The sequence below is a fragment of the Streptomyces sp. FXJ1.172 genome, assembly GCF_001636945.3.
Lineage (GTDB): Bacteria > Actinomycetota > Actinomycetes > Streptomycetales > Streptomycetaceae > Streptomyces.
Window position 1 is genome coordinate 1,377,971 of the sequence record NZ_CP119133.2, and the last position, 115,343, is coordinate 1,493,313.

Annotated in this window: 70 protein-coding genes and 2 pseudogenes (1 of these 72 cut by a window edge); 35 read left to right on the forward strand and 37 right to left on the reverse strand. The window is 71.2% G+C overall.

All coding sequences use genetic code 11. The annotated features are described in order from the left end of the window. The 4 genes from A6P39_RS06325 to A6P39_RS06340 form a co-directional block, all read right to left on the reverse strand. Positions 1-19,297 carry the 5' portion of an SDR family NAD(P)-dependent oxidoreductase gene (locus A6P39_RS06325; protein WP_331454101.1) on the reverse strand. The gene continues 13,250 nt to the left of window position 1, outside the view, so 19,297 of the gene's 32,547 nt are visible here — the first part of the coding sequence; the start codon lies at positions 19,295-19,297; the stop codon falls past the left edge of the window. Positions 19,298-20,219: 922 nt separating this feature from the next. Further along, the gene (locus A6P39_RS06330; protein WP_159396135.1) at positions 20,220-21,440 is read right to left on the reverse strand and encodes an MFS transporter; all 1,221 of its coding nucleotides are present in this window, start codon (positions 21,438-21,440) and stop codon (positions 20,220-20,222) included. Positions 21,441-21,455: 15 nt separating this feature from the next. After that, positions 21,456-22,676: an ATP-grasp domain-containing protein gene (locus A6P39_RS06335; RefSeq protein WP_234379089.1), complete on the reverse strand. Its 1,221-nt coding sequence runs from the start codon at positions 22,674-22,676 to the stop codon at positions 21,456-21,458. Positions 22,677-22,819: 143 nt separating this feature from the next. Beyond that, a complete protein-coding gene (locus A6P39_RS06340) occupies positions 22,820-24,079 on the reverse strand; it encodes a glutamyl-tRNA reductase (RefSeq protein ID WP_331454199.1) in 1,260 nt (419 codons plus the stop codon). A 719-nt stretch (positions 24,080-24,798) separates the two neighbouring features. On the opposite strand from A6P39_RS06340, the gene hemC reads away from it, so the two are divergent. Continuing rightward, the gene (hemC, locus tag A6P39_RS06345; RefSeq protein ID WP_067051618.1) at positions 24,799-25,734 is read left to right on the forward strand and encodes a hydroxymethylbilane synthase; all 936 of its coding nucleotides are present in this window, start codon (positions 24,799-24,801) and stop codon (positions 25,732-25,734) included. A 278-nt stretch (positions 25,735-26,012) separates the two neighbouring features. Here the strand turns inward: hemC and A6P39_RS06350 are convergent, their stop codons facing one another. The 8 genes from A6P39_RS06350 to glyA form a co-directional block, all read right to left on the reverse strand. After that, positions 26,013-26,933 (reverse strand): hypothetical protein, encoded by a 921-nt coding sequence (locus A6P39_RS06350; protein ID WP_159396136.1) that lies wholly within the window; start codon positions 26,931-26,933, stop codon positions 26,013-26,015. Between the two features lie 415 nt (positions 26,934-27,348). Beyond that, positions 27,349-27,768, reverse strand: coding sequence for a cold-shock protein (locus A6P39_RS06355; protein WP_067051594.1), 420 nt, complete (start codon positions 27,766-27,768; stop codon positions 27,349-27,351). A 167-nt stretch (positions 27,769-27,935) separates the two neighbouring features. Continuing rightward, positions 27,936-28,817, reverse strand: a complete 882-nt coding sequence (purU, locus tag A6P39_RS06360) for a formyltetrahydrofolate deformylase (RefSeq protein ID WP_067051596.1) — start codon at positions 28,815-28,817, stop codon at positions 27,936-27,938. A gap of 124 nt (positions 28,818-28,941) precedes the next feature. Next, on the reverse strand, positions 28,942-29,550 hold the full coding sequence (locus A6P39_RS06365; protein ID WP_067051597.1) for a sarcosine oxidase subunit gamma: 609 nt from the start codon (positions 29,548-29,550) through the stop codon (positions 28,942-28,944). Beyond that, entirely contained in the window at positions 29,543-32,413 is a 2,871-nt protein-coding gene (locus A6P39_RS06370; RefSeq protein WP_067051599.1) for a sarcosine oxidase subunit alpha family protein, read from the reverse strand. The genes A6P39_RS06365 and A6P39_RS06370 overlap by 8 nt, the downstream gene beginning before the upstream one ends. Continuing rightward, positions 32,410-32,706, reverse strand: a complete 297-nt coding sequence (locus A6P39_RS06375) for a sarcosine oxidase subunit delta (RefSeq protein WP_067051619.1) — start codon at positions 32,704-32,706, stop codon at positions 32,410-32,412. The genes A6P39_RS06370 and A6P39_RS06375 overlap by 4 nt, the downstream gene beginning before the upstream one ends. Before the next feature lie 10 nt (positions 32,707-32,716). After that, positions 32,717-33,937 (reverse strand): sarcosine oxidase subunit beta family protein, encoded by a 1,221-nt coding sequence (locus A6P39_RS06380; protein WP_067051601.1) that lies wholly within the window; start codon positions 33,935-33,937, stop codon positions 32,717-32,719. Next, on the reverse strand, positions 33,934-35,256 hold the full coding sequence (glyA, locus tag A6P39_RS06385; RefSeq protein ID WP_067051603.1) for a serine hydroxymethyltransferase: 1,323 nt from the start codon (positions 35,254-35,256) through the stop codon (positions 33,934-33,936). Before glyA ends, A6P39_RS06380 begins: the two co-directional genes overlap by 4 nt. 95 nt (positions 35,257-35,351) lie before the next feature. Between glyA and A6P39_RS06390 the strand changes: the two genes are divergently transcribed. Together A6P39_RS06390 and A6P39_RS45420 are read left to right on the forward strand one after the other, a co-directional pair. Then, positions 35,352-36,017 carry a GntR family transcriptional regulator gene (locus tag A6P39_RS06390; protein ID WP_067051605.1) on the forward strand — a complete coding sequence of 222 codons (666 nt, stop codon included), beginning with the start codon at positions 35,352-35,354 and terminating at the stop codon, positions 36,015-36,017. Next, entirely contained in the window at positions 36,014-36,457 is a 444-nt protein-coding gene (locus tag A6P39_RS45420) for a heme-binding protein (protein WP_443053055.1), read from the forward strand. Before A6P39_RS06390 ends, A6P39_RS45420 begins: the two co-directional genes overlap by 4 nt. Positions 36,458-36,550: 93 nt before the next feature. Here the strand turns inward: A6P39_RS45420 and katG are convergent, their stop codons facing one another. The 3 genes from katG to A6P39_RS06410 form a co-directional block, all read right to left on the reverse strand. After that, entirely contained in the window at positions 36,551-38,761 is a 2,211-nt protein-coding gene (gene katG, locus A6P39_RS06400; RefSeq protein WP_067051607.1) for a catalase/peroxidase HPI, read from the reverse strand. Between the two features lie 33 nt (positions 38,762-38,794). Then, the gene (locus tag A6P39_RS06405; protein WP_023544711.1) at positions 38,795-39,232 is read right to left on the reverse strand and encodes a Fur family transcriptional regulator; all 438 of its coding nucleotides are present in this window, start codon (positions 39,230-39,232) and stop codon (positions 38,795-38,797) included. A gap of 294 nt (positions 39,233-39,526) precedes the next feature. Beyond that, a complete protein-coding gene (locus A6P39_RS06410) occupies positions 39,527-40,519 on the reverse strand; it encodes a LacI family DNA-binding transcriptional regulator (RefSeq protein ID WP_067051609.1) in 993 nt (330 codons plus the stop codon). A 234-nt stretch (positions 40,520-40,753) separates the two neighbouring features. Here A6P39_RS06410 and A6P39_RS06415 point away from each other — a divergent pair. From A6P39_RS06415 to A6P39_RS06440, 6 genes and pseudogenes are all read left to right on the forward strand, one after another. Then, positions 40,754-41,104: pseudogene (locus A6P39_RS06415) on the forward strand (PfkB family carbohydrate kinase); the annotation flags it as partial. A 145-nt stretch (positions 41,105-41,249) separates the two neighbouring features. After that, positions 41,250-42,203, forward strand: coding sequence for a TIM barrel protein (locus A6P39_RS06420; RefSeq protein WP_067051611.1), 954 nt, complete (start codon positions 41,250-41,252; stop codon positions 42,201-42,203). A 9-nt stretch (positions 42,204-42,212) separates the two neighbouring features. Beyond that, a pseudogene (locus A6P39_RS06425) lies at positions 42,213-43,639 on the forward strand (sugar porter family MFS transporter). Between the two features lie 34 nt (positions 43,640-43,673). Further along, a complete protein-coding gene (locus tag A6P39_RS06430) occupies positions 43,674-44,690 on the forward strand; it encodes a Gfo/Idh/MocA family oxidoreductase (RefSeq protein WP_067051613.1) in 1,017 nt (338 codons plus the stop codon). Continuing rightward, complete coding sequence (locus A6P39_RS06435) at positions 44,687-45,559, forward strand: sugar phosphate isomerase/epimerase family protein (RefSeq protein ID WP_067051614.1); 873 nt, start codon at positions 44,687-44,689, stop codon at positions 45,557-45,559. The genes A6P39_RS06430 and A6P39_RS06435 overlap by 4 nt, the downstream gene beginning before the upstream one ends. A gap of 299 nt (positions 45,560-45,858) precedes the next feature. Next, positions 45,859-47,025 (forward strand): acyltransferase family protein, encoded by a 1,167-nt coding sequence (locus A6P39_RS06440; protein WP_275883822.1) that lies wholly within the window; start codon positions 45,859-45,861, stop codon positions 47,023-47,025. A 70-nt stretch (positions 47,026-47,095) separates the two neighbouring features. Here A6P39_RS06440 and A6P39_RS06445 read toward each other — a convergent pair whose 3' ends face one another. The 6 genes from A6P39_RS06445 to A6P39_RS06470 form a co-directional block, all read right to left on the reverse strand. After that, positions 47,096-47,335: a chaplin gene (locus A6P39_RS06445; protein WP_067042321.1), complete on the reverse strand. Its 240-nt coding sequence runs from the start codon at positions 47,333-47,335 to the stop codon at positions 47,096-47,098. A 100-nt stretch (positions 47,336-47,435) separates the two neighbouring features. Further along, positions 47,436-49,634: a discoidin domain-containing protein gene (locus tag A6P39_RS06450; RefSeq protein WP_079133232.1), complete on the reverse strand. Its 2,199-nt coding sequence runs from the start codon at positions 49,632-49,634 to the stop codon at positions 47,436-47,438. A gap of 110 nt (positions 49,635-49,744) precedes the next feature. Next, the gene (locus A6P39_RS06455) at positions 49,745-51,103 is read right to left on the reverse strand and encodes an FAD-binding protein (protein WP_079133233.1); all 1,359 of its coding nucleotides are present in this window, start codon (positions 51,101-51,103) and stop codon (positions 49,745-49,747) included. A gap of 46 nt (positions 51,104-51,149) precedes the next feature. Further along, positions 51,150-51,968, reverse strand: a complete 819-nt coding sequence (locus tag A6P39_RS06460; RefSeq protein WP_067042327.1) for an inositol monophosphatase family protein — start codon at positions 51,966-51,968, stop codon at positions 51,150-51,152. A 60-nt stretch (positions 51,969-52,028) separates the two neighbouring features. Beyond that, entirely contained in the window at positions 52,029-53,807 is a 1,779-nt protein-coding gene (locus A6P39_RS06465; RefSeq protein ID WP_079133234.1) for an RICIN domain-containing protein, read from the reverse strand. Between the two features lie 144 nt (positions 53,808-53,951). Continuing rightward, entirely contained in the window at positions 53,952-55,133 is a 1,182-nt protein-coding gene (locus A6P39_RS06470; RefSeq protein WP_234378797.1) for an FAD-dependent oxidoreductase, read from the reverse strand. A 227-nt stretch (positions 55,134-55,360) separates the two neighbouring features. Here A6P39_RS06470 and A6P39_RS06475 point away from each other — a divergent pair, with 227 nt between their 5' ends. The 5 genes from A6P39_RS06475 (at position 55,361) to A6P39_RS06495 (ending at position 61,572) form a co-directional block, all read left to right on the forward strand. Further along, the gene (locus A6P39_RS06475; RefSeq protein ID WP_067042333.1) at positions 55,361-56,368 is read left to right on the forward strand and encodes a Ppx/GppA phosphatase family protein; all 1,008 of its coding nucleotides are present in this window, start codon (positions 55,361-55,363) and stop codon (positions 56,366-56,368) included. Between the two features lie 84 nt (positions 56,369-56,452). Further along, positions 56,453-57,421, forward strand: coding sequence for an ABC transporter substrate-binding protein (locus A6P39_RS06480; RefSeq protein WP_067042336.1), 969 nt, complete (start codon positions 56,453-56,455; stop codon positions 57,419-57,421). After that, positions 57,418-59,193, forward strand: a complete 1,776-nt coding sequence (locus tag A6P39_RS06485) for an ABC transporter permease (RefSeq protein ID WP_267893293.1) — start codon at positions 57,418-57,420, stop codon at positions 59,191-59,193. Before A6P39_RS06480 ends, A6P39_RS06485 begins: the two co-directional genes overlap by 4 nt. Further along, complete coding sequence (gene mdlC / locus A6P39_RS06490; RefSeq protein WP_067042339.1) at positions 59,190-60,815, forward strand: benzoylformate decarboxylase; 1,626 nt, start codon at positions 59,190-59,192, stop codon at positions 60,813-60,815. The genes A6P39_RS06485 and mdlC overlap by 4 nt, the downstream gene beginning before the upstream one ends. Before the next feature lie 4 nt (positions 60,816-60,819). Continuing rightward, positions 60,820-61,572 (forward strand): ABC transporter ATP-binding protein, encoded by a 753-nt coding sequence (locus tag A6P39_RS06495; RefSeq protein ID WP_067042342.1) that lies wholly within the window; start codon positions 60,820-60,822, stop codon positions 61,570-61,572. Positions 61,573-61,632: 60 nt separating this feature from the next. On the opposite strand, the gene A6P39_RS06500 is transcribed toward A6P39_RS06495, so the two are convergent. After that, on the reverse strand, positions 61,633-64,269 hold the full coding sequence (locus A6P39_RS06500; RefSeq protein WP_067042345.1) for a glycosyl hydrolase: 2,637 nt from the start codon (positions 64,267-64,269) through the stop codon (positions 61,633-61,635). A 106-nt stretch (positions 64,270-64,375) separates the two neighbouring features. Beyond that, on the reverse strand, positions 64,376-65,524 hold the full coding sequence (locus A6P39_RS06505; protein WP_067042349.1) for a GNAT family N-acetyltransferase: 1,149 nt from the start codon (positions 65,522-65,524) through the stop codon (positions 64,376-64,378). A 378-nt stretch (positions 65,525-65,902) separates the two neighbouring features. Between A6P39_RS06505 and A6P39_RS06510 the strand changes: the two genes are divergently transcribed. The 5 genes from A6P39_RS06510 (at position 65,903) to A6P39_RS06530 (ending at position 72,479) form a co-directional block, all read left to right on the forward strand. Continuing rightward, positions 65,903-68,530: a glycoside hydrolase family 31 protein gene (locus A6P39_RS06510; protein WP_067042352.1), complete on the forward strand. Its 2,628-nt coding sequence runs from the start codon at positions 65,903-65,905 to the stop codon at positions 68,528-68,530. Positions 68,531-68,654: 124 nt separating this feature from the next. After that, positions 68,655-69,863 carry a carbohydrate-binding protein gene (locus tag A6P39_RS06515; protein ID WP_067042355.1) on the forward strand — a complete coding sequence of 403 codons (1,209 nt, stop codon included), beginning with the start codon at positions 68,655-68,657 and terminating at the stop codon, positions 69,861-69,863. A 119-nt stretch (positions 69,864-69,982) separates the two neighbouring features. Further along, positions 69,983-70,759 (forward strand): polysaccharide lyase family 7 protein, encoded by a 777-nt coding sequence (locus A6P39_RS06520; protein WP_067042358.1) that lies wholly within the window; start codon positions 69,983-69,985, stop codon positions 70,757-70,759. A 93-nt stretch (positions 70,760-70,852) separates the two neighbouring features. Continuing rightward, entirely contained in the window at positions 70,853-71,314 is a 462-nt protein-coding gene (locus A6P39_RS06525) for a hypothetical protein (protein ID WP_067042361.1), read from the forward strand. Between the two features lie 187 nt (positions 71,315-71,501). After that, on the forward strand, positions 71,502-72,479 hold the full coding sequence (locus A6P39_RS06530) for a hypothetical protein (protein WP_067042364.1): 978 nt from the start codon (positions 71,502-71,504) through the stop codon (positions 72,477-72,479). 82 nt (positions 72,480-72,561) lie between these two features. Here A6P39_RS06530 and A6P39_RS06535 read toward each other — a convergent pair whose 3' ends face one another. Next, positions 72,562-75,936 carry a pyruvate carboxylase gene (locus A6P39_RS06535; protein ID WP_067042367.1) on the reverse strand — a complete coding sequence of 1,125 codons (3,375 nt, stop codon included), beginning with the start codon at positions 75,934-75,936 and terminating at the stop codon, positions 72,562-72,564. A gap of 173 nt (positions 75,937-76,109) precedes the next feature. Then, the gene (locus tag A6P39_RS45425; protein ID WP_443052825.1) at positions 76,110-77,501 is read right to left on the reverse strand and encodes a hypothetical protein; all 1,392 of its coding nucleotides are present in this window, start codon (positions 77,499-77,501) and stop codon (positions 76,110-76,112) included. A gap of 646 nt (positions 77,502-78,147) precedes the next feature. Between A6P39_RS45425 and A6P39_RS06545 the strand changes: the two genes are divergently transcribed. The 8 genes from A6P39_RS06545 to A6P39_RS06580 all read left to right on the forward strand — a co-directional run bounded on the left by A6P39_RS06545 (position 78,148) and on the right by A6P39_RS06580 (position 86,615). Then, positions 78,148-80,163, forward strand: a complete 2,016-nt coding sequence (locus A6P39_RS06545; protein ID WP_067042370.1) for a sensor histidine kinase — start codon at positions 78,148-78,150, stop codon at positions 80,161-80,163. Continuing rightward, positions 80,160-80,567 (forward strand): roadblock/LC7 domain-containing protein, encoded by a 408-nt coding sequence (locus tag A6P39_RS06550; protein ID WP_067042372.1) that lies wholly within the window; start codon positions 80,160-80,162, stop codon positions 80,565-80,567. Before A6P39_RS06545 ends, A6P39_RS06550 begins: the two co-directional genes overlap by 4 nt. A gap of 14 nt (positions 80,568-80,581) precedes the next feature. Continuing rightward, positions 80,582-80,929 (forward strand): DUF742 domain-containing protein, encoded by a 348-nt coding sequence (locus tag A6P39_RS06555; RefSeq protein ID WP_067042376.1) that lies wholly within the window; start codon positions 80,582-80,584, stop codon positions 80,927-80,929. Between the two features lie 13 nt (positions 80,930-80,942). Continuing rightward, positions 80,943-81,536: a GTP-binding protein gene (locus tag A6P39_RS06560; RefSeq protein ID WP_067042379.1), complete on the forward strand. Its 594-nt coding sequence runs from the start codon at positions 80,943-80,945 to the stop codon at positions 81,534-81,536. Then, positions 81,533-82,744 (forward strand): cytochrome P450, encoded by a 1,212-nt coding sequence (locus A6P39_RS06565; protein WP_067042382.1) that lies wholly within the window; start codon positions 81,533-81,535, stop codon positions 82,742-82,744. Before A6P39_RS06560 ends, A6P39_RS06565 begins: the two co-directional genes overlap by 4 nt. Before the next feature lie 78 nt (positions 82,745-82,822). Beyond that, positions 82,823-84,049 (forward strand): cytochrome P450 family protein, encoded by a 1,227-nt coding sequence (locus tag A6P39_RS06570; RefSeq protein WP_067042385.1) that lies wholly within the window; start codon positions 82,823-82,825, stop codon positions 84,047-84,049. Between the two features lie 132 nt (positions 84,050-84,181). Further along, entirely contained in the window at positions 84,182-85,171 is a 990-nt protein-coding gene (locus A6P39_RS06575) for an aldo/keto reductase (RefSeq protein WP_067042388.1), read from the forward strand. A 289-nt stretch (positions 85,172-85,460) separates the two neighbouring features. Next, a complete protein-coding gene (locus A6P39_RS06580) occupies positions 85,461-86,615 on the forward strand; it encodes a PP2C family protein-serine/threonine phosphatase (RefSeq protein ID WP_443052826.1) in 1,155 nt (384 codons plus the stop codon). A 153-nt stretch (positions 86,616-86,768) separates the two neighbouring features. On the opposite strand, the gene A6P39_RS06585 is transcribed toward A6P39_RS06580, so the two are convergent. The 4 genes from A6P39_RS06585 to A6P39_RS06600 all read right to left on the reverse strand — a co-directional run bounded on the left by A6P39_RS06585 (position 86,769) and on the right by A6P39_RS06600 (position 90,872). Then, positions 86,769-87,269, reverse strand: coding sequence for a hypothetical protein (locus A6P39_RS06585; RefSeq protein ID WP_067042393.1), 501 nt, complete (start codon positions 87,267-87,269; stop codon positions 86,769-86,771). Positions 87,270-87,599: 330 nt separating this feature from the next. After that, positions 87,600-87,857, reverse strand: coding sequence for a hypothetical protein (locus tag A6P39_RS06590; protein WP_067042397.1), 258 nt, complete (start codon positions 87,855-87,857; stop codon positions 87,600-87,602). Positions 87,858-87,893: 36 nt separating this feature from the next. After that, positions 87,894-90,068 (reverse strand): acetoacetate decarboxylase family protein, encoded by a 2,175-nt coding sequence (locus tag A6P39_RS06595; protein ID WP_067042400.1) that lies wholly within the window; start codon positions 90,066-90,068, stop codon positions 87,894-87,896. A 345-nt stretch (positions 90,069-90,413) separates the two neighbouring features. Beyond that, positions 90,414-90,872 (reverse strand): flavodoxin family protein, encoded by a 459-nt coding sequence (locus A6P39_RS06600; protein WP_067042403.1) that lies wholly within the window; start codon positions 90,870-90,872, stop codon positions 90,414-90,416. 86 nt (positions 90,873-90,958) lie between these two features. Between A6P39_RS06600 and A6P39_RS06605 the strand changes: the two genes are divergently transcribed. Then, on the forward strand, positions 90,959-91,327 hold the full coding sequence (locus A6P39_RS06605) for a hypothetical protein (protein ID WP_159395987.1): 369 nt from the start codon (positions 90,959-90,961) through the stop codon (positions 91,325-91,327). Here A6P39_RS06605 and A6P39_RS06610 read toward each other — a convergent pair. Further along, positions 91,293-92,747, reverse strand: coding sequence for a DUF1996 domain-containing protein (locus A6P39_RS06610; protein WP_067042409.1), 1,455 nt, complete (start codon positions 92,745-92,747; stop codon positions 91,293-91,295). The genes A6P39_RS06605 and A6P39_RS06610 overlap by 35 nt on opposite strands. Before the next feature lie 309 nt (positions 92,748-93,056). On the opposite strand from A6P39_RS06610, the gene A6P39_RS45430 reads away from it, so the two are divergent. Both A6P39_RS45430 and A6P39_RS06620 read left to right on the forward strand, forming a co-directional pair. Continuing rightward, a complete protein-coding gene (locus A6P39_RS45430) occupies positions 93,057-95,303 on the forward strand; it encodes an NlpC/P60 family protein (protein WP_443053057.1) in 2,247 nt (748 codons plus the stop codon). 204 nt (positions 95,304-95,507) lie between these two features. Continuing rightward, positions 95,508-96,872 carry an FAD-dependent oxidoreductase gene (locus tag A6P39_RS06620; protein WP_067042411.1) on the forward strand — a complete coding sequence of 455 codons (1,365 nt, stop codon included), beginning with the start codon at positions 95,508-95,510 and terminating at the stop codon, positions 96,870-96,872. Between the two features lie 161 nt (positions 96,873-97,033). Here A6P39_RS06620 and A6P39_RS06625 read toward each other — a convergent pair whose 3' ends face one another. Both A6P39_RS06625 and A6P39_RS06630 read right to left on the reverse strand, forming a co-directional pair. Next, complete coding sequence (locus A6P39_RS06625; protein ID WP_067042414.1) at positions 97,034-98,035, reverse strand: hypothetical protein; 1,002 nt, start codon at positions 98,033-98,035, stop codon at positions 97,034-97,036. Continuing rightward, a complete protein-coding gene (locus A6P39_RS06630) occupies positions 98,032-98,427 on the reverse strand; it encodes a PadR family transcriptional regulator (protein WP_067042417.1) in 396 nt (131 codons plus the stop codon). Before A6P39_RS06630 ends, A6P39_RS06625 begins: the two co-directional genes overlap by 4 nt. Before the next feature lie 316 nt (positions 98,428-98,743). On the opposite strand from A6P39_RS06630, the gene A6P39_RS06635 reads away from it, so the two are divergent. Continuing rightward, a complete protein-coding gene (locus tag A6P39_RS06635; RefSeq protein WP_234378798.1) occupies positions 98,744-100,021 on the forward strand; it encodes a hypothetical protein in 1,278 nt (425 codons plus the stop codon). A 181-nt stretch (positions 100,022-100,202) separates the two neighbouring features. Next, positions 100,203-100,916 carry a 2-phosphosulfolactate phosphatase gene (locus tag A6P39_RS06640; RefSeq protein WP_067042420.1) on the forward strand — a complete coding sequence of 238 codons (714 nt, stop codon included), beginning with the start codon at positions 100,203-100,205 and terminating at the stop codon, positions 100,914-100,916. A 14-nt stretch (positions 100,917-100,930) separates the two neighbouring features. On the opposite strand, the gene A6P39_RS06645 is transcribed toward A6P39_RS06640, so the two are convergent. Continuing rightward, complete coding sequence (locus A6P39_RS06645) at positions 100,931-102,526, reverse strand: hypothetical protein (protein WP_067042424.1); 1,596 nt, start codon at positions 102,524-102,526, stop codon at positions 100,931-100,933. Positions 102,527-102,755: 229 nt separating this feature from the next. Here A6P39_RS06645 and A6P39_RS06650 point away from each other — a divergent pair, with 229 nt between their 5' ends. After that, entirely contained in the window at positions 102,756-105,260 is a 2,505-nt protein-coding gene (locus A6P39_RS06650; RefSeq protein ID WP_067042427.1) for a SpoIIE family protein phosphatase, read from the forward strand. 83 nt (positions 105,261-105,343) lie between these two features. Next, positions 105,344-108,082: a SpoIIE family protein phosphatase/ATP-binding protein gene (locus tag A6P39_RS06655; RefSeq protein ID WP_079133236.1), complete on the forward strand. Its 2,739-nt coding sequence runs from the start codon at positions 105,344-105,346 to the stop codon at positions 108,080-108,082. A 106-nt stretch (positions 108,083-108,188) separates the two neighbouring features. Here the strand turns inward: A6P39_RS06655 and A6P39_RS06660 are convergent, their stop codons facing one another. Beyond that, positions 108,189-110,030 carry a glycoside hydrolase family 15 protein gene (locus A6P39_RS06660; protein WP_067042430.1) on the reverse strand — a complete coding sequence of 614 codons (1,842 nt, stop codon included), beginning with the start codon at positions 110,028-110,030 and terminating at the stop codon, positions 108,189-108,191. A 153-nt stretch (positions 110,031-110,183) separates the two neighbouring features. Between A6P39_RS06660 and A6P39_RS06665 the strand changes: the two genes are divergently transcribed. After that, on the forward strand, positions 110,184-110,387 hold the full coding sequence (locus A6P39_RS06665; protein ID WP_067042433.1) for a hypothetical protein: 204 nt from the start codon (positions 110,184-110,186) through the stop codon (positions 110,385-110,387). A gap of 191 nt (positions 110,388-110,578) precedes the next feature. On the opposite strand, the gene A6P39_RS06670 is transcribed toward A6P39_RS06665, so the two are convergent. The 3 genes from A6P39_RS06670 to efeU form a co-directional block, all read right to left on the reverse strand. Then, positions 110,579-111,730 carry a HoxN/HupN/NixA family nickel/cobalt transporter gene (locus tag A6P39_RS06670; RefSeq protein ID WP_199840736.1) on the reverse strand — a complete coding sequence of 384 codons (1,152 nt, stop codon included), beginning with the start codon at positions 111,728-111,730 and terminating at the stop codon, positions 110,579-110,581. Between the two features lie 102 nt (positions 111,731-111,832). Next, positions 111,833-113,104 (reverse strand): iron uptake transporter deferrochelatase/peroxidase subunit, encoded by a 1,272-nt coding sequence (efeB, locus tag A6P39_RS06675; protein WP_067042462.1) that lies wholly within the window; start codon positions 113,102-113,104, stop codon positions 111,833-111,835. An 86-nt stretch (positions 113,105-113,190) separates the two neighbouring features. Further along, positions 113,191-115,221 carry an iron uptake transporter permease EfeU gene (efeU, locus tag A6P39_RS06680; RefSeq protein WP_067042439.1) on the reverse strand — a complete coding sequence of 677 codons (2,031 nt, stop codon included), beginning with the start codon at positions 115,219-115,221 and terminating at the stop codon, positions 113,191-113,193. Positions 115,222-115,343 lie beyond the last annotated feature (122 nt).

A 115,343-nucleotide genomic window follows, 5' to 3' on the forward strand; every position in this document is an offset into this window, starting at 1 on the left:
GACTCTCCGGAGCGGCCAGCGGGATCCAGGCCACCGTGAACAGCGACCGGCGCGCCTCCCGCTCACCGGGACGCGCAATGCGGTCCTCCGAGATCTCCCGCAACGCTAGAGACTGGGCCTGGAACACTGGCTGCCCCGCGCCGTCGTACGCGCTTACCGCAACCGACCCGTCTGCCCCCGGCACGAGAACAGCCCGCAGATGACGGGCGCCACCAGCCAGCAACCGAACACCCGACCACGCAAACGGCAACCCCGCCCCACCCGATCCATCCGACCCATCAACCAGCAGGCCATGCAAAACGGCGTCGAGCAACGCCGGGTGCAACCCGAACCCGCTGACCCCAGCCCCAGCCCCAGCCGCCCCAGCAAACTCAGCTCCACCTGTCTCAGGGAGTTCAGCCTCGGTGTAGATCGTCTCCCCGATACGCCACGCCCTGCGGAGCCCCTGGAACGCCGGCCCGTACCCGTACCCACGCTCCGCCAACTGATCGTATGGCTCGTCGAGTTGTACCGGCTCAGCACCGTTCGGCGGCCACTGCACCAACGGAGCAGGAGCCGGACCGCTGGCGGCCGACAGCACCCCGACCGCGTGCCGGACCCAACCGCCCTCCGCCTCCCGCGAGGAAACCGTCACGGACCGACGCCCCTCACCTGCCCCCTCACTGCCCCCGACATGGACCTGAATCTGCACGCCACCGTGGCCGGGCAGTACCAAGGGTTCCTGCAGGGCGAGTTCGTCAACCACCCCGCAGCCGACAAGGTCGCCGGCGTGGATGGCGAGATCAACGAACGCGGTACCTGCCAGCAGCACGGTCCCGTGCACGGCATGGTCGGCCAGCCACGGTGCCGACGACAGCGACAGGCGGCCGGTGAGGATCAGCCCATCCCCCTCGGACGGCCACACCGCAGCCCCTAGCAACGGATGAGTCGCCGGCTGCTGCCCTACGGAGGACGGGTCACCTCGCCTGGCGACAGCACGCGGCCAGTACAGCTGCCGCTGGAACGGATACGTCGGCAACCCCACATTAAGAGCCCGGCCACCGCCACCCTGCACCACGGCCCAATCGACCTCAGCACCAGCGACATACGCCGCGGCCAACGCCCGCAACCACCGCTCCCGGCCACCCTCACCACGCCGCAAACTCGCCGCAACCACCAAGTCCTCACCCGCCTGCGCAACCGCCATCCCCAACACCGGATGCGCACTGATCTCGACGAAGGTGCGGTGTCCCTCCTCCACCAGCCCGGCAATCACCTCACCGAAACGCACCGTCTCACGCAGATTCCGGAACCAGTACCCCCCATCCAGGCAAGCCGTATCCACCACCCCCGCCTCAACCGTCGAATAGAACGGAACGGCACTGCTCACCGGCTCCAACCCCGCCAGATCCTCCACCACCCGCTCCTCAACCGCCTCCACCTGCCCCGTGTGCGAGGCATAATCCACCGCGATCCGCCGCGCACCCCGCCCCGCAAACGCAGCCGCGAACCCCTCACACGCCGCAGCCTCACCAGCCACCACCACCTGCCGCGGACCATTCACCGCAGCCACCGACAACCCCCCACCCCACCCAGAAACCCACTCCCGCACCTCATCCAACCCAACCGGCACCGACACCATCCCACCCAAACCCGCCAACTCCGCCAACGCCCGACTCCGCAACGCCACCACCCGCGCACCATCCCCCAAACTCAACCCACCCACCACACACGCCGCCGCAATCTCACCCTGACTATGCCCCACCACCCCCGACGGCTCCACACCATGAGCCCGCCACAACCCCGCCAAACTCACCATCACCGCCCACGACACAGGCTGCACCACATCCACCCGCCCCAACAACTCCCCATCCCCCAAAGCATCACGCAACCCCCACTCCACAAACGGCGCCAACGCCTCCCCACACCGCTCCATCCACGCACCAAACACCGGCTCCTGCTCCCACAACTCCAAACCCATCCCCACCCACTGCGCCCCCTGCCCCGCAAACACAAACACCGGACGCACCACCGAACCCACCACACCAGACACCACCCCAGACACCTCACCACCCCCAGACACGGCCCCCAGACCATCCACCAACCGCCCACGCTCCGCACCCACCACCACCAAACGGTGCGGGAAACCAACCGACCGCGTCGAAGCCAACGAAAGCGCCACATCAGCCACAGACAACTCCGGCCGCGCCACAACAAACTCCCGCAACCGCCCCGCCTGCTCCACCAACGCACCCGACGACCGCGCAGAAACCACCCACGCCACCGCACCCGAATCTCGAATCTCGTCCGGTTCGGGGACTTGGTGGTCCTCAGGCAGTTCGTCCTGCTCCAGAATCAGATGCACGTTCGTACCACTGATCCCGAACCCCGACACACCCGCCCGCCGCGGCCCGGGACCAGCAGGCCACTCCCGCGCCTCCGTCAGCAGCTCCACCGACCCCGCCGACCAATCCACATGGCTGGAGGGATCGTCGATGTGAAGCGTCCTGGGCAGCACACCATGCTGCATCGCCAGCACCATCTTGATCACACCAGCCACACCCGCCGCAGCCTGAGTATGACCGATGTTCGACTTCACCGAACCCAACCACAACGGCCGATCAGCCACACGATCCTGGCCATACGTCGCGATCAGCGCCTGAGCCTCGATCGGGTCACCCAACGCCGTCCCCGTACCATGCGCCTCCACCACATCCACATCCCGCGCCGACAACCCCGCACTCGCCAACGCCTGCCGGATCACCCGCTGCTGCGACGGACCATTCGGCGCCGTGAGCCCGTTCGACGCACCGTCCTGGTTCACCGCGCTACCGCGTATCACCGCCAACACCCGGTGCCCACGCGCACGCGCATCAGACAACCGCTCCAACACCACCATCCCGACGCCCTCACCAAAACCGGTGCCGTCCGCGGCATCCGCGAAAGGTTTGCACCGGCCGTCCCCAGCCAGACCTCGCTGCCGTGCAAACTCGGTGAACGTGCCCGGCGTCGCCATCACCGTCACACCACCCGCCAACGCCATCCCACACTCACCCGACCGCAACGCCTGCGCCGCCAAATGCATCGCCGTCAGCGACGACGAACACGCCGTATCCACCGACACCGCAGGACCCTGCAACCCCAAGCAATACGCAACCCGACCCGACGCCACACTCACCGTCGTCCCGGTCATCCCATAGCCGCCGGCACCATCCCTCTCACCGGCTTGATAGCCAGAGGTGATGATCCCCGCATAAACCCCCGCGTCAGAACCCCGCAACGACGCCGGATCGATCCCCGCGTCCTCCAGCGCCTCCCAGCACGTCTCCAGCAGCAACCGCTGCTGCGGATCCATCGCCACAGCCTCACGAGGGCTGATCCCGAAGAACTCCGCGTCGAACAGGCCCGCGCCAGGCAGGAACCCACCCACTCGGGCATACGAAGCCTCCCCGACACCGGCCTCCTGCACGAGCCCGCCCTGGGCCGCGAAAGCCTCACCCGCGCCATCAAGGTCGACCAGGTCCTCCATGTCCCAGCCACGGTCAACGGGGAACCCTGAGATCGCGTCCGTCTCGCCTGCCAGCAGCCGCCAGAAGCTCTCCGGGTTCTCGACCCCGCCCGGGAACCGGCAGCCCATGCCCACGATCGCAATCGGCTCGTCCAGAGCGGCACGGACCGCGGGCGCCGCAGCCTGGCTGCTGTGGTCAGCCAACTGAGGTAGCAGCTGGTCAAGCAGGTGACCCGAGAGCGCGACAGCGCTCGGATGGTCGAAGACCAGCGTGGCCGGCAGCCGGAGCCCTGTGGCGGTGGCGAGTCGGTTGCGCAGTTCGAGCGCGGTCAGGGAATCGAAGCCCATGTCACGGAACGCCCGCTGCGACTCGACGTTCTCAGGCCGAGCATGTCCAAGTACGGCCGCGGCATGGGTTCGTACGATCTGCAGGACGGCCTGCTCCCGGTCAGCCGCGCTCAAGACGGCCAACTCGGAGGCCAGCCCCTCGTCAACTCCTGTTGCCCTCGATGCGCTCGGCCGCATTCCGGTGCCCTTGGCCAACTCCCGCAGCAGGGCGGGCAACGGACCGGTGCGCGAGAGTCCGGCCAACTCCATACGAGCCGGAACCACCAACGGTGCAGACAACCGAGCTGCGGCATCGAACAGAGCCAAACCCTGCCCAGTGGACATCGGCCGAACACCACCACGAGCCAGCCGAGACACCCCAACATCGTCGAGATGCGCAGTCATCGTCGAGCGCTCCGCCCACAACCCCCACGCCAGCGACTGCCCAACCAAGCCACGCTCACGACGATAGGCAGCAAGAGCGTCAAGGAACGCATTAGACGCCGCATACCCGCTCTGCCCAGGACTGCCCAGCACCGCAGCAGCCGAGGAGTACAGGACGAACCCGGCCAGGTCCATCCCCTCGGTCAACTCGTGCAGATTCCAGGCCGCGTCCGCCTTCGCCGCCAACACCCGCCCAATACGCTGCGGAGTAAGCGACTCGACCGTGGCGTCATCAAGCACCCCGGCAGCATGCACGACCGCCGTCAACGGACACTCAGCTGCGATCCCATCCAGTACACCAGCCACCACACCACGATCGGCCGCGTCACCGGCCACGATCCGGACTTCAGCACCCATTCCCGCCAACTCCGCAACCAACTCGGCCGCACCTGGCGCCCCCGGTCCCCGCCGCGAAAGCAGGGTCAGGTGTCGCATCCCCCGGGTGGTAACCAAGTGCCGAGCAAGCTCTGCACCAAGCGTTCCAGTGCCACCGGTGATCAGCACTGTCCCCTGCGGGTCCCATTCAGCCGGCACACGCAGGACCACCTTGCCCACATGCCGGGCCGCCTGCAGGTAACGCAACGCCGAGACCGCCTGCGACAGACCGAACCCGGTCACCGGCAGCAACCGCAACGACCCCGCCTCGAACATCCCCATGATCTCCGCAAGCATCACCGCGATACGCGGCACACCCGCATCCATCAGATCAAACGCCTGATACACCACCCCGGGATACGACCGGGCCACCTCATCGGCCCGACGGACGTCCGTCTTACCCATCTCCACGAACCGCCCACCCCGAGGCAGCAACGCCAGCGACGCCTCGACGAACTCCCCCGTCAACGAGTTCAGAACGACATCCACACCCTCACCGCCCGTGACCGCGAGGAACCGCTCACCGAACTCCAGATCACGCGACGAAGCAATGTGGTCGTCCGCGATGCCCATAGCCCGCAGCGTGTCCTGCTTGACCGGACTCGCCGTGGCAAACACTTCCAGCCCCCACGCCCGGGCCAACTGCACCGCAGCCATCCCCACACCACCAGTACCCGCATGAATCAACACCCGCTGACCCGCACGCACCCCAGCCAAATCCCGCAAACCATAAAACGCCGTCAGGAACACCACCGGCACCGCCGCAGCCTCCTCGAACGACCACCCCCGCGGCACACCCGTCACCAACCGGTGATCAACAACCGAAACCGGCCCCCACCCAGGCACCAGACCCATCACCGCCTGCCCCACAACAAGACCCTCCACCCCCGGGCCCACCTCCAGCACAACCCCGGCCCCCTCACCACCCAGAACCCTCCCATCAGCCACCAACCCCAACCCCGACACCACATCATGAAAATTCAACCCGGCAGCACGCACCCCCACCCGCACCTGCCCAGGCAACAACCCCGCACCCGACTCAGGAGCATCAACAACACCGACACTGCCCAGATCACCCGGCTCACCCACCTCCAGACGCCACCCCGCCCCGGCAGGCAGCAACACCTCCCGCTCCCCCACCCGCACCAACCGCCGCCCGAACACCTCCGGCGCCCCGGCGTCCGCGCCCGGACGGATCCAGGTCTCCGGCTCGCCGGCACTCGACACCGCAGCCAGCACTGTCTCCACATCGGCATCGCGGCCGGCATCCAACCCCGTTGCAGGGTCGACGTCGACCAGCAAAAGCCGACCGGGGTGCTCAGACTGCGCAGAGCGGACGAGGCCGCACACCGCCGCAGCAGACAGGTCCTGCCCGCTGGCCGCGCCCCGGGTCCACAGGACCAACTGCGCGTCCTCGGTGCCGGGATCAGCCAACCACTCCTGCACCCACCCCAGCACCAGCGCCGTAGCGTCCCGAGCCACGGCCGGTGCCTCCTGCCCTGGCCCGGCAGAAGGCACCGCTGCCACGACCATCGACGGGTACTCCGACCCGGCTACCTGCCCATACCTCCCCCACCGCGGTACGACCAGCTCGTCCGAGACCGGAAGCGGAGCCCAGTCCACCGTGAACAACGAACGACGCACCTCACGCTCACCCGGACGCGTGAAGTGCTCCGCCGGGATCTCCCGCAACGCTAGAGACTGGGCCTGGAACACCGGCTGCCCCGCACCGTCATACGCACTCACCGCAACCGACCCGTCCGCCCCCGGCACGAGAACAGCCCGCAAATGACGGGCGCCACCAGCCAGCAACCGAACACCCGACCACGCAAACGGCAAACCCGTTCCACCACCAGACCCGCCAAAACCACCGACCAGCAGACCATGCAGGGCAGCATCCAACAACGCAGGATGCAACCCAAACCCGCTGCCCCCAGGTCCAGCCGCCCCAGCAAACTCAGCTCCACCTGTCTCAGGGAGCTCAGCCTCCGTATAGATCGTCTCTCCGATACGCCACGCCCTGCGGAGCCCCTGGAACGCCGGCCCGTACCCGTACCCACGCTCCGCCAACTGACCGTAAACGTCATCCAGCGCAATCGGCTCAGCCCCGACCGGCGGCCACTGCACCAACGGCGCCGGAGCCGGACCGCTGGCGGCCGACAGCACCCCGACCGCATGCCGGACCCAAACACCCTCCGCATCCCTCGAAGAGACCGTCACCGACCGACGACCCTGGCCAGCACCCCCGTCTCCGTCACCGCTGTCACTTTCGCTGACGTGTACCTGGATCTGCACGCCGCTGCCCTCGCCGGGCAGCACCAAGGGTTCCTGCAGGGCAAGCTCCTCCAGCACCCCGCAGCCCACCAAGTCCCCCGCGTGAATGGCGAGATCAACGAACGCGGTCCCTGCCAGCAGCACGGTCCCGTGCACGGCATGGTCAGCCAGCCACGGCGCCGCCTGTACTGACAACCGGCCCGTCAGCACCAGCCCGTCGCCCTCGGACAGCCACACCGCAGCCCCGAGCAAAGGATGGCCCGACGACTGCTGACCGACTGAAGACGCATCGCCACGCCGAACCACCGCGCGCGGCCAGAACCGCCGCCGCTGGAACGGATACGTCGGCAACCCCACATTAAGAGCCCGGCCACCGCCACCCTGCACCACGGCCCAATCGACCTCAGCACCAGCGACATACGCCGCGGCCAACGCCCGCAACCACCGCTCCCGGCCACCCTCACCACGCCGCAAACTCGCCGCAACCACCAAGTCCTCACCCGCCTGCGCAACCGCCATCCCCAACACCGGATGCGCACTCACCTCCACAAAAGTACGGTGCCCCTCCTCCACCAGCCCGGCAATCACCTCACCGAAACGCACCGTCTCACGCAGATTCCGGAACCAGTACCCCCCATCCAGGGACGCCGTATCCACCACCCCGGCCTCAACCGTCGAATAGAACGGAACGACACTGCTCACCGGCTCCAACCCCGCCAGATCCTCCACCACCCGCTCCTCAACCGCCTCCACCTGCCCCGTGTGCGAGGCATAATCCACCGCGATCCGCCGCGCACCCCGCCCCGCAAACGCAGCCGCGAACCCCTCACACGCCGCAGCCTCACCAGCCACCACCACCTGCCGCGGACCATTCACCGCAGCCACCGACAACCCCCCACCCCACCCAGAAACCCACTCCCGCACCTCATCCAACCCAACCGGCACCGACACCATCCCACCCAAACCCGCCAACTCCGCCAACGCCCGACTCCGCAACGCCACCACCCGCGCACCATCCCCCAAACTCAACCCACCCACCACACACGCCGCCGCAATCTCACCCTGACTATGCCCCACCACCCCCGACGGCTCCACACCATGAGCCCGCCACAACCCCGCCAAACTCACCATCACCGCCCACGACACAGGCTGCACCACATCCACCCGCCCCAACAACTCCCCATCCCCCAAAGCATCACGCAACCCCCACTCCACAAACGGCGCCAACGCCTCCCCACACCGCTCCATCCACGCACCAAACACCGGCTCCTGCTCCCACAACTCCAAACCCATCCCCACCCACTGCGCCCCCTGCCCCGCAAACACAAACACCGGACGCACCACCGAACCCACCACACCAGACACCACCCCAGACGCCTCACCACCCCCAGACACGGCCCCCAGACCATCCAACAACTCACCACGCTCCCCACCCACCACCACCAACCGATGCGGAAACCCAACCGACCGCGTCGAAGCCAACGACAACCCCACATCCCCCACAGCCAACTCCGGCCGCGCCACAACAAACTCCCGCAACCGCCCCGCCTGCTCCACCAACGCACCCGACGACCGCGCCGACAACACCCACGCCACCACACCCGAATCTCGAATCTCGTCCGGTTCGGGGACTTGGTGGTCCTCAGGCAGTTCGTCCTGCTCCAGAATCAGATGCACATTGGTCCCGCTGATCCCGAACCCCGATACCCCAGCCCGCCGCGGCCCGGGACCAGCAGGCCACTCCCGCGCCTCCGTCAGCAGCTCCACCGACCCCGCCGACCAATCCACATGCGAAGACGGCGCATCCACATGCAACGTCCTGGGCAGCACACCATGCTGCATCGCCAACACCATCTTGATCACACCAGCCACACCCGCCGCAGCCTGGGTATGACCGATGTTCGACTTCACCGACCCCAACCACAACGGCCGATCAGCCACACGATCCTGGCCATACGTCGCGATCAGCGCCTGGGCTTCGATCGGGTCGCCCAGCGCCGTCCCCGTACCATGCGCCTCCACCACATCCACATCCCGCGCCGACAGCCCCGCACTCGCCAAAGCCTGCCGGATCACCCGCTGCTGCGACGGACCATTCGGCGCCGTCAAACCATTCGACGCACCATCCTGATTCACCGCACTACCACGTATCACCGCCAACACCCGATGCCCACGCGCACGCGCATCAGACAACCGCTCCAACACCAGCACCCCCACACCCTCACCCCACCCCGTACCATCCGCAGCATCCGCAAACGGCTTGCACCGGCCATCCCCAGCCAACCCCCGCTGCCGCGCAAACTCAGTGAACGTGCCCGGCGTCGCCATCACCGTCACACCACCCGCCAACGCCATCCCACACTCACCCGACCGCAACGCCTGCGCCGCCAAATGCATCGCCGTCAACGACGACGAACACGCCGTATCCACCGACACCGCAGGCCCCTGCAAACCCAAGCAATACGCAACCCGACCCGAAACCACACTCCCGGCACTGCCCGTGCTTCCGGAGCCGGCACCCTCAACCTCATCGCCGACAATGGTCCCGTAATCGTGATACATCACCCCGGCATAAACCCCGGCGTCAGAACCCCGCAGAGACGCCGGGTCGATTCCCGCGTCCTCCAACGCCTCCCAGCACGTCTCCAACAACAACCGCTGCTGCGGATCCATCGCCAAAGCCTCACGCGGACTGATCCCGAAGAACTCCGCATCAAAATCACCGGCGTCGTACACGAACCCGCCCACGCGGGCGTAGGCCGCCCCCTCCTCACCACCGAACACATCGCTGTCCCAGCCCCGGTCAGCGGGGAATCCCGAGATCGCGTCCGTCTCGCTCGCCACCAGCCGCCAGAAGCTCTCCGGGTTCTCGGCCCCGCCCGGGAACCGGCAGCCCATCCCCACAATCGCCACCGGCTCATCAGCGCCAGCACGAACGACCGGTGCCGCTGTCCGTGCTCCGGCGTCGGCCAACTGAGGCACCAACTGATCGTGCAAGTATCCCGAGAGAGCTGCCGACGTCGGGTAGTCGAAGATCAACGTTGCAGGCAGTCGGAGATCGGTCGCGGTGGCGAGTCGGTTGCGCAGTTCGAGTGCGGTCAGGGAGTCGAAACCCAGTTCCCTGAACGCCTGCTGCGGCTCGACGTTCTCGGGCCGCGCATGTCCGAGGACTGCCGCGGCATGGGTCTGCACGATCTGCAGAACAGCCTGCTCCCGCTCGGGCGCACTGAGCGCGGCCAACTGGGCGGCCAGGCCTTCGGCCACCGTTGCCGCCGTGGCGGTTGGCCGTGTTCCGGTACTCGTGGCCAGCCCCTGCAACAGTGCCGGCAGTGGGTTACCCGTGCGAGAGAGCCCGGCCAGGTCCAGCAGGGCCGGGACGGCCAGGGGCACGGTCAGCCGGGTCGCGGCGTCGAACAGGGCCAACCCCTGCCCGGTCGCCATCGGCCGAAGTCCACCACGAGCCATCCGGGAGATGCCGGCGTCGTCGAGGTGCGCGGTCATGGTCGAGCGTTCGGCCCACAGCCCCCACGCCAGCGACTGCCCGGCAAACCCGCCGTCACGACGATGAGCCGCCAACGCATCCAGGAACGCGTTGGCAGCCGCGTAGCTGCCCTGCCCAGGGCTGCCGAGGATCGCAGCAGCCGAGGAGTACAGAACGAACCCGGCCAGGTCCATCCCAGCGGTCAACTCATGCAGATTCCACGCCGCATCCGCCTTCGCCGCCAGCACCGCGGCCATCCGCTCCGGAGTAAGCGTCTCAACGGTGGCGTCATCGAGCACCCCGGCCGCATGCACGACCGCAGTCAACGGATGCTCGCCTGCTATTCCTGCCAACACCTCAGCCAGCGCAGCGCGGTTCGCTGCGTCCCCTGCAACTATGCTTACGTCGGCGCCCAGTTCGGCCAGCTCCGCAACCAGTTCGGCAGCACCCGGCGCCCCCGGCCCCTGCCGCGAGACCAGCAACAGATGCCGCATACCCCGGCTCGTCACCAAGTGCCGGGCCAACTGCCGCCCCAGCGTTCCGGTACCACCGGTGATCAGGGCCGTGCCGTCCGGGTCCCACTCCACGGGCACGGGCTGCGAGTCGGCTGCCTCGGCCCGAACGAGCCGCCGCCCCAACGCGACCGGGTGTCCCGTATTGGCCGCCGGGCGGATCCAGATCTCCGGCTCAACCCCGTCCGACACCGCGGCCAAGACGGTTTCCACGTCGGCATCACTGCCGAGGTCCAACCCCATCGCGGGGTCGATGTCCACCAGTAGGAGACGACCGGGGTGCTCGGACTGCGCCGAGCGAATCAGACCGCACACCGCAGCGGCCGGCAGATCCTGCCCACCGCCAGCGCCCGTGGTACACATCACCAACTGCGCGTCAGCCGTCTTGGGATCGGCGAGCCATTCCTGCACCCACCCGAGCACCAGCCCCGTAGCCTGCGCGGCCGAGGCCGGCGCGTTCAGCTCGGCGGAGGCCGAGGGCACAACGGCGACAACCCTCGGCGGGCATTCTGATCCGGCTAGTGCCTCACGCCTCGCCCACCGCGGTACAGCCGGACTTTCCGAAGCGGGCAAGGGGACCCAGTCCACCGTGAACAGTGAACGGCGCACCTCGCGCTCGTCGGGACGCGTGAAGTGGTCTGCCGGGATCTCCCGCAACACCAGCGACCGGGCCTCCAGCACCGGCTGCCCGGCCCCGTCGAACGCGGTCACCGCGACCGCCCCGTCCGTCTCCGGGACGAGAACGGCCCTCAATTGACGGGCACCACCAGCCAGTAGCCGAACACCCGACCACGCAAACGGCAAACCCACCACACCGGGCCTGTCGGCAAGCAGGCCGTGCAAGACGGCGTCCAGCAGAGCGGGGTGCAAACCGAACCGACCACCGACCCCGGTCCCGTCTTCGGCCACGCCACGCAGCTCGCTTGCGCCATCTGCTTCGGCTGTTTCGGGGAGTTCGGCCTCGGCGCAGATTGTCTGTCCGATACGCCAAGCCCTGCGGAGTCCCTGGAACACCGGCCCGTAGCCGTAACCGCGTTCAGCCAACTGGCTGTAGACGTCATCCAGCGGGATCGGCTCAGCACCGGCCGGGGGCCATTGCTCCAACGGAGCTGGCGCAGGCGCACTGGTGGCCGACAGCACTCCGACCGCGTGCCGGATCCACTGGCCCTCCGCGTCCCGCGAGGAAACCGTCACCGACCGACGGCCCTCACCATCCTCACCGCTGATCCCGTCCGTGTCGCCGTCGCTGTCACCGACGTGTACCTGGATCTGCACGCCAGCGCCCTGGCCGGGCAGCACCAAGGGTTCCTGCAGGGCAAGCTCCTCCAGCACCCCGCAGCCCACCAAGTCCCCCGCGTGAATGGCGAGATCAACGAACGCGGTCCCTGCCAGCAGCACGGTCCCGTGCACGGCATGGTCAGCCAGCCACGGCGCCGCCTGCACTGACAACCGGCCCGTCAGCACCAGCCCGTCGCCCTCGGACAGCCACACCGCAGCCCCGAGCAAAGGATGGCCCGACGACTGCTGACCGACTGAAGACGCATCGCCACGCCGAACCACCGTGCGCGGCCAGAACCGCCGCCGCTGGAACGGATACGTCGGCAACCCCACATTAAGAGCACGGCCACCGCCACCCTGCACCACGGCCCAATCGACCTCAACACCAGCGACATACGCCGAGGCCAACGCCCGCAACCACCGCTCCCGGCCACCCTGCCCCCGTTGCAGGCTGGCAGTCACCACCAAATCCTCACCCGCCTGCGCAACCGCCATCCCCAACACCGGATGCGCACTGATCTCCACAAAAGTACGGTGTCCCTCCTCCACCAGCCCGGCAATCACCTCACCGAAACGCACCGTCTCACGCAGATTCCGGAACCAGTACCCCCCATCCAGGCAAGCCGTATCCACCACCCCCGCCTCAACCGTCGAATAGAACGGAACGGCACTGCTCACCGGCTCCAACCCCGCCAGATCCTCCACCACCCGCTCCTCAACCGCCTCCACCTGCCCCGTGTGCGAGGCATAATCCACCGCGATCCGCCGCGCACCCCGCCCCGCAAACGCAGCCGCGAACCCCTCACACGCCGCAGCCTCACCAGCCACCACCACCTGCCGCGGACCATTCACCGCAGCCACCGACAACCCCCCACCCCACCCAGAAACCCACTCCCGCACCTCATCCAACCCAACCGGCACCGACACCATCCCACCCAAACCCGCCAACTCCGCCAACGCCCGACTCCGCAACGCCACCACCCGCGCACCATCCCCCAAACTCAACCCACCCACCACACACGCCGCCGCAATCTCACCCTGACTATGCCCCACCACCCCCGACGGCTCCACACCATGAGCCCGCCACAACCCCGCCAAACTCACCATCACCGCCCACGACACAGGCTGCACCACATCCACCCGCCCCAACAACTCCCCATCCCCCAAAGCATCACGCAACCCCCACTCCACAAACGGCGCCAACGCCTCCCCACACCGCTCCATCCACGCACCAAACACCGGCTCCTGCTCCCACAACTCCAAACCCATCCCCACCCACTGCGCCCCCTGCCCCGCAAACACAAACACCGGACGCACCACCGAACCCACCACACCAGACACCACCCCAGACGCCTCACCACCCCCAGACACGGCCCCCAGACCATCCACCAACCGCCCACGCTCCGCACCCACCACCACCAAACGGTGCGGGAAACCAACCGACCGCGTCGAAGCCAACGAAAGCGCCACATCAGCCACAGCCAACTCCGGCCGCGCCACAACAAACTCCCGCAACCGCCCCGCCTGCTCCACCAACGCACCCGACGACCGCGCAGAAACCACCCACGCAACCAAACCCGGATCAGGAACCTGGTCCCGTTCGGGAGCCAGGTCCTGCTCAGAGGTCCGGTCCTCTTCCAGGATGAGGTGGACGTTGGTCCCGCTGATCCCGAACCCGGACACACCAGCCCGCCGCGGCCCCAGGCCGGCGGGCCACTCCCGCGCCTCGGTCAACAACTCCACCGACCCCGCCGACCAATCCACATGCGAAGACGGCGCATCCACATGCAACGTCCTGGGCAACACACCATGCTGCATCGCCAACACCATCTTGATCACACCAGCCACACCCGCCGCAGCCTGGGTATGACCGATGTTCGACTTCACCGAACCCAGCCACAACGGCCGGCCCTCCGGCCGATCCTGCCCATACGTCGCGATCAGCGCCTGGGCTTCGATCGGGTCGCCCAGCGCCGTCCCCGTACCATGCGCCTCCACCACATCCACATCCCGCGCCGACAGCCCCGCACTCGCCAAAGCCTGCCGGATCACCCGCTGCTGCGACGGACCATTCGGCGCCGTCAAACCATTCGACGCACCATCCTGATTCACCGCACTACCCCGCACCACCGCCAACACCCGATGCCCACGCGCACGCGCATCCGACAACCGCTCCAACACCAGCACCCCCACACCCTCACCCCACCCCGTACCATCCGCGGCATCCGCAAACGGCTTGCACCGGCCATCCCCAGCCAACCCCCGCTGCCGCGCAAACTCGGTGAACGTGCCCGGCGTCGCCATCACCGTCACACCACCCGCCAACGCCATCCCACACTCACCCGACCGCAACGCCTGCGCCGCCAAATGCATCGCCGTCAACGACGACGAACACGCCGTATCCACCGACACCGCAGGACCCTGCAACCCCAAGCAATACGCAACCCGACCCGACGCCACACTCACCGTCGTCCCGGTCATCCCATAGCCACCGGCACCATCCCGCTCACCGGCCTCGTAACCCGACGCGATGATCCCGGCATACACGCCGGCGTCCGAGCCCCGCAGAGAAGCCGGGTCGATTCCCGCGTTCTCCAGCGCCTCCCAGCACGTCTCCAGCAGCAACCGCTGCTGCGGATCCATCGCCAAAGCCTCACGCGGACTGATCCCGAAGAACTCCGCATCAAAATCACCGGCGTCGTACACGAACCCGCCCACGCGGGCAAACGATGTCTCCCCGTCACCGACTCCATCAAGTTCCCAGCCCCGGTCAACGGGGAAGTCCGAGATGACATCCCGTTCTCCGAGCATGAGTTCCCAGAGCAGCTCGGGCTTGTCGACCTCGCCAGGGAACCGGCAGCCCATCCCCACGATCGCCACCGGCTCGTCGACCGGCACAATCGCAGTCGGTGTTTCCTGCGCGACAGTTTGCTCACCGATGAGGCGCTGGTGCAGGAAGGCCACCAGTTCTGTCGGTGTCGGGTAGTCGAACAAGGCTGTGGCAGGCAGTTTCACACCGGTTGCCGCTTCCAGCCGGTTGCGCAGGTCGACCGCGCTGTACGACTCGAAACCTTGTTCGCGGAAGCTCCGGTCGGCATCGACGTCCTGCGGTCCCTCGTGGCCCAGTACCTCAGCGGCGTAAGTCAGTACGAGACGGGCGAGTTGGCGCTCGCCGTCGGTCTTCGACATGTCGAGTGCTCGAACACCAGTAACATGAACCGGCATTGCATCGTGCCGGGACCCGTTCAGAACGCCGGCTCGGGCCTCATCGGCGAGATCCGCGAGAACGACGGACGCGTCGCCATGTCCTACGGCCCACGCGAGTGCCTCGACCAAATCGTCCGGGTCTGTGTAGGACAGGCTGTCGACCGTCGCAGCACCCGCGCCGTGCCAGCCGATGGAAGTGCCCGCGCAGCCTTCTGCCCTGCGCGACCTCACCAGTGCTTCGGCGAAGGCACCATGGGCACGTTTGGCCGCATCCGAATCGAACCCGAGTTGAGCGCTCGCGTAAGACACCACGACGAAAGCAGAGAGGTCGCGGTCGACGGTCTGCTCGTGCAGGCGACGCAGCGCCTCAATGCCTTGGTCCCCGGCCTGCTCGTCCGGCAGGCAGATGACCGCAGTGGCCTCCGGCGGCACCTCCGCTCCCCGAACAACCGTCGCTCCCGCAGCCGTCAGCCATCGGGTCAACGCTGCGGCCAGCAACCCGCCGTTGTCGTTGGCGTCTCCTGCAAGCAGCACCATGCCCGCCGGCTGCCACGGCAGCTCTGACGCGCCGACGTCGACGGATACGGGCCGCACCCTCCTGGCGAACACTCCTGCCGTGCGCAGCGCGAGCCGGTCCCCGTTGTACTGGCCACCGAGCACGGCACGCAGCTGTTCCCGAAGGGTGGTGTCCCACGTTCGGGGCAGGTCGAGGTATCCGCCTCGGCCCCCGGACATGGACGGGCGATCCCAGATGACGGCCTGCTGCGGGTCGCCACCGCTATCAGGCGACTCGACGGATACAGCCTCAACTGTCGCGTTCCACACTGGAACGTCCACGACGCTCGGCATCCCCGGGGCAGCAAAGGACACCACGCCGACAACGTCGGCATAGCGCTCGCTGACGGAGGTGTCGAATTCCCACGGGTCGAACTCGACACGGTGGACCGCGCCGTCACCGGCGGAGAGCGCCTCGATGGCCTCCGCGACGACCCGTTCCTCGGGGAATCCGGGAGGGACAAAGACCAGCCAATCGCCGCCGGAACTCGGCCGTGTCGCCGCAGTCACCGGTTCCCACACCATGTGGTACAGCTGCGAGTTGAACTTCGCGTGGCTGCGTTGCAGGCGCCGCAAGCCGGAGAGGGCGGGCATCAGCGATTCGACCGCCGAACGCTCGGCGTCAGGCAGGCGGAGCACTCCGGCAAGGGCCCCGACGTCGTTGCGCTCGATCGCCGCCCAGAACCCTCCATCAGCTGGATCACCTGCGTCGCCACGCCGGGTCACGGTCCGCGGCCAGTACCGCTGCCGTTGGAACGCATACGTCGGCAGACCCACCCTGCGAGCCCGACCACCCCGACCAGTGACCTGCGCCCAGTCCACTTCACCCCCTGCCACATACACACCCGCAAGAGCCTTCAACGCACTCGCGGGCTCGTCCTGCCCGGCCCGCAGCACCGGCACCCACACCCCAGAGTCCGGATCCGCCATCGCCGACAACGCCCCGTCCGGACCCAGCTCCGCAAAAATGTTCACACCCGCATCACGCATCGCCACAACCGTGTCGTGATACCGCACCGTCTCCCGCACATGCGCCACCCAATACCCCGGATCCGTCACCTGCGCCCCCGGCTTGCCCGTCACCAGAGCAATCCGCGGCTCGTGAAACTCCACCCCCGCCAAAACCCGCCCGAACTCCTCCAACATCGGATCCATCAACGGCGAATGAAACGCATGACTCACCCGCAACCGACGCGCACGCCCACCCCGCTCCCGCCACACCCCAGCCAACCGCTCCACCACCGACTCCACCCCCGACACCACCGTCTGCCCAGGCCCATTCACCGCAGCGACCCCCACCCCCTCCTGCCCGGCAACCAACTCCCCCGCCTGCTCCGGCGACGCATCCAACGCCACCATCGCCCCACCCACAGGCAACTCCTGCATCAACCGGCCACGCGCAGCCACCACCGCACACGCACCCCGCAGATCCCACACCCCCGCCACAAACGCCGCCGACACCTCACCAACCGAATGCCCCGCCACACACACCGGCTCCACACCCCACGACGACACCAACCGGAACAACCCCACCTGCACCGCAAACAACCCCGCCTGCGCAAACACCGTCTCATCCAACTCCGGCCCACCCCGCCCGATCACCTCCCGCAACGAACCAGGCAACAACCCCTCAAACGCATCACACACCTCATCAAACGCCTCAGCAAACACCGGAAACGCCGCATACAAACCCCCACCCATCCCCACCCGCTGACTCCCCTGACCCGAAAACACCAGACCCACCCGGCCCTCACCCCCACGCCCCACCACCACACCCGACCCACCACCACCCGACACACCAACCCCCAACCCATCCAACAACTCACCACGCTCCCCACCCACCACCACCAACCGATACGGAAACCCAACCGACCGCGACGAAGCCAACGAAAACGCCACATCCCCCACAGCCAACTCCGGCCGCGCCACAACAAACTCCCGCAACCGACCCGCCTGCTCCACCAACGCCGCCTCCGACCGCGCAGAAACCACCCACGGCACGGGCCCGTCGGGCGATCCGCCCGAGCCTGCATCCGCCTCATCGGGGCTGTCGCGGCGGCCCTCGCTATCCCGCTGATCCCCGTCGGCGGCCGGCGGTTCACCGACCACCACGTGGCAGTTGGTGCCGCCCATGCCGAAGGAGCTGATCCCGGCGACGAGTGGCTGTTCGGCACGCGGCCAGGGCGTGGTACTGGTCTGCACCCGCAAGTTCAGCTCATCGAGCGGGATCTGCGGGTTCGGTTCCCGGAAGTTCAAACTGGCCGGGATCTCACGGTGCCGGATGGCCAGCGCGACTTTGAGGAGGCCGGCGATTCCCGCGGCGGATTCAAGGTGGCCAATGTTCGTCTTGGCCGAGCCGACAAGCAAGGGGCCGTGTTCGCGGCGGTGCCTGCCGAGCGCCGCCCCGAGCGCCGCGGCCTCGACCGGGTCGCCCATCGGGGTTCCTGTGCCGTGCAACTCGACGTACTGCACGTCTCCCGGCCGCAGCTCCGCGAGCTGGTGGGCACTCCTGATGACGGCTTCCTGAGCCACGCTGCTCGGAGCCGTCAGGCCGTCGCTGACACCGTCGTTGTTGATGGCGCTGCCGCGTATCACGCAGTACACGGAGTCGCCATCGGCAAGTGCTCGCGACAGCGGTTTGAGAACCATCATGGCCCCACCCTCGCCGCGCGCATATCCATTGGCGCGCGAATCGAAGGTGAAGCAACGTCCGTCCGGCGAGAGGCCGCCGAACTTCGCTTCCTCGGCCGCCGTCTCCGGGCTGATGCTCAGCTTGACCCCGCCGACCAGGGCGCTGGTGCATTCTCCCCGGCGCAGGCTGTCGCACGCGAGGTGAACGGCGACCAGCGAGGACGACTGCGCCGTGTCCACGGTCATACTCGGACCGGCCAACCCGAGTGTGAAGGACACACGGTTGGCGATCATTCCGCGCTGCAGCCCCGCATTGCTGTGTGCTGTGATCGCGTCCGGCCCGCCCTGACGCAGTAGCGCGGCGTAGTCATCTCGGTTCGCTCCGATATATACGCCGACCCGGTCACCGCTGACGCTGCCGGGCACGATCCCGGCGTCTTCAAGAGCTTCCCAACTGAGTTCGAGGGCCAACCGCTGCTGCGGGTCGATGGCGACGGCCTCACGGGGCGAGATGCCGAAGAATTCTGCGTCGAATCGGTCGACGCGCTCCAGATAGCCGCCGTATGCCGTGCCCGACAAGGATTCGCTCACGCGTGACTGATCGAGTTCCTGTCGGTCCGCCGGCACTTTCGTGATGGCGTCGCCGCCGCTGCGGAGAAGTTGCCAGAACGCACCAGGGTCCGGCGCCTTGGGCAAACGGCATGACATGCCGACGATTGCGATCATGTCATCCTGCGAAGGAAGTTCCTGAGCGCTTGTCATGTCCGTCCCATGTGAAGAAGGAGTGCCGCGTCTGAGAAGGTCCGGAGCATGTCCCCGCTGCCTGCGCCCGCCAACTGCGCGGCGCCTGTGCCGGGGCCGATACCGACGTGCCCGCTGACCTCGTCGGCACCCCGGCTCGGTACGTCCTCCACGCCAGTCACCGGACCCTTGCGTCCAGGGCGGGCGCGTACCTGCTGCCGGCCCGCTGGCGCACAAGGACGGCACAGCCGCCAGGTGTGCCCGGGGCGATGAGGGCACCCAGCTCTGTGGACGCTGCCCGGGTCGGCGCTGCCCGCGGCGATCTCTGCAACCGGCCGCCCGAACGCGCCCCTCGAGGCGAGCCGGCCGTCATGCACAGAGTCGATCCAGCAGCGCGAAAAAGTTCCGTCTGTCAGCCGCCCGTGGCAGTTGACCGAGCCGCAGCGTTTTGCCGCCGAAGACCTGCAGTAGGCCCACGAACCAACCTTTCGGTCCCTCATGATTGGGATGATTGGGAACGCTAACCGCCGGTGCCGACCGCCCAAAATTACGCCGTTCCACGACGCACCCATTGGGAGGGCAGCGCCGGCCCATCGGCCGGCGGTGCGATGCGGCCGACATCGGCGTACAAGCGATGACGGACCGGGGGCCTTGGCGAAGGATGGCGCCTTGCCCCACAGAGGCTGGCCCGTGGCCGCCCTCGACGGCTCACGCGTGGAGCCCGGACCCGAGGGACCACGGACGGCCAGGGACCAGCGATCAGGGTTACGGCCAGGGGCCAGCGGTCAGGGTCGGGGACGGGACCAGATCCCGGGCCCAGACGGGACCAGGACCGGTCCCGGGACCGGGACCGGCACGACCGGCACGACCCGCACGACCCGCACCACCCGCACGACCGGCCAGCACGTCACTTCAGTCGGACCGCGGCAATGCCCGCTCCGGCCACGAGGAACATGACGGCCAGCACCAGCCAACCGGTCAGACCGAACCGAATCGCGGTCGAGGTGATCAATACAGGACTCAAGAGCCTCCCCGCTGCGATGCCGCTGTTGAATACGCCGAGGTATTCTCCAGAATTTTTCGGATTGACCAACCCGAAGCTGAGTGCCCAACCGCCTGCGGAGGAAAGGATTTCGCCAAAGGTGAATACCACAACCCCCACCAGAAGGATCGTCACCGCCAGCGGCCGGCTGATTCCGTGCGCCAGCCCGAACAACAGGCAGGCAACGGCCAGCAGTGCGCCGGAGTGCAGGCAGGCGCGGGCTCCCTGAGGCGGCGTGCGGACGCCGCGCCCTGTTCTGACCTGGAGGAAGATCACCATCAGCGTGTTCACTGCCATGAGTACGGAGATGACGAAGCGTGGGGCATCCGCTGACTGCACGATCCACAGGGGCACGCCCACCTCCAGTACTCCTACCTGTACGGCGAGCACGCCGTTGAGCGCGGCCATCAAGATGTAGGTGCGGTCGACATGAGGGAGCCGGGGCCGTGGGCGTCTTCGTGGCGCTTCGGTGGGCCCTGTTGTCTGCTCGGCCGGTGGCGGCGTGGTTGCGGTGGCGACAGGCAGCCGCATCAGCAGGAGCGCGGCGCCGAGGAAGGTCGCCGCGTCCACGACCATCATCACCTGGTACACGGCGAGAGTGTCGTACTGCAGAGCGATCGCGGCGACCGCCGAACCGGCACCGATGCCGATGTTGCTGACCACCCGTAACACTGATCGACCGTATACGCGCGTGTCCGGAGGCAGCGCGACGGCGATGAGGGCGCTGCGTGCGGTGAGCGCCGCCTGGTCGACGAAGGTGACGAGACAGGCCAGGGGCACGAACACCACCATCGAGCGAACCATGGTGTAGCCGAGAACACCGATCGTCTCGACACAGAACAGCATGGTCAGTGTGTGTCGTGCCCCCCAGCGGTCCGCGAGCCGCCCGGCGGGCACGCCGGCGAGCACGCCGCAGACCCCGGCGACTGTCAGCCCCAACCCGACCTGGCCGGTGGTGAGTCCGGCGGACCGCGTGAAGTAGACCACGCTGATCGCTATGAACAGCCCGTTTCCCAAGTTGCTGACGAGGGTTGCCCAGACGAATGTGCGGAGGGTCGGTTGCTCCGGCACGAGACGCGTCAGCATGCTCTGCTGAGACAATCAGACCACGTCTATCTGCAGGGCCGCCCCTGCTGCGTCCAGTGCGGTGCGGCACTCCTCGATCGACTCCGCGACCGCGGTGGCGTAGGCGACGCGGCCCACGCGCATGCCTTTGGGCGGTGGGGACACGGTGTCTCCGGGGGCTGCGATGATGTACGTGCGCTCGATCGCCGGGGGAAGCAGGGAAGGCTCGAAGCGGACATCGGCGATCGTCGTGTCGTCTTCGTCGACGTAGTAGAACCGGATGCCGGCCACTCGCCTGCGATGTGCGGTCAGGTCGGCTTCCTCGCCCATGGCCACCGCTGCCGTCACCACACCGGGATCGATCCCGGTGGCCCGCATTCCCAGGTAGGGGATCAAGTCCCCGCCGGCGCGCGCGTTGACCTCGATCAGCTTGGCGCCGGTGGGGGTCAGCTTGAACTCGGTGTGGGTCACGCCGTGGGTGAAGCCGAGCGCGGCGTGGATGTCGGTGAGTTGACGGGTCAGTTCGGGGGCGGTGAGCAGGTCGTCCCCGGCGTCGACGTAGTGCCCGATCTCCTCGAAATGGGGCGGGTATGCGACCACCTTGCGGGCCACGAACAGGGGAGTGACCTTCCCGTCGCGGATGACCGAGTCAACGCTGATCTCGGGGCCCTCGACGTACTCCTCGACCAGCACCGGAGCTTCGTAGGCCGGCCCGTGCGGGTCGGTGGTGTCCCGGGTGGACATGAAGTGCTCGGCCAGGTCCCCCGGGCCGTCCACGCGGACCACGCCGAAGCTGCCGCCGTAGCCGCGTGGTTTGATGACTGCCGGATAGCCGGTCCGGTCGACGACCTGACGGGCTTCCTCGAGTGTGTCCACTGCTCTGGAGATCGGCTGTGGCACTCCGGCTGCTTCGAGCAGGACACGCGTCTGGTGTTTGTCCCGGCAGTGCTGGACGGCGACCGGGTCGCTCGTGGGCAGACCGAGGGCGCTCGCGATCTCCGCGGCGGCGCTTACCGGGCCGTCGCCCCAGCACACCACGCCGCCGACCGGTTTGGACTCGGCGACCTTGCGGGCGGCTGCCACCATTGCGGTCGGATCCGTGGTGCTGGGCACCACCGTCCAGTCGGTTATGTGCTCCTTTTCCCAGGTGGGTTCCGCAGTGGTGAACATGTGGATCGGGTAGGCACGGCCGGCGGACCGCAGCAGGTCTTCGCGGTACATACGCTTGCCGGTGGCGATGACGAGCAGCAACAGCACTGGCTGGTCAGGCCTTTGCTGAGTTTGATCCGACAATTCCGGCACCTCCGGTTGTTGCGCTCCGCCACGACAGGCGAAGATCCGCATCTGTCGTACACGGAAAGTTGGACGGTCAGTAATAGACGGTGTCGAGCACAAGCCGCTCAAGCTGTCCTTGAGTGGTCCTCATCTGCATCTGGCGCAAGGTCGAACAGATCGGCCAGCATGGTCACATACCGCTCACCATCAGGTGCTGCGGCCAGTTCCTGGACGCGCACGGTCGGCGCGTGCAGAATTTTGTTCACTACTCTTCTGACGGTTCGTGCGACGACATCGTGCTCGTGCTCGTCGAGGTTCGGAACTCGGGTGGCGAGCCGGGCCAATTCTTTGTCGACCACGGTTGCCGCCTTGTCCCGCAGTGCCGTGACGGTGGGTGCCACCGCCTCCGCGCGCCGCTTCGCCCGGTAGTCGGTCGTCTCCTCCGCGATGATGCGCATGACGCCTTCGATGTCGGCATCGGCGGCATGATTCCGATCGGCGAGGTCGTCCAGGCTCACCAGGGTGACGTCGGGGTGCAGCGCGGCTGCTGGGTCAATGCTGCGTGGGACGGCCAGGTCGAGGAGGGCCACGGGGCCGCGCACCATGTCCGCGGTGATCACGTACTCACCGGTGCCCAGGCAGGAGACCACCAAGTCGGCGTCGGGGAGTGCTTCCTGCACTGCTGTCAGGGGGATCGCGGTGGCGCGTATCGGTAAGTCGTCCGCCAGTCGTTCGGCGCGTTCCAGGGTCCGGTTCGTCACGGTGACGGCTGCGATCCCGCGATCGGCCAGAGTCTTGGCGGTCAGCGCGCCCAGGGAACCGGCCCCGACGACCAGTGCGTGCTTTCCGGCCGACGGACCGACGATGTCCAGGCCCACGGTCACCAACGAGGCGCCGGCGCGGTTGACGCCCGTCTCGGACCGAGCACGTTTGCCGACCCGCAGCGCCCGCTGCATGATGCCGTGCAGCACTCTGCCCACGGTGCGACGCTCCTGCGCGAGCTGGAACGCGGCGCGCAGCTGGCCCACTATCTGGTCCTCACCGACCACCATCGAGTCCAGCCCGCACGCTACTTTGAATAAGTGCTGTAATGCATTGTCGTCCGTTAACTCATAAAGATACGGAACGAGTCGGTCCGGTGCGATGCCGCAATGCCCGGCGAGCGCATCGGTGATGGTCTTGGCGGTTTGATCGCAGGCATCGACATCGGCGTATATCTCCACCCGGTTGCAGGTTGCGAGGACGGCACTCTCACGGATTCCTGGCGCGCGATGGATGTCGTGTGCCAGTTTGTCGGCCGTCTCACCGGTGACGGCCGCCTGCTCGAACACGTCGGGTGGGGCGCTTCGATAGCTCACCCCTAATAACAGAATACTGATGACAATCCCCCCTTACCTCACGAACCTATCAGCCGCCTCAGTGTAACTGAATCCTTTTCGAGTGCCCAGCAAGTATAGGAAGCGGAACTCCGCCTTTCTCGTGTCGATCCGACATAGCCGGTATGGGCGTGTTACCCCGACTCAGCCGTTTTCGCGATTCGCGATGAATGGACGGCCGTATGCGCAGCCCACGGCTCCCGGTGATCATGGGGCGTCGAATTCGCTGGTCACCACGGCGGAAGACCATGCGGGGCGCGCCGGTGCACCCATCCGCTCCGGGCCGGTGCCGACTCGGCGGTTCGGTCCGACCCGCCCTGATGCGCCCGGGGCGCGCCACCGGCCGGCCCGGTCGCCCGACGGGCGGGCGTTGCCGGCGGCTCCCCCCTCTGTGGGCAACTCCCTTGTGCGCAACGCCCCTGTACGCGGCTGCCGCACCGGCGGCGCAGCGCGCACAGGGGCGTTGCACGCTCCACGCCATTCAGGTCGTGATGGAGGCGGAGCGCCGCCGCGCCCGGTCACTTCTGACCACGCCGCCGCACCCGGCAGCCGTGCTCCGGCTCACGGCGTGAACACGCATCGCCCCTGGCTGCGGGGCCTGGCGGCAAACACTGCCGAAGGGCTCCGGATTGGCCCACACCATTATGCCGACAATTGGTCGGGAAAACCTTTCGGAAGCCGGGAGTACGATGGCCTGGTGATCCACCATCTACCGGGAGTTGATCTTCATGCCAACATACCTGGTCGGCTCGCGGGCAAGTAACTTGGCCAAGACCCAGGTACGAGAATACCTCGCCCCTATTCGTCAGCGCTTTCCCCACGTAACGTTCACACATCGGGTAATTCTCGAGGGCGGCGACAGGGATCGAAACTCCCGGACATCCGAGATCTCGGCTGTGAGTGGCGGAAGTGCGTTCAGCTCCGAGCAGGAGGCGGCACTCGCCAGGGGAGACGTGGACATTGTGATCCACTCCCTCAAGGATCTGCCCACGGCGAACCCGCCGGGCCTGATGCTGTTGCCCCCGCCGGGACGCGAGGACGTACGGGATGCCCTTTGCGGATCCACGCTGGCCGGGCTGCGAAAAGGCGCACGGGTGGGTACCGGTGCCGCTCGGCGAATCGCCCAGCTCAAGGCGGTCCGCCCCGACCTCGAGGTCGTTCCGATCCGGGGGAACGTCCCGCCCCGGCTGAAGAAGATCGAAACCATGGGCCTCGATGCCGTGGTCCTGGCGGCCGCCGGTCTTCGCCGCCTCGGCCTCGACGACGCGATCGGTGAACTCCTGCCCCTGGACCTGTTCCCTCCCTCGCCCGGGCAGGGCGCCCTGGGGATCCAGGTCCGCGAGGACGACAAGCCTGTTCAGGGGATCCTCTCCACCGTGGGTGACTATGCCGTCGATGCCCAGGTGCGAGCGGAACGGGCCCTGCTCGCAGAGCTGCACGGGGGATGCAGTGTGCCTGTGGGCGCCTACGCGGAGACCGCACCGAACGGGTCTCTCACGCTTCACGCACAGGTCACGTCGCTGGACGGGACCCAGCGGGTGTCCGGGTCGATGACGGGCCGGACCGACGAACCGGAGAAACTCGGCATGGCCCTGGCCGGCGAACTCATCGGCCACGGGGCGCGCGAGATCCTCGCGGGCTTCGGCGTCTATGTCGGGGCCTAGCGGTTGAGGCACCTGCCCCGCACCTCGGCTAGGGAGGTGGACCGCTCCGGTTCCCGCTCGGGGCGGGCGGAGTCGATGTCCTCGCGGCGGCGATGGAGTGCGTCGGCGTCGACCAGGCCGGACGAGACGGAAACGCGGCCCCTGTTCGTGACCAAAGGCTTCGGCAGCCTTGGTCACGAACAGGGGCCGTGTCTCTCTTGGCCGAACCAGGCGGACCGCATCCGGCCTCGTACGCGGGCGATCAGCTCATCCGGCCGGCGGGGAACACGTTGCGGGTGTCACGCCAGAGTGCGTGCCAGCTCTCCGGCGGCGTAAGTGATGATCTGATCGGAACCAGCCCGCTTCAGCATGGTGAAAAGCTCCAGCAGCAGGCGCTTGTCGCCGTTGGCGTCCGTCAGCCTGGTGTACTCGCCCGACACCGAGAACGGGGCCAGGGGCACGTCGCACATCAGCTTCAGCTCCATCAGGACGTCGACGCAGAACATGGCCGGTTCCAGCAGCAACATGTCGGCGCCTTCGACTATGAAGTCCAGGGAGGCCTGGATCGCGCGCGTCGGCCGTTGTGGATCCACCTGGAACGCTCGACGCTCGCCGGATGCCGGAACGGCGTCCATGGTGCGGCGATAGCCGTCGTAGAGCTTCGAGTCGAAGATGAGGTGTGGCATGACGCGGACGTCCGAGCGCCCGGCACTGTCCAGCGCCTGCCGTACTCTTCGCACGCTGCCGGGCAGCATGGCGGCCGGGCCGACGATGTCCGCCCCCGACTCGGCCTGCGCCACGGCCTGTTCAGCGATCACCTCAATGGTGGCTGCCGTGTCCGGTACGCCCGCCTCGTCGCTGACGTGGCACTCCCCGGTGTCGGTGTACGAGCACAGACAGGTTTCGGTCAGCACGGTCATCGACGCGTCGGCCGCCTTGACCTCTTCAATCGCTCGTGACATGACGTTGTTCCGCGTGCGCGCCAGCGACCCTTGAGCGTCGCGGCGATCGCCGGTGGCGAAAACCTTCACCGCACCGACCCCGCACTTGGCCAGTTCTTTCACTGTGAGACCGATATCCCGCACGCTCAGCGTCGGCATCGGGAGTGTCCCGGCCTCCAGGTCCTCCCGGACCAATAAGACCATGGTCAGATCCGATGGTCTCAGCGTACTGAACTTCTCGCTGGCGGCCGCTAACTCGGAGACGCCGTGCTCGATCACGAACCCACTCACTCCCATCCCCAGAAGAAGGCTGCTGACTTGTGGTGGGCCGCGCCGACCTGATCTTGAGAATCTGTTGGCACGATGCATCACCCAACCGCGGGCGATTGTATGTCAATTACTGCTGCCGGGTGGCGAAGTTGACGCCGTGTCCGCATCACAGGAGATGGCCTTACCGGGATGTGCATCACGGTTACCCGATATTCCTATCCGGAGGCTCGGATTCAGCAGCATCTGGACGCCGACAGGAGTACGGTGGCCCGCCTCGCGAACCGGTCGTGCCGATCTTGGGGCATCCAGCTCTTCACAAGCCCTGTCAGACGGTTGGTGGTTGGGCAGATCCTGGCGTCGATGTGAGCAGGCCGGCCCCTGTCTCCGCGTCAGCCGTGGAGACAAGGGCCGGTTTTCGAGAGGCTCAGTCCTCGACCCAGCCGTGGCGCCTTCCGAAGTCCACCACGCGGCGCCGGATCGTGAGGATCTGCTCGCCCGTGAGCGACGGTGCCGCTGCCAGCAGAAGCTCCGTCATATCCTTGCTGAACTCGTCCTGGGAGAGCACGTCACACAACTGCTCTCCGTCGCCCGCGGGCCCGACGGTCCCGGTCGGGACCACCTCCGCCGGCTTCCGCTCGGCGGATTCGGCGAGCCTGACGGACGACGCTTTCAGGCCCCGCTCTCCCTCTTCGATCTCGAACTCGACCTGAAGACCGGAGCGCACATACGCCTCCGGCATCAGCAGGTCGTTCACATGGAGGAAGACGTCCTCTCCGCCGTAAGCCGGGGAAATGAATCCGTAACCCCGCGTACTGTCAAAACGCACCACACGACCCGCAACCACAGCCACTCCCACAGAAACGCGACACCACTACCCGAAGTCAATGACCACTGCGCGGTTCGCGATCGGTCCCGGATTGTCCGGTATTGCCGTCCGTCCCGAGTTCCGCGCGCTTTCATAGTAACGATCGATCGACTTGCAGTCACCCACTCGGCGCACGCCGGTGGCCCTCACCGGAGGACCACGGTGCGCCTTCCCTGGACGAACACGCGGCCTTCACTGTGCCAGCGGACGGCTCGGGCCAGGGCTGCCGACTCCGCGTCGCGGCCGATGGCGGCGAGGTCGTCGGGGGTGTGGCTGTGGTCGACGTCGATGACCTCCTGGGCGATGATCGGGCCTTCGTCGAGGTCGGCGGTGACGTAGTGGGCGGTCGCACCCACGAGTTTCACGCCTCGCTCGTGTGCCTGGTGGTAGGGCTTGGCGCCCTTGAAGCTGGGCAGGAACGAGTGGTGGATGTTGATCAGCCGGCCGGCCAGTCGGGTGCACAGGTCGTCCGAGAGCACCTGCATGTAGCGCGCCAGGACGACCAGGTCGACGTCGTAGGAGTCGACGATCTCGAGGAGTCTGGCCTCGGCCTCGGGCTTGGCCGCGGAGGTGACCGGCACATGGAAGAACGGGATGCCGTGCCAGGTGACGAGTGCCTCGTGGTCGCGGTGATTCGAGACCACCGCGACCACGTCGATGGGCAGATCGCCGCTGCGGGCGCGGAAGAGCAGGTCGTTGAGGCAGTGGCCGTAGCGGGACACCATGATCAGTACACGTCGCCGGGTGCGGGCCGGTTCGAGGTGCCACCGCATCGCGAACGGCGCGGCCACGGCGGCGAAGTCGCGGCGCAGCACCTCGGTGGTGTTCTCGCCGCCGGAAGTGGCGAAGTGCACCCGCATGAAGAAGTGGCCGTCGCGGCGTTCGCCGAACTGCTGGTTGTCGATGATGTCGCTGTCGTGATCGAGGAGGAAGCGCGAGACGGCATGGACGATGCCGGGAGCCTCGGGGCAGTCGACGGTGAGTACGTGTTCAAGGGACGCTGTGGCGGATGATGCGGAGTCGGTCATGGTGTCAGCCTCGATTACGTAGTACGGCCGGGGACGATGCCTGACCCCCGTTGGGCGGGAAGACCACCCGAGCCGTGCCCGTGGCCGGTGCCGGCCGCGTGCGGTTCGAAGGCGCTGAGCGCCATCAGGGGACCTCGGGCCCGCGGTACTCGCTCATCGCGTCGATGAGCCAGCGGGCCAGGTAGTCGGCGAACGAGGAGCGGGGGAAGAGCCGGTACGCCGGCTCGTCGTCGACCTGCCAGAGCAGTACCGGGACGGGGCCCACCGTGGTCGACACCGCCCTGCCGGGCCCGAAGGCACGGGGATGCAGGTCCAGCGGGCAGCCCTTTTCCAGCACCTGCCGGGCGGCCGGGCCGCTCAGTTCCAGCGTGGTGCGGTTGGCCGAGACGTCCACGACCGAGCCCGGGTCGCCCGCGAGTGCCTTCCGCAACTCGGCGGTCACAGCGGTCGGTTCGGTCTGGGAGAGCACGAGCCACTCGTCGGGGCCGAGCCAGGCGACCGTATGCGGTCCGGACACGGCGGTGTCGCCACACCGGCGAGGCAGCGGTGCCCCCAGGGTCTTCCCGATGCGGTCGGCCGCCTCGGACGCGGGGTCGACGCGCACGTTCACCATGGTGACGAACGGCCACTCGGTCAGTGCGACACCGCGGGCGCCGGTGACCGTGGCGGCGCGCATCCGCTCCTCCAGGTGTCCCAGCGGGCTCACCCGTGCGTCGGTCGTCGGCTCAGCCATCTCGCTTGGTCCCTTCGGGGTCGTAGAGGACGAAGTCGGTCACTTCGACGGGCACCAGGGCCTCGCCCACCGGGGCGAGCAGGGTCTGGCCGATCTTCGCCCGCCCGTCGGCGACGAGGGCGAGGGCGAAGGGACGGCCCAGGGCGGGGCTGTGGTAACTGGAGGTGACGTGGCCGAGCATCGGGACGGGCACCGTGTCCAAGGAGACGTCGGGCGCGACGAGTTGGGTGCCCTCGGGCAGCCGGGTCGTACGATCGCTCGGCAGCAGGCCGACCAGCTGCTTGCGGTCGGTGCGGGAGGTGTCGGCGCGGGAGTAGGACCGCTTTCCGACGAAGTCCTTCTGCTTCGAGACCACCCAGGACATGCCGGCGTCCTGTGGGGTGACGGTGCCGTCGGTGTCCTGGCCGACGATGATGTACCCCTTCTCGGCCCGCAGGACGTGCATGGTCTCGGTGCCGTAGGGGGTGATGCCGTACGGCTGCCCGGCCGCGTGGACCTGCTCCCAGACGGCCGGGCCGTGCCAGGCGCAGACGTTGATCTCGTAGGCGAGTTCGCCGGAGAAGGAGATCCGGCAGATCCGGGCCGGGATGCCGGAGGCCAGGGTGGTCTCGCGGAAGGCCATGAAGGGGAACGCCTCGGCGGACAGGTCGACGCCGGGGGCGAGTTGGGCGACGACCTCGCGCGACTGCGGGCCGACGACGGCGATCGTCGCCCACTGCTCGGTCACCGAGGTGCAGTGGACGTCGAGTTCGGGCCACTCGGTCTGCAGCCACTCCTCCAGCCAGTCCAGGACCCCGGCCGCTCCGCCGGTCGTGGTCGTCATGAAGTAGCGGTTGTCGTCCAGGCGCAGGGTCACCCCGTCGTCGAAGATCATGCCGTCGGGCTTGCACATCACGCCGTAGCGGGCCATGCCGGGCTTGAGCTTCTTGAAGGCGTTGGTGTAGATGCGGTTGAGGAACTCGCCCGCGTCCCTGCCCCAGATCTCGATCTTGCCGAGGGTGGAGGCGTCCATGAACGCCACCCCTTCACGGGCGGCGCGGCACTCGCGGGCCACGGCCGCGTCCATGTCCTCACCGGGCTGCGGGTAGTACCGGGGACGCTTCCACTGCCCGACGTCCTCGAACACCGCCCCGTGCGCCACGTGCCAGCCGTGGACGGAGGTCGTGCGCTCCGGGTCGAACAGCTCGCCGCGCTCGCGTCCGGCGAGGGCCGCGAAGGCGATCGGCGTGTAGGGCGCGCGGTAAGCGGTGGTGCCGATCTCTCCCAGTGATCCGCCGAGGGCCTCGGCGATCACCCCGATCGCGTTGACGCCGGAGGTCTTGCCCTGGTCGTTCGCCGTGCCGAGCGAGGTGTAGCGCTTGACGTGCTCGACGCCGCGCATGCCTGCACCGGTGGACCGCCAGACGTCGGCGACCGTGACATCGCGCTGCAGGTCGACGAAGTGGGTGTCCCAGGTGCCGGGTTCGCCGTCGGGGGCGGGTACCAGCCACAGGGCACGCACCGGGCCTGCGGACCGGGGATCGGCAGGCGACGGTACCGGCACGGGGAACCCGGCGTCCGTGGCGGCCCGCGCGCCTGCCCGCGCTCCCTCGGCCAGAGCGCCGTCGAGGTCGTACGTCCCCCGCGCCGCGCCCACGACCTGCTGGTCCCGTACGGTGCCGTCGGGTACGAAGGCGACCAGTTCCTCGTCCCAGCGCAGCCGTCCCTGGCGCTGGCTGTGCAGGTGGACGACGGGGCTCCAGCCGCCGGAGACGGCGAGCAGGTCGCAGTCGAAGGACTGCGGGGCGCCGGTGAGCCGGCCGTTCTCGTCGAGGGCCTGGGCGGTGACGCCGGTGAGCCGGCTGTCGCCCGCCGTGCCGGCCACGGCACTGCCCGTCAGCACCCGCACCCCGGTGGCCAGCGTGACCTCGGCGGCCCGGTGGGACAGTTCGGGGCGCGCGTCCACGACGGCGGCGATGTCGATCCCGGCGGCGTGCAGGTCGGCGACCGTGTCGTAGGCGCTGTCGTTGGTGGTGCTCACCACGGCCCGCGAACCCGGGGCCACGGCATACCGGTTGAGGTAGGTGCGCACGGCCGAGGCGAGCATGATCCCAGGGCGGTCGTTGCCGGCGAACACCAGGGGACGCTCGTGCGCGCCGGTCGCGAGGACGACCTGGCGGGCCCGGATGTGCCACAACCGCTGACGCGAGACGCCCTCGGGGGCGGCGGTGCCAAGGTGATCGGTGCGCCGCTGAAGGGCCAGCACGTAGTTGTCGTCGTAGGACCCGAACGCCGTGGTGCGCTGGAGTACGACGACCTCCGGGGCGGCGTCGAGTGCCGCGCGCACTTCGCTGACCCATGCGCGGGCGGTCTGGGCACCGACCGTCTCGGTGCGCCCGGAGAGCAGCGAACCGCCGGGGCCGGGCTGGTCGTCGACGAGGATGACGCGGGCGCCGGAGCCGGCCGCGGCCGCCGCGGCCGCGAGTCCAGCCGGTCCGGCGCCGACGACCAGGACGTCGGTGTGCGCGTACTTCTTGTCGTGGACGGCGGGGTCGGGGGACGGGTCGAGCCGGCCCATGCCGGACAGGGTCGTGGCGGACAGCCCGTCGTACAGCTCCACCGTCGTCGCCGCAAGCATGCCCTCCGAGCACGTGCCGTCGAGCTGCAGCAGGGCGTTCGGCTCCTCGACGCCCGCGCAGACGATGCCGCGCGGACGGCCCCGGTAGAGCGACGGAGCGACCTCGGTGAGCCCGTTGGCCAGCATCGCCGAGGCGACGGTGTCTCCGGGGTGCCCGGTCATCTCCCGCCCGTCGACGGTGAACCGCAGCACGGTGTCGCGGTCGATGCGGCCCCCGTGCGGGAGCCGGAAGTGCTGGTCTCTCATCGCTTCCCTCCGGCCTGGGGCAGTTCGGGGCGGGGCTCGTCGAGCCGGTAGACGGCGAGCACCTCGTGGGTGGCGGTGTCGCGCACCACGTTGAACCAGCGGCGGCAGCCGACGCTGTGCATCCACCGCTCGGCGAAGGGGCCCTTGGGGTTGTCGCGGTAGAAGACGTACTGGGCCCACTGCTCGTCGGTGAGGTCCGCGGGGTTCTCGGGGTAGGGAACGTGGGCTTGTCCCCCGTAGTGGTACTCGGTCTCGTTCCGGGGACCGCACCATGGGCAGGTGATCAGAAGCACCATGTCCTCCTCAGTGGGCCACGGCTGCTGCGCCGTGCTCGTCGATCAGCGCGCCCGTCGCGAAGCGGTCGAGGGCGAACGGGGCGTTCAGCGGATGGGGTTCGCCCGTGGCGATGGTGTGGGCGAAGGTCCAGCCGGCGGCCGGGGTGGCCTTGAAACCGCCGGTGCCCCAGCCGCAGTTGACGTAGAGGTTCTCGACCGGGGTGGTGCCGATGACCGGGGAGGCGTCCGGGGTGACGTCCACGATGCCGCCCCAGGTCCGCAGCACGTGTGCGCGGGCGAAGACCGGGAACAGCTCGACGGCGGCGGCCATCTGCTGCTCGATCACGTGGAAGGAGCCACGCTGCCCGTAGCCGTTGTAGGCGTCGACACCCGCGCCCATCACCAGCTCGCCCTTGTGCGCCTGGGACACATAGACGTGCACGTGGTTCGACATGACCACGGTGGGGTGGACCGGCTCGTGCAGTTCGGAGACCAGCGCTTGCAGGGGGTGGGACTGCACGGGCAGCCGTATGCCGGCCCGCTCGGCCAGCACGCTGCTGTGCCCGGCCGCCGCGAGCCCGACCCGGCCGGCGAGGATGCGGCCGCGGCCGGTCTCGACGCCCACGACCCGCTCGCCGTCCTTGACGAAGCCGGTGACCTCGCAGCCCTGGATCAGATCCACGCCCATCTCGTCGGCCCGGCGGGCCAGTGCCCAGGCGACATGGTCGTGCTTGGCGATGCCGGCCCTCGGCTGGTAGGTGGCGCCGAGCACCGGGTAGCGGGTGCGGGAGGAGACGTTCAGGATGGGGCAGACCTTGGCGACCTCGTCCGGCTCCAGCCACTCCGCGTCGACTCCGTTGAGCCGGTTGGCGCCCACGCGGCGTACTCCCTCGCGGACGTCCTGGAGCGTGTGGGCGAGGTTGAGGACGCCGCGCTGGCTGAACAGGAAGTCGTAGTCCAGCTCCTGCGGGAGCCCTTCCCACAGCTTCAGGGCGTGCTCGTAGATCGCCGCGCTCTCGTCCCACAGGTAGTTGGAGCGGATGATCGTGGTGTTGCGCGCCATGTTGCCGCCGGCCAGCCAGCCCTTTTCGAGGACGGCGACGTTGGTGATGCCGTGGTTCTTGGCGAGGTAGTAGGCGGTGGCCAGGCCGTGGCCGCCCGCGCCGACGATGACGACGTCGTACGAGGAGCGCGGCTCGGGGTTGCGCCAGAGCCAGTCCGGGTGCTCGGGCAGCGGCTCGGTGGTCATGCCGCGTCTCCGTTCAGCTGGGGCAGGTGGGGGTAGAGGGGGAACGCCCCGGCGAGCTTTTCGACCCGGTCGCGCAGCAGACCCGCGCGCTCGTCGCCGAGCCGCTCGTCCTTGAGGGCCTGGGCGACGATGTCGGCGACCTCCCGGAACTCCGTCCCGCCGAAGCCCCGGGTGGCCAGGGCCGGGGTGCCGATCCGCAGGCCCGAGGAGACCATCGGCGGGCGCGGGTCGAACGGCACGGCGTTGCGGTTGACGGTGATGCCGATGCGGTGCAGCCGGTCCTCGGCCTGCCGGCCGTCGAGCGCGGAGTCCCGCAGGTCGACGAGGACCAGGTGGACCTCGGTGCCGCCGGTCAGCACCGTGATCCCGGCCTCGGCCACGTCGTCGGCCAGCAGCCGCCCGGCGAGGGTGCGGGCGCCGTCCAGGGTGCGCCGCTGACGCTCCCTGAACTCCTCGCTCGCCGCCACCTTGAAGGCCACCGCCTTCGCCGCGATGACGTGCTCCAGCGGACCGCCCTGCTGGCCCGGGAAGACCGCGGAGTTGATCTTCTTGGCCAGGTCGGCGCGGCTGAGGATCACGCCTCCGCGTGGCCCGCCGAGGGTCTTGTGCGTGGTGGTCGTGACGACGTCGGCGTACGGCACCGGGCTCGGGTGCAGGCCCGCGGCCACCAGCCCGGCGAAGTGGGCCATGTCCACCATCAGGTACGCACCGACGGCGTCGGCGATCCGCCGGAACGCGGCGAAGTCCAGCTGACGGGGATACGCCGACCAGCCCGCGACGATCAGCTTGGGCCGGTGGGCGAGGGCGAGCTGTTCGACCTCGTCCATGTCGATGCGCATGTCGGACGCGCGCACGTGGTACGGCACGACGTTGTACAGCTTGCCGGAGTAGTTGATGCGCATGCCGTGGGTGAGGTGACCGCCGTGCGCCAGGTCGAGGCCGAGGATGGTGTCGCCGGGCTCGAGCAGTGCGAACATCGCGGCGGCGTTGGCCTGGGCGCCCGAGTGCGGCTGCACGTTGGCGGCCTCGGCGCCGAACAGGTCCTTCACCCGGGTGATGGCCAACTGCTCGACGACGTCGACGTGTTCGCAGCCGCCGTAGTAGCGGCGGCCCGGGTAGCCCTCGGCGTACTTGTTGGTCAGCACCGAGCCCTGGGCCTGCATGACGGCGGCCGGGGCGAAGTTCTCCGAAGCGATCATCTCGAGCGTCGACTGCTGGCGGCGCAGTTCGTCGTTCACCGCGGCGGCGACATCCGGGTCGAGTTCGCCCAGGGGGCGGGAGAGAGGAGAGGAGACCGTGGTCGACGGGGTGGTTGCCATCTGCACACCATCCTGAGGGACGACTGAAAGGCGATTGATATATCAGCCTTCGCGGTAAGGTATGTGAGCTTGCCGGACAGGTCAAGGGGGCATTGATGCAGCAGGTGGCGACCGAAGCCAGGGGCGAGGCGCAGTCGCTCGCCGAGCGTGCCTACCGCGCCGTCCGGGACCGGCTCGTCATGCTCGAGATCCGCCCGGGCGCACCGATCAACGAGGACCAGCTGGCACAGTCCCTCGGCGTGGGGCGCACCCCGGTGCGCGAAGCCCTCAAGCGACTGCAGTACGAGCGCCTGATCACGACCTATCCGCGACGCGGCACCTTCGCCACCGACGTCAACATCACCGACCTCGCCCACATCTCCGAGGTACGCCAGGAGCTGGAGCCACTGGCCGCCGCCCAGGCCGCGCGACGCGCCACGCCCACGGACCGCGCGACCCTGACGGCCCTGCGACGGGAACTGGACGACGCGGATTCCCGCCGCCAGGACGACGCCGAGTTGTTGCACCTGGACCTCCAGGTCCACCGGGCCGTCTACGCCGCCACACACAACCCGTACCTGGAGGACACCCTCGTCCGCTACGACAACCTGGCCACCCGCATCTGGTGCCTGTTCATCGACCGCCTGCCGGACATGGCCGGCCACGTCGGAGAGCACGGGCCATTGATCGAGGCGATCGTCGCCGGTGAACCCGAGCAGGCGGCGGAACTCGCCCGCCGTCATGTCGAGGGCTTCGAACGGGCCGTCCGCGCTGCCATCTGAGGAGCCGGACCCTCCTCGCCTCAGTGCGCGGCGCCCCGCGGCTCCCCCGGCCGCAAGCGGGGCCTGCCCGCCAAGGTGGTCCACTAGCGGCGTTCGCGGCGAGGCCGTCGACATCCCGGTCCGGCGGCGGCTGCGGGCTCAGTACGGTTCCTCGCGCAGTTCCCCGCCCCCTTCCGGGGCGCGTCTCGCCCGCCCCTCCCAGGTCCGCCGAGCGCAAGGCGTACACCGCCGTGTCCTGGAACGCGCCCGCCTCGGAGCCGGCCGGGCGGCTCGAGCGGGCGCCGGCGCTGAAGGACGTCCCGGGCACGCTCTTCCTCGCGGGCGGCCCGCCGGTGACCGCCAAGGGCGCCCCGGTCGCGGGCATCGGCGTCGCGGGTGCCCCGTCCGGCGCCCTGGACGAGCGGTACGCGCAGGCGGGCGCTGCGGTCCTGGGCCGCTGACGCCCCCGCTCCCTGCCCCGGAAAACACAGACGTCCGGGTCCGCCCTGGTGGGCGGGCCCGGACGCCCTGTTCAGAGGTTCACGCGAGCCGGATCAGACGAGGTCGTACCGGTCCGCGTTCATGACCTTGACCCACGCGGCGACGAAGTCCTTGACGAACTTCTCCTTCGCGTCGTCGCTGGCGTACACCTCGGCGACCGCCCGCAGCTCGGAGTTCGAGCCGAAGACCAGGTCGGCCCGGGTGCCGGTCCACTTGACCGCGCCGGAGGCGTCGCGGCCCTCGAACTCGTCCTGCGCGGACGAGGTCGACTTCCACTCGGTGTCCAGGTCGAGCAAATTGACGAAGAAGTCGTTCGTCAGCGCGCCCGGCCGGTCGGTGAAGACACCGTGCTTCGATCCGTTGTGGTTGGCGCCGAGGACGCGCAGACCACCGACGAGGACGGTCATCTCGGGCGCGCTCAGCCTGAGCAGGTTGGCCTTGTCCACCAGCAGGAACTCGGCCGGCAGACGGTTGCCCTTGCCGACGTAGTTCCGGAAGCCGTCGGCAGCCGGCTCCAGCGCCGCGAAGGACTCGACGTCGGTCTGCTCCTGCGAGGCGTCGACACGGCCCGCCGTGAACGGCACCTCGATCTCGACACCGCCGTCCTTGGCCGCCTTCTCGACGGCCGCGGAGCCGGCGAGCACGACCAGGTCGGCCAGCGACACCTGCTTGCCGCCCTTGGCGTTGAAGGACTCCTGGATGCCCTCCAGGGCACGCAGCACCTGGGCCAGCTCGTCCGGGTTGTTGACCTCCCAGTTCCGCTGCGGCTCCAGACGGATGCGGCCACCGTTGGCGCCGCCGCGCTTGTCGCTGCCCCGGAACGAGGAGGCCGCGGCCCACGCGGCGGAGACCAGCTGGGAGACCGTCAGGCCCGTACCGAGGATCTCCTCCTTGAGGGAGGCGATGTCCGCTGCGTCGATCAGCTCACCGGTGCGCTGCGGCAGCGGGTCCTGCCACAGCAGCTCCTCGCTGGGCACCTCGGGGCCGAGGTAACGGACGACGGGGCCCATGTCGCGGTGGGTGAGCTTGTACCAGGCGCGGGCGAAGGCGTCCGCGAACTCCTCCGGATTCTCGTAGAACCGGCGCGAGATCGGCCCGTAGATCGGGTCGAAGCGCAGCGACAGGTCGGTGGTGAGCATCGTCGGACGCTGCTTCTTCGACGAGTCGAACGCGTTCGGGACGATCGCCTCGGCGTCCTTGGCCACCCACTGGTTGGCGCCGGCCGGGCTCTGGGTCAGCTCGTACTCGTACTCGAAGAGGTTCTTGAAGAAGTTGTTGCTCCATTGCGTCGGCGTCTCGGTCCAGGTGACCTCGAGGCCGCTGGTGATGGCGTCCTTGCCGACGCCGGTGCCGAAGCTGGACTTCCAGCCGAGGCCCATCTGCTCCAGCGGGGCGGCCTCGGGGTCGGCGCCGACGTTGTCCGCCGGGCCGGCGCCGTGGGTCTTGCCGAAGGTGTGGCCACCGGCGATGAGGGCGACGGTCTCCTCGTCGTTCATCGCCATACGGCGGAAGGTCTCACGGATGTCGCGGGCCGCGGCGATCGGGTCCGGGTTGCCGTTCGGGCCCTCGGGGTTGACGTAGATGAGGCCCATCTGGACCGCGGCCAGCGGGTTCTCCAGCTCACGGTCACCGGTGTAGCGCTTGTCGTCCAGCCAGACGGTCTCGGGACCCCAGTAGACGTCCTCGTCGGGCTCCCACTCGTCGACGCGGCCGCCGGCGAAGCCGAAGGTCTTGAAGCCCATCGTCTCCAGTGCCACGTTGCCCGTGAGGACCATCAGGTCGGCCCAGGAAATGGACTTGCCGTACTTTTTCTTCACCGGCCACAGCAGACGGCGGGCCTTGTCCAGGCTCGCGTTGTCCGGCCAGCTGTTGATCGGTGCGAAGCGCTGCTGGCCACCGCCGGCACCGCCACGGCCGTCACTGATGCGGTACGTACCGGCGCTGTGCCAGGCCATACGGATCATGAGCGGGCCGTAGTTGCCGAAGTCGGCGGGCCACCAGTCCTGCGAGGTGGTGAGCACCTCGGCGATGTCGCGCTTCACCGCGGCGAGGTCCAGGGAATTGAAGGCCTCGCGGTAGTCGAAGTCCTCACCGAGCGGGTTGGCCACGGCCGGGTTCTTGGCAAGGATCTTCAGGTTGAGCCGCTCCGGCCACCACTGGCGGTTGCCGCCGCCCTGGGTCGGGTGCGCGGCGCGGCCATGGGCGACGGGGCAGCCGCCCTCCGCCTTCGCGTCTGCGACGTTCGCGTCGATGTTCTCAGTCATGGCATTCCTTCCGAACTGTGCGGAACTCGGTGCTCAGGAACTGCGGCCGGTGGAACAGTCGGGGCACATGCCCCAGTAGACGACCTCGGCCTCATCGATGGAGAAGCCGCGGTCGTCGGATGCGGTCAGGCAGGGCGCGTCGCCGACGGCGCAGTCGACGTCGGCGACGGCACCGCACGACCGGCACACGATGTGGTGGTGGTTGTCGCCCACGCGCCCCTCGAACCGGGCCGGGTGTCCGGCCGGCTCGATGCGGCGGACCAGACCCGCCGCGGTAAGGGCGTGAAGGGCCTCGTAGACGGCTTGCAGGGAGATGTGGCCTACGCGGGCACGGACCCCGGAGGCGATCGCCTCGACGCCGAGGTGGTCGCCGTCCCGGACGGTCTCCAGCAGCGCGACGCGGGCTGCCGTCACGCGCAGGCCGGCACCGCGAAGCTCCTCGGCGGTGGTCGGGGTCGGGGAGGCGGTCATGAGGCCGAACCTACCCTCAAAAACACGAGGGGTTCAAGAAAACGAGGCATGCAATTTTGGTCGCGCCTCGCGGCTCGCCGTCCACCTGTCCGTGAACCACCGCACACGCCCCGTCACCGGCCCAGGCGCCCTCTTCGCCTTTGCGATCACTTTCGCCTTCGCGTCGACCGCCCGCCGACCCGCACGTCGATCTTCGCGCCGCCCCTCGCCCGGCCCCGCCCGGCGCGCCGAGGGTGAACGGCCCGCGTACGGGTGACCGCCATTTCCCCTTGTGCTCTCAGCTCCCCCTCAGGGTCACGCGGGTGGCGGTCCGCTGGTACCCCGGACGACGAGCTTCGGATCCAACTCCGCCTCGCTGGGCTCCAGTTCGGGGTTCTCCAGGCGCTGTACGGCGAAGCGGACCGCGTGTTCGGCCATCAGCCCGGCGTCCTGTCGTACGGTCGTCAGGCCTATCGGCATCAGATGGGAGAGGTGGCTGTCGTCGTAGCCGACGACGGACAGGTCCCGGGGCACCTCGACACCGGCCCGGGTCAGCGCCATCAACAGGCCCATCGCGCTGCGGTCGTTGCCCGCGAGGACGGCCGTCGGCAGCGGCGTCCCGGCGTCCCGCTCGGCGAGCAGCAGCCGCCCCGCCTCGATACCGGACCGCTCGGTGTGGTCGCCGGGAATCACCCGCTCCTCGGCCTGGAGCCCGTGCCGGCGCATCGCGGCCCGGTAGGCCCGGCGCCGCTCGGCCGAACCCGGCCCACGCCCGCCGTCGATGTGCACGATCCGGCGGTGGCCGAGTTCCAGCAGGTACTCCATGGCCAGCCGTACGCCCTTGCCCTCGGCCGTGTGCACGAAGTCGACGCGGGCGCCGGGTGCCCGGCGGCTGACCGAGACGGTGACCGCGCGCTGCCCCAGCTCGTCCAGGAAGGCCGGCTCCGACTCCGGGCCCAGCAGGATCAGGGCCTCGCTGCGGTGACTCAGCAGGGCCTCGATCGCCCTGGCCTCGCTGCGGCCCTGCGCGACGGCCGACAACAGCACGTCGTAACCGAGGCGTTCGGCCTCGGGGTAAATGCCCTCGATCAGGTCCGACTGGAAGATCTGGTGCGCGGTGAACAACACGCCGATGGTGCGGCTGCGCCCGCGCGCGAGGAGCCGGGCAGCACTGTCGGGCCGGTAACCGATCTCGTCGGCGACGCGCAGCACCCGCTGCCGGGTCTCCTCGCCGGCCCCGGGCTGGTTGCGGAACACGATCGACACCAGCGCGCGGGAGACCCCCGCCTTCTCGGCGACGTCCGCCATCGTCGGCCGCTGCTTGCCGTTTACATCCACTTGCGCACCCACCCTCCGACGCGCCCACCCTAGCCGGGCTGCGGGAAAACTCCCGGCAACAACCTATTGACATGACATTTGGACAGGGGTCATCGTACTCGCACTAGAGCGCGCTAGTAGAGCGCAACAGGCCCTCTGACCGGGCCGCTCTGGGCCGTTCTGTGACCACCCGGATCACCGCCGGAGCGAGGGGAAACCAGCGTGATGCCGTTCGAGGTGCTGACCATCGGCCGTGTGGGAGTGGACGTGTATCCGCTGCAGACGGGTGCGGGGCTGACGGAGGTCACGTCGTTCGGCAAGTACCTGGGCGGGTCGCCGACGAACGTCGCGGTGGCCGCCGCCCGCTACGGACACACGGCCGCCGTGGTCACCAAGACCGGCCGCGACCCGTTCGGGGACTTCGTGCGCACCGCGCTGGACGGCTACGGCGTGGACACCGGCTTCGTGGGGACGTCGGACATCGCGCCGACCCCGGTGACGCTCTGCGAGATCTTCCCGCCGGACGGCTTCCCGCTCTACTTCTACCGCCGTCCCAAGTCCCCCGACCTGGACATCCCCATCCACGGCCCCGAAGGCATCCGCTTCTGCACCCGCCCCAAGGTCATCACCACCCGCTGGCCCCACACCGAACAGCACACCGGCGCAGGCTTCGACTTCCCCACCTCGAGCTGATCCCCGTCCCCTCCCCGAAGGACACGCCATGGCAACGGCGCCAACGACACCGCTCCGCACCACCGCAGGCAACCTGTGCCTCGGCTCCGCCCCCGACTCCTGGGGCATCTGGTTCCCCGAGGACGAGCACCAGGTGTCGTACACCCGCTTCCTGGACGAGCTGGCCACGGCCGGCTACAAGTGGCTCGAACTCGGGCCGTACGGCTACCTGCCCACCGATCCGCAGCGGCTCAAGGAGGAGCTGGAGTCTCGTGGGCTCCAGGTCTCGGGTGGCACCGCGTTCGGCGCGCTGCACCGCCCCCACGCGTGGGACGAGATGCTCGCCCATGTCCGTGAGGTCGCGACGCTGACCGCCGCCGCGGGCGCCCACCACCTGGTGCTCATCCCGCCGATGTACCGGGACGAGAAGACCGGTGCGTTCACCGAGTCGCCCGAGCTGACCGCCGGGCAGTGGGCCGGGTTCGGCACGGCCGCCGACCGGCTCGGCAAGCTGCTGCTGGACGAGTACGACGTGCGGCTGGTGATCCATCCGCACGCCGACAGCCACATCCAGACCCAGCCGGAGATCGAGCGGCTGCTGAACGAGTCCGAGGGCCGGTACACGAACCTGTGCCTGGACACCGGGCACGTGGCCTACGGCGGCGGTGACAACGTCGATCTGATCCGCCGGTTCGGCGAGCGGGTCGGCTACGTCCACATCAAGCAGATGGATCCGGCCGTGCTGGCGCAGGTCGCCGCCGAGGGCCTGGGATTCGGCGAGGCCGTCAAGCGGGGCGTGTGCGTGTCGCCGCCGGCGGGAGTGCCGAACCCGGCTGATGTCGTGGCCGAACTCTCCAAGCTGGACGCCGAGTTGTTCGTGATCGTCGAGCAGGACCTGTACCCGTGCGCTCCCGAGGTGCCGCTGCCCATCGCCGTCAGCACCCGTGAGCACCTGGCCGGCTGCGGCCTCACCGGGACCCGACGCCCCCACACCGACCAGTAGGAGGCGGCCATGGACGTCAGGGACGACGCGATTCAGGCCCCCACTCCCACGCCGCCGGCCGAGACCCCGCCGGCCGTCTCGCGGCGGCTGCGGCTCATCACCGTCATCGCCACCTTCGGCGGGCTGCTGTTCGGCTACGACACCGGTGTCATCAACGGTGCGCTGCCCTATATGAGCAAGGACCTCGGTCTGACCGCGGTCACCGAGGGCATGGTCACCAGCTCGCTGCTGCTGGGCGCCGCGCTCGGCGCGGTCGTCGGCGGCCGGATGTCGGACGCGCGCGGCAGGCGCCGTACGATCCTCACGCTCGCGGTGCTGTTCTTCGTCGGCGCGCTCGGCGCCACCCTCGCCCCGACGACCGCGGTCATGATCGTGGCCCGTTTCGTGCTCGGCCTCGCCGTCGGCGGCGCGTCGGTGACCGTGCCGGTCTACCTCGCGGAGATCTCGCCCGCCGAGCGGCGCGGTGCGCTGGTCACCCGGAACGAACTCATGATCGTCAGCGGGCAGTTGCTGGCCTTCACCTCCAACGCGGTCATCGCGAACGCCGGAAGCGAGTCCGGCGGCATCTGGCGGTGGATGCTGGTCATCGCCACCCTCCCGGCGGTCGTGCTCTGGTTCGGCATGCTGGTCATGCCGGAGAGCCCCCGCTGGCTGGCGTCCAGGACCCGCTTCACCGAGGCCCTGGAGGTCCTGGGGCAGGTCCGGTCCGAGGCGCGTGCGCGGGCCGAGATGAGCGAGGTCTCGGCGCTCGCCGTGAAGGAGGAGCAGGAGCGGCTCGGCGGCTGGCAGGACATGAAGGCCACGCCGTGGGTGCGCAAGCTGATGTTCATCGGCTTCGGGATCGCGATCGTGCAGCAGATCACCGGTGTCAACACGATCATGTACTACGGCACCCAGATCCTGACGGACGCCGGCTTCGCCGCCGACAGCGCGCTGACCGCGAACATCGCCAACGGTGTGATCTCGGTGCTGGCGACCTTCGTCGGCATCTGGCTGCTGGGCCGGGTCAGCCGGCGTCCGATGCTGATGACAGGTCAGATCGGCACCACGGCAGCCCTGTTGCTGATCGGCGTGTTCTCGCTGGTGCTGCCGTCCGGTGACGGCCGTGCGCATGCGGTCTCGCCATGACCGTCACCTTCCTGGCCTTCCAGCAGGGTGCGATCTCGCCGGTGACCTGGCTGATGCTGTCGGAGATCTTCCCGATGCGGATGCGCGGCTTCGGCATGGGTGTCGCGGCCGTGGTGCTGTGGCTGACCAACTTCGTGATCGGGCTGGTCTTCCCGTCCCTGGTGTCCGGGATCGGGGTCTCCAACACCTTCTTCCTGTTCGTCGTGGCGGGAGTCTTCTCGTTCACCTTCGTGAAGGTCTACGTCCCCGAGACCAAGGGCCGCACTCTCGAAAGCCTCGAAGCCGAACTCCGGGCGCGCTTCTCCTGACCTTTTTCTGCAGAAATCCGAAGGAAGTACGACCATGACCGTACGTATTGGTGTCATCGGCGCCGGCTGGATCGGCAAGGAGCACATCCGGCGCCTCACGGACACCGTCACCGGCGCCCGCGTCACCGCGGTCACCGACATCGACGCCGCCCGCGCCGAGGAGGCAGCGGCGCGGGCCGGCGCCCGTGTGCTGCCCGACGGTGCCGCCGTGGTCGCGGCGGACGACGTGGACGCCGTCCTCGTGACATCGTGGGGCCCGACCCACGCCCAGCACGTGCTGAACGCCATCGCCGCCGGCAAGCCGGTGTTCTGCGAGAAGCCGCTGGCCACCACCGCCGAGGACTGTCTGAAGATCATCGAGGCGGAGCAGGCCCACAGCCGCCGGCTGGTCCAGGTCGGCTTCATGCGCCGCTACGACGCCGGCTACCGGAAGATGAAGCAGGTCATCGACTCCGGCGGGATCGGCACGCCGCTGATCGTGCACTGCGCCCACCGCAACCCGACCGTCCTCGAGGCGTACACCTCCGAGATGGCCGCCCTGGACACGGCGGTGCACGAGGTGGACGTGCTGCGCTGGCTGCTGGGCGACGAGATCGTGTCCACCCAGGTGATCACCCCGCGCGCCACGAGCAAGCGGTTCGAGCATCTGCAGGACCCGCAGATCATGCTGTTCGAGACCGCCAAGGGCGTCCGTATCGACCTGGAGGTCTTCGTCAACTGCCAGTACGGCTACGACATCCAGTGCGAGGCCGTCGGCGAGGAGGGCCTGGTCCGGCTGCCCGACCCGGCCGCGGTCGGCGTGCGCACCGCCGGACGGCACAGCACCGAGGTGCTGACGGACTGGGTGGGCCGCTTCGTGGACGCCTTCGACACCGAGTTCCGCGAGTGGGTCGCGAACCTGGCCGCCGGCCATGAGCCCACCGGCCCCTCGGCCTGGGACGGCTACGCCGCCACCGTCATCACCGCCGCGACCGTCGAGGCCCTGCAGTCGGGCCGCGTCGTCACCACGGACCTCAAGCCCCGTCCCGCGTTCTACGGAGGTGCCGCGTGAAGATCGCCGTCGACCCGTACATGTTCCGCGCCCTGCCGATCGACGACATGGTGCGCACGGCCGCCGAACTCGGCTACGCGTACATCGAGTTGTCGCCACGCGACGACTTCATGCCGTTCTTCCTGCACCCGCGGGCGGACGACGAGCGGATCGCGCAGCTGAAGAACTCCCTGCGCACGCACGGTGTGCAGCTCTCCTCGGTGCTGCCGCTGTACAAGTGGTCCTCGCCCGACGAGAGCGAGCGGCAGGCGGCCGTCCGCTACTGGAAGCGGATGATCGAGATCACCGCGGACCTGGAGTGTCCGCTGATGAACTCGGAGTTCAACGGCCGTCCCGAGCGGGCCGCGGAGAGCGAGGCGGCGTTCTGGCGCTCGCTGGAGGAGCTGCTCCCGCTGTTCGAGCGGGAGGGCATCGCGCTGAACCTGGAGGCGCACCCGGACGACTTCTGCGAGGAGAACGCACCCGCGGTCGACCTGGTCCGCGCGGTCAACAAGCACTGGGTGAACTACCTGTACTGCGCCCCGCACTCCTTCCCCCTGTCGGGGGCGGTCCCGACGGCGGACATCGCGGACATGATGTGCCATGCGGGCGACAAGCTCCAGCATGTGCACATCGCGGACTCCTTCAACCACAAGGGGTCCTCCGGTCTGCGGTACATCCTCAACCCGCCCGGCACCGCGGCCCGTGTCCATCAGCACCTGGACATCGGGCAGGGCGAGGTGGACTGGAACGCTTTCTTCGGTACGCTGCGTGAGCTGAAGTTCGACGGCGTGGCCACGGCTTGTGTGTTCGCCTGGGAGGAGCGGGCGCGCGAATCCTCGGCGTTCATGCTGGAACGGATCACCAAGGAACTGGCCGCACAGGTCTAATCCTCCAGGTCGGCACAGGGCGGCCCGCGCCGTGATGCGGGCCGCCCTGCCGTTTGCGCACGGAGGAGCGGGGAGCTGACCGACGCGGTCGCCGGACTACGGGGGCCTGCCGCCGCGGTGATCAAGGCGGTGGGCGCGGCATCACTCGTAAGGGTGTACCGGGTCCGGCTGTCCGTGGCATACGGAGGGGTGCGTCGTTCGGCAGCAGTGTGATGTTTGCCATGTGAAGCCATGGAATGGGGAGAACGGGCAACGTTCCCCTCCATGCCCCACGCCAATCCTCTGCGGCAGGTGATTCGATGACCACGGCGACGACCCGGACGCTCCGGACGACGCCGCAATCCCGTGACGGTGAGACCACCGCCAGGGACTCCCCACACGCCGCCAACGCCTCACTGCCGTCCCTCACGGGACTGCGGTGGGTGGCGGCGCTGCTGGTGTTCGGACTGCACGTGAGCAATTTCGGCTATTTCGGTGGAACCGGTGGACGCATCGCGTTCTGGGGCTTCGGCGCCGGTGCCACCGGAGTGTCGTTCTTCTTCATTCTGTCCGGATTCGTGCTGACCTGGTCGGCAAGACCCCACGACCGGGCTCCCGCCTTCTGGCGGCGGCGCATCGCACGGATCTATCCGGTGCACCTGGTCACCGTGGCCCTCGCGTTCCTCCTGGCGATCACGCTGGAGCGCAACGCGCAGCCGACGCCGAAGCAGGCGATGGCGAACGTACTGCTGCTGCACTCCTGGTGGCGGCCGTGGTGGCAGACGCTCAACCCGGTCAGCTGGTCCCTGGCGTGCGAGGCGTTCTTCTACGCCTCCTTCCCGCTGCTGCTCCTGCTGCTGCGCCGGCTCGGCGCGCGCGGATCGGCGGCGCTGGGCGGGCTGGCGCTGGTGGCGATGGCGGTGCTGTCCCGGGCCGACGCCCACCACTGGTGGACCTACGCGCTGTACTCGTTCCCAGCGGCCCGGCTGCCCGAGTTCGTGCTCGGCGCGGTCAGCGCGCGGCTGGTGCAGCTCGGCCGCTGGCGCGGGCCCGGCCTCGAGGCCTCGCTCGCCCTGGCGATCATCGGCTACTTCCTGGTCCCGCAGGTGCCGCTCGGCTACTCCGCGACCATGTGCACGATCATCGGGTTCACCCTGCTCATCCCGGCGGCGGCGAACGCGGACCTGCAGGGGCTGCCGTCGATCTGGCGGAGCCGGCGGATGGTGCGGCTCGGGGAGCTGTCCTTCGCCTTCTACATGGTGCATCTGCTGGTGCTGCGCGCCGGGACGCACCTGCTGGGCGTCAAGCCGCACTTCGGTGCCCTGACGGCATCGATCGTCACCGCGACCGTGTTCGCCCTGGCGCTGGGCCTGTCCTGGGTGCTGTACGAGGCGGTGGAGTGCCCGGCGCGCCGTCTGCTGCTCCGGCGCCGCCGCCCGGCCCCGGCGCCGGCCCGTCAGGAACCCCAGCCGGCGGCGAACGACTGAGCCGCCGGGCACCTACGCGCAACAGCCGTGCGCCGGCTCCCGCGGGTCGGGAACCGGCGCACGGGCGCTGTCACTTGTTGGCGCAGATGTTGCCGGTGGCCGGGTTCAGCAGGCCGATGAGGTTGATGGTGTTGCCACATACGTTGGCGTCGATGTCGACCGGGACCTGGACGACGTCGCCCGAGACGACACCCGGGCTGTTGGCGGCCGTGCCGACCGGGTTCGGGTCGGCCGCGAAGGCGGTCGCCGAGCCGCCCGTGGCAAGGACACCCGCGAGCACGGCCGTCGTGGCGAAGCTGCGAAGACGCATGATCTGCCTCACTGGTTGACGAAGGGGGCGCTTCCATCACACCCGCGCCCCGCGTCGTCCGCCTCTCCGATTACGCCGTCCGGGGCCCGCCCTGCCCGGATCACGGGAAGGACGTCACCTTGGAGGGGACGGTGCCGGTCCCCGAGGTGGGTGCGCCCGTGCCGTTCACGACGTGGGCGTACTGTCCGTTGCCGCCGAGGGAGATCACCAGCAGGTCGTGCATGCTGATGCCGCTGGTCGCCGGGACCTCGAAGCCGTCGGCCTGGACGATCGAGGGATCGGCCGTGTAGTTGCAGTAGCTGCCCAGGCCCCAGGCCTCATGGCTGGTGACGGAGTCGGCGACCTTGTAGGCCGCGTAGCCGACTTTTCCGTCATGGGTGATGGCGGCGGCGTTCGGGGCGTCGTAGGCCTTCTCGTTCTGGAAGAAGATCGTCCGGCCGCGCTCTCCGCTCCAGTACACGTCGTACTTGTTGAAGTGCTCGACGAACAGGCCCGTGGCGAGTACGTCGTTGCCGTTGACGCGCAGGCCGTAGTCGGCGCGGTTGGTGTCCCAGCCGACGCCGCTGCCGTGGTCGGCGCGCCAGATCCAGGTGTGGTCGATGATGACGTCGTTGCTGTCGACGACCACGGAGTTGGTCGCGAGGCCGGCTCCGGCACCGCCGATGCGGATGAAGACGTCCTGCATGGTGGTGGGGTCGGCGGAGTGGCCGGCGGTGGAGCCGGGGGTGCCGATCCGCAGCAGGGTGTCGGAGTTGACGGGGCCGGCGTCGATGAGGAAGCCCGCGAGCCGTACGCCGTCGACGTCGGCGACGTGCATCGCGTCGATGCCGCCTTCCGGGACCAGTGTGGCGAGGCCGAGCCCGAGGACGACGGTGTCGGGCCGGGTGACGTCGATCGTCTGGTCGAGGTGGTAGATGCCGGGCGTGAAGAGGAGGTTGAGGCCCTGGGCGAGGGCCGCGTTGATGGTGGCCGCCGTGGCTCCCGGCTTCACGACGTAGAACCGGTCGAGAGGGATGGCCGTACCCGGGGTGTTCGGCCAGGAGACGCCCCGGGCGTTCGTGCGCCTGCCGGGGACGAACACCTTGTAGTCGTTGCCGTCCAGGTAGAGGTACGGCTTCTCGCGCGAGACGGGGGTGGTGTCCAGCGTGGTGTACGGGCCGCTGTCGAAGTCGGTCGCGGGCGCGCCCTGGACTCCGGAGAAGGTCATGTTCCACACGCCGTTGGTCCAGCCGCCGACCGAGCTGTCGCGGGCGTACCACTGCTGCTGGGAGTAGGGGCCCACCGTGCCGTCGATCTTCGAGTCCGCGATGTAGCCGCCGGAGGCCCAGCCGTAGCCGGTCGGGGCGAGGTTCATGCCGCCCCTGACGTGGATGCGGCGGAAGGGTGCCGCCTGGGCCACGGCCCAGCGGTCGGTGCCGTTCGACGGTGTGATGGCGAGGTTCTCCGCCGAGCGCCAGAAGTTCTGGGTGGCGTTGCCGCCGGACCAGCCGGCGTCGACCGTGACATCACCGTTGATCTGGGTGTCGTCGGGGTTCAGGCCGAGCCCGGAGACGGAGGTGTAGAAGCCGAGTTGGGCGTTGATGCCGTTGTAGGTGCCCGGCTTGAGCAGGAACTGGTAGCGGCCGGTGCCGAACTGGGCCGACTCCTGCTGCTTGAAGACGTCGTCGAACTTCTGCTGGAGGTTCGGGGTGGAGGGGTCGACGACGATGACGTTCGGGCCGAGGTCGCCGCCGCCCTGGACCGGCCCCGTCGTGCCGGTGGCGGTGGTGTGCACGGCCATCTCCCACAGGGAGTATCCGTAGCCGGTGCCGCGTGCGGTGCCGTACATGCGCACGTACCGGCCGAAGCCGCTGACGCCGTACGACGTCGTGCCGCCCGTGGCGCCGGTGACGGTCTTGAGGGTGGTCCAGTTCTGACCGTCGGTGGAGGCCTGGAGCTGGAAGTCCTTGCCGTAGGCGGTTTCCCAGTGCAGGTCGATCGAGCAGAGGTCCTCGACCGCGCCGAGGTCGACCTGGATCCACTGCGGGTCGGCGAACTGGCTGGACCAGCGGGTCGAGGTGTCGCCGTCGAAGGCGGCGGAGGCGGGCGTGCCGGGGTTCTCGGTGGAGGAGGCCGCGGCGGGCCTGCCCTGGGCGGCGTCGGCCGTGGCGCAGTCCGCCTGGGTCACGGCGACGGCCGGGGTGTGGGCGAGGGGGAGGGTGATCAGCGCTGCCGTGGCGGCGAGCGCGACGCCCAGGCACCTCGGTCTCCTGCGGCTTCCGATCCGGATTCCGATACGGCTTCTGATCTGGTTCCTCATCTGGCGGCTCCCAAGGGAAACAGGGTCGGCCGGCCGACCCCACGACTTAGTTCATGTTTTGATTTAAGTGGTGAGGCAAGCGGGCCACAAGCCTTCGGAAGCCAAAACCTTCAGAACCGCAGACCGTGTCCCCGCGCCAGAACGAGGTACGGGTCGTGGCGCCGTTTGGCGTCCGCGAGGGCCGCCCGGCAACTGCCGTAGTGGTCGCGCCAGTCGGCGTCCGACATGGGCAGGGCATTGACGGGGTACGCCACGGCGCCTTGGGCACGGGCGAGTTCGTACGCGACGCGGTTGGCGGCCACCATCGCCGCGACCGTCTCGGCGCTGCCCGGTGGAGCCGTGCGCAACAGGGCGAACAGGTACAGCACTTCACCGGGCGGGCGGCGCAGGAGGGGTGCGCGCAGCGGGCCGGAGAGCAGCGGGTACAGCAGCACGAGACCGGTGTCCCGCAGGTCCTGGAAGGCCGGCTCGGAGAGTACCGCGCGGACGACGGACTCGGCGCTGTCGTGCGGGAGGAGCAGATTGAGCCACGGGTGCGGGTACAGCCACTCCCCCGTCGCGGTCAGGATCTCCTCGTCCGTGTCCACACGATGGGTGAACTCCGCGTATCCGAGGTCCTCCGTCTCCAGGGCGGCGGGGTCCTGCCCGAGGCCGGCGAGGAGGGCACCGTCGTCGACCGGGCCCGGGCCGTCGTACGGGGCCACGGCCTCGATCACGTACTGCCACCCCTGGTCGCCGGCCGGCCGGGCCTGGCCCTCCAGGTAACCGAAGCGCCGCTCTTCGGCGAGCATCCGCTGGTCGGCGAGGCAGCGGGTGAGGTCGGTGTAGTACAGGCAGTAGCGGCGGACCCGGTGGGGCGCGGGGACCAGGCGCAAGGTGGCGGCGACGATGACGGCGCACTGGCCGAGTCCGGCGAGCACGGCATGGAACAGCGCGGGGTCGCGGTCGGGCGAGCAGACACGGTGCTCCCCGGCACCGGTCACCACCTCCAACTCCAGGACCTGGTCGGCGACCAGGCCGTGCCGGTGGGTGGCGCCGCCGAGGCCGCCCGCCGACAGGACGCCTCCGACGCTCGCGCCGAGGTAGTCGGTGAGGACCGGGGGCGTGCGCCCGTGCGGCAGGGTGGCGGCCAGCACTTCGCGCCACAACGCCCCTGCCTGCACCGTCACCTGGCTGTCCGACAGGGGCCCGATCTCGCGCAGTCGGCGCAGGTCCAGCACGATCCCGCCGCCCGCCTGCCCCTGGCCGTACATCGAGTGGCCGCCGCCGCGCACGCTCACCGGGATGCCCCGGGGACCGGCGTACTCCAGCACGTCCTTGATCTCGGCGGCGGATCCCGGGCGCAGCACCCCGAGGGGCGTCGCGCGCACGATGTGGCCGAAGTCCTGCGCGCACGCGTTCAGGCTCTGCGGGCTGGTGTCCAGGGCCCGGCCGAAGCGGGCGGCGAGGTCGTGAGCCTGCGTCGTCATGCCGGAATCACATCAGAGGGCGCGCTGCCCCGTCGAGATCGCGTCGTCAACTCCCGTCCGTCATCTGGTTCTTGACGAGGTCCAGCAGGGCGGCATGGGTCGTGGCGTCGGCCGCTGCGACGAGCCCGCCCGCGCCGCTGAGCACGGGCTCGCCGTACAGTCCGGTCACCGTGCAGCCGGCCGCCCGGCACAGCGCGATACCGGCCGCGAAGTGCACGCTGTCGCGCAGGTCGCCGTCGGTGACATAGGCGGCCCGGCGTCCGGCGGCGACCCAGGCCACCGCGAGGGTGCTGGAGATCACCCGGGGCCGGAAACGCTCGGCGAAGCCGGGGTCGGCCAGGAGGCGGACCGCCTGGAAACCGGGGGCGCCCGGGAACGGCGGGTCGAGGTTGACGTCCACCAGCGCGGACCCGGCGCTGGGCGTCAGCCGCTCCTCGGTGCCGTCCTGCGCGCGGACCCGGGCCGTGCTGCCGTCGGTCCAGAACACCTCGCCGCTGAACGGGTCGGCCGTGGCGGCGGCCGTGACCCGGTCCCCCTCCCGCAGGGCGACGTTCACGCCGACGAGCATGGTGCGCACGGCGTAGTTGAGCGTGCCGCAGAGCGGGTCGACGAGCCAGCGGCGGTGCGCGTCCGCGGCGCCGGAGTGTCCGCTCTCCTCGCCGGTCACGGCATCGCCGGGGCGCGCGGCGCGCAGCACGTCCAGGATGGCCCGCTCGGCGGCCAGATCCGCCTCGGTCGCGAAGTCACCGGCTGACTTGTCGTGCCGGGCGAGCCGGCTGCCGTAGAGGTCTCGGACCACGTCCGCGCCCGCCCGGGCCGCCGTCACGGCCAGCTGGGCGTCGGATCCCCCGTTGGTGATCGTCATGCGCGCAGGATATCCGCACCTGCCGCGCCCCCGGAGGGGCGCGGGGCCCTGCAGGATCGCTCAGGTGGCGGTGAGGGACAGGGTCTGTTCGGCGGCGGTGCGGCCGGCCCCGGCGGAGCTTCCCGCGGCGGCCGTCCAGGTGCGCTCCGGGGTGGTCTCGGCGAGGCGCCCGGCGGTTGCGGACAGGCCGAGCACCAGGCCGCTGTAGCGGTTGACCAGACGGCAGCCGCCGCCGGCGGCCGGGATCACGAACCACTGCTGTCCGACGGCCGGATGGCCTGCCGGTGCCTTGGTGACGGTGGGACGGGCGCCCCAGGCCCGGCCCACGGTGGACGAGGAGTCGACGCCGAGCAGCCGGCCGCTCGCCGCGTTGGCGATGGTGAAGGCGCCGTCGCCGGTCGGCGTGAACACCCAGGCGTCCCGGCCGGATCCGGTGGGCCGGGCCAGCGAGGTGGTGGCGGAGCCCGTGGCCGCCTGGGCGAGGACCCGGCCCGTGCCGCCGGCGATGCGGTAGCCGCGGGAGGTGTCCATGGGCGCGGGGGGGCGGGCGGCGGAGTCGACGGTGATGTCGACGTACTCGCCGGAGGCGTCGTGCGAGCAGCCGAAGGCGCAGTAGGAGCGGAAGGACTTGCCGACGACCGTGGAGCTGGTGCGGCTCGCGCTGTCGAGGAACCAGCGGTACCAGGATGCGTTGGTGTAGCTGCCGGTGTCCCCGATGAGGTGCCACTTCTGGGTGGTCAGGTCGTCGGTGGCATACAGGTACTGCGGTGAGGTGCCGCTCTGGTCGACGGCCTGCGGTTCGCCGATGTAGAGGCCGAGGTAGGCGTCGTAGGCGATGTTCATGACGAACAGCGGCGAGGTCGGGGGCATCTTGCCGGCCGCGATCTGCTGGGCGGCGGTACCGGTGTTGGCCGGGTCGTACTCGGCGGAGGCCGGGGTGTAGCCGCTCGGGTGGCCGGCGTCGACCGGGACGATGTTGCTCTCCTTGCCGCCGGTGCCGGGCTGGGACCAGGCGCCGTCGTACCACTTCTGCCAGGAGCCGGGGGCCATCTTGGCGGAGATCGGGGCGCGGGCGACGTGCTCGTAGAACGCCTTCCAGCCGCCGCTCTTGTCGATGATCCGGGAGCCGTAATAGACGTAGAAGTAGCCGGAGGCCGTGTCGGCGAACAGGCGCTGGTCGCCGTCGCCGTAGGAGTACGTCTGGTTCGGGAAGGCCGTCGTGTCCCCGCGCTCGGTGCTGTACGGGGAGGTGATCACATGGTTCTTGATGGTCCAGGTGCGGCCGCGGTCGGTGGAGACGGCGTAGTCGATGGCGTCGTAGTGCAGTCCGTCGCCGAAGGGCTGCGGGGTGAACTCGTTGTGCACCAGGCCGTACCAGTCGCCGGTGTCGGGGTCGACCCACACCCCGGACAGGTCGCAGTAGTTCCTCTGGGCGTAGCCCGAGCCGCTGGGCGCGTAGGTGGCCGCACGGCCGGTGGGGCTGTTGTTGCAGCGCCAGGTGGTGTCGTCGTTGCGGTCGGCGGAGTTGGCGGGGTTCACCGCCTTGCTGAGCGTCTTGTCGAAGGTGGCGGTGTCGAAGTCCTTGCCGGTGTAGAAGTCCCAGGTGCGCGGGTCCTTGGCGCCGTAGAGCGCGGCGGACTGCTGGTAGTGGAAGGTGCCGTCCCGGTCCAGGTACGGGGTGGCGGGGGTGTCCGTGGGGTGGGTGAACGGTACCGGGGTCCCCACGGTCACGGTGTAAGTGGTGCCGGCGGCCGGTGCGGCCGGGGACGCGGGGCCGCCGCCCAGGACCAGGGCGACGGCCGTCGAGGTCACCGCGACGGCGCCGCGTGCTCTGCTCAAGTGTCGCAACTGTGCTCCTTGTTGCCGAAGGGCCGGTTGCACGGAACGATCCGGCCCGGCGGTTTCCCCGGCAATGGACTCCAGTGCGCCCCCTCTTGCACTTTCGCGAACGGCAGCGCGCGCCCGGGTCGGTGAGCCGGCCGGTCAGGGCTCCTCGGGCGGGGCGGCGGGCAGCGGGCTGTCCCAGGCCAGTTGGCGGATGAGCGCCTCGTCCGGCTCGGCGGGGCGGGCCACGGCTCGGCCCGGCCGGGCCGAGCCGTGGCCGGCGCGGGAAATGCCGCCGCTGACGGCGATGTTGCGCTCCACCCGCGGGCGGCGGTGCCGCTCGTAGGCGGCGAACGCGGTGGGCACGTCGGGCAGGTCGCGCAGCGCCTTGGCGAGGACCACGGCGTCCTCCAGTGCCATGGAGGCGCCCTGGCCGGTCGCCGGGGAGGCGGCGTGGGCCGCGTCGCCGATGAGCAGCATGCGGCCCGAGTGCCACGCGGTGCCGAGCGGCAGGTCGGTGGCGTCGGTGGCGAGGACCGAGCCGCGGGAGGCGGCGACGATGTCCGCGGCCGGGGTGGAGTCCTTGCGCAGCAGCGGCAGCAGTTCTTCGCGCCGGTCGACTTCGTACGCGGTCCCGGCGGCGGGCAGGGCCTCGGTGTCCACGCGGGCGAACCAGTACGTCTCCCCCGCCGGCGACACCGCGTACCCGAAGGTGGACTCGCCGCCCCGCACGAAGGTGATGAGGCCGGCCGGAACCCCGTCGGGAGCCGCGTCGCTGTAGCCGTAGTAGATCCGCTGGCCCGCGTAACCGGGCCGGGCCCCGGGGAAGAGGAGCGTGCGCACGGTGGAGTTGAGGCCGTCGGCGCCGAGGAGGAGGTCCGCGTCGGCGGTGGTGCCGTCGGCGAAGTGCGCGGCGACGCCGTCCGGGCCGTCGCTGACCTCGGCCAGCCGGAGACCGTGGCGCACCGGGATGCCGCGCCGGGCCGCCTCGCGCTGGAGCGCCGCGTTCAGCTCGCCGCGGCGCAGGCACCGGTAGTGCAGGGCGGGGTCGGCCACCTCGCCGAGCGGACCGCGCGCCTGCTCGGTGCCCTGGCCGTCGAGCAGCCGGATCGAGGTCAGCGCAAAGCCCGCCGCCGTGACCGCGTCCGTGGCGCCGAGCTGGGCCAGGGCGCGCATGCCGTTGCTACCCAGGGTCAGAAAGGCGCCGATGTCCGCCGCCGTGCCGGGGTGCGCCTCGCACACGGCGACGTCGTACCCGGCCTTGTGCAGCCCGAGCGCGGCGGCGGTCCCCGCGATGCCCCCACCGATCACCAGTACCTTCGTCACGTCCGTCCCGCTCAAGTGCCCGCTCCCCGCTCCGACAGTGGTCGTGACCATCTAAGGGCAGGGCGGGGCTCCGTGGGAGGCCGGAGGCGGGATCCGGACAGGATCCGCTCCGATCGAGTAACCAGCCTCTCGTCCGCCTGCGACCGCCCCGCGAGCCGTCGCCGGCACGCCGAGCGGTGCCGTGCGCACGAGCGCCCCCCTGTGCGACGGGTTTTTGACGGGGAAGTGGGTACGTCCCGGCCATGCGGGTGAGCGTGGTGGATGCGGGGTCGAACACGGTCCGGTTGGTGATCGCGGACGTGGAGGGGGGCGTTCCGCTGCCGGTGCACACCGTGAAGTGGAAGCTGCGCCTGTCCGAACACGTCGGGCCGGACGGCACCATCTCCGACGAGGCGGTGGAGACTTTGGTGACGGCGGTGGCCGCGGCCGGGGCCACCGCCCGGCGCTGGCATGCGGCCGGGCCGCTGGCCTTCGCGACGGCGGTGGTCCGCGGCGCCCCGAACCGGCAGGAGGTGCTGCGGCGGGTGGCGTGCGGGACCGGCATCCGGATGTGCACCCTGCCGGGCGAGACCGAGGCCGAGCTGACCTTTCTGGCGGCGCGCCGGTGGCTCGGCTGGCACGCGGGCCCCCTCGCGCTGCTCGACATCGGCGGCGGCTCGCTCGAGGTGGCCTTCGGCCGGGGCCGGCTGCCCGACTTCGCCGCCTCCCTCCCGCTCGGCGCCGCCCGGCTCACCCGGGAACACCTCCGCGTCCAGGACCCGCCGGGTCCGGCCGAGCTGAAGGAGCTGCGCCGCCGGATCCGGCATGAACTGCGGGACGTGGCCGCGCGGATCCGCTGGGAGGCGCCGCGCACCGCCGCGGTCAGCTCTCGTACGTTCCAGCAGCTGGCCCGGCTGTGCGGGGCGGCGCCGGGGCGCTACGGTCCGTTCGTGCAGCGGGAGATGGGCTGCGCGGATTTGCGTGAGGCGGTGCGCACACTGGCCGCGCTGCCCGCCGCCGAGCGCGCCCAGCTGCCCGGCATCTCCGCGCCGCGCGCCGAGCAGAGCCTGGCCGGGGCGGTCGTGGGGCACACGGCGCTCAAGCTCATGGGGCTGCGCGGGGCCGTCGTGTGCCCGTGGGCGATCCGCGAGGGGGTTCTGCTCCGCTACCTCGAGGAGGGCGCGGACTGGTGGACGGACGTCACCGGCGCCGCCGACGGCACGGGCCCGTCGCCCGGGGCGACGCTGCGCATCGCGGGCCCGCCGGCGTAGCCCGGGGCCTTCGGGCATGTCCCACGACGGGAAACCCCGCCCCAGCCTGTAGCGATCATGACAAATCGGGGGGAGCATGCCCGTATGGCATTACGTCGATCACGATCGGGAACGAAACGGCTCGCCGCCCTCGTCGCCGCGGCGGCACTGGTCCTGGCGGGCTGCGGCAGCGGCGGGTCGTCGCACCCCGGGGACGGGCGGCAGCAGCTGACCGTGGCGGCGCTGCCGCTCACCGACTCGGCCGCGCTCTATCTCGCGCGGGACCGGGGACTGTTCGCCAAGGAGGGCCTGGACGTGCGCATCCAGCCCGTGCAGCAGAGCATCCAGGCGCTGCCCGCACTGCTCAAGGGCCAGGTGGACGTGATCGCGAGCGCGAACTACGTCACCTACCTCCAGGCGTACGAGAAGGGCACCCTCGACCTGCGCATCCTCGCCGAGGGCGTCCGGATCGCCCCGCACATGATGGACGTGCTCGTGCCCAGGGACTCGGCGCTGAAGTCACCCCGCGACCTGGCGGGCCGGAAGGTCGCCGTCGCCGTCCTCAACAACATCCAGTCCCTCACCCTGAACGCGATCCTCGACGCCCAGGGCGCCGGGCGGCCCGTCTACCGGCAGATCCTGTTCCCGCAGATGGGCCCCGCCCTGGAGAAGGGCCAGGTGGACGCCGTCCACGCGGTCGAGCCCTTCGACTCCGCGATCCAGGGGCAGGTGGGCGCGCGGGTGCTGCTGGACGGCGGATCGGGACCGGCACAGGGCCTTCCGGCCAGCGGATACGTCACCACGCGTGACTTCGTCCGGAAGAACCCGAAGGCCGCCGCGGGCTTCCGCCGCGCCATCGAGGCGGCGTCGAGGCTCGCCGCCGGGGATCCGGACGCGGTACGCACGGAGCTGCCGAAGTACGCCAAGGTGAGCGCGGCGCAGGTCAAGTCGCTCCATCTGCCCGCCTATCCGGCCACCGCCGACGCGGCCGCACTGCGCAGGCTGGTCCAGCTCATGCGTCAGCAGGGAATGCTGAACAAGGACATCGATCCGGCGCCGCTGCTGGTGACATGACGCGACGCCAGGACGTCCTGCTCGGTCTCCTCGGCGCGGCGGCGGCCTTCGGGGTGTGCGAGGCGGTCTCCCGGGCCGGGATCGTACGACGCGCGTATCTGCCGCCCGCATCCGAAGTCCTCGCCCGCTGCGTGGAGTTGGCAGGGGACCGGGCCTTCCTCGACGGGATCGCGGTGACCCTGCGGGCGTGGGCGCTGGGCCTTGGCCTGGCCTGCGCGATCGCCGTGCCGCTGGGGCTGTTGCTGGGCGCGGTGCCGGTGGTGGAGGCCGCCGTACGCGCGGTCGTCGAGTTCCTGCGGCCCCTGCCCTCGGTCGCGCTGATCCCGCTGGTGTCGCTGCTGCTCGGGTCGGGCACGGAGACCGAGGTCACGCTGATCGCGTACGCGTCGCTCTGGCCGGTGCTGTTCAACACGGTCTACGGTCTCGGCGAGACCGACCCGATGGCCAAGGACACCCTGCGCGCGTTCGGCTTCGGGCGGCTCGCGGTACTGCTGCGGGTGGAGCTGCCGAGCACCGCCCCGTTCATCGCCGCGGGCATCCGGATCTCCGCCGCGGTCGCCCTGATCCTGGCCGTCGCCACCGAGATCCTCTCCGGCTTCGGCCAGGGCCTCGGCATCTTCATCGCCCAGGCCCAGACCGACCCGGACGGCACGCGGGACGTCCTGGCCGGCGTGGTGTGGGCGGGCTGCCTCGGGCTGGCCGTCAACGGCGTACTGGTCGGTGCGGAACGGCGGTTGTTCGCCTGGGCGCGGGAAACCGGGGGCGGGGAGCGGGAGTCCGGGAAGGAGCGGGCGGGGGGTGCGGCTCGGCGGGAGGAGCGCCGGGCCCCGCAGGAAGGGCAGGCCCCGCCGGCGGGACGGGCTCCGAGTGAGGACCGGGAGCGGCGCAGCGGCGCGGCGGGACCGCACAGGGCGGCCGGGGCCGGGCCGCAGAGCCCGGGGCGGCGGGCGGGGAAAGCCGGGGCTCAGCGGGAGAGCCGGGACACCGTGGTTCCCTTCCTCCTGCCCTGGGCGGTGCTGCTCGTTGCCGTCGGGAGCTGGGAGTTGGCCGCTCGTGCGCAGGACAGCGTGTACTTCCCGCCGCCGTTGCGGATCGTCCGGCACGTCCGGGAGCTGTGGTTCTCGGGGCCGGTGCGGCATCTGTTCCTCACCGGGGCGGCCCGTGACACGATCGTGCCCAGCCTGGGCCGGATGGCGGCCGGGTTCGGGATCGCCGCCGTCGCCGGGGTGAGCCTCGGGATCGCGGTGGGACGCTCACGGTGGGTGTACGCGCTGTGCAACCCGGTGTTCCAGTTCGCACGGGCCGTACCGCCGCCCGCGCTCGTGCCGGTGTTCGTCGTCCTCTTCGACTTCGGTACGCCCATGCAGGTCGCGTCGATCGCGTTCAGTGCCGTCTGGCCGGTGCTGATCAACTCGGCCGAGGGTGCCCGCGCCACCGATCCGCTGCGGATCGAGGTGGCGGCGGTACTGCGGCTCACCGCGCCCGAGCGGCTGTGGTTCCTGATCCTGCCCTCGGCGCTGCCCCGGATCTTCGCGGGGCTGCGGCTCAGCCTGTCGCTGTCCCTGATCCTGATGGTGTTCTCGGAGCTGCTGCCGGGCAGCGACAACGGCATCGGCTTCACCCTGACCGACGCCCAGACGCGCTCCGACCTGCTCACCGTATGGGCGGCGATGGCGCTGCTCGGCGCGCTCGGCTTTCTGCTCAACACCGGTCTGCTGGCGGTCGAGAAACGGCTCGCCGGCCCGAGGACCCCAGCGGGGAGAACGGCATGACGACGACCACGGTCACGGTCCGGGAGGCGGTCGTACGGTTCCTGCGGGATGCCGGGACGACCACCGTCTTCGGCAATCCCGGCTCCACCGAGCTGCGCATGTTCCGCAACTGGCCGGACGACTTCACCTATGTGCTCGCTCTGCAGGAGTCCGTCGCCGTCGCCATGGCGGCCGGATACGCCCTGGGCACCCGGCGCGCCGCGTTCGTCAGCCTGCACTCGGCCGGCGGCGTGGGGCACTCGCTCGGCGCGGTGTTCAACGCCTACCGCGACCGGGTGCCCCTGGTGATCGTGGCGGGCCAGCAGGCGCGTTCGCTGCTCCAGTTGCGGCCGTTCCTCGGCGCCGACGAACCGGCCCTGTTCCCGCGCCCGTACGTGAAGTCCGCCCGCCAGCCGGAGCGCGCCGAGGACGTGCCGGCCGTGCTCGCCGAGGCGTACCGGACCGCGATGACCCACCCGCGCGGACCGGTGTTCGTGTCCGTGCCCGAGGACGACTGGGACCGGCCCGCCGAGCCGGTCGCGCCCCGCACGGTGCACTCGGCGTTCACGGCCGCCCCGGACGCCCTCGGCGCGCTCGCCGCCCGGCTGGACTCCTGTGCCCGCCCGGCGCTCGTGGTCGGCCCGGGTGTGGACGACGAGGGGGCGCTGGAGCAGGTGCGGGCGCTTGCCGAACGGCTGCGGGCCGCGGTGTGGATCAGCCCGCTCTCCGGCCGCTCCGGGTTCCCCGAGTCGCATCCGCTGTTCCAGGGCTTCCTGCCGCCGGTCGCCCGTCAACTGGCCGCGCGCCTGGCGCCGTACGACGTGGTGGTGGCCCTCGGCACACCGGTGTTCACGTATCACGTGCCGGACGACGGCCCGCCGCTGGCGCCCGGCACCGAGCTGTTCCACCTGGACTGCGACCCCGGCCAGGCCGCCTGGCTGCCCGTCGGCACCAGCATCGTCACCACCCTGCGCCCCGCGCTGGCCCGGCTCGCGGAACTGGTGGACAAACCCGACCGGGATCCGCCGCCGGCCCGGCCGGCCCCCGCCCCGGGCCGGGCCCGGGAGCAGGCCGGGGCGCACATCACCCCGGAACTCCTCTTCGACCTCCTGCATGCCCGGCTGCCGCGCGACCGGGTGCTCGTCGAGGAGGCGCCGAGCCACCGTGACGCGCTGCACGCACGCGTGCCCGTCGTACGGGACGGCGGCTTCCTCACCACCGGCAGCGGCGCGCTCGGCTGGGGTCTGCCGCTCGCGGCCGGCCGGGCCCTCGCCGACCGGCGCCGGGTGGTGTGCGTGGTCGGCGACGGCTCGGCGCTGTACTCGGTGCAGGCGCTGTGGAGCGCGGCCCGGCACGCGGCCCCGGTCACCTACGTCCTGCTGGACAACGGCGGTTACGCCGCGGTGCGCGCACTGGGCCGGCGCATCGGCGTCGCGCCCGTCCCCGGCACGGACATCACCGGCATCGACTTCGCGGCCCTCGCGCAGTCCTTCGGCTGCCCGGCGGCCCGCGCCGAGGACCCCGGCGACCTGCCGGCCGCCCTGGACCACGCGCTGGGCCGGGGCGACGAGGCGGGCCCGTTCCTGCTGCACCTGCGGGTCACCGGCAGCGCGGGCACCCTGTACGAGCCCTGGGCCGGGTGAGGGGATGCTGCGCCTCGACTCGGTCAGCCGCCACTTCGGCGACCAGCACGTCCTGGACGGCATCAGCCTCACCGTGCCCGACGGTCAACTCCTGTGCGTCGTCGGGCCGTCCGGCTGCGGCAAGTCCACGCTGCTGCGCACCATCGCCGGGCTGCTGCCGGCACAGCAGGGCACGGTCACGGTGGACGGCAGCCCGGTGACCGGCGTCCCCGAGCGGCTCGCGGTGGTCTTCCAGGAGTACGGCCGCTCGCTGCTGCCCTGGCTCACCGTCCGCGACAACGTGGCGCTGCCGCTGCGCCGCCTCGGTCTTCGACGGGCCGCGCGCCGGGCCGAGGCCGAGGAGATGCTGGAGCGCGTCGGCCTGCCCGGCGCCGGACGGCGTCGTCCCCACGAGCTGTCGGGCGGGATGCAACAGCGCGTCGCCATCGCCCGCGCCCTGGTCTGCCGTCCCTCCCTGCTGCTGATGGACGAGCCGTTCGGGTCCCTGGACGCCCGCACCCGCGAGGACCTGGAGGACCTGCTCCTTCAGGTGCACCGGGCCGACGGCACGACGATCGTGTTCGTCACGCATGACATCGACGAGAGCGTGTACGTCGGCGACCGCGTCGTGGTCCTCTCCCGCGGGCCCGGCTCCCGCGTCGTCCGGGACCTGCCGGTCGGCCTGCCCGCCGCCCGGGACCAGCTCACCACGCGGAGCCTGCCCGGTTTCGTGGCGCTGCGCACGCAGGTGGGCCGGGCCGTTCGGGAAGAAGGGTGAGGGGTGAGGGGTGAGGGGGTGAAGGGGTGACCCCCGGACCTCGGGGGTCACCCCTGTCGTTCACCGCAGGTCGCGCACCTTCACGGTGTAGATCCCGCGGCCGTGGGTGGCGGCGTACAGCGTGCTGCCGTCGGGGCTCGCCTTGAGCTGGAGGACGGCGACCGCCGGCAGGGTGCCGATCCGCTGCCAGTCGGTGCGGCCCGGCGCGCGGTAGACGACGCCCAGGTCGGTGGCGACGGCGAGGCCGCCGCCGGCCGTCAGCAGCGCGGAGTCGGCCGGCACGTCGGGCAGGCCGGCCGAGACGTCCTTCCAGGTCGTGCCGCCGTCGGTGGACTCGAAGACATGGCCGACGCCCGCGCCGGGGCCCTCGGTCCAGTTCCGGGAGAAGCCGCTGACCGTGAGGAAGACGTGGTCGGCGTTTGCCGGGTCGACGGCGAAGCCGCTCAGGTAGCGGTTCGGCACGGTGCCGTCGACGGGCAGGTTGATGTCGTGCCAGCCGGTGCCGTCCGCGTTGCCCACGGCGATGCCACGGGCGAAGCCCTGGTTGTTGCAGGGGCCGCACCAGGCGGCGTAGATCTTCCCGCCGGAGGCGGCGACGGCGGTCGCGACCCTGCCCGCGCCGAAGTCGTGCACGCTGGTCCACTCGGAGCCGCTGCGGATGGCGTAGCCGTGGGTCTGGACCCAGATGTGGCGGCCGCCGGCGATCCAGGTGCTGCCGCTCTTCAGGTCCGTGGTGAGCGGGGCGATGAAGCGTGCCTCGCTGGTGGCGTTGTCGGGCGGGGCGACCGAGTACGAGGTGGCCTTGCTCGGATCGGTGGCCCAACTGCCGTTGTTCACCGCGCAGTTCTGGGTGACCTGGACGGCGAGGTAGACGTACTCCTGGGCGATGTCGCACCCGTTGGCGGGATCGGTGAGCGTGTCACCGCCGTCGCCGCCGAAGTTGGAGCCCATCACGGTGTCGTTGCCGCGCAGGACGGACTGGCCGTTGTCCTGGAGGCCGCCGGTGACGGACACCCCGCCGTGCTCGAGGTCCTTGCCGATGCCGACCGAGTAGTACTGCAGGGTGTCGATGGTGCCGTCGTTGAGGGAGGTCCAGTCGGTGGCGTGGCCGGAGGTGTCCTGGGTGCCGTTCACCGGGCGCTTGTAGACGCCGCCGTCGTTGCCGACGTAGACGTAGGACGCGCCGTGGTAGCTGCCGATGGCGACGCCGTGCTGGTCGGAGTGCGTGGTCTGGTGGCAGTCGCCGGTCTGCTTGGCGGGGTCGATGCTCCAGCAGGAGAAGGGGAAGTTCCAGTACGGGCCGACGGTCGACCAGGTGGTGCCGCCGTCCTTGGTCTCGTAGACCTCTTCGAGACCGGCGTACACATGCTGCGGGTCGGCCGGGTCGACGGCGAGGAACTGGTTGTACCAGGCCTGGACGCCGGGCATGTAACCGGCCGTCGTCAGCGCCGAGTTGTCGGCCGCCAGACCCTTGTAGTCGGCGATCTTCGTCCAGGGGCCGGTCGGGGAGCCGGACTTGGACACGTAGATGCCTTCCAGGCCGCTGTCGGGATTGGTGCTGAGCTGCTGCGGGGACTGGTCGATGGCGTAGTAGCGCGATCCGTCGGCGGAGCGGGCGAAGGTGACGTTGCCGACGTTGTCCGCGTCGGCCGGCAGGTCACCGAGGCCGCTGGTGATCCGCGTCCAGGTGCCGCGCACCTGGGTGTAGAAGCCGTTGTACGTGTCGCCGCTGCGCCAGCCGACGGCCAGGACCACCTTGGACGGGTCCTTGGGGTCGACGGCGATGTCGTTGGCGATGTTCTTGTACGGGGCGCTCGGGTCGTCGGCCTTCGAACCGCCGGGCAGATACTCGGGGTTGGGTGCGAACTCCAGCTTCCAGGGGCCGCTCAGCTGCCGTGTGGAGTGGCTCCACACGCCCTTGCCGGTGGCCGCCCACACCTTGCCGCCGGCGAAGCGCAGCTCATGGATGGTGGTGCTCTCCAGCTCGTCACCGCCGACCCGGCGGCGCGGCGAGAAGGTGCCGTGGTGGGGGTGGTCCAGGACGTAGACGCCGCTGCCGAGGTAGGCGTCGGCGTTGGTGGTGGCCTCGCCGGTGCCCAGCCACAGCCGGCCCGCGCCGTCGAGCGCGAGGGCGCCGGTGGACTGGGCGGGCAGCCGGTCGCTGATGGGCTGCCAGTGGCCGCCTCCGCTGCGCGAGCGCCAGACGCCGCCGCCGGCGCTGCCCGCGTAGACGTAGCCGTCGTCGTCGGCGGCGAGGGCGGCCATCCGGCCGGTGACGTCGCCGGATCCGCCGCTGGAGTTGGAGTCGAGGTCGCGGTAGCGCGGGTCGTCGGAGTTGTACGGCAGGTCGGTGATGTTGTGCCAACTGCCGCCCGTGCCAGGGAGGTTCGTGAGGTCGTTCCATGCCGCGCCGTACGCGCCCGGTGCGACGACGCCGGGCGAGGTGCGGGCCTCGGCGTACTGGTCGGCGCCCTCGGCGATCTCGTCCGCCTCGTTGCCGCCGTCGCCGCCCGCCTCGTGCGGGGACATGACGCCCACCGACTGCTCGCGCTCCTTGGCCAGGTGGCCGAGGACGCGGACACCGAAGGGGCTCGGCGAGCGCCCGGACGCGGTGGACGGCGGGATCGCGACCAGCGCGGCGGACGCGGTGAGTGCGCAGACGGTGAACCACCGTCTTCTTCGGGTTGGCACGGACACCAGTGGCCTCCTTGAAGGCATCGACACTGCCGACGCAGGAGACCCGACCACGCACACACGAAGACGTCCGCCGCTTGGCCAAAATTTGACGAGAACCTGTCAGTAACTACTGTTCCGGCAGGCGATCGTGCCGACCGGCCGGGGATGCGGCCCGGGAGACGGCGCCCCGGGCACGGAACCTGCCCACCGTCTTGAGCAGCTGGTCGGCCGGATCACGCAGCCCGGGGTGGGCCAGCACCGTGTTGCGCAGGCCACGGATCGGTCTGCGCCACAGCCGCTGGGCCAGGGCCACCGGGTGGGCACGGGCGGCGAAGCCCTCGCCCACCCGCAGTTCGCGGGTCTTGAGCCAGTCCTTGTACTCCTTGTCACCCCGGCCCAGGTCCACCAGGGTCACCCCGGCCCGGGCAGCCCCCTCGGCGGTCCGCAGGTGCATCATCAACCCCGGGGAGTAGTAGTGCAGTTCGGGATCATAGGCGGTGAACCAGGCCGCCAGTACGGTGCTCGAGCGGGGCCCGAAGTGGGCGGCCACCGGCCGGTCGCCCGCGTACAGCACGGACAGCACGCCGGTGAAGTGCTCTTCACGGACACGGAAGAGGTGGTCGGTCAGGGCGACGATCCACGGCCGGGAGAACCGGTCCATCCGGCCGGTCCTGCGGTACTGCGCGGACTTCCAGCGCATGAGGGTGTGCAGCATTTCCGGGTCGCGTTCGTCGAACACGAACCGCACCTCGCCGACGTCCCGGCCGAGCCGCCGTTCCTTCTTCAGCGTCGTCTTGGCCAGCCCCGGGTAGGTGGCCCGCAGCCACTCCGGGTAGCCGCCGTCGCCCGGCTTCACATCGATCACCGGGGAGGCGAAGGTCCCGGTGACGTACGGCGCGAACGGCCGCTGCTCCTGGACGAGATGGTCGAACTCGAAGATGCTGAGCCCGCAGGCCCGCAGCAGTTCCCCGGCGTCCCAGGTGAGGCCGGGCCGGTGCACGAGGGCCTGGCAGTCGGACAGTCCGAGCCCGATGGCGCGGCCGGTGCCGAGCGGCCCGCGCTCGTATGCGAAGAAGCCGGCCGGCGCCCCGCCCTCACGCAGGACCGCTACCCGCGCCCCGCCTCTGAAGAGGCCGACACCGGCCGCGAACTCCGGTGCCAGAAAAGGGTTGGCGTACTCCGGCGACTCGTCCATCGCGCGGTGCCAGGCCGCGCGCAGTTCAGAGGTCAGTTCGCCCGGTCTGTGGATGGTGATCTCACGACTGATGGATCGCATGCGCGACCGCTCCCCCCATGACGCGCCGAGCGCGTCCTGCCATTCGTACCGATGTCTGGCGTCCCCACCGTGCGTGACCGCTCAAACGCCGCGAAACAGTACGCACACCCTCAAGGGTGCCTCAGGCGACGGAAGGTCCGCCATGGTTCTGCGGACATCGGTGACGGCCGGCCTTCATCGTGTCCGGCCGTCCCACGGGTTCGCACTCTTGACATGAATCTGCGTCAACCTCGAGTCTGCGTGCGTGAAGTTGCTCAATTGAAGCTCGTTTCGAGCGCGTACGAGCAACACTCCGCAAGAACAGTCAGTCCGCAGTGCTGCGAGGGGAGCTGTTCCGCCGTGCGAAGAGTGCCAAGACCGCGACGACCGCGACACCGTGTGCCCTGGCCGGCCTGGGTGCCGCTGGGGCTGGCGACCGCCCTGGCGGCGACCGCGCTCGCCACCCCGGCACCCGCCCGGGCCGCCGACGCGGCCGGTACCGGCGGTGCCGTACTGGATTCCGCCCACAGCAGCGTCAGCTGGCAGAGCCCGGTCTACGCCAAGGGCACCGGCGGCGGCACCGAGAGCTGCCCGGCCGCCGGCACCGATCCCGGCGACAAGGTCTGCGACCGCTTCGACCTGACCGTCTCGGTGCCGGACGGCTACTGGAACGACAACCCCGAGGGCGGTGTCCCGCTGTCGGTCAAGTGGGCCAACCCGTCGGACGACTTCGACCTGTACGTCTACGACGACCAGGGCAAGCAGGTGGCGTCCAGCGCCGGTACGGCCGACCCCGAGGCGACGGTGATCCCGCGGGCGTCGGGGACGTACCACGTGCTGGTCGTGCCGTACGACGTGCACGACGGCTCCTTCACGGGCACCGCGTATCTGCCCGCGACCACGGACGCCGGTGACCTCACCGCCTTCTCGGGCGGCGACGGCAGCTACACCGTCGCGGCCGGGCGGCTGACGGCACGCGCGGACTTCCTGACGGACGGGCAGCTCAGGCTGCAGGCCGATCCGTCCGGCTCCCTCGGTGACCCGGCGGGGACCGCGATCGTGCGCAAGCAGCCGGCCCTCCAGCGGCACACCTCGTCCTTCGACGCGGGCGGCTACTACGGCATCCGCTCCCCCGGGGCCGTACTGCGCGTGTACAAGAAGCCCCTGCGCTTCGGCCTGTACAAGCCCGACAACCGCACCCGGATCTGGCAGGAGGACAAGCCGCTGCGCTGGTCGACCGGCGGGATGCGGCAGAGCCTGGCGCGCGGCGCGGACGAGCAGTTCTTCGGCGGCGGCGAGCAGAACGGCAGCTTCTCGCACCGCGACCGGACGATGTACGTGTCCAACAGCTTCGACTGGGACGAGGGCGGCTACAACAACTCCCAGCCGTTCTACCTCTCCAGCGCGGGCTACGGCGTCTTCCGCAACACCTTCGCGCCGGGCGTGTACACCTTCGGCTCGCCGGTGACCACCGGCCAGCAGGAACGGCGCCTGGACGCCTACTACTTCCTCGGTGACGCCAAGCAAGTCATCGCGAAGTACACGTCGTTGGTCGGCAAGCCGTTCATGCCGCCGGTGTACGGCCTCGAACCCGGCGACTCCGACTGCTACCTGCACAACGCCAACCGGGGCGAGCGCCACACCCTGGACGCGCTGAAGGTCGCCGACGGCTACACCGAGCACCAGATGCCGCTCGGCTGGATGCTGGTCAACGACGGCTACGGCTGCGGGTACGAGAACCTGGAGCAGACCGCGAAGGGCCTCCAGGACCACCACGCCCAGCTCGGGCTGTGGACCCAGGACGGCATCGGCAAGCTCGCCGACCAGGTCAAGGCCGGCCAGCGGGTGGCCAAACTGGACGTGGCCTGGGTCGGCAACGGCTACAAGTTCGCGCTGGACGCGTGCGACGCCGCCAAGAAGGGCATCGAGGACAACAGCGACGCGCGCGGCTTCGTCTGGCTGCCGGTGTCCTGGGCGGGCGCGCAGCGCTGCGGGGTGCTGTGGAGCGGCGACCAGAAGCTGTCCTGGGACTACATCCGCTGGCAGATCCCGACGTACGCCGGGGCGACGATGTCCGGTATCGCGTACAACACCGGTGACGTGGGCAGCATCTACCGTCACGACGCCAAGATGTACGCCCGCGACCTGCAGTGGAAGGCGTTCCTGCCGGCCATCATGACCATGGACGGCTGGGCCACCGACCTCACCACCAAGAAGCCCGCCGACCAGCAGCCCTGGCTGGACGGCGAGCCGTACACCTCGATCAACCGCAAGTACCTGCAGTTGAAGGAGCGGCTGCTGCCGTACATGTACACCCTGTCCGCCGAGGCCGCGAAAACCGGGGTGGGCGCGGTGCGTCCGCTGTGGCTGGAGTACCCGGACGACCCGGGCACCCTGTCCGATCAGGCGAAGTACGAGTTCCTGTCCGGGCCCGACTTCCTCGTCGCCCCGGTCTACCAGGACTCCGACACCCGCGACGGCATCTACCTGCCGAAGGGCACCTGGACCGACTACTGGACGGGCCGCACCTACCAGGGCCCGACCACGGTCAACGGCTACCACGCCCCGCTCGACACACTGCCGCTGTTCGTGCGCGAGGGCGCCGTCGTGCCCATGTGGCCCAAGGGGACGACGAGTTGGCAGACCCGCAACTCCCACGAGCTGGACTGGGACCTGTATCCGGCGGGCCACGGCACGAGTCGCTACACGCTGTACGAGGACGACGGGGTGACTCGCGGCTTCGCCCAGGGCGCCGCCGCCACGCAGCGGGTGTCCGTGCACAGCGACGGCACCGGGACGACCGTCTCCGCGGGCGCGAGCAGGGGTGACTATGCCGGCAAGGTGGACGAGCGCGCCTACCGGTTCACCGTGCACGGGGAGCCGGCACCCCGCCAGGTGCTCCTCGACGGGCGCCAACTGCCCGCCTCCGCCTGGTCGTACGACGCCGGCACGCATGTCACGACCATCACCACACCGAGCCTGCCGCTGGACCGGGGGTTCACCGTGCGGCTGGTCGACGGGAGGTAAAGGAATCGTATGGTCTAGTCCAAAGTGAGCGTTGGTCTAGTCCAACTTATTGACGTGGCCGCAACAGCTCCCAGAGGGTGGGGCTCCCCGCTCCGGGGACTCCCCCACCCTCTGGAGGCACGCAGTGAGACGTCTTCGGGCATGTCTGGGCGCGGCGGCGGCCGTCACCCTCGCCGCCGCCGGCACGACCGCGCTCGTCGCGGGCAACGCTTCGGGCGCGACCACCGCACTGAGCAACCGCTGGTACGCCGCGGCCCCCTATCTGATGCCGCTGGACAACAACCCGCCGGACCCGTCCGCCATCATGGACGCGACCGGGCTCAAGGCCTTCCAGCTGGCCTTCGTCCTCGCCCCCAACGGCGGCGGCTGCTCGCCGACCTGGGGCGGCACCGCGTCCGTCTCCTCGGACACGGCCGTACAGTCGATGATCAACACCATCCGCGGCAAGGGCGGGGACGTGTCGGTCTCCATCGGCGGCTACGGCGGCACGAAGCTCGGCCAGGCCTGCGCGGACGCGGCGTCCACGGCGGCGGCGTACCAGCAGGTCATCACCAAGTACGGCCTGCACGCCATCGACTTCGACCTGGAGGAGCCGGAGTACGAGAACACGGCGGCGATCCACAACGAGATCGGCGCGGCCAAGATCCTCCAGCAGAACAACCCGGGGCTGTACGTCTCCGTGACGACGGCCGGCACCGCGGACGGCACCGGATGGTTCGGCAAGCAGATGCTGCTGGAGGCCAAGTCCCAGGGGTTCACCCCGAACAACTTCTCCATCATGCCGTTCGACGGCGGCTTCAACGGGGCGGCGAGCCAGACCAGCGCGCTGACCAGCTTCAACTCGATCCTGCAGTCGACCTTCGGCTGGGACCAGGCGACCGCGTACGCCCATGAGGGCTTCTCCGGCATGAACGGCCGCAGCGACTCGGGCGAGATCTTCACCCAGTCCGACTTCCAGACCGTGCTGGACTACGCCACGAGCCACAACATGGACCGCTTCACGTTCTGGTCCTTGAACCGCGACCGGCAGTGCTCCCCGCCCGACAACGGTGGCCGCACGTCCGGAACGTGCTCCAGCGTGGCGCAGAACGACTGGGACTTCGCCAAGTACTCGGTGAAGTTCGCCGGGGTCACCCCGCCGGCCCCCACCCCGACGCCGACCCCGACTCCCACCCCCACCTCGTGCAAGACCGCCTGGAGCGCGACGTCGGTGTACACGGCCGGGGACGAGGTCTCGTACGGCGAGCACAACTGGAAGGCCAAGTGGTGGACCCAGAACGAGGTGCCCGGCGCCTCGCAGTGGGGGCCGTGGCAGGACGAGGGAGCCTGCTGAACCTCTTGACGCACTTGGTTCAGACCTCTAGCTTCTCGGGTCACCGACCGACCAAGGATGCGTTCAGCGTTCATCATGCTGAACGCTGAACGCATCCCGGTGCGATGAAGGGACCCCCCATGACCCGATCACGGCTCCTCACGGTGCCGGCCACCGCGGGCCTCGCCCTCGCGCTCGCCCTGCTCGGCAGCCCCAGCGCGATCGCCGCCGACCCGCATGTCGCCCCCGGCGGCAACTTCGACCTGTCCGTGTGGGAACTGCAGGAGCCCGTCGGCTCCCCCGGCAGCCCGACCACCATCCCGTCGTCCCGGCTCCAGGGCGCCAACGGCTACCAGGACGCGTACTTCTACACCGACACCCGCGACGGGGCCATGACGTTCTGGGCCCCGGAGAAGGGCGTCACCACCCCGAACTCCAACTACGCCCGCTCCGAGTTGCGCGAGATGAACCGCGACGGCAGCGCCGCCGACTGGTCGCTGTCCGGCGCGCACAAGATGAGCGCGACCCTGCGCGTGGTGTCGGTGACGAAGAACGTGTGCGTGGGCCAGATCCACCTCGGCAGCGGCGGTTCGTCCACCAAGCCGCTGCTGGAGCTGTACTACCACGCGAACGGCGACATCGTGCTCGGCACCGAGGACTCGCCGTCCGGCGGCCAGACCCCGCACCCCGTCGGCCATGTCGCGATCGGCAGGACCTGGAGCTATACGATCGCGGTCTCCGGCGGCACCACCATCGACCTGACCGTGACCGGCACCACCACCCACTACCCCATCGCGTCGTCCTTCCAGCAGTACAAGCAGTACTTCAAGGCCGGCTCCTACAACCAGTCCTCCTCCGACAGCACCACCGACGGCGCCCGTGTCGCGTTCTACGGCCTGACCGTCAAACACGGCTGACACGCGGCCCGACCTGCGCGAGTGGTGCAAATGGCCGTACGGTCGTAGCGTCGAGAGGACGCGGTCGGACACAGCACAACGGTGGGAGCGACCATGCGCGGATCAGTGGTGCGAACGGCGGTGGCCCTGACGGCAGGAACGCTGCTGACAGCGGCGATGACGACGGCGTCGGCCAGCCCGCCGACCGCGGCCACGGCACCGGTCAAAGCCACCGCGGCACAGCCCGTGCTCGTCGACTGCTTCTTCCACAGGAACGTCCGCCCGTCCTACTTCATCCTGGCCTGCGGCGACGGAAACAGCCGGCTCAGCGGGATCCGATGGAGCCAGTGGGGTCCGGACGGTGCACAGGCCGTGGGCGTGAACATGGTCAACGACTGCAAACCGTACTGCGCGGCCGGCACCTTCCACGCGTACCCGGTCGTCATCCGGCTCAGCGGCGCGAAGCCGTGGCAGAAGCATCCGTACTTCGACCGCTACACGAACATGAGCCTGACCTACACCGGGGCCCGGCCGGACACCTTCAAGCAGGTCATGAACTACCCGCTCTGGGACTGACACCCCGGGACGGACGCCCCGGGTGACGACCGCTCATGGCCGTCACCCGGGCGCACGGCGTACGGAGCCGGGTGCTGGGCCGCGCGGGCGACCCCGCGGCCCGGCACCCGCCCACGGCGAGGGGCAAAGCCGCATGTTGGTGTGACCCCGCACGCCGGCGCACGTGCGCCGTCCCGAGAGAGGTCACATGCCCCGACTCCCCCGCCTGGCCGGTGCCGCCACGGCCGCGCTCGCGCTCGGCCTGATCGCGGCAGCACCCCCCGCAGACACCGGACCGGTCGTCACCGACGCCCGCATCGCCGCCCGTTTCGGCCTGGCCGCCGGGCAGACGCCCGAGAACATCGCGCTCGAGAGCGACGGTTCCGCCGACCTGACCCTCGCCTACGCCCGGCAGATCGCCCACGTCACACCCGACGGGCAAATCCGCATCCGCACGACCCTGCCGGCCGTCGCGCACCCCGGCACCCCGCTCGTGCACAGCGCCCTCGTGACCGGCATCGCCCGCGCCCACGACGGCACGCTGTACGTCAACTACGCGACCGGCACGGGCAAGACGGGCATCTGGCGGCTCGCCCCCGGCGAGGAGCCCGAGCAGATCGCCCAGTTGCCGAAGAACGGCTACCCCAACGGCCTGGCCCTCGACGAGCGCCACGGCATGCTGTACGCGGCCGACTCTGTGCTCGGCACCGTCTGGCGCGTCCCGCAGGAGGGCGGCCCCGCCACGGCATGGGCCAAGGACCCGGTGCTGAAGCCACTGACCGCACCCTCGGGGAGCGGGGTCGGCGCCAACGGCATCAAGGTGCACCGCGGTGCCGTCTGGGTGTCGAACACCGACCGCGGGACGCTGCTGCGCATCCCCATCGGCCCGGACGGTTCCGCGGCCCGGGCCGAAACACCGGCCAAGGGTCTCGCCGGAATCGACGACTTCGCCTTCACGGGGTCCGGCCGCACCGTGGTGGCCGCACTGAACAAGGGCAACCAGGTGGTCCTGGTGCGCCGCGACGGATCGCGCACGGTCGCCCTCAGCCGGCGGGACGGGCTGTCCAACCCGACCTCGGTCGCCGTACTCGGCCGGATCGTCTACGTGCCGAGCGCCGCGTACGTCACGCGCGAGGACCCGAACCTGCTGCTCGCACGGCTCCGGGAGCGCGGCGACCGGCTGTAGCCGCGCCCGAGCAGCAGCGTGCGCCGCGACCGGATGCCGGTCGCGGCGCACGTTCACGTCGGACTGTCTCTCAGGCGAACCCTCAGGCGATCTCGACGAGCAGGTCGCCGCCCTCCACCTGCTGGATCCGGTTGATGGCCAGCCGGGAGACCCGGCCCGCCTTCGGCGCGGTGATCGTGGCCTCCATCTTCATCGCCTCGATGGTGGCGATCGTGGCACCGGCGGCGACCTCGTCGCCCTCGGCCACCGCGAGAGTCACCACACCGGCGAACGGGGCCGCCACATGGCCGGGGTTGGCGCGGTCGGCCTTCTCCGTCACCGGCACGTCCGAGGCCGCCGCGCGGTCGCGGACCTGGATCGGGCGCAACTGGCCGTTGAGCGAGGACATCACGGTGCGCATCCCGCGCTCGTCGGCCTCGCCGACCGCCTGGAGTTCGATGAGCAGCCGGACACCGGGCTCCAGGTCGACGGCGTACTCCTTGGCGGGACGCAGGCCGTAGAAGAACGCCTTGCTGTCCAGCACGCTGGTGTCACCGAAGGCCTGACGGTGCGTGTCGAACTCGCGCGTGGGGCCGGGGAACAGCAGCCGGTTGAGCGTCGCCCGGGTGTCCTTCGCAAGCCCCTCGCGGTCCTCGGCGGACAGCTCGGGAGCGGGCCTGGGCTCCGAGCGGCCCTGCAGCGCCTTGGTGCGGAACGGCTCGGGCCAGCCGCCGGGCGGGGTGCCCAGCTCGCCGCGCAGGAAGCCGATGACCGAGTCGGGGATGTCGAACCTGTCGGGTGTCTCCTCGAAGTCCTTCGGGGAGACACCGGCACCGACGAGGTGCAGGGCGAGGTCGCCGACCACCTTGGACGACGGGGTCACCTTCACCAGGCGGCCGAGGATGCGGTCGGCGGCGGCGTACATGGCCTCGATGTCCTCGAAGCGGTCGCCGAGGCCGAGGGCGACGGCCTGGGTGCGCAGGTTGGACAGCTGGCCGCCAGGGATCTCGTGGTGGTAGACGCGGCCGGTCGGGGAGGCGAGGCCCGCCTCGAACGGGGCGTAGATCCTGCGCACGCCCTCCCAGTACGGCTCGAGGTCGCCGACCGCCTGCAGGTCGAGGCCGGTGGGACGCTCGGAGTGGTCGGTGGCGGCGACGAGCGCCGACAGCGACGGCTGCGACGTCGTGCCGGCCATGGAGGCGACGGCGCCGTCCACCGCGTCGGCGCCCGCCTGGATCGCGGCGAGGTAGGTGGCGAGCTGGCCGCCCGCCGTGTCGTGCGTGTGCAGGTGCACCGGCAGGTCGAACTCGCGGCGCAGCGCGGAGACGAGCTTGGCGGCGGCCGGGGCGCGCAGCAGCCCGGCCATGTCCTTGATCGCGAGGACATGCGCGCCGGCGTCGACGATCTGCTCGGCGAGGCGCAGGTAGTAGTCGAGGGTGTAGAGCCGTTCGGCCGGGTCGTTCAGGTCGGCGGTGTAACAGAGGGCGACCTCGGCGATCGCGGTGCCTGTCTCGCGCACGGCCTCGATGGCGGGCCGCATCTGGCCGACGTCGTTGAGGGCATCGAAGATGCGGAAGATGTCGATGCCGGTGGCGGCGGCCTCCTGGACGAAGGCGTCGGTCACCTCGGTCGGGTACGGGGTGTAGCCGACGGTGTTGCGGCCGCGCAGCAGCATCTGCAGGCAGATGTTGGGGACGGCCTCGCGCAGGGCGGCGAGCCGCTCCCAGGGGTCCTCGGCGAGGAAGCGCAGCGCCACGTCGTACGTCGCACCGCCCCAGCACTCCAGGGACAGCAGCTCGGGCAGGGTGCGGGCGACGACCGGGGCGACGGCGAGGAGGTCCTTGGTGCGCACGCGGGTGGCGAGCAGCGACTGGTGGGCGTCGCGGAAGGTGGTGTCGGTGACGCCGATCGTCGGCGACTCGCGCAGGTGCCGGGCGAAGCCCTCGGGGCCGAGGGCGACCAGCCGCTGCCGGGATCCGGCCGGGGGCTCACCGGCCGGCAGCGGCGGCAGCTTGGTGACGGGGTCGAGCAGGTCGGGGCGTCCGCCGTGCGGCTTGTTGACCGTCACGTCGGCGAGGTAGGTGAGCAGCTTGGTGCCGCGGTCGGCGGAGTGACGCGCGGTGAGCAGGTGCGGGCGCTGCTCGATGAAGGAGGTGGTGACCCGGCCCGCCTGGAAGTCCGGATCGTCCAGAACGGCCTGCAGGAAGGGGATGTTGGTGGCGACGCCGCGGATCCGGAACTCGGCCACGGCGCGCCGGGCGCGGCCGACGGCGGCCTTGAAGTCCCGGCCGCGGCAGGTGAGTTTGACCAGCATCGAGTCGAAGTGCGCGCTGATCTCCGTACCGGCGTGGGTGGTGCCGCCGTCGAGGCGGATGCCGGAGCCGCCCGGGGAGCGGTAGGCGCTGATCCGGCCGGTGTCCGGGCGGAAGCCGTTGGCGGGGTCCTCGGTGGTGATACGGCACTGCAGGGCGGCGCCGCGCAGGGTGATCGTGTCCTGGGCGAGACCGAGGTCGGCGAGGGTCTCACCGGCGGCGATGCGCAGCTGGGCCTGGACCAGGTCCACGTCCGTGACTTCCTCGGTCACGGTGTGCTCGACCTGGATGCGCGGGTTCATCTCGATGAAGACGTGGTTGCCGGCGGGGTCGAGGAGGAACTCCACGGTGCCCGCGTTGCGGTAGCCGATCTCGCGGGCGAAGCGGACGGCGTCGTCGCAGATGCGTTCGCGCAGCGCCGGGTCGAGGTTGGGCGCGGGCGCCAGCTCGATGACCTTCTGGTGGCGGCGCTGGAGCGAACAGTCGCGCTCGTAGAGGTGGATGACGTTGCCCTCGCCGTCGGCGAGGATCTGCACCTCGATGTGGCGCGGGTCCACGACGGCCTTCTCCAGGAAGACGGTCGGGTCGCCGAACGCGGAGGCGGCCTCGCGGGAGGCGGCCTCGATGGACTCGCGCAGCTGGGCGGGGTCCTCCACGCGGCGCATACCGCGCCCGCCGCCGCCCGCGACCGCCTTGACGAAGACCGGGAAGCCGATCTCCTCGGCGGCGCGGACGAGTTCGTCGACGTCGGTGGAGGGCTGGGACGAGCCGAGCACGGGTACGCCGGCCGCGCGGGCGGCGGCGACCGCGCGGGCCTTGTTGCCGGTCAGCTCCAGCGTCTGGGCGCCGGGGCCGACGAAGGTGATGCCCGCCTCCTCGCAGGCACGGGCCAGTTCGGGGTTCTCGGACAGGAACCCGTAGCCGGGGTAGACGGCGTCGGCGCCCGCCCGGCGGGCCGCGCCCACGATCTCCTCGACGGAGAGATAGGCCCGCACGGGGTGCCCCGGCTCCCCGATCTCGTACGCCTCGTCGGCCTTCAGCCGGTGCAACGAGTTGCGGTCCTCGTGCGGGAACACGGCGACGGTGCGCGCCCCGAGTTCGTATCCCGCCCGGAACGCGCGGATCGCGATCTCTCCACGGTTGGCGACCAGCACCTTGCGGAACATCCTGGATTCCCTTCAGCTGCCTGCCGGCGACGAACACCACGGTGTCAGCCACGCCTTGCCGTATCTCGCGGCAACCATAGGGGTTCCCCCGGACACCGACGTGCGAAAACCATCACACTGCCGGGGTGGCCGACGCCACAGAGGGGCGCCGGCCGGTCAGCGTCCCACAGATGTCATCGCCGCGTCCCACACCGGTCGGCCCGCACCTGCGCGGGCACCGCCCGGGGCTGCGCGGGGGCAGGATCGGAGGCAGCACCCGACACCGCGGGGGCGGAGGCCGCCGGCGAGGTGGCGGAGGCGGAGGGCGAGGCGGCCGGGGCGACTGGGGCGGTCATGGGGTTCGGGGCGGCCGGGGCGGATCCGGGGGGCGGGGCCGCCGGGGCGGCCGCGGGAGCCGTCGGGGCGGCCGCGGGGCCGGTGCTGCGGGGTCGCCGCCGCCGCGGGGCCGGTGCTCCCGGGGCGCTCCCGGGGGCGGCTGGAGCCGCCTGAACGGCCGCAGGAGCCGGGGCGGTCCCGGGGGCCGGTGCTGCCGGGGCGGACGCGGGGGCCGGTGCTGCCGGGGCGACCCCGGGGGCTGGAGCCGCCTGAACGGCCGCAGGAGACGGGGCCACCGGAACTGTCGTAGGGGCCGACGCCGTCTGGGCGGTCCCGGCCGCCGGGGCCGCGTGAGCGATTCCCGCAGCCGGAGCCTTCTGCGTGGTCGCGGGAACCGGGGCCGACGCCCCCTGGGCGGTCGCCGCTCCTCGCACCGACGGCTTGGGCGCGGGGGCCGGTGCTGCCGTCGGGGCGGGTGCGGGATCCCGGTCCTGGGACGGCAGCGGGCGGACCAGTCCGGACAGCAGGCGGCGGACGAGTGCCCGCAGTCGCTCCCGGCGGCCGTGCAGCAGGCCGAGGACGATCGCGGAGCCCACCGCGATGAGGTGTTCACGGCCGGCCAGGTTGGGGATGGCGATGGACTCCCACACCATCGAGCCGCCGGTCAGCGTGAACACCACGGGCGCCCGTTTGATCACCGCGAGATACGTGAACAGACCGACGACCGCGGCGGAGGGCCCGGTGTCCAGCACATGGGCGCACTCGGGCGGCAGCCCGAAGCCCCACCCCCAGCCGGGGCCCATCGCGATCATCACGCGGGCGGTGAGCGTGCCGGCCAGCGTGGTGGCGTAGGAGATCGCCAGCGTCCGGGCCCGGCCCAGGGCCAGTTCGGCCCAGGCGAAGGCGAGGAAGAGCTGGGTGATGCCCGCCCACACCGGCAGATCGAGCGCCGGGACGTACAGCGACACCGGAGTGCGCAGCAGCGACAGCCACAGCGGCAGGTCGGCCTTGACGCCGCCGAGCCGGGTCACCCAGAGCCGGCCGAGGGGATGCTGGGCGATGCCCTGGAAGAAGATGACGCCGAACGCGGCCACGAACGCCAGCAGCAGTCCGGACAGTCCGCGGCGCGCGAGCCGCTGCACCGGTTCGACGACGATCGCGTGCCACTCGCCGCGCAGTGTGCGCCCGGTGAACCGGGCGAGCCGTACCAGCAGGGAGCGGCATGCCTCGATGCGCCCTTCAGTGGTCATGAGGCACGGCAGCCCATCGCCTTCGACTCCCCCGTCACGCACATCGCCCCCTTCGCCACGCTCCCGACATACCGGCCGCGCGAGGCGGGTTTCCGACATTCTCCCTTTTCAGGCGCCATCGTATAGATATGCAGTTCTCCCCCGGTCGGCCTACCCCCTCCGTGCGGGTCACGCCGTGCATGCCCGGTCCCTCCCCCGGTGTGGGCCTCTGTGGTGGTGAGGCCCGGTCGGTGACAGTTCAGCGACCTTGGGGGCGGGCGTCAAGATCCATTGCGGATGCACAGGGGTGTTAGAAGACCCACAGGTCCTGGGCGCGGAAATCCGGGGCCGGGAAGCAACCTCCACCCCTCTGGATCCGTCCTTCATTTCAAGGTCTCGTACATCCGACCCGGCACTTTGCCGACGACGCGGACCCGAAGTGCCCGAGTCACCCGCTTCGCTCCCAACGCGCGGGTATGGCCGCCCACTTCATGGGACGAATGCGGAACCTTTCTTTTTCGATCACGAACTCTCGTATAGTGACCGCCAGTTCACCGATGTGTGTCACACCTCACCTTCGGAACGTTCCTGACCCGTACGTTCCCGACCCGTACGTTCCTGCCAGCCCCCACATGCCCGTCTCTGCCGCGAGGACCAGACCGGACCGATGACCCCGCCCACGCATCCCGGCGACCGACCGTCTCTCCGTATCTTCTTCTCCTCCCTCGCCGTGGCCGGCGCCGTCTCGGCGCTCGTGGTCTGCACGGCCGTGGCGGCGGCGCCGGGCTCGGTGCGCACCCCGCTGGCCTGGGGCGCGGGCGCGGCGGCGGTCGTGCTCAGCGCGGCGGTGGCCATGGCCGCGCACGCCCTGCGTACCACGCGCGGCCTCCGGCACCGGCTGCACACCGTGACCCAGGACCTCGGGCGGCTGCTCCAGCAACAGGCCCGCACGACCGAGGAGTTTCGCCAGGAGCAGCAGCGGCTCATCGACGAACTGGCCCGGCAGCGCACCGAACTGACCGAGACGTCCGAGGCCGAGCGGGCACGGCTGGAGCGGGAGAGCCGGCAGGAGACGGACCGGCTCCGGCGTGAGAACGCCCGGCTCACGGCCGAGCTGGAGCGCACCCGGCGCGATCGGGCCGCGGCGGTCTCCGCGACCTCCAACGCCGCCGGCCGGATGCAGGCCTTGGCCACGGCCACGCTCGCCGACCTGCGCGCGATGGAGGACCGGCACTCCGACGAGGACGTCCTCGCCGACCTGCTCCATCTCGACCACCGCACCGCTCAGGCCGGCCGGCTCGCCGACTCCGTCGCCGTACTGACCGGGGCGCGTTCGGGGCGCCGGTGGGCACGGCCCATCGGGATGGAGTCGATCCTGCGCGGCGCGATGGGGCGGATCGCCGGCTACCAGCGGGTGCGGGTGCACTCGGTCAGCGGGTCCGCCGTGGCCGGGCACGCCGCCGAGGGCGTGATGCACGCGCTCGCCGAACTCCTCGACAACGCAGCGAACTTCTCGCCGCCGACCGCCGAAGTGCACGTCTACGTCGAGGAGGTGCCGGCCGGGATCATCGTGTCCGTGGAGGACAGCGGCCTGGTGATGGGCGATGTGCAACTGCGCCGCGCCGAGCGGGCGGTCCGCGGTGACGAGTCCGAGCTGGGCGGTCTGACCGGCACCCGGCTCGGGCTCGCCGTGGTCGGCCGGCTCGCCCGCAAGCACGGCCTGAAGGTGTCGTTCCGGCCCTCCGCGCGGGGCGGCACGGGCGTGCTGATGCTCATCCCGCAGGACATCCTCGCCAACCCGGCCCCGGCCGAGGCGCCAGTCGAGCAGGGCCCGGCGCAGGCGCGGGCCGAGGTTCCGGCCGCCGTCGAGGCCGCCCCGGTCCACGAGCCCGCCGCACCGGCCCCGGATCAGGGCCCGGCCGGGCTGCCCAGGCGACGCCGGGGCCGCACCCTCGCCGAGGCCGAACGTTCCCGCTCGGCACCGCGGACCGACACGGACAGGCCGGGGGCCGGCCGCGACGTGGCCCGGCCCGCGGCCGGCACCGACACGGGCAAGGCCCGGGCGGCCCGGTTCAGCAGCTTCCGCCAGGCGGTTCGCCCGGGGACCTCGCACACACCGGATACGCCGGACACCCACCGGCCCGAGCCCGGCCCGGCTGCCTCGGCACCGGGCGCCGCCCGGCCCGTCTCCGGCACACCCACGCCGGACACCGCCCAACCCGCCCCCGCCCCGCCCACGCCGTCACCGACGGACCAACACTCCACCACCACCCCAGCCGAACGAGCCACCGCGGACGACGCCCACGCCCCCGCCCCGGCCGAGCAGGCCACCGCCCACGACGTCCACGCCCCCGGCCCGGCGCAGGCCGGCGGCCCGGTCGGTGCGCCGCAGGATGGCGCGTCACGGGACCTCGCCGACGCCCCGCAGGGCTCCGCCCCGGCCGGCCGGGAGACCCTCCCCCCGGCCGCTCCCGCACAGCTCGGCGTGCCGGACGCGCACCCCGCCGACGACACCGCGCAGGACGGCCCCCGGGGCGGCCACGCGGCCGACGCCCCGCAGGACGCCGCGCCGGAGGGGGTGTCCGGCGGTCACGCCGGTGGGCCGCGGGGCAGCGCCGGTGAGCACAGTTCCTCCGCCCCCTCCCACCCGCACGCGCACCCGGAAGGCGACACCACTTCATGACCGGCCCGACCACCGCCGACGACAAGCTCACCTGGCTCCTGGAGGGCCTGCTGGACAGGACCCCGGGTACGCGGCACGCGCTCGTGCTCTCCCGGGACGGGCTGAAGCTGTGCCGTACCCCGGAGTTGAGCGTCGACCAGGCCGACCAGCTCGCCGCGATCGCCGCCGGGATCCAGTCGCTGTCGCACGGGGCGTCCGTCGAGTTCGGCGACGGCAGCGGAGGCGTGCGCTCGGCGATGACCGAGTTCTACGGCGGCGTGCTGTTCATCGTGGAGGCCGGCGCCGGCGCCCATCTGGCCGTCGTCGCCACGGAGGACGCGGACGCGGGGGTCGTCGGGCACAACATGAGCGAACTCGTGGAGCAGCTCGGCGAGCACCTGACCGCGCTGCCCCGATCGTCATGAGCGGCGGTCCCGGTATGAGCCGGCCGGGACGGGACGACGCTCCCGACCGGCTGTACACCATCACTCAGGGACGCAGCCGTACCGCTCCCGACAGCCCCTTCGACCTGGTCACCCTCGTCGTCGCCGAGTCGGACCCGGTGACCGGCATGCAGTCGGAGCACGTGGCGATCCTGCGGATGACCGAGTTCCCCGCCTCGGTGGCGGAGATCGCCGCCGAGCTGAAGCTGCCCGTGAGCATCACCAAGGTGCTGCTGTGCGACCTGCTGGCGGCGGGCCGCGTCAGCGCCCGGCATCCGCACAGACCGGCCATAACCGATCCCGACATCCTGGAGCAGGTGCTCGTTGGACTCCGCAACCTCTGACGCACGCACCCCGTTGGGTGCCTCCGCCGAGCACGGTTTCAAGATCGTGGTCGTGGGCGGCTTCGGTGTCGGCAAGACCACCCTGGTCCGCTCCGTCAGCGAGATACGTCCCCTCACCACCGAGGAGACGATGACGCAGGCCGGCGAGGCGGTCGACGACGTCCGTCAGGTCCGCGGCAAGTCCGCCACCACCGTCGCCTTCGATTTCGGCCGGATCACCCTGGACACGCGCAATGTGCTGTACCTGTTCGGGGCGCCTGGTCAGGAGCGGTTCTGGTTCCTGTGGGACCGGCTGTTCTCCGGCACGCTCGGCGCGGTCGTCCTGGTGGACACCCGCCGGATCGACGACTCCTGGTACGCCATCGACCGCCTGGAGCACCACGGGACCCCGTTCATCGTGGCCTGCAACGACTTCGGCGGGCCCGTGCGCGCCGGCGTGGACGTCCGCGAGGCCCTCGATCTCGACCCGCACACACCGCTGATCGACTGCGACGCCCGCTCCCGCGCCTCCGCCAAGCAGACGCTGATCACGCTGGTGCGGCACGTGAAGAACCGGTACGCCGACCCGTCCGCCCGGGCGGGCCTGCCCCGACAGGAGTTCGTGTGACCACCCCCGACGCCGTTCCGCTCGGCGGACCCCGGTTCCAGACCGAACCCGCCCGCCTGTACCGGGAGATGCGGCGCGACCACGGCGCCGTGGTGCCGGTGCTGCTCGACGGCGACGTCCCGGCCTGGCTGGTGCTGGGCTACCGCGAACTGCATCAAGTCACCGGCGATCCGGTGCTGTTCAGCCGGGACTCGGACCTGTGGAACCAGTGGGAGAACATCCCCGCCGACTGGCCGCTGCTGCCGATGATCGGCCGCAAGCAGCCGTCGATCCTGTACACCGTCGGCGAACGGCACCGGCAGCGGGCCGCGATGGTCAGCAACGCCCTGGAGGCGGCGGACCCCTTCGAACTGCGGCAGCACGCCGAGCGGTTCGCGGACGAGCTGATCGACGCGCTGTGCGCGGCGGGCGAGGCCGACCTGGTCGCCCAGTACGCGATGCTGCTGCCGGTCCGGGTCCTCGCCCGGCTCTACGGCTTCCCGGACGAGGACGGTCCAGGCCTGGTCACCGCCCTGAACGACATGATCGACGGCCGTGAGCGGGCCCTTGCCGGGCAGGCCCATCTGGCCGCCTCCATGGGGCAGTTGATCGCCGACCGGAGGAAGGAGCCGGCGCACGACGTGGTCTCCCGGATGCTGGCCGACGACAGCGGCTTCAGCGACGAGGAGATCACCCAGGACCTGATGGTGATGATGGCGGCCGGGCACCAGCCGACCGCCGACTGGATCGGCAACTCGCTGCGGCTGATGCTGACCGACGACCGGTTCGCGGCCTCGCTGTTCGGCGGGCGGCACAGCGTCGCCGAGGCGATGAACGAGGTGCTGTGGGAGGACACGCCCACACAGAACGTGGCGGGCCGCTGGGCCGCCCGCGACACCCACCTCGGCGGGCGCCGTGTCCGGGCCGGCGATCTGCTGCTGCTCGGGCTCCAGGGCGCCAACTCCGATCCGCAGGTGCGCACCGACGCCTCCGCGCTGACCGGGGGCAACAGCGCGCACTTCTCCTTCGGCCACGGCGAGCACCGCTGTCCGTTCCCCGCACAGGAGATCGCCGAGGTGATCGCGCGGACCGGTATCGAGGTCGTCCTGGACCGGCTGCCGGACATCGACCTCGCGGTGCCCGCCGACTCCCTCGACCGCCGGCCCTCGCCCTGGCTCAGGGGACTGACCCGGCTGCCGGTGCGGTTCACGCCCGTACCGGCCCTGTGATCCCGCACGCACCACCCGCAGTTCCGCCCGCAGCCGCACTCCTACCCCCGCTACCCCTGCCCTGGGAGGCACGTCACGATGACGACCGGTACCGAAGCATCGCGGATCGTCCTGGACCCCTTCGTCACCGACCTGGACGCCGAGGGCGCGGCGCTGCGCGCGGCCGGCCCGCTCGCCGCCGTCGAACTGCCGGGCGGCGTCCCGGTGTGGGCCGTCACCCATCACGCCGAGGCCAGGGCGCTGCTCACCGACCCGCGCCTGGTGAAGGACATCAACGTGTGGGGTGCCTGGCGGCGTGGCGAGATCCCGGCGGACTGGCCGCTGATCGGGCTCGTCAACCCGGGCCGCTCCATGCTCACCGCGGACGGCGCCGACCACCGCCGGCTGCGCTCGCTGGTGGCGCAGGCGCTCACCCCGCGCCGGGTGGAGCGGATGCGCGAGCGCATCGAGAAGCTCACGCAGGACCTGCTGGACGCGCTGCCCGAGGGCGGCGAGGTCGTCGACCTCAAGGCGGCCTTCGCCTACCCGCTGCCCATGTACGTCGTCGCCGACCTCATGGGCATCGAGGAGGCGCGGCTGCCCCGGCTGAAGGTGCTGTTCGAGAAGTTCTTCTCGACGCAGACCCCGCCCGGGGAGGTCATCGCCACGTTGACCGAACTGGCGCAGATCATGGCCGAGACGGTGGCGGCCAAGCGGGCCGAGCCCGGCGACGACCTGACGAGCGCGCTGATCCTCGCCTCCGAGGACGGCGACCGGCTCACCGACGAGGAGATCGTCTCGACCCTCCAGCTGATGGTCGCGGCGGGCCACGAGACCACGATCTCCCTGATCGTCAATGCCGTCGTCAACCTCTCCGCGCACCCGGAGCAGCGCGCCCTGGTGCTCTCCGGCGCGGCCGGCTGGTCCGCGGTGATCGAGGAGACCCTGCGGTACTCCACGCCGACCTCGCATGTGCTGATCCGCTTCGCGACCGAGGACGTGCCGGTCGGTGACCGGGTGATCCCGGCCGGGGACGCGCTGATCGTGTCGTACGGCGCGATCGGCCGCGACGAGCGGGCGCACGGTCCGAGCGCCGGGGAGTTCGACATCGCCCGGGAGTCGGAGAACCGGCACATCTCCTTCGGCCACGGCCCGCACGTGTGCCCGGGTGCCGCCCTGTCCCGGCTGGAGGCGGCTGTGGCGCTGCCCGCGCTGTACGCCCGCTTCCCCGGCCTGGACCTGGCGGTGCCGGCGGCCGGGCTGCGCAACAAGCCGGTGGTCACCCAGAACGACCTGTTCGAGCTGCCGGTGCGGCTGGATTCCTAGCCGGGCGCGGAGCGTTGCTTGACTTGGAGAGCGCTCCAACTCGTAGCGTCGCAGACGTACGGCACGCGAGGGCTCGCGTCCCCGTGCCGTACGTGACGACGACCGAGTGTGCAGGAAAGGCTGGCACATCACATGCAGAAGCGCAGTCTGCGGGACCTCCAGGTATCGGCCATCGGCCTCGGGTGCATGGGGATGTCCGCCTTCTACGGCTCCGCCGATCAGGCCGAGGGCATCGCGACGATCCGGCGCGCCCTCGAGCTGGGGATCAACTTCCTCGACACCGCGCAGGTCTACGGCCCGCTCACCAACGAGTCGCTGGTCGGCGAGGCGATCCGGGGGCACCGCGACGAGTATGTGATCGCGACGAAGTTCAACTACCGGATGGACGACGCCGTACCGGGCGACATGACCACGATCGGCCGGCAGGACGGCTCCGCCGAGCACGTCCGTGAGTCGGTCCACGGCTCGCTGCAGCGGCTGGGCACCGACCGCATCGACCTCTACTACCAGCACCGGGTCGACCCGAACGTGCCCATCGAGGAGACGGTCGGGGCGCTCGGCGAGCTGGTCGCCGAGGGCAAGGTGCGGCACATCGGGCTGAGCGAGGCGAGCGCGGAGACCATCCGGCGGGCGCACGCCGTGCACCCGGTCACCGCCGTGCAGAGCGAGTACTCGCTGTGGACGCGGGACGTGGAGGCCGAGGTGCTGCCGGCCTGCCGGGAGCTGGGCATCGGCTTCGTGCCGTACTCCCCGCTCGGCCGCGGCTTCCTCGCCGGCCGCTTCAGCTCGCCGGACGAGCTGGACGCGAACGACTTCCGGCGGGGCAACCCGCGCTTCAAGGACAGCAACCTGGACGCGAACCAGCGCCTCGCGGCGAAGGTCAAGGAGATCGCGGCCGAGAAGGACGTGACCCCGGCCCAGCTGGCCATCGCCTGGGTGCTGGCCCAGGGCGAGGACCTGGTGCCGATCCCGGGCACGAAGCGGCGGACCTACCTGGAGCAGAACGCCGGTGCCGTCGATGTCGAGCTGACCAAGGACGACTTGGCGCGCATCGACGCGGAGCTGCCTGCGGTGGCGGGTGAGCGGTACGACGAGGCGGGGATGCGGGCGGTCAATCGCTGAGCGTCCTGCGTCCTGGGGGGGGGAACTGCCGTCCAGCGGCTGCGGGTCCGTCGCGGCTGGTCTCGCAGTTCCCCTCAGGGAGTGGTACGGGCGGGGAGGCCCTCAGCAATCCGAACTGGTGTTCAGTCGCAGGCGTCGTTGCCATGAGCGGTCCTGGCGCGGTCGCGGACGCGGCGGGAGCAGGAGGTGCTGGAGATCCTCACGGCGGTGTACTGACCGGTGTACCGGCCGTTTCCGACGTGCGCCGCTCTGACGTGCATCGCGTCCGGCGCGGGAGCACGCTGTAGGAATGAGGATGCGGCTCGGGGCCGGGGGCGTGCGCCAGCCATGGCTGTCCTCGCACGCGCTGCTGCTGCTCCCGGTCCTGCTCATCGTGGTGATCACGGTGGTGGACGTGAATTCACCCTCCAGCGTGCATCTCGGCCCGGCGCTGGTGATCGCGCCCGCGCTCACCCCTTCCTTCGCCGGGCCCCGGACCACGGCGTGCATCGGGGCGCTGGCCGTGGCCGCCCAGATCTTCATCGGCCTCAAGCACGGCGGGATCAGCACCATGAACCACGTCGTGCAGATCATCACGCTCGCGGTGCTGTCGGTGATGGTGGTGGTCTACAGCGCCGTGCGTGAGCGCCGGCAGGCCCAGCTGGCCCAGGTACGCACGGTCGCCGAGGCCGCACAGCACGTCCTGATGTGGCCGCTGCCCGAGCAGATCGGCCCGCTGCGGATCGCCTCGCTCTACCTGGCCGCCGAGGACGAGGCACAGATCGGCGGCGACCTGTACGCGGTGACCCAGTACGAGGGCGGGGTCCGGGTGATGATCGGCGATGTGCGCGGCAAGGGACTGGCCGCCATCGGCGAGGCCGCCCTGCTGCTCGGCTCGTTCCGGGAGAGCGCGCACCGGCACATCCCCCTCGTGGAGCTGGCCGGCCTGCTGGACCAGAGCATCACCCGCTACGCGGCGGACATGGAACCGCTGGAGGAGGCGGGCGAGCGGTTCGCGACCGCGCTGCTGGTGGAGATACCGGACCGGGATCCGGTCACCCGCATGACCAGCTGCGGTCATCCGCCGCCGCTGCTGCTGAGCCCCGGCCAGGCCGTCACCATCCCCAGCCTGCATCCGTCGCCGCCGCTCGGGGTGCACGGCGGCGCCGAGCACACGCTGGACGTGTTCTCCTTCGAGGCCGGCGACACCCTGCTGCTGTACACCGACGGTGTGATGGAGGCGAGGGACGCACGCGGCCGGTTCTATCCGCTGACCGAGCGGGTCGTGCACTGGACCGACGACAGCCCCGAGGCGCTGATGCACCATCTGCGGCGCGACCTGCTCGTCCACGCCGGTGGCCGGCTGGGAGACGACGCCGCCCTCATCGCGCTGCACCGCACGGCCGTCGAACGGCGCCGGCACCACGGCCGGACCGTCGGCGCCGACGTCTTCCGGCACGGGTGACGGCCACGCGCAGCACACGGGCTGCGGCGTACGGCACCGGGCGGCGCACGGGGGCGTGCGCCCCGCTCCGAATGGGGCGGGGCGGGACCGCACGCCCCGGTTCAGCGGGCCGGGTTCACGCCCCCGGCTCGGCGGACCTGTCCCGCGCCCGGTTCAGCGCACCGCCTTGAGGTCGGTGATCTTCAGGGTCTTCAGGTCGGACTGGACGTCGATGCGGCTGACCTCCGGGTGCCTGCCGTCGCTCCAGGTGAGCGTGACCCGGCTGGTGGCGTGGCCCGCGCCGGATCCGGTGTAGGCCACCTGCCACTTCACCGGCACGTCCTGCGCGAACAGGATGCCGTCGGCGTGCTCCTTCTTCTCGAAGGCGGCGACCTTCTTCTGCGCGGCGGCGGAGAGGTAGAAGCGGCGCAGGGCGTCGGCGGCGGGGCCGGCGGACTTGTCGTCGGTGGCCCAGACGGCGTCGATGTAGGCGCCGTAGAAGTCGGCCACGCGCTGGGTGACGTTGCGCGGGTCGCCCTGGGCGGAGGTCACGGCGGCGGCCAGGGTGGTGTGGGTCGCGGTGGTCCCGGCGAGAGCGGGGGTCACGGCGGCCAGGGTGAGTCCGCCCGTGAGGACGACGGCGGTCAGCAGGATCTTGCGACTTTGAATGGACATACGTCTCATTCCCCCGGTTTCCGTACGACCAGGCCGATCCCGGCCGTCGACGGACCTTAAGACCGGATTTCCCTCGGGCCGGTTCCGTCTCTCACGCCCTTTTTTGCCCTCGCGTTCCCGGCGCGCGAGGCAGCCGGAGGGTTGCGCCGTGTTCCGGTCGGCTTCCCGCGCGGTTTCGGTCATTCCGCCCCGTCGGACCATCCGGAGAACGGCCCTTCGGGTGATGTACATGGGCTCACGCCACCGGCCGGGCCGCGGCCGCGCCGACCGCGTACGGCCCAGGGGCCCGGCTCCCCTGCCAGCACCGCCGGGTCGGTGACGCCGGTGGGGTCAGGCGCGGTTGTGCGCGAGCAACGCCTCGGCCGCCGCGCGCAGTTGCTCCGCCGCCGTGACGCACGCGGCGACCTGCTGTTCCAGGGTGGGGCCGATCCAGCCGGGGGCAGCCGGACAGATCCTCAGGGTGGCGGCCGTGGCGGTGAGGCGGCGGGCGTAGCCGTCCATGAGGTCGGCGTCGGTGCGCAACGCCTGGGCCTGGGCGAGGAGTTGGCGGGCCGGGGCGGTGGTCGCCCGGGGGGTCTCGGTCACCATGGCGGCTCCCACTCGGCTTCGGTTCGGGACGGGGCCTCAGCGCGGCAGGACGGCGCCGGCGCTGCGGTGGAGCATGAACTGGGGGCAGGTGAGCGCGAACAGGGGCCGGGCCGCGTCGACTCCGAGCCGGCGCAGCTGTCCCGCGAGGGGTTCGGCCGCCGCGGTCTCCAGCCGCAGCCGGACGCCGGTGCCGCGGTGCAGCCGCAGTCTGCCGTGGGCGCGGACCAGGGTGCGCACGGTGCTCTCGCCCCGGCGGCCGTAGAGGATCCAGTCGGGCTCCGGGCAGCGGACGCCCGGGCCCGGCCGGCCCTCGACGGTGATGCCCAGGTTCCGCGAGCGCAGACCGATCTCCCGGCCCATCAGGTCGGCCTCGGCGCTCACCCGCATCACGGGCTGGCTCCAGATCTCCCGGGCGACCACCCGGGCCTCCTCGCTGGTGACGGCGAGCGAGAGGACGTAACGGCCGGTGCGGCGCAGGTCCACGCGGCGCAGCAGGTCCGCGAGGGCGTCGTACGGGCGGGGCCGCCACAGGTCGTCCACCAGGACGGACAGGCAGATCTCGGTGTACGGGCCGATCGTGGTGCAGCGGTGCTCGTACAGCGACAGCACCGCGAGTGCGCGCCGGCCCAGCCGGCTCGGGGTCAGCCAGGTGCCGTCGGGCAGCAGCCCGCGTGCCGCGTCGGCGCGGACGGGATAGCAGAGATGCACGGCGGAGGAGTCGTAGTAGCGCACCGGCACCTCTACGGGCCCGGCCGTGGTGGGGATCGAGGCGGTGGGCAGGGTGAGGAAGGGGTGGCCCTCGGGCGGACGGGTGGCGTCCTTCAACTGGTAGGCCTGGGTGCGCACGATGGGGCCCCGGTAGCGGGCGAGTGCCTCGTCGACGTCCTCGCGGGCGCCGGGGATCACCGTGCGCAGGTGCTCGATGTACTCGCGGAGCAGGTGGCACAGCGGGAACTCGTGGGTGGGCCCCGCATAGTCGACCTCGTGCCAGTTCGGGCGCGGGCCGGACGCGGAGTTCTCGGGGCGGCCGTCGAGGACGGGGAGGACGTCGTGCTGGTTGGTGATGGTGACCACGTGCGTGCGCGGGTCGGCGGGCTTCCTGCTGCCGGCCGGGGAGCCGACGGCGACCACGTGCGTGACCTTGTAGGTGCGGCAGAACTCCTCGTCCCGGGCGAGGTTCAGCAGCGCGGTCCCGCCCTCGCCGTGCCCGACGAGGGCGAGTTCGGCGCCGCGCGGTATGCCGTAGTCGCCCAGGGCGAGCCGGATCGAGCGGGGGCGGGGCGAGTCGGCCGTGAACAGGTTGCGCCAGGCGGCGGCGAAGTCCTGCGGGGAGTCGTTGCGGGGGCGGCCCGGTGCCGTGCCCGGCGCCTGGACGACATACCTCACCACACCGTCGGGTCCGCGCACGTTCTGCACGAGGATCCGCCCGTCGGTGGAGAGCACCTCGATGTTGCGCAGGAACCCGAGGAAGGAGCCCTCGGTGGCGATGAACTGCTTCTCCTGGTCGGTGAGATCGACGGCCTGGACGGCACCCCCGCCCTTGCCCCGGTGCGTGAGACGGGCGACGCCGGTGCCCTGCGGCGGGCCGGCGGACGACTCGCGGCCGCCGACGGCGAGCGCCCAGCCGGTCCCCTCGTCCGGCGGGTCCACGCCCAGCAGGGCGCGTGCGGCGAGCAGTTCGGCCATCAGAGGCGTGAGTCCGGACAGGGCGCGCTGGGCCCCCTTGTCCCGGAACAGCGCGCGCAGGGCCCGTACGGCCTCCCGGTCGCGGTCGGCGGTGACGGCCTCCGTCAGCCGGCGCATGCCCGGATCGCGCTCGAACTCGGGGTGGTCGACGAGTACGGCGGCGATCGAGAGACGCAGCGAGGTGACCGCGACCAGCGCGGCGAGGCTCTCCCTGCCCAGCACCTCGCCGGCCGCACCGAGCACATGTCCCAGGCGGCCCTTCGGGGCCGTGCAGGCCGGGCCGCCGAGGCCCCGCTTGCCGGTCAGGGCCCGCAGCAGCGCCCACTGGGCGGCGAGGCCGGTGCGGGGACGGCGGCGCGCGGAGGCGGTCAGGGCGGGCGCGAACAGCGCGGTGCCGGTGCGCGCGGACACCGCGCGGATGCCCTCGGCGACGTCGGCCACGTCCCGCGCGCACCGGCGCAGCGCCTCCTCGGCGTCCTGACCGCCCGGCGCGGGCCGTCCGGGTGCGTGGCCGTCCGCTCGCATCCGCGACTCCCTCGTTTCGACGTCGCACGACAGTCGGCGTACGACGGGGGACGGGTTACGGCCGTCCCGGCGGGACGCGGCCTTGTGTCCCATCGTCGGCCAGGGGCGCCGGGCCCGCACCTTCACCCATCCAGGCGGACGATGCCCACCGGGGTGCCGGCGCCCGACGCGTCCGGGCGCCGGGGGCACATGTCTCGCGCCCGGCCACCGCACGTGCCCGCTCCGCTCCCCCACCCCGCCCCGCGGCGGACCCCCGTGCCCCGGTCCCCCGAACGGCCGAGGGGTACGAGGACGACGCGGTGGCCGCGGGCACCCTCAGGGCCTCTCGCGTCCGCTCTTGAGCCCTCACGCGCCTGGCATCAGGCCTGCCGCGACCGTGGCGCCCAGTTCCCAGCAGGCCTCGGTGCCGGCCTTGCCGGGCTCGCCGGTGACGGTCACCGGCTCGGCGGCCCGGCGCCAGCCCAGGCCGGTGGTGACGGCCTCGATGGCGCGGACGGCGCCGGTGACGTCGTTGCCCCCGTGGACGTAGTAGCCGAAGGGCCGGCCCCGGGTCTCGTCGAGGCAGGGGTAGTAGATCTGGTCGAAGAAATGCTTCAGCGCGCCCGACATGTACCCGAGGTTCGCCGGAGTGCCGAGCAGATAGCCGTCGGCTTCGAGGACGTCGGAGGCGGTGGCGGCGAGGGCGGCCCGCCGGACGACGCGCACGCCCTCGATGTCCGGGGTCGTGGCGCCGGAGACGACGGCCTCGAACAGCGCCTGGCAGTTGGGCGACGGCGTGTGATGGACGATCAGCAAGGTAGGCACACCCCGCACCCTGCCGTGCGGCCTCGGCCCCTCGCAAACGGCGGGCATCTCGGGCGGCACGGCCGGGCAGGACCCCGTGCACCCCCATGACGGGAGGGACTGCCGTGACCTGCTCGGGTTCGGTGATGTCCGGCCTGTGTCCGCAACCGCTCCCGGCCGGTCACCGGTGCCGGCCGGCGACCGCCGCCGACGCCGGATCGCTGCACCGGATGGTCGTCGCCTGCGAGCGCGCACTGCACGGCCGCGCGCTGACCGACGCCGATCGCGTCGCCGCCGAACTCGCTCCGCCCGGTGCGCAGTCGGCCGCCACCGTGGTCGTGCTCGACCCGGCGGGCGGACCGGCCGGCTGGGCCTGGGTACGGGGGCGACGGGCCAGGGTGGAGGTGCACCCCGGGCAGTTGGGTTGCCGGGGGGCGCCGGTCAGTAGCGCAGGCGTCTGGCCCGCAGGAACATGATCAGGCCGGACAGGGCGAGCAGCGCGCCGAGGGCCGCGGGCCACAGGCGGGCGACGCCGCTCTCCGCCGCATCGCCCTGCGCTGTGCCCGGTCGGGGCTGTGCGGCGACGGGCGGGGCGTATCCGGCGAGGGTGGTCGGGGACGGTACGGACCGGGCGGCGGAGGTGGCCGCGCCGGTCTCCGGTGTCGCGCTCGGGGTGGCGGCCGGCGCAGGTGCCGCAGCGGAGCCGCCGGCGCCGGGGTCGCAGACGCGGCCGGAGTTGATGCAGTCGACCATCTCGCGCATCAGACCCTCGTCGAAGAGGTTGATGAAGTCGCCGTGGTCGGTGACGGGCTTGTGCAGTTGACCGGGGAAGGAGTCGATCGCGAAGAGCGGGACGCTGCGGCCGCCGTCCTCGAGGCTGGGTGCCCGGACGTCGTAGACGACGCGCTGCACCAGCTGCGGGATCGCCCGGAAGCCCGCCGGGCAGGAGCCGTCGGGGGCGGCGAAGGCCACGTGGGTACGGTGGTTGGCGCTGTCGGTGTTGCGGCCGTCCCAGCAGCCCGGGAAGCGGAAGGTGCGCACGACGTCACTGCCCGGCGGGCACAGCGGATACTCGTCCTTCAGCTGCCGGTCCTCGTAACCGGTGCAGCTCCAGGACGCGTTGGCGTTGCCGGGACCGTTGACGAGCGCCTTGGCGTCGCCGGTGACGATGCGCAGCAGCCGGGGCATGGCGGTGACCTTGCCGCGCGGGTTGCCCACGAAGGTCAGCGTGACCTGCTTGGGGGTGACGATCCGGCCGGCGTTGCCCTCCGTGCCGCCGCCCGGGGATCCGGCGTCGCGTTCCTGTGTGCCGTTCTGCAGGCGCAACACGGGCCAGTAGTACGAGGACTTGTCGCCCCGGTCCGCGCAGCTCGTGCTCGCCCTCGCCAGGTCGTCGTCACTGGCGAAGGCGTTGTTGCCCTGGTTGCCGACGTAGTCGTGCATGTGGTGGGCGCCGTTGGAGACGCCGGGTGCCACGATGACGTTGTCGGAGTTGAACAGGCCGTTCGCGTTGACACCGCAGTCGGAGGTGAAGGTGCCGCGCGAGGCACCGGCCTGCTGGGGCGGGCCGGGCAGGCCGGGCTCCGCGGAGGTGATGTCCGCGTAGTCGGAGACGACGGGTCCGTTGCCCCCTTGACCGGCTCCGCTCCCGCCGTGCCCGGTGCCGTCCTGCCCCTGGCCGGCGCCCGCCAGCCGGGCCGTGGTGCTCGGACCGGCGGCAGCCCGGCCGGCGCCCCGGTTCTGGACCGCCGTGGCGCAGACGTCGGCCACGACGAGCCCTGCGCCGCCCAGCATCAGGGCGACCGCCGCGAGGGTCACGCGTCGTGCGCCGGTCGGCCGTCGTGCGCCGGTCGCGCGTCGTGCGCCGGTCGGGCGTCTGCGGCTGGTGCGTGCCAAGGTGGTCCTCTGTGTGTCGCGGGTCCGGATCTGGATCCGGGCCCGGGCATGGAGTCCCCCTTTCCATACGGAGGACGGCTGCGCCGCGTTCAACAGGATCGCGGATTCACCGCTATCTCACAGGAAAAAGCGGTTCCCGTCACTTCCCTCTCGAACGTCACCGCGAACATCACAATTACGTATCGGACATTCCACGCTCCAACCTTCACACGAGGTACACACCTTGGCTAGGTTGACGCGAGGCCGCCCGGCTCAGCCGGACGAAATCGGCCCAACTGCCCTGCGGGGCAAGGAAGGAGCGTGTCTTCCATGGCGCCGGAGAGCCGCGACGAGGTTCGGCAGCGGATCGAATCCCTCTACGACCAGGCCGAGAACGAGACCGGGAACTACAACGCGACCCGGGCCATGGCGGCGGTGACGCGCTCTCGGGGCGTGCCGCTGGCCAAGCGGTCGGGGCGGCGGCCGGATCCCGCGCTCGACGAGATGACGCGGCAGTGGTTCGAAGGTGCCCGCGCCAAGTTCGGCCCGACCGTGCCTGCCATACTCCCCGGCGACCGGCTTCCCGACCGCTCGACGGCTCCGGCCCGTTCCCTGGACCGGCGCGGGGGCGGGGGCGGGGGCGGCGAACGGGACGCCCTGGAGACAGGCCTGCCGGACCGACGTCCCTTGTCGCTGGAACAGGCCCCGGGCCGCCGCGCGGTGGCCGAGCTGACGGCCGGCGGCCCCGCCCTGGATTCCCCGAGCGGACCTCAGACCGAGCTGACCGGCGCCCGCGCGGCACTGCCGGGTCCGCGGCGACCCGAACTGCCGGGCACGGCAACGAATCCGGCCGGCCTCGGCAACGGAGCCGAATGGCCCGGCGGCCCGAGCACACCGGAGTCGAGGACGCCCGGCACACCGGCGGCCACGGCTCTGCCGGGCCTCGGCACACAGGGGGCGACGACGTCGACGGCGCCCGATCCGTGGGGCACGGCAGCCTTGATGACCCCTGGCGCACGGGAATCGGTGACGTCGACGGTCCCCGGCACACAGGGGGCGGCGGCCACGACCACGCCCGGGGCACTGGGTGCCACGGTCCTGTCCACCCCCGACACGCAGGGATGGGCGACCTTGATGACCCCCGGCACCCAGGGGGGAGCAGCCCTGATGACTCCCGGCGCCCAAGGAGGGGCGTCCTTGATGGCACCCGGCGCACTGGAGGCGACGGCCCTGACCACGACCGGGGCACTGGACGCCACGGCCCTGATGACGACCGATGCGCAGGAAGTGGCGGCGGCATCCGGATCGCTGGGAACGGCAGCTCTGATGACGCCCGGGGCACTGGACGCGACGGCCCTGACCACGACCGGGGCACTGGACGCCACGGCCCTGATGACCCCGGGCCCGCAGGGAACCCCGCTCGGCCTCGGTCCCGTGGAGACGGCCGGCCTGCCGGGCGCCGCGCAGCCCGCCGTCCAGGGCACGCCGGTCCCGGAGCCGACGAGTCCGCCCGGCGCCGCCGTGCCGGGCCGTCCCTCCCCCGCCACGTCCAAGGCGAGCAACCAGCGCAAGCTGGCGGCCGCGAGCGACATCCTCTCCCGGCACATCGCCCAACTCTTGGCATCGGCAACGGCCGTACGGCCCGCGCCCGTCACGGCCGCGGCGTCCATGCCCACGCCCGCACAGCCCGGCGCCGCCCAGGTGGCCCACGTGCCGCAGGCAGGCGCGGCCCAGGCCGGCCAGGCAACCGGCCAATGGCAGCAACCGCAGTGGGCAGCGGCGCCGGTCGGGTCCGCGGCGGAACCGCAGGCCCCGGCCGGGACCATCTGGCCGGACGCCGCCACCTCGGCCATCGCCACCGGCTCCTTCCCGTCCCCGGCACTCACCGCACCCGCCACCGACACCGGCCCGTTCCCGCAGCCGGCACTGCTCACGCCCCTCACCGGCTCAGGCGCGTTCCCGTCAGCGGCCGCCAACACCGCCCCGGTTCCCTACCTGACACCCCCCGATCCCGGCACCTCCACCGCCGCGGTCGCATCCCCGGCCCTCCCCACGCCCCTCGGCGACACCGGCTCGCTCCCGTACCCCGGCGGCACCTCGCTCACCGGCACGGGCTCCTTCCAGCCCATGAGCACCGCTGCCGCCGCCGGCACAGGGGCCGGCGTCGCGCAGACGGCGTCGCCTCCCGGCCTCCCCCCCGTCCCCGAGTCGTCCCGGGCCGGGCGAGCCGCCAAGGCCATCGCGTTCGCGCGGGCGCAGATCGGGAAGCCGTGCGTGTGGGGTGCGATGGGACCGGGCTCGTACGACTGCTCCAGCCTGACCCAGGCCGCCTGGAAGGCCGCCGGGGTCACGGTGCCGCGTGCCGCGCACGAGCAGGCGCTGGCCGGTGCCCCGGTCACGCTCGCCGGTGTCGAGCCCGGTGACCTCGTCCTCTTCTTCGACGACGACCGGCACGTGGGACTGTATGTCGGCGCCGGAATGATGGTCCACGCGCCGGGCCCGGGGTCGACGATTCGCGAGGAGTCGATCTACGGCGCCGGAGAGTCGGCGATCCACCGGATCGTCCGGCCCGCCTGACCAGGGGCGAGGCCCTCGGAGCCGCTCACCGTCGGCCTCCCCGCCGCCGAAAGGATCCCTGCGGTCGACCCATAAGGAACCCCTGAACAAGTCATAAGATCACCTTATGGGGTCATAGACCGGACCCGCGTACTAACTTAGGGCTGCCTTAGTTTAGGCTTCTTCCCATTCGAGCCGCCTGTCCACGTTCGAAGGGAACTGATCATGCCGCGCCCCCTGCGGGTAGCCATCGTCGGAGCCGGTCCCGCCGGGATCTACGCCGCCGACGCCCTGCTCAAGTCCGAGGTGGCCGCCGGCCCCGGCGTGTCCATCGACCTCTTCGAGCGGATGCCCGCCCCGTTCGGCCTGATCCGGTACGGCGTCGCCCCCGACCACCCGCGCATCAAGGGCATCATCACCGCCCTGCACCAGGTGCTCGACAAGCCGCAGATCCGCCTGTTCGGCAACGTCGACTACCCGTCCGACATCAACCTGGACGACCTGCGCGACCTCTACGACGCGGTGATCTTCTCCACCGGCGCGACGGCCGACCGCGAGCTGCCGGTCCCCGGCATCGACCTGGCCGGCTCCTACGGCGCCGCCGACTTCGTCTCCTGGTACGACGGGCACCCGGACGTGCCGCGCACCTGGCCGCTCGAGGCCGAGAAGGTCGCCGTGCTCGGTGTCGGCAATGTGGCCCTCGACGTGGCCCGCATCCTCGCCAAGACCGCGGACGAGCTGCTGCCGACGGAGATCCCGCCGAACGTCTACGACGGCCTGAAGGCGAACAAGGCCGTGGAGATCCACGTCTTCGGCCGCCGTGGCCCGGCCCAGGCGAAGTTCAGCCCGATGGAGCTGCGCGAGCTGGACCACTCGCCGAACATCGAGGTCATCGTCGACCCCGAGGACATCGACTACGACGAGGGCTCGATCGAGACCCGGCGCGGCAACAAGCAGGCCGACATGGTCGCCAAGACACTGGAGAACTGGGCGATCCGGGACGCCGGTGACCGCCCGCACAAGCTGTTCCTCCACTTCTTCGAGTCGCCCTCGGAGGTCCTCGGCGAGGACGGCAAGGTCGTCGGCCTGCGCACCGAGCGCACCGCCCTCGACGGCACCGGCAACGTCAAGGGCACCGGTGAGTTCAAGGACTGGGACGTCACCGCGGTCTACCGCGCGGTCGGCTATCTCTCCGACAAGCTGCCCAAGCTGCCCTGGGACCTCGACTCGGGCACGGTCCCGGACGAGGGCGGCCGGGTCATCGAGGAGGGCGGCACCCATCTGCAGTCCACCTACGTCACCGGCTGGATCCGGCGCGGTCCCGTCGGCCTGATCGGCCACACCAAGGGCGACGCCAACGAGACCGTCGCCAACCTGCTGGACGACCACGCGAACGGCCGGCTGCACACCCCGGCCGCGCCCGAGCCGGAGGCCGTCGACGCCTTCCTCGCCGAGCGCGGGATCCGCTACACCACCTGGGAGGGCTGGTACAAGCTGGACGCCGCCGAGCGCGCGCTGGGCGAGCCGCAGGGCCGTGAGCGCGTGAAGATCGTCGAGCGCGAGGACATGCTGCGGGAGAGCGGGGCGTAAGTCCCGGATCGCGTCCGGGCGGGCTGCCTGAAACCGGCTAGGCCGCCCTGGCCGAGCAGGGCGTGCTCGTGCATACGGCCGATCCCGGCAGGCGGGTCCGACACCGAGTCCGGGCCTGTGGACAACTCGGCCCGGACTCAGGCGCGTTCCGCCGGCGCGGGTCAGCGTGCCGTCAACTCCCGGCGGCCGGCGATCGTCAGCACCACGGTCAGCAGGGCGAGTGCGGCCGTCTGGCCGATGCCGCCGACGAGGTACCCGGCGGGCGTCGGCAGCCCGAGCCAGGGGTAGAGGGCGGCGACGCGCACGGCCAGGAGCAGCAGACCGAGCAAGGCGAGGGCGAGGGCACCGCCGCGTGTGCCCGGGTCCGTACGGCGGCCACGCCACAGCAGCCAGCCGAGGGCGCCGAGGGCGAAGCAGTTGGCGGGTGCCCACACCAGATCGGCGGCGCCGGGCAGCAGCACCTGCGACGCACCCGTCAGCACGCAGGTCGCCATGAGGGCCAGGCCGGGGGTGCCGGCGGGCAGCCGGGCGGGGGGCGCGTCGCGATGGTGGGCGGCACACAGCGCGAGGGCCGGCAGCCATGCGAGGAGCACCAGTGTGACGACGAACGCGGGCTCGGAGACGATCGTCGCACCCGTCAGCGAACCGGCCAGCGGCCACAGGCTGGGCAGCGCGGCCACCAGGGCAGCGGTCCGGGCGAGGCGGCGCCGGTCGTGCAGGAGGGCGAAGTAGGCGACGGTCCAGCCCAGCGGCAGGATCCACCCGGCCACGGCGACCGTTCCGGCGACGATGCCGTGGCCGGTGAAGCCCGAGAGGAACATCCGCCGTTCCGCGCCGCCCCGGGTGAAGGTCCAGGTCAGCTGCAGCACCGGTGTGACGACGGCGGAGGCCGCCAGAAGCAGCACCGCGGACAGGGCGAAGAGCCGGACGCCGGATCCGAGCAGGGCGTAGCGGCGCGGAGCCCCGGCGGCACCGAGGCGGCTGCGCACCGCGAGGGCGGCGATGCTCGCCACCTCGCCGAACGTGGGCCGGCTCTGGTCCTGTGTGTCACGGTCGAGGTCCCACAGGTACGTCTCGACCATCTCCTCCTCCCGCTCGCGCCGGTAGTAGGCGGGGAGCAGGCGCAGCACCGTGCGGTAGCGGGCTTCCAGCAGCGTGGTCATACGAAGCCTCCCGCGAGTCCGGGTGCGGTAGGGGGTTCGAGGCCGGACGGGCCGTCGGCGGCGGGACGGGGAGGCGCGCCCGCGCGGCGGCCCTCGGCGATGCGCCGCCTGGCGGCCCCGGCACCGGCGGCCATCCGCTCGGCCTCCGCCTCGAGCGCGGCGACTCCCTCGTCGGTCAGCCGGTAATAGCGCCGCAGCCGGCCCTGCTGGACCTCTTCCCGGTCCAGCACGATCAGGCCGTCCGCGGTCAGCCGGTCCAGCACGCCGTACAGCGTGCCGACCCGCAACTGCACCTCGCCGTCGGACAGTTCCTCGACCTCGCGCAGGATGCCGTAGCCGTGCCGCGGCTGGTCGGCGAGCGCCGTGAGGACGAGGAACGCCGCCCGGGTCATGGTCTTCGCTGTCATGCGGCCAGGATATATCGGCTCGCGATATATATCGAGCAGGCCGAGAGAACAGGGCCCGCCCCAAGCGGATGGATGGGCGGACCCCGTTCACCGGACCAGTGTTGGGTGCCGTGCCAGGGCACGACCATGTGCGCGCGGCGATCACCCGACGCGTTTCTTGCGCCTCCCGGGCGTACGGTGTGCACCCCGTGCGCGGGGTGCACACCCCTTTGCCTCACGCCACCCCCGGCCCCGGACGCCGCGCTGCCCGGCCGAGCGGCGATACTGGGAAGCTCACCCGCCCCCATCAGCAGATTGACTCATGTCGAACTCCGCCACCGACCGCGCTGCCTTCCCGCAGACCCTGTGGGCGGTCCGCGGCCGCCACACCGGTCCCGCCCCCGAGGACGTACTCCGCCGCTCCTTGCGCCGGCGCAAGGAGAGCGGGGACATCGACGACTTCGCCGAACCGCCCGTCCCCGACGGCGCGGCCGGCCGGATCTTCGAGGCGCGCTGGCGGGCCGCCGGCACGGTGACCGTGCGGGCCCGGCTCACCCTCGTACCGCGCGCGGCCCGTCCGCAGGGAACCGAGTGGCGGCTCGTCGCGGAGGCAGAGCGCCCCTGGGACGAGACCTGGCCCTCGCCCGCGACCCTGTTCTGGCCCGAGGGCGGGGCGGGCGAGGGCGAGAACGGCTCCTGGGACCACCACGCCACGGTCGCCGGCCTGCGGCTGCGGCAGGTCAACGCGCTGCCGGAGGACGACAAGGAGATGCGCCGCCGGCTGCGGGACGCGGCCCGGGAGGGGTGGTGCGTCAACGTCGTCGTGCACGAGGCGATGACTCCCGACGAACAGGGCCGGTTGCCGCTGGCCGGGCTGCTGCCGCCCGGCCTGAGGCACCGCGTGGTGGAGCACCGGGCCGCCCCGCACCAGTTCCGCGCCGTCAACTACGCGCTGAAGGACCTCGGGGTCGAGGTGCCACGCGGCGGCGCCGTCCTGCTGCCCCCGGACCCGGCGCCGAAGGGCTACGACGGCGCGGAGCACCGGGTGCGCAGTGTCTTCCTGGACGGTTCCGAGCCGGCCGAACTCTTCGCGGCCCTGCGGCACTTCGCCGCCCAGCCCCGGCCCCTGCCGCCGGAGGCCGAGGAGGCACTGGCCGACCTGCGCGAGAACTGGACGCTGATGACCCTCCAGGAGGAGCTGGAGCGCGAGCGGCGGCTGGTCGCCCGGTACGCCGAGGCGCTGGAGGCGATGACGAAGTCCCGGGACCTGTACAAGGAAGCGGCCGAACAGGCCCTGTCGGCCCTGGAGGCCTACCGGGACGTCCCCGCGCCCGGCCTGCCGCAGCAGCTGCCCGCGCCCCGGACGCCGGGCGCGTTCCAGCAGCTGACGCGGACCTTCGAACGGCTGAGATTCACGGCCGGGGGCCGGCGGCAGCAGGCACCAGCTCCGCAGGGCCCGGCCGGCATCACGCCGACCGCCACACCGAACGTGCCGGCCGATCCCACGGCGACCGGCCCCACGCCGGACGGCCCCCCGGCGGACGGCCCCACGACGGAGGGCGGCTCGGATCCGGCCGACGGCACGGACCGGACACCGTAGCCCCTCCGCCGTAGGGACCACTACCGGGTCCACACCGAAAGGCGCGCACGAGCCCGCCGGAAGGAGGCCGCCTGGACACCACGACGGCCCTGCTGGTGACCGGCGCGGCGGTGCTGCTCGCCGACGCGGTCGGCCTGCTGACCGGGCCCTGAACGGTGTCCGGGTGCCGCATCATGGAGCGATGCAGCCCGAGTTCACCGGGATACCCGGTACGCCGAGCGCGCCGGACGTCGCTGTGGTCGTCGACGTCATGCGCGCGTTCACCGTGGCCGCCTGGGCCTTCCGGCGCGGCGCCGAGCGGATCGTGCTCGCCGGTACGCAGGAGGAGGCCCTGGAGCTGAAGGCCCGTCACCCCGGCTGGCTCGCCTTCCAGGACGGGGTGCCGGTGCCGGGGTTCGACCTGGCCAACTCGCCCGCCCGGCTGCGTTCGCTGGACGTGCGGGGCCGCACCGTCGTGCAGAAGACCACCTTCGGTACGACCGGGGCGCTGGCCGTGGCGGACGCCGGGCTGCTGCTGTGCGCGAGTTTCGTGGTGGCCGGCGCGACCGCCGAGCTGCTGCGGCGGGCCCGGCCCAGGACGGTGACCTTCGTCGTCACCGGGGACGGCGGGCACGCGGAGGAGGATCTCGCCTGCGCCCAGTACATCGCCGACCGCGTCCGCACGGCCGACACCGATCCGGGTCCCTACCTCGAGCGGGCCCGTGACTCCGACGCCGCCGCGCGGCTCGCGGACGGCGCCCGGCGCGGCTGGGCGGGTGTCCATCCCGGGGACGTGGCGATGTGCCTGGAGGCGGACACCTTCCCGTTCGCCATGGCGGCCGCCCGGGTGGACGGCCATATGGTGCTGCGTCCGGTGCACACCGGCGACACGGAACCAGCCCGTCCCACGCACTGAGTCAGCCCACCGGATCAGCCCGCGCCCGCACGGCGGGCGCGACCGGTGACCCGTACGGTCAGCAGCACCACCAAGGCCGCCAGCGCCGTCGCCGCAGCCGCCGTACCGGCGAGCCACCTCGGCGCCAGCGTCATGTCCCACAACCGGGACTGCTCCGGCAGGCCGAGCCGGTCGCCGAGCACCTGCCCGACGGCGAGCACCGCGCCGACGCCGAGCGCCGCGGTCACCGTGCCGAGCCGGACCTGCGCGGCGCGCAGCGGCAGGGCGAGCGCCAGGGCCAGCAGCACGCACAGCCCCGAGGCGACGGGGCCCGCCACGAGGATGCCCTGGGGCAGTCCGGCCCAGGAGCGCGGGGCGTGGGCCACTCCGCACAGGAGGACGAGCAGCGCGGCACCCCGGGCACTCGACACCGCCGCCCGGGAACTGCGGCGGCCTCGGCCCCGATCCGGCGCGGAACGATCCGCCGCCGGCCGGTCCTTCAGGGGCTGGTCCGTGCCCCCCGCACGCCTCACCGTCGCGCCCGCCATGGTCCGGTCCCTCTCAGCCCTGCCCGCCGCAGCCTTGCCCACCGCGGCCCTGTCCGCCGCAACCCTGTCCACCCCTGCCGCCATGGTCCGGTCCTTCTCAGCCCTGTCCACCGCAGCCCTGTCCGCCGCAGCCCTGTCCGCCGCGGCCTTGTCCATCGCGGCCCTGTCCACCGCCGGCCCGGGCCCCATGCACCGGTCCGTCGCGGACCCCAGCGCCATGGACCAGTCAGCCACAGACCCGGCGGCGGCCACACGCCGGTCCTTCACGAAGCTGAGCCCCACCGCCCCCTCGTGCTCCTCCACGGGCCGGCCGTTCGCCCCCTGGTCGTCGGCGAGCCGGTGCTCCGTGAGCCGGTCCGGGATCCGCAGGTCCTGCCCGCCGGTGCCGGGCGCCGCCGTGGCGCCGGGTGCGGGGACGGCCTCGGCGGGCTCGAGGTGGGCGGGGGCGGGCAGCGGGCCGGGCTCGAGCGCGGTGCGGTCCGCCGCCAACCGGCCGATCAGCTCGGCGAGTTCCTCGACGGGCCGGTGGACGGCCGCCGCCTGTACGGCGGTCCGCCCGCAGTGGGGCTCAACGGGCGTGTGGTGCAGCAGCCGTATCAACCGGGTGACGTCCTCCAGGGGACGGCGTTCGGCGGCGGCGCGGATCACCTCGTCGGCGCTGTCGGCCCCCCGGGGCGGCCGGGTGAGCAGGGTGATCAGGCGGGCGAGGTCCTCCACCGGCCGGTCGAGGCCGACCGCGCGCAGCGCGTCGGCCGCGGTCCGGGCGTGCTCGGGCGAACTCTCCAGCAGCGTGATGAGCCGGACGACGTCCTCGAGCGGCCGCTCGGCCACGGCCGAGCGGACCAGGCCGCGCAGGGGATCCCGGTACGGCTCACCGTCGCTGTCGGTACCCGCCGCGTCGGCGGCCCCGGCGTCATGGCGGACGGGCTGCCGCGCCTCCTGGAACCCTTCGGGAAGCGGCGTCGGCGGCAGCGGTGCCGGCGGGGTCAGAAAGTGCGGGAACGGGGTGCTGATGCCGGTGGGGGCCGGGGCGGAGGTCGGGAGGGCGTCCTGCGGACGCGGGGACGAAGAGCAGGTGGTCATCTCGGCTCCAGTCGAAGGGTGCGGCCACCTCTGCGGCCACCTCTGCGCCCCCCGTACGGCCGCAGCAGTACGCCTCCATTAGGAATAGCCGTCCGCCGCCCCCGCCACCTGGGCCTCCTTCTGGATAGGCCAGGTGAGTGGTGCCCGTCTGAGGGTGCATTCCGTGCTGGTCGAGGCGCATTCTTGCTGTGTCAGCCACCCGGAAGGCGCACGGGACGAGGTAGGGCCGATGACTGGGAGCGGCGGCGAGCAACCGGTCCGTACGCGGGCCAGGCTGGCCGTGCTGCTGACCGACGCCTCGACCGGTGCGCTCGGCGCGGCGGGCGGGCGGGTGGCGGGCGTGTACCTGCGCTCGGGCACGCCGGGTCTGCTGCGTCTGGCGGTGCTCGCCGGGCTGCCCGGCCCGCTGTTCCGCCCGTGGTGGCGGCTGCACGTGGCCCGGCCTTTCCCGGTCGCCGACGCCTACCGGCTCGGTGTGAAGGTGGTGCTGGCGAACTCCGCCGAGACGGTGCGCCGGTACCCGCAGTTCGCGGCGGGCCTGCCCTTCCCGTTCGGGTCCGTGCACGTCCCGGTGCCGGGCGGCACCGAGCCGCTCGGTGTGCTCACGGTGCTGCGCCCGGCGGTGGCGGACACCGCGGACGAGCCGCTGGACCAGGAGCTGCTCGGCCGGCTCGCCGAGGGACTCGGCGCGGAGCTGCTCGCACTCGCCGACGGTGACCCGCGCGCGGTCGTCTGGGACGCCGAGCCGCTGTGCGTACGGCCTCCCGGGAGCCGGCCCGCACAGGCCGTCGTAGGCCGGTTCAGCTGGGATCCGCAGACCGGCGCGGTGCGTGCGGACGAGCGGTTGCACGCCCTTCTCGGCCTGCTGCCCGGCGAGTTCGCGGGCACGGCCACGGCGCTCGCGAGCGCCGTGGCCCCCGTCGAGGCGGACCGGATCCTGGCCGCGCTGCGCGAGACCGCCGCGGGCAAGCCGCCCGGCGCGCCGCTGAGCCTGCGGGCGCGGGACGGCACGGCCCGGCTGCTGGACCTGTGGCCGGCGGCGGAGGATGCGGCGGCCGGGCTGGTCGGCGGGGTGGTCGTGGACCCCTCGCCCGCCGCGGCCGCGGACGGCGCGGCCGACCTGCTGCCGCAGGGCGTGTTCTGTCTGGACCGGCTCGGGCTGATCGTGTATGCCAACGAGGCCGTGGCCCGGTTCGCGGGACAGGAGCGCGGGTGGCTGCTCGGGCGGACACTGTGGGAGGCGATGCCGTGGCTGGCCGGGCCGCCGTACGACGATCACCTGCGTGGCGCGCTGCTCGCCTCGGATCCGGTGCACTTCCATGTGCAGCGCCCGGCCGGTGCCGGTGCGGAGGCCGGCGGGGGCGACTGGCTCGCCGTGGCGGTGCATCCCGGCGCCGACCTGCTGACCTGCACACTCGCCCCGGCCAGCCGCATGGACGCTCCGGCCGGGGCCGTCCCTGCGGCGCGGCTGCCCACGGAGCAGGCCGAGCACTCGATGGCGCCGCTGTACCGGCCGATCGCGCTGGCCATCGCGCTGACGGACGCGGTGACCGCCCGCCAGGTGTCGGCGGTGGTCATGCAGGAGCTGCTGCCCGCGTTCGGCGGCCGGCGGCTGGCCATCTACCTGCTGCAGGACCGGCATCTGTACCTGGCCTGGGAGAGCGGCTTCCCGCAGGGGTTCCTCACCCCGTTCGAGGGGACCGGGCTCGATGCGCATCTGCCCGGCGTGGAGACCCTCACCACGGGCCGGCCGCTGTTCTTCGAGTCGATGCAGCAGCTGACGGCCGCCTACCCGGGCATCCCGCTGGACGCGGACGAGGGCGCCCGTGCCTTTCTTCCGCTGATCGCCTCCGGCCGTCCGGTCGGCTCGTGCATCCTCGGCTTCGACCGCTCGCGCCGCATCAGCGCCGAGGAACGCAGTGTCCTCACCGCGCTGGCCGGGCTGATCGCGCACGCCCTGGAGCGGGCGCAGCGCTACGACAGCGAGGCGGCCCTCGCCCGGGGCCTGCAGCAGGCGCTGCTGCCGCACCGGCTGTCGGCTCATCCCCGGGTGGAGACCGCGGGCCGGTACCTGCCGGGCACACAGGGCATGGACGTGGGCGGGGACTGGTACGACGTGGTCGAGGCCGGTGACGGGATCGCGCTGGTGATCGGCGATGTGCAGGGGCACGGGGTGCAGGCGGCGGCCACGATGGGGCAGCTGCGCAGTGCGGTGCGCGCGTTCGCGCTGGGCGACCGGCCGCCGGACGAGGTGATGAGCGGCACCAACCGCCTGCTGATCGATCTCGACCCCGGCCAGTTCGCCAGCTGCTGCTACCTGCGGCTGGACCCGGCCACCGGCCAGGCCCGGGTCGCCCGGGCGGGGCATCCGCCGCCGCTGCTGCGCTGCCCCGACGGCCGCACCCGGCTGCTGGACATTCCCGGCGGGGTCGTCCTCGGTGTGGATCCGGACGCCCGGTACCCGGTGGCCGGGCTGCTGCTGGAGCCGGACGCGATCCTCGCCCTGTACACGGACGGGCTGGTGGAGCGGCCGGGTGCCGACATCGACGACGGCATCACCGCGCTGCGCCTCGCGCTCTCCCGGGCCGGGGCGGTGGCCGGGCGGCGCGGCGGGAGGTCGCTGGCCGGGGTCGCCGACCGGCTCACCGCCATCGCCCGGCACGCCACCGACCGCCCCGACGACGTGGCGCTGCTGCTCGCCGTCCGCCGTTCGGCTCCCCCGCGCGGGCCGTGACCGAGGCGCGCCGCAGGGGACGGCGGCCGTCACCCCAGGTGACGCTCTCGCTTCAGGACGCCGGGCAGTGTAGACATGGGCACATGGTGCGACTGTCCGGCCGGTCTGCGACCCGGCCGCCCCGAGCGTCCGGGCCCCCGCGCGCACCGAAGGGCCCGGCGTCGGACGGCCCGGGCAAGGGCGGCGGCCGGGCGGGCGCGCTGCGGGCGGCCGTGACCGGGCGTAGCGTGGCGGGCCAGGTCTTCCTGCTCCAAGTGGTGATCGTGCTGCTGCTGATCGTCGCGGCGGTGGTGGCGCAGGTGCTCCAGGTGCAGCGCGACAGCGACACCGAGGCACAGAACCGTTCGCTCGCGGTCGCCCAGTCGTTCGCCAACGCGCCCGGCACGGCGGCCGCGCTGCGCACCCCGGACCCGACGAAGATCCTGCAGCCGAGGGCCGAGGCCGTGCGCAAGTCGACCGGCGTGGACTTCGTCGTCGTGATGAACACCGACGGCATCCGCTACACGCACCCCAAGCCGGACCGCATCGGCAAGAAGTTCGTCGGCACCATCGCCCCCGCGGTGGCCGGCGGCACGGTCACCGAGCACGTCAACGGCACGATAGGGCCACTGGTGCAGGTCGTGGTGCCGGTGAAGGACTCCGCCGGCAAGGTGGTGGGCCTGGTCTCGGCCGGGATCACCACGGCGCACGTGGGCGGGACGGCCGCCCAGCAGCTGCCCCTGCTGCTCGCGGCGGCAGCGGCGGCCCTCGCGCTGGCGACCGCCGGCACGGCCCTGGTCAGCAGACGTCTGCTGCGCCAGACGCATGGCCTTGGGCCGTACGAGATGACCCGGATGTACGAGCACCACGACGCGGTGCTGCACGCGGTCCGCGAGGGTGTGCTGATCGTCGGTGACAACGGCCGGCTGCTGCTCGCCAACGACGAGGCGCAGCGGCTGCTGGACCTGCCCAAGGACGCCGAACGGCGCAGTGTGCTGGAGCTGGGTCTGGACGACGAGACGGCGGCGCTGCTGGCCTCCGGGCGGGTGGCGACGGACGAGGTGCACCTGGTCAAGGACCGGCTGCTGGCGATCAACCAGCGGCCCACCGACGTGCGCGGCGGCCCGGCCGGCAGTGTCGCCACGCTGCGCGACTCCACCGAGCTGCGGGCCCTGCTGGGCCGGGCGGAGGTGGCGCGCGAGCGCCTGAACATGCTGTACGAGGCCGGGGTGGGCATCGGTACCAGCCTGGACGTGACCCGTACCGCGGAGGAGCTGGCCGAGCTGGCCGTGCCCCGGTTCGCGGACTTCGCGACGGTGGACCTCTTCGAGGCGGTGCTGCACGGGGAGGAGCCGCGGCCGGGCACGGCGCTGCGCCGTACGGCGGCCGCCGGGGTGCGCAAGGACACCCCGCTGTACCCGGTCGGCGAGCGCATCCGGTTCGTGGCCACCTCGCCGCAGGCGCGGAGCCTGACCACGGGGCAGTCGGTCGTGGTGCCCGTGCTGCGGGACGCGCCCGGCTGGCGTGCGCAGGACCTGGAGCGCACCGACCAGGTGCTGGAGTACGGCATCCACTCGCTGATCACCGTGCCGCTCAGGGCGGGCAGCCTGGTGCTGGGGGTGGCCAACTTCTGGCGCTCGGAGAAGCCGGAGCCGTTCGACTCCGAGGAACTGGCGCTCGCCGAGGAGCTGGTGGCACGGGCGGCGGTGTCCATCGACAACGCCCGCCGGTACACCCGTGAGCACAGCATGGCGGTCACCCTGCAGCGCAGTCTGCTGCCGCGCACGCTGCCCGAGCAGGGCGCGCTGGAGATCGCCTACCGCTATCTGCCGGCGCAGTCCGGGGTGGGCGGCGACTGGTTCGACGTGCTGCCGCTGTCCGGTGCCCGGGTGGCGCTGGTGGTGGGGGACGTGGTGGGGCACGGGCTGCACGCGGCGGCCACCATGGGCCGGCTGCGTACGGCGGTGCACAACTTCTCCGCGCTCGATCTGCCGCCCGACGAACTCCTCGGTCTGCTGGACGAGCTGGTGGGCCGGATCGACCAGGACGAGACCTCCGTCGACGGCTCGGCCGCGATCGCCGGCGCGACTTGTCTGTACGCGGTCTACGACCCGGTCTCGCGGTGCTGCACCGTGGCCCGGGCCGGTCATCCGCCGCCCGCGGTGGTGGGGCCCGACGGCAGCGTGGAGTTCCCGGAGGTGCCGGCGGGTCCGCCGCTGGGGCTGGGCGGGCTGCCGTTCGAGACGGCCGAGCTGGAGCTGGCCGAGGGCAGCCGTCTGGTGCTGTACACGGACGGGCTGGTGGAGGACCGCGACCGGGACATCGACGAGGGTCTCGAGCTGCTGCGCGACGCCCTGCACCGCACGCCCGGCGCCTCGTCGGAGGAGACCTGCCGCACCGTGCTGGAGCGGCTGCCGGCCCGGCCGGACGACGACGTCGCGCTGATCGTCGCCCGTACCCGGGTGCTCGGCCCCGACCGGGTCGCCGAGTGGCAGGTGCCGTCCGACCCGGCGGCGGTGTCGCAGGTGCGGGCCTCGGTGACCCGGCAGCTGGCCGACTGGGGGCTCGAGGAGCTGGACTTCACGACGGAGCTGATCCTGAGCGAGCTGGTCACCAATGCCATCCGCTACGGGCGCGGCCCGATCGGGGTACGGCTGCTGCGCGACCGCACGCTGATCTGCGAGGTCTCCGACCGCAGCACGACCTCGCCGCATCTGCGGTACGCGGCGACGACCGACGAGGGCGGCCGGGGTCTGTTCCTGGTCGCGCAGCTCGCCGATCGCTGGGGCACCCGCTACTCCCCCAACGGCAAGATCATCTGGGCGGAGCAGCCGCTGCCGTAGACCCCCTGGACACGGTGTGCGGGAACCGTGAAGGGGCGCTCGCGGTCCGGCCGGACCGCTGTCCGCCGGTGTCCAGCGCCTGAGCCCGGGCGACGCCGCCGGCCCGTCAGCCGAGGGCGCGGTCGAGGTTGAACGCGGCGCTGATCAGGGCCAGATGCGTGAACGCCTGCGGGAAGTTGCCCTGTTGCTCGCCGGTACGGCCGATCTCCTCGGCGTACAGGCCGAGATGGTTGGCGTAGGTGAGCATCTTCTCGAACGCCAGCCGGGCGTCGTCGAGCCGGCCGGCCCGGACCAGGGCCTCGACGTACCAGAAGGAACAGATGGAGAAGGTGCCCTCGTCGCCGCGCAGCCCGTCGGGACTGGCCTGGGGGTCGTAGCGGTAGACCAGGGAGTCGGAGACCAGGTCCTCGCCGAGGGCGTCGAGGGTGGACAGCCACTTGGGGTCGGTCGGGGCGACGAACTTGGCGAGCGGCATCATCAGCAGCGAGGCGTCGAGGACGTCGCCGCCCTCGTACTGCACGAAGGCGCCGCGCCGCTGCAGCCAGCCGCCGTCCATGATCCGCCGGTAGATCGCGTCGCGGGCCTGGCCCCAGCGGAGCAGTTCGGCGGGCAGTCCGCGCCGGCGGGCGAGGCGCATGGCCCGCTCGATGGCGACCCAGCACATCAGCCGCGAGTAGGTGAAGTTCTTGCGGCCGCCGCGGGTCTCCCACACCCCCTCGTCGGGCTGGTCCCAGTGGGCGCACACCCAGTCGACCACGTGGCACACGTCGTCCCACTGGCCGCTGGAGATCGGCTGGGCCCACTTGTCGTAGAGGTAGATCGAGTCGATCAGGGCGCCGTATATGTCCAGCTGGAGCTGGTCGGCTGCGGCGTTGCCGACGCGGACCGGGGCGGAGCCGAGATGGCCCTCCAGGTGCGGCAGCACGCGCTCGGGCAGGTCGGTGCGGCCGTCGATGCCGTACATGATCTGCAGCGGCGCGGTGTCGCCGCCGCAGCCGCAGGGGCTGACGTGCGTGGTCAGGAAGCGCATGAACGCCTCGGCCTCGCCGCTGAAGCCGAGCCGCAGCAGTGCGTAGACGGCGAAGGCGGCGTCGCGGACCCACACATACCGGTAGTCCCAGTTGCGCTCGCCGCCGAGCTGCTCGGGCAGGCTGGTGGTGGGGGCGGCGACGATGGCGCCGGTGGGGGCGTAGGTGAGCAGCTTCAGCGTGAGGGCGGAGCGGTGCACCATCTCGCGCCAGCGGCCCCGGTAGCGGGACTGGTGCAGCCAGCGGCGCCAGTAGGCGACCGTGGCGTTGAACTCGTGCTCGGCCTCGGCGCGGGCGCAGCCGCGGGGGGCCACCTCGTCGCCGACCTGGTCGAGGGCGAACACGGCCGTCTCGCCCTCCCCGAGCTTGAAGTCGGCGTGCGCGTCCCGGTCGTCGCACTCCAGGTCGACCGTGGAGGTCAGCGCCAGGGACTGCACGGCGGACTCGAAGACCACGGTGCCGTCGGCGGCGCTCAGGGTGTGCGGGACGGCGCCGTAGCCGAAACGCGGGGCCACCAGCACCCTGAAGGGCACGGTGCCGCGGACGCAGACCACGCGCCGGATCAGCCGGTGCCGGCCCGCCTCGCCCGTGCCGTCGGAGGTCACCGGCATGAAGTCCTGCACCTCGCCGACGCCGTCCTCGGTGAAGAAGCGGGTGATCAGGACGTTGGTGTCGGGGAAGTAGAACTGCTTGGTGCGCGCGGGCACGGTGGCGGCCAGCTCGAAGCAGCCGCCGCGCTCGGCGTCGAGGATGGCCGCGAAGACACTGGGGGCGTCGAAGGACGGACAGCAGTACCAGTCGATCGTGCCGTTGGTGCCGACCAGGGCCACACTGCGCAGGTCTCCGATGAGTCCGTGCTCGGCGATCGGCAGATAGCGCGGGCCGGGGCGGACATCCTCGGTGAACGGGGTCTCGGCCATCGGCGGCCTCCCGGTGTGCGGTGCGAGATGTTTTCCAGCTTAGGAGCGAGTGCTCTCCGGTGGCGTGGGAAGGCGGTGCGGGGAATGGTGAGAGTGTGCCCCGTTCGGAGGCACCGGCACGGATGCGGTCATCCGGACCGAGGAGGAGGCATCATGTCGACAACCACACCCGACGAGTCCCGGTCGTCCGACGACCACTGCACCCCGGACGCCCTGCTCCACAGCGCTCCCTCCAGGGGCGTCACCCCGGAGGACCTCGCGATGGCGGCGGGCAGGGACGTCACCCCGAAGAACCTCGACTGGGCCCGCCGCAAGCTGGAGACGGACCCGAAGGCCGTCGAGAAGCTGCTGCCGTAGGGCGTCCGGGGAGGCCGATCCGAAGGCGCGGAGCCGCATCCGGCGCGCGGCTCCGCGATCCCCTCGTGCCACGGACCGGAGCCGGAGCCGGGGCCCGGCTCCGGCTCCGGTCCGGCATGCTCGTCACCGGCCGCAGGATCCGGATCCGGCGGTCGGCGGGCCGCCGTCGCCGCCGCTCCCGGGCGGCCCGGTCAGTCGGCGCTCTGTTCCGCCAGGCCCGCGGTCCACTTCTCCTCGATGCGGCCCGCCTTCCAGATCAGCAGGGCGACGGCCCAGGTGGCGAAGAAGAGGCCGACGATGACGAAGCCGACGGTGTTGAGGTCGAGTCCGGAGATCCAGTCCCAGAAGGCGCCGTGCAGGTGCAGCTTGTCGGCGAGCAGGCCGAGGAGTTCGACGGTGCCGATGATCAGGGCGACGGCGACGGACAGGCCGGTGATGGTGAGGTTGTAGTAGACCTTGCGGACCGGCTTGGAGAACGCCCATTCGTAGGCGAAGTTCATGAACGAGCCGTCGATGGTGTCCAGCAGCGACATGCCGGCCGCGAAGAGCACCGGCAGGGTCAGGATGGCGTACCAGGGCAGGCCGGAGGCGGCGCCCGAGCCTGCGAGGACCAGCAGGGCGATCTCGGTGGCCGTGTCGAAGCCGAGGCCGAACAGCAGGCCCAGCGGGTACATCTGCCACGGCTTGCGGATCGAGCCGGTGACGCGGCCGAGCAGGCGGTTCATGAATCCGCGGTTGTTGAGCTGGTGCTCCAGCGCGGCCTCGTCGTACTGGCCCGAGCGCATCGTGCGGAACACCTTCCAGATGCCGGCCAGGATGACGAGGTTGATGCCGGCGATGAGGTAGAGGAAGGCGCCGGAGACCGTCGTACCGATCAGGCCGGTGACCTCGTGCAGGCGGGAGTTGTCGTCGCGGACCGGCCCGGCCAGGCTCTTCAGGCCGAGCGAGAGCAGCAGCGACAGGCCGAAGACGATGCTGGAGTGGCCGAGGGAGAACCAGAAGCCGACCGAGAGGGGGCGCTGGCCCTCGCCCATGAGCTTGCGGGTGGTGTTGTCGATCGCCGCGATGTGGTCGGCGTCGAAGGCGTGCCGCATGCCGAGGGTGTAGGCGGTGACGCCGATGCCGATGCCGAAGGACTCCTTGCCGACGCTGAAGTGCTGCGGCGCGATGATGCCGACCAGGGTGCCCCAGCCGATGACGTGCAGCGCGAGGACGAAGCCGGCCATCCCGCCGACCCTGATCCACTCCTGCCGCGTCATGGAGCCACGGACGCGCTGCCAGGCCGATTTCCTGCGGTCGGCCTGGGCGGGGAGGGACGGAGCGGAACCAGGGGCGGCCGTCATCGGGAGGGTCATCCTTCGGTGGTGCGGGTACGGCTGCACAACGCAGCCCTGCGCTATCCAACCGCACTTGCAACCGATGCGCAATAAGCCGGACGGCATGGGTCAGGCGGAGAGCATGCCCCGGCCCAGCCAGTCCTTCGCGTCCCTCACGCCGGGCAGGGCGAAGAAGTAGCCGCCGCCCGTCGGGGAGATGTAGTCGACGAGGGGCTCGTCGATCAGCCGGGTCTGCACGGCCTCGAACTGGCGCTTGACGTCCTGGTTGTAGCAGCAGAACGCCAGGCCCATGTCGAGGTTGCCGACGTTGTCCACGCCCCGGTCGTAGTTGTAGCCGCGGCGCAGGATGCGGGAGCTGTCGCTCTGCGCGGTGCGCGGGTTGGCGAGCCGGATGTGGGCGTCCAGCGGGATCGCGTTGCCCTTCGGGTCCTTGGCGTACTGGGGGATGTCGGTCTCCTTGGCGCCGTCGAGCGGGGCGCCGGTGTCCTTGCGCCGGCCGAACATCTTCTCCTGCTCGCTCAGCGAGACCCGGTCCCAGAACTCCACCAGCATCCGGATGATCCGGATCACCTGGTAGCTGCCGCCCGTGGCCCAGGCCGGCTCGCCCTGGCCGTCGCCGACCCAGATCAGCTTGTCCGTCTCACGCGCGGAGGTCACGTCCGGGTTGGCGATGCCGTCCTTGAAGCCGAGCAGGTTGCGCTGGGCGCCGGTGGGGCGGGGGGCGTTCTGGAAGCCGTCGATGCGCCACTTGATCTGCATGGCGCCGCGCGTGTGCCGGGCGATGTCGCGCAGCGCGTGCAGCACGGTGTCCGTGCTCTGGGCGCAGATCTGCAGCGACAGGTCGCCGTGGCACTCGGCCGCGTTCAGGTTGTCGTTGGGGAAGGTCCGCATCGGGGTGAGCCGGGCCGGCTTGGCCTTGGCGAGGCCGAAGCGGTCGTCGAAGAGGGAGGCGCCGACACCGACGGTGACCGTGAGGCCGTCGGAGGGGACCTCGGGGCCGAGGATGCCGTTGTCGGAGGGCGGCGCGCCGACACCGAGGTCGGCCGGGGCGCCCCCGGAGGTGAGGAAGCGGGCTCGCTCGGTGATGGTCCTCAGCAGGTCGGCCAGGCCCCGCCGGTTCTCGGCTATGACGTCCAGGGAGACGAAGGTGGCGGCGGCCGGCGCGGGGGTGACGATCCCGGCCTGGTGGGCGCCGTGGAAGGGGATCCTGGCACTGCTGTCGGCGTTCGAGGTCTGCGCCTCGGCGGTGCCGCCGCTCTCACCGAGGGCGAAGCCGCCGCCGGCCAGGACCGCTCCGGCGGCACCGGCGCCCAGCGCGGTCCGCACGAAGGAGCGGCGGGCGGGGCCGGCGGGGCAGGTCGGCTGGTCGGCGGTCGGCATCGGTGGGTTCCCTTCGGAGTGCGGGTGCGCGGCGGTGGTCGAACGGGCCGCCGGATCGGCCGGCGAGCGGTCTGCGGGCCGGTTCATCAGGCGGACTTCCGGATCTCGAGCAGGTCCGGGATCGGGGCGAGGTCCTCCAGCAGCTGTCCGGTGGCGCCGTTCAGCCGCTGCCGGTCGGCCGGGGCCAGCTTGTCGACGCCGGTCCAGTGGTCGCCGTCGTGGGCCGCGTCCAGGAGCTTCTGCACGCGCGCGAGGTCCGCGTCGACCGTGGGGAGCAGCTTGGGCGCGCGCGTGGTGAGCAGCGGCCTGAGGACGGTGAGCAGCTCGCGGGTGCCGGAAAGGTTGGCGTCGGCGGTCGCGAGGTTGGTGCCGCTGCCCTCGTCGGTGTCGCCGGTCAGCTCGAACTGGAGGGTGTTCTCGAGGATCTCGTGGGCGCGCAGCGGCAGGTCGCCCGGGTCGAAGTCCTGGCCCGGGAACGCCTTCTGGAGCCCGGCGGTGTCGGTGGCGAGCTGCTGGGCGGGGCCGGTCAGCTCCGTGGCCGGCTGGCCGTGCCACAGGCCGTACTCGATGCGGTGGAAGCCGGTGAAGTCCTTGTCGTCGACGCCGCCCGGCAGTCCGTCGGCCCGGCCGTTGATCCTCTTGTCGAAGTCCTCGAAGGTGCCGTAGGCAGCGCCGAGCGAGGAGTAGGTGCGGTGGGCGGTGAGCCAGTCGGTGCGCGCCTTGTCCAGGTGGTTGCCCCGGATGTCGTCGGCGAGGGTGCGGGTCTGGCCGGCCAGGGTGGCCAGGCCCTGGCCGACGTACGTCTTGTACGCCTTCAGGGGCGTGGCGAGGTCCTGCTCGGAGACGGGGACGACCGGCTTGGCCGCGCCGCCGCCGGTGACGGTGACCGACTTGGAGGTGACGGCCTTGCCGCCGGTGGGGACGCAGCGCCAGGCGTAGGTGCCGCCGGCGACGGTGGCGACGAGGTCACGGGTGGTACCGGGGGCCAGGCCCTCGATCTCGCCGTAGACCGCGTTGGTGGACGGGTCGACAAGGTACACCTCGGAGGTCTTGCCGCCGGTGTTCTTCATCTGGAAGGTCTGCCGGCCCGGCTTGGGCGCCGTGAAGCCCTTGCCGCACTCGCTCTCGGAGACGGCGACGGTCTGGTCCCCGGCGGGCTTGGGCCGGGAGAAGGCGACGACGAGTCCGGCGATGACGGCGGGTACGGCGACCACGGCGGCCGGCACCACCCACACCGGCCGGCGCCGCGCGGGCCGCTCGGCCTTCGCCTCCCGCTCGGGGCGTTCCTTCGCCGGCTTCGGAGCCCTGGCCCGCACACCGCGCACGAACAGGGTCATCACGACGGCCAGGTAGGCGACGTAGGCCACTACCTGGAGCCAGGTCATGGTCGGGGTGAGGTTGAAGACGCCCTGGACCAGGGTGCTGTACCAGGAGCCGGCGTCGACGCTGCCGGCGAGGTCGAACGCGTAGGCGGTGTTGCCGGGCAGCACGCCGCCTTCCTGCAGGTCGCGCAGGCCGTAGCCGAGGACGCCGGCCGCGATGACGATCAGGACGACGCCGGTGGCGGTGAAGAACTTCGTCAGGTTGATCTTCAGCACCCGGCGGTACAGGCCCCAGCACAGGCCCGCCGCGAGGACCAGGCCGATGCCGGCGCCGGTCATCGGGCCCGCCGACTCGCCGGCCGCCCGCGCGGTCGTCCACAGGAACAGGGCGGTCTCCAGGCCCTCACGGCCGACCGCGAGGAAGGAGGTGAGGATCAGCACGCCCGAGCCCATGGCGAGGGCGCCGGTCACCTTCTCCTTCAGCTCGCCGGACAGGCTGCGGGCCGAGCGGCGCATCCAGAACACCATGGCGGTGACGAACGCGACGGCGATCACGCTGAGGGTGCCGCCGAACGCCTCCTGGGCGGTCGCGGGCATGGACGCGGCGGTGAAGGTGAGCACCGCGCCGAAGCTCATGGCCAGCGCGATCGCGGCCAGGACGCCGGTCCACACCTGGGAAAGCCGCGAGCGCGCCTCGGCCCGGACCAGGGTGGCGACCAGGATGGAGACGATGAGTCCGGCTTCGAGTCCCTCCCTCAATCCGATCAGGAAACTCGGAAACGCGTCGTCCCACATGACCTGCGGCCCTCCCAGACTTACTTAGTGAAGGCATGCCTAACCTTCGCGGACCATCATGACCACGGCCATGTAGTCAGTCAGTCACGAAATGGCAATGTACAGGTAAAGGCCGGGAACGA

Bases quoted from the DNA above. Each gene is read 5' to 3' on its own strand.
- A6P39_RS06330 (WP_159396135.1), bottom strand. From the start codon at position 21,440: ATGCTGACGCGTCTCGTGCCGGAGCAACCGACCCTCCGCACATTCGTC.
- hemC (WP_067051618.1), top strand. From the start codon at position 24,799: ATGCCAACATACCTGGTCGGCTCGCGGGCAAGTAACTTGGCCAAGACC.
- purU (WP_067051596.1), bottom strand. From the start codon at position 28,817: ATGACCGACTCCGCATCATCCGCCACAGCGTCCCTTGAACACGTACTC.
- A6P39_RS06365 (WP_067051597.1), bottom strand. From the start codon at position 29,550: ATGGCTGAGCCGACGACCGACGCACGGGTGAGCCCGCTGGGACACCTG.
- A6P39_RS06370 (WP_067051599.1), bottom strand. From the start codon at position 32,413: ATGAGAGACCAGCACTTCCGGCTCCCGCACGGGGGCCGCATCGACCGC.
- A6P39_RS06380 (WP_067051601.1), bottom strand. From the start codon at position 33,937: ATGACCACCGAGCCGCTGCCCGAGCACCCGGACTGGCTCTGGCGCAAC.
- glyA (WP_067051603.1), bottom strand. From the start codon at position 35,256: ATGGCAACCACCCCGTCGACCACGGTCTCCTCTCCTCTCTCCCGCCCC.
- A6P39_RS06390 (WP_067051605.1), top strand. From the start codon at position 35,352: ATGCAGCAGGTGGCGACCGAAGCCAGGGGCGAGGCGCAGTCGCTCGCC.
- katG (WP_067051607.1), bottom strand. From the start codon at position 38,761: ATGACTGAGAACATCGACGCGAACGTCGCAGACGCGAAGGCGGAGGGC.
- A6P39_RS06405 (WP_023544711.1), bottom strand. From the start codon at position 39,232: ATGACCGCCTCCCCGACCCCGACCACCGCCGAGGAGCTTCGCGGTGCC.
- A6P39_RS06410 (WP_067051609.1), bottom strand. From the start codon at position 40,519: ATGGCGGACGTCGCCGAGAAGGCGGGGGTCTCCCGCGCGCTGGTGTCG.
- A6P39_RS06420 (WP_067051611.1), top strand. From the start codon at position 41,250: ATGGCAACGGCGCCAACGACACCGCTCCGCACCACCGCAGGCAACCTG.
- A6P39_RS06430 (WP_067051613.1), top strand. From the start codon at position 43,674: ATGACCGTACGTATTGGTGTCATCGGCGCCGGCTGGATCGGCAAGGAG.
- A6P39_RS06440 (WP_275883822.1), top strand. From the start codon at position 45,859: ATGACCACGGCGACGACCCGGACGCTCCGGACGACGCCGCAATCCCGT.
- A6P39_RS06445 (WP_067042321.1), bottom strand. From the start codon at position 47,335: ATGCGTCTTCGCAGCTTCGCCACGACGGCCGTGCTCGCGGGTGTCCTT.
- A6P39_RS06450 (WP_079133232.1), bottom strand. From the start codon at position 49,634: ATGAGGAACCAGATCAGAAGCCGTATCGGAATCCGGATCGGAAGCCGC.
- A6P39_RS06455 (WP_079133233.1), bottom strand. From the start codon at position 51,103: ATGACGACGCAGGCTCACGACCTCGCCGCCCGCTTCGGCCGGGCCCTG.
- A6P39_RS06460 (WP_067042327.1), bottom strand. From the start codon at position 51,968: ATGACGATCACCAACGGGGGATCCGACGCCCAGCTGGCCGTGACGGCG.
- A6P39_RS06475 (WP_067042333.1), top strand. From the start codon at position 55,361: ATGCGGGTGAGCGTGGTGGATGCGGGGTCGAACACGGTCCGGTTGGTG.
- A6P39_RS06480 (WP_067042336.1), top strand. From the start codon at position 56,453: ATGGCATTACGTCGATCACGATCGGGAACGAAACGGCTCGCCGCCCTC.
- A6P39_RS06485 (WP_267893293.1), top strand. From the start codon at position 57,418: ATGACGCGACGCCAGGACGTCCTGCTCGGTCTCCTCGGCGCGGCGGCG.
- mdlC (WP_067042339.1), top strand. From the start codon at position 59,190: ATGACGACGACCACGGTCACGGTCCGGGAGGCGGTCGTACGGTTCCTG.
- A6P39_RS06495 (WP_067042342.1), top strand. From the start codon at position 60,820: ATGCTGCGCCTCGACTCGGTCAGCCGCCACTTCGGCGACCAGCACGTC.
- A6P39_RS06505 (WP_067042349.1), bottom strand. From the start codon at position 65,524: ATGCGATCCATCAGTCGTGAGATCACCATCCACAGACCGGGCGAACTG.
- A6P39_RS06520 (WP_067042358.1), top strand. From the start codon at position 69,983: ATGACCCGATCACGGCTCCTCACGGTGCCGGCCACCGCGGGCCTCGCC.
- A6P39_RS06525 (WP_067042361.1), top strand. From the start codon at position 70,853: ATGCGCGGATCAGTGGTGCGAACGGCGGTGGCCCTGACGGCAGGAACG.
- A6P39_RS06530 (WP_067042364.1), top strand. From the start codon at position 71,502: ATGCCCCGACTCCCCCGCCTGGCCGGTGCCGCCACGGCCGCGCTCGCG.
- A6P39_RS06535 (WP_067042367.1), bottom strand. From the start codon at position 75,936: ATGTTCCGCAAGGTGCTGGTCGCCAACCGTGGAGAGATCGCGATCCGC.
- A6P39_RS45425 (WP_443052825.1), bottom strand. From the start codon at position 77,501: ATGACCACTGAAGGGCGCATCGAGGCATGCCGCTCCCTGCTGGTACGG.
- A6P39_RS06545 (WP_067042370.1), top strand. From the start codon at position 78,148: ATGACCCCGCCCACGCATCCCGGCGACCGACCGTCTCTCCGTATCTTC.
- A6P39_RS06550 (WP_067042372.1), top strand. From the start codon at position 80,160: ATGACCGGCCCGACCACCGCCGACGACAAGCTCACCTGGCTCCTGGAG.
- A6P39_RS06555 (WP_067042376.1), top strand. From the start codon at position 80,582: ATGAGCCGGCCGGGACGGGACGACGCTCCCGACCGGCTGTACACCATC.
- A6P39_RS06570 (WP_067042385.1), top strand. From the start codon at position 82,823: ATGACGACCGGTACCGAAGCATCGCGGATCGTCCTGGACCCCTTCGTC.
- A6P39_RS06575 (WP_067042388.1), top strand. From the start codon at position 84,182: ATGCAGAAGCGCAGTCTGCGGGACCTCCAGGTATCGGCCATCGGCCTC.
- A6P39_RS06580 (WP_443052826.1), top strand. From the start codon at position 85,461: ATGAGGATGCGGCTCGGGGCCGGGGGCGTGCGCCAGCCATGGCTGTCC.
- A6P39_RS06585 (WP_067042393.1), bottom strand. From the start codon at position 87,269: ATGTCCATTCAAAGTCGCAAGATCCTGCTGACCGCCGTCGTCCTCACG.
- A6P39_RS06590 (WP_067042397.1), bottom strand. From the start codon at position 87,857: ATGGTGACCGAGACCCCCCGGGCGACCACCGCCCCGGCCCGCCAACTC.
- A6P39_RS06595 (WP_067042400.1), bottom strand. From the start codon at position 90,068: ATGCGAGCGGACGGCCACGCACCCGGACGGCCCGCGCCGGGCGGTCAG.
- A6P39_RS06605 (WP_159395987.1), top strand. From the start codon at position 90,959: ATGACGGGAGGGACTGCCGTGACCTGCTCGGGTTCGGTGATGTCCGGC.
- A6P39_RS45430 (WP_443053057.1), top strand. From the start codon at position 93,057: ATGGCGCCGGAGAGCCGCGACGAGGTTCGGCAGCGGATCGAATCCCTC.
- A6P39_RS06620 (WP_067042411.1), top strand. From the start codon at position 95,508: ATGCCGCGCCCCCTGCGGGTAGCCATCGTCGGAGCCGGTCCCGCCGGG.
- A6P39_RS06625 (WP_067042414.1), bottom strand. From the start codon at position 98,035: ATGACCACGCTGCTGGAAGCCCGCTACCGCACGGTGCTGCGCCTGCTC.
- A6P39_RS06630 (WP_067042417.1), bottom strand. From the start codon at position 98,427: ATGACCCGGGCGGCGTTCCTCGTCCTCACGGCGCTCGCCGACCAGCCG.
- A6P39_RS06635 (WP_234378798.1), top strand. From the start codon at position 98,744: ATGTCGAACTCCGCCACCGACCGCGCTGCCTTCCCGCAGACCCTGTGG.
- A6P39_RS06640 (WP_067042420.1), top strand. From the start codon at position 100,203: ATGCAGCCCGAGTTCACCGGGATACCCGGTACGCCGAGCGCGCCGGAC.
- A6P39_RS06645 (WP_067042424.1), bottom strand. From the start codon at position 102,526: ATGACCACCTGCTCTTCGTCCCCGCGTCCGCAGGACGCCCTCCCGACC.
- A6P39_RS06650 (WP_067042427.1), top strand. From the start codon at position 102,756: ATGACTGGGAGCGGCGGCGAGCAACCGGTCCGTACGCGGGCCAGGCTG.
- A6P39_RS06655 (WP_079133236.1), top strand. From the start codon at position 105,344: ATGGTGCGACTGTCCGGCCGGTCTGCGACCCGGCCGCCCCGAGCGTCC.
- A6P39_RS06660 (WP_067042430.1), bottom strand. From the start codon at position 110,030: ATGGCCGAGACCCCGTTCACCGAGGATGTCCGCCCCGGCCCGCGCTAT.
- A6P39_RS06665 (WP_067042433.1), top strand. From the start codon at position 110,184: ATGTCGACAACCACACCCGACGAGTCCCGGTCGTCCGACGACCACTGC.
- A6P39_RS06670 (WP_199840736.1), bottom strand. From the start codon at position 111,730: ATGACGGCCGCCCCTGGTTCCGCTCCGTCCCTCCCCGCCCAGGCCGAC.
- efeB (WP_067042462.1), bottom strand. From the start codon at position 113,104: ATGCCGACCGCCGACCAGCCGACCTGCCCCGCCGGCCCCGCCCGCCGC.
- efeU (WP_067042439.1), bottom strand. From the start codon at position 115,221: ATGTGGGACGACGCGTTTCCGAGTTTCCTGATCGGATTGAGGGAGGGA.